The sequence below is a fragment of the Aeromonas sp. S8(2024) genome, assembly GCF_041403085.1.
GTDB lineage: Bacteria > Pseudomonadota > Gammaproteobacteria > Enterobacterales > Aeromonadaceae > Aeromonas > Aeromonas dhakensis.
The window spans coordinates 567,321-681,735 of the sequence record NZ_JBGLRF010000003.1 but is presented as its reverse complement, the minus strand read 5'-3'; the positions used below and the strand labels follow the sequence as shown (position 1 = coordinate 681,735).

The following is a 114,415-nucleotide window of genomic DNA, read 5'->3' as shown; positions in this document are numbered from 1 at the left end:
ATGATCCGCCGGTTTGTGTGACGGCGCTCGCCCGTAAATGGCCCCGGTTGCATAGGATTTTGCCGCCGCACGGCGTAGAATGAGGCCTCTGTTGCGATTTGGAGGCTCTGGATGCTGAAGCTGTCGGAGTTCTGGAGTGCCCGTGCCCACTCCGAAGATTTTACCCTGACCCGCATGGGCTTTATGACGGTGCGTCTTCGGCTGCTCACCTGTCTGTTGATGGTGGGCCTGCCCGCCTGGGCTGTGGTGGACTGGCTGACCTTGCCCGCCGCCCAGTTCGATGAACTGTTTCAGGCCCGGATCTTCTGCCTGCTCGCCCTCTCCCCGCTCATCCCCTTCTCCTACCTCATCCATTTCAAACGCGAACGCATGAAGCTGGCGCTCGGCTACCTGATGGCGGTGATGATGCTCTTCTCCCTCATCTGCCTGCACAGCTTCGGCGCGGATCAGGAGTTGCAGGCGGGCTACATGGCCTTCCCCTACCTGCTCATCAGCCTGTTCGCCATCTTCCCCATTCCGCTCTCCCTCGGCCTGCAACTGGCGGGGGGCATTCTGGTCACCATGCTGGCCGGCAACTGGCTGCTGGTGGGGCAGCCGCTCTGGAGCGTGCAGACCCTCAACCAGATCTGGCTGCTGGGACTGTTTGCCCTGGCCAGCAGCTGGGTGCAGTGCGGCCAGCTCAACATGCTGCTGCAGCTCTATCGGGAGTCCACCACCGACGAGCTGACCGGCATGATGAACCGCCGCCTGCTGATGAAGCAGCTGGAGAAGGCGAGGATGAACATGGTGCGCAAGCAGGTGCCATTCGCTGTGCTGTTGCTGGATTTGGATCGCTTCAAGCGCATCAACGACACCTTCGGCCATCTGGCGGGGGATGCGGTGCTCAAGGAGGTGGCGGCGACCCTGGCGGAGCAGCTGGAGCCCGGCATGGTGCTGGGCCGCTACGGCGGCGAGGAGTTTGCCATCCTGCTGCCCAACTGCGCCGGGCTGGCCCAGGCCAAACGGGTGGCCGAGCGGCTGCGGGTGGCGGTGGAGGCGCGGCTGGTGAAGAGCCCCACCTCCGACGAACTGCTGGAGGTGACGGTGAGCATAGGCCTGACCCTGGCCCTGCGTGGCGAAGGGGTGGAGGATCTGCTCAACCGGGCCGACGAGTGTCTCTACATGGCCAAGATGGCCGGGCGCAACTGCGTGGTGGGGGAGCTGGGCGGCAAGCCGGCACAGCCTGCCGCCATACAGACAGATGCCGCCTGAGGGCGGCATCTTGCTTGAGCGGGGTTGAGCGGGCTCAGCCCAGCTGGTACTTGCCGGAGAGCTGCTGGGCCAGCAGCTTGAACATGTTGAACACCGCCATGGTCTTGCCGGTCGGGGTACCATCTTCGGCCAGGAAGAACTCCCCCTTGAACACCAGGATCTCCCCCTTCTGCTCCACCGAATCGGCGCGCATGCCGTGGATGAAGTCTTCGTGTTCCTTGATGATCTTGTTGGCCATCTCCAGCAGGGCAGTCTCGGTGATCAGCTCTTTTTGTGGTTGCATGCTCGTCTCCTTAAACGACTACTGGGCAGGGGCATAAGGGGCGGCCCTGCCTCTGATTGAAGAGGGGGCCAGCATACTGCAAACGGGGATTTTCTGTCATTGATATGACCCCGCATTTTCCCGCTTTGCTCTCTTCCCTTATCCCAGTACCAGATTGCGCAGCCAGCGGCGCTGACGGATGCGGCGCTGCACCAGCAACACCTTGCTGAGCTCCTCCAGCAGGATCACCGCCACCACCCAGGAGAGGGGCCAGCCGAGCAGGTTGACCGCCCCCCACGCGAGCGGCAGGCCGATGCACCACATGCCGACGATGTCGATGAAGATGCTGTAGTTCACATCCCCGCCCGAGCGCAGCACCCCGACGATGCCCACCATGTTGAACACCTTGAGCAGCATGCCCAGACACAGGATGGCGAGCACCTGACCGGCCTCCGTCATCAGCTCGCCCGGCAGATTGCCGACCCACTGCAGCAGGTGGGTCTGCAGCAGCCAGACCGCGATCCCCACCAGCAGGGCACCGATGGGGGCGAGCAGCAGGAAGAGCTGGGAGTGCTGCCAGGCGGCCTCGTACTCCTCGGCCCCGAGCCGGTGGCCGAGCAGGGTGGAGCAGGCCACCGCCAACCCGAAGAAGAGGGAGATGAGGATGCTCTCCAGCGTCCCGAGGGTGGTCATGATGGCCAGCGAGTCGGTGCCAAGGTGGGCGTAAAGAAAGCCGTAGAGCAGCATGCCGAAGGCCCAGAGCCCGTCATGGAACAGGAGCGGCAGGGCGATCAGGGTGAAGCGCACCACCTCCTTGCGCTTGAAGGCGGCCAGCCAGTCTTGCTTACGCGGGATAAGACGGGATTCGATGCGCCACACATAGCACAGCAGCAGCGCAGTCTGCAGCAGCCGCGAAATCGTGGTGCCCCAGGCCGAGCCGGCCACCCCCATCGCCTCGAAACCGAAATGGCCGAAGATGAGGGCGTAGTTGAGGATGACGTTGGCAATGATGGCGATGATGCCGATGCGGGTGGGGGCGGCGGCATTGCCGACCGAGCGCAGCGCCGACTCCAGCGGCACCACCACGGCAGTGCAGAGGATGGTGGCGCCGGTGATCATCAAAAACTCGTCCGCCAGCTCGCGCAGCGCGGGCTCCTGGCTGGCAAAGCCGAGCACGCTGCCAGGTGAAAGCACATAGACGAGGGCAAATGGCAGGCTCACCGCCAGGGCGCCCACCAGCGCCAGCGCCAGCGAGCGGCGCACCCCGGCCATCTCGCCGCGACCGTAATATTGTGCCGCCAACACCGAGACCCCGCCCGAGAGCCCCGCTATCACCAGCAGATTGAAGAAGAAGACCCGGTTACCCAAGCCGACCGCCGCCACAGCCGTGGTGCCAAGCTGGCTCACCATCATGATGTCGATGAGACCGAGCAGGGAGAACATCATGGATTGCAGCGAGACCGGCAGGGCCAGCCGCCACAATCGGGTCATGAACTCGCGATCGGTGGTTTGTTTTAAAATCGCTTGCCAATAATTCATTTATGTTAACCGGGTAGATAAAAAGCAAGGTTTGTCATGGGTATGATAGGGGGAGTAGCGGGTGGCTTCACTGTGAGCCTCTCTCGGCTTTCTTGTGCAAAACTATCCTGTTGAGGTGCTATGCCGTTTGTCAGCGAGTGTCTGGAAATTGCCCCGGCCTGCGAGGAGCGAATGCTGGGGCGCGAAGGGCTGCCACTGCTCGGGGAGGCGGGCATCTTCCTGACCGGGCTCTCGCACATCCGCGATCACTACCTGATCCGCCGCAACCGGCCTGAGTTTCACATCCTGATGGTGAGCCACGACGAGGGGGGCGCCCTGCTCACCGATGACGGCGAGCAGCCCATCCCGGCCGGTTCGCTCATCTTCTTGCCGGCGGCAGTACCGGGCGGCCTCAAGCTGGTGGGGGCGCAGTGGCGCACCAGCTGGATCCTGCTTGACGACGTGCCGCGCTGGCAGCACCTGCACCGGCTCGGTCACCGCATCTGGCAGGGGGAGGAGGGGGAGCCGCTCTATCATCTGCTCAGCCTGATGCAGGGGGAGGGGGTGCGTTCACCGCTGCAGCCCCAGTTGCTGAGCCTGCTGCTGGCGCTCTTGGAGCGTACCCTGCAGGGGGAGGTGCGCGGCACCCCCGAGATCCGGTTGCAGGCGTTGTTTCGGCGGGTGGAGGCACGCCTCGACGAGCCCTGGAGTGTGGCCTTGCTGGCCGATCAGATGGCCTGCTCGGTGCCCCACCTGCACCGGCTCTGTCGGCAGGTGTTCGGCATGAGCTCCATGGCCTGGCTCACCGAGCTTCGTATGAACAAGGCGCGCCAGCTGCTGCTCTATACCAACTGGCCGCTGGGTGAGCTGGCCGGCCGGGTCGGTTACAGCGACGGCGCCAACTTTGCCAACCGCTTTCGCCGGCTCACTGGTCTGACCCCTGGCGCCTTTCGTCGCCTGGGTCGCAAACCTTTTGCAACGGATGTGCAAACTCTTTGAAATTAACGGCGCAAGCCCATAGGATCGGCGGACTCCTTCGTCCAGGTCATCGTTTAGGTACCCGATCCATGTTTGAAGATAATAACCAGAAACGTCCCCTCTACATTCCCTATGCCGGTCCGGCCCTGCTGGAGACCCCGTTGCTCAACAAGGGCAGCGCCTTCACCAGCGAAGAGCGCAGCAACTTCAACCTCGAAGGCCTGCTGCCCCAGAATATCGAGACCATCGAAGAGCAGGCCGAACGGGCCTACCGTCAGTTCATGGCGTTCGGCAACGACATGGACAAGCACATCTACCTGCGCAACATTCAGGACACCAACGAGACGCTGTTCTACCGGCTGCTGACCAACCACCTGACCGAGATGCTGCCGGTCATCTACACCCCGACCGTCGGCAAGGCGTGCGAGGAGTTCTCCAACATCTACCGCCGCGCCCGCGGCCTGTTCATCTCCTATCCGGACAAGGACAGGATCGATGACATGCTGCAAAACGCCACCAAGCAGAACGTCAAGGTGATCGTGGTCACCGACGGTGAGCGGATCCTGGGCCTCGGCGATCAGGGCATCGGCGGCATGGGCATTCCCATCGGCAAGCTGTCGCTCTACACCGCTTGCGGTGGCATCTCGCCGGCTTACTGCCTGCCGGTGGTGCTGGACGTGGGCACCAACAATCAACAGCTATTGAATGACCCCTTCTACATGGGCTGGCGCAATCCGCGCATCTCGGGCGAAGAGTATGCCGAGTTCGTCGACGCCTTCATTCAGGCGGTCAAGCGCCGCTGGCCCGACATCCTGCTGCAGTTCGAGGATTTCGCCCAGAACAACGCCATGCCGCTGCTCAATCGCTACAAGAACGAGCTCTGCTGCTTCAACGACGACATTCAAGGCACCGCCGCCGTGACCCTCGGCAGCCTCATCGCCGCCTGCAAGGCCTCCGGCGCCAAGCTCTCCGAGAAGCGGGTTGCCTTCCTCGGCGCGGGCAGCGCCGGTTGCGGCATCGCCGAACAGATAGTGGCGCAGATGAAGGCCGAGGGGCTGACCGATGCCCAGGCGCGCGGCCGGGTCTTCATGGTGGACCGCTTCGGTCTCATCACCGACAAGATCCCCAACCAGCTCGACTTCCAGCGTCGTCTCTCCCAGCCGGTAGAGCGCATCGCCGATTGGCCGGTGGGGGACAACATTTCCCTGCTGGAGGTGATGGAGCACGGTCGCCCGGACATCCTGATCGGGGTCTCCGGCCAGCCGGGGCTGTTCACCGAAGAGGTGGTCAAGACCATGCACAAGCACTGTGCCCGCCCCATCATCTTCCCGCTCTCCAACCCCACCTCCCGGGTGGAAGCCACCCCGGCCGACCTCATCCGTTGGACTGACGGTCAGGCGCTGGTGGCCACCGGCAGCCCGTTTGCACCGGTGGAGTACAAGGGCAAGCGCTACGCCATAGCCCAGTGCAACAACTCCTTCATCTTCCCGGGGATTGGCCTTGGCGTCATCGCCGCCGGTGCGACCCGGGTGACCGATGCCATGCTGATGTCGGCCAGTCGCGCGCTGGCGGAGTGCTCGCCGCTGGTGAAGGGGGAGGAGGGCTCCCTGCTGCCGGATCTGGCGGACATTCATGAGGTTTCCCGCTACATCGCCAAGATGGTGGCCAAGACCGCCATGCTGCAGGGCAAGGCGGTGCAGACCCCGGACGAGGTGATCGATCAGGCCATCGAGGCGAACTTCTGGCGCCCAGAGTACCGCCGTTATCGCCGCACCTCCTTCTGATCCTGCGCAAAGGCGCAAAGCAAAAGGGATGCCTCGGCATCCCTTTTTTGTGCATGGCGTGGCGGGCTCGCTGGCCGGCGCGCAGTCATCTGCACCTGGTCACACGTCCGGTCCTCTGCTCGGCCTGGTTCACTGCTCTGCTGGCATCTCAGGTGCAGCGGGCTCGGCGCTCCCCTGGGTACCGGTGACCCGCACTTCCACCCGGCGATCCGGGGCCAGGCAGTCGATGAGGGCGGCTTTGGCCTTGATGGCATCACACTGGCTGCCGGTGACCGGGTTGCTCTCGCCATTGCCCTGGATGCTCACCTTGTCGGCGGGCAGCCCCTTGCCGATCAGGAAGTTGGCGACCGTGCTGGCGCGGGCCTCCGACAGCCTCTGGTTGTTGGCATCCGTGCCTATGCGGTCGGTGTAGCCCATCACCACGGCGCTGCCATCCTTGGGCTGGACGTCGACGATCTGCTGGTAGAGCGAGTCGAGTGCCTGCATCCCCTCCGGCTTGAGATCCGCCTTGCCGAACGCAAACAGCACGTCCGAGCTCAGGTTGAAGGTCTGATCCACCGGCTCGGGGGCGGGCGGTGGCGGGGGAACGACCATGGGCGCTGGGGCCGGCTCTACCGGTTTGCTGCGGTTGGGGTGGATCACCAGCTCCAGGGTGGCGGTGCTGATGTCGCTGACCCAGCGCTGGGTACCGCTGCCCACCTTGTCGTTGTCAGGATCGTCGCCGACCCGGACCAGATAGCGGTAGCGGGCCTGGATGTCGACCCAGTCGTGCAGCTTGGCGGTGAGGCCGAGACCGGCCAGCGGAGCCAGGTTGTTGTCACCGCCGTTGACGGATTTGACGTGGTAGAGGTAACCGCCCCCCTCGGCGAACACCGAGAAGATATCCCCCAGCGGCAGCCGCCCAATCACCGACAGGGTGGCGCCCTGGCTGCTGAAGTCATTGCCCTGCACATCCCAGTTGCCGGTCGACAGGTAACCCAGTTCACCTCCCAGGTTCTCGGTGAAGTTGTAGCCGCCGAACAGGGAGAGCGCGGTGGCATCCTTGCTCGCATCCTTGCCAAAGTCACCCAGATCGTGAGCGATGGCCCAGCCGCCACCCACCCCGGCGTACCAGTCGTTGTCCGGCGCCGCCTGGGCACCCGTGGCCGCCAATGCCAATGCAATCCAAACCGGTTTTACTTTTATGTTCATCGCGTATCCTCGTCGATGCTGGTGTAGTAGGGCGCAAGCCCTGTTGAGTACAACCACCACTATTTATAGGTGATGCAGAGCGTTTAACCAGCTGACGGGGCAGGTTGGCAGGAAATGTGCACAGAAATGCGCACAAAAGCGGAGCAGGATGACGGGCCTGACGAGGGGAATAAAAAAGGAGGCCTGATGGCCTCCTTCATGGTCAGCGGGCTGACGACTTACTGTTGAACTTGCTGTACACCGGTGACGCGCACTTCAACGCGACGATCCGGCGCCAGGCAGGAGATCAGCTGAGCCTTGGCCTTGATGCCGTTGCACTGGGTACCGGTGACCGGGTTGGCCTTGCCTTGACCCTCGATGGAGACCTTGCCAGCCGGCAGACCCTTGCCGACCAGGAAGTCGGCCACGGTGCGGGCACGGGCTTCGGACAGCTTCAGGTTGTAGGCTTCGGAGCCGATGCGGTCGGTGTAACCGACGACCACGGCGCTGCCATCCTTGGGTTGAACGTCGACGATCTGCTGATACAGGGTGTTCAGGGCGGCCACTCCTTCCGGCTTCAGAGTGGATTTGCCGAAGGCAAACAGCACGTCCGAGCTCAGGGAGAAGTTCTTGTCGACCATCACCGGCTCAGGAACGGGTTCGGGTGCCGGGGCGGGCACGGGGGCCACATAGGTGGTGCGGTTCGGGTGCATCACCAGCTCCAGGGTCGCCACGCTCATGTCGGTTTCCCAGGTCTTCTGCTCGTCACCCAGGTTCCACATGTAGCGGTAGCGGGCTTGCAGATCGAGCAGGTCGGAGAGCTTGGCGGTCACGCCCAGACCGGCCAGCGGGGCAGTGCCGTTGTCGCTGCTGCCGTTGCCGTTGACGTGGTTGAAGTAGGCACCGCCTTCTGCAAACACGGAGAAGATGTCGCCGAGCGGCAGACGGGCCAGACCGGACAGGGTCGCGCCCTGGGTCTTGAAGTCAACGCCGTCTACGCCGCCTTTGCCGGCATAGAGGTAACCCAGCTCGGCGCCGAAGTTCTCGTTGAAGTTGTAACCGCCGAACAGGGAGAGCGCGGTGGCGTCCTTGTCTGCGTCTTTGCCGAAGTCGTCCAGGTCGTGACCATAAGCCCAACCTGCACCCATACCTGTGTACCAGTCGTTGGCGGCTTGAGCTGTGGTGGTGCCCATGGCTGCGATGGCCAGAGCAATCAGGGTGGGTGCCATTTTCATTTTCATCGTTTTATCCTCGTTGAGTTTGCCGTGCTAGGGCGTACTGCGCACTCTTTCAGTTATACCGGCCGCAGATGACAGTCTCACTGCGACCTCCATGGTGAACCACGGTTGGTCTGAATGAAAAAAGAGATGGTTCCTGGATACTCACGAAGCCTTGGCTTCATGGACAACTAACCGGGCCGAATGCACTTTTAATAGTTCATCCAATACCTTACAAGCGGGTTTACTGTATTCTTTTGACTCGCACGGATCAAGTTTCTGTACAGATATCCAGCACTGGCGCGGCGCCGCGGTGATTATGGAGAAGGGCGCTGAGGGAAATGATTTGACAGGAAGTGACGCTGGTTGCCGTGTTTTTGCTCAAAAACAGACGGTGGGCAAACAAAAGGGGATGCCGTGGCATCCCCTTTTCGCATTATCTGAACTAAGTCAGATTACTTCTGAACTTCTTGTACGCCAGATACGCGAACTTCTACGCGACGGTCCGGAGCCAGGCAGGAGATCAGCTGAGCTTTGGCTTTCACGCCGTTGCACTTGGTGCCGGTAACCGGGTTGGCTTCGCCACGACCTTCGATGGCAACCTTGCTGGCAGCCATACCCTTGCTGACCAGGAAGTTGGCAACGGTGCGGGCACGGGCTTCAGACAGCTTCTGGTTGTAGGCGTCGGAACCGATACGGTCGGTGTAACCAACGACAACAGCGTTGCCATCTTTCGGCTGGAACTCAACGATCTGCTGGTACAGAGCGTTCAGGGCAGCAACGCCTTCCGGCTTCAGGCTGTCTTTGCCGAAGGCGAACAGCACGTCGGAGTTCAGGGCGAAGTTCTTCTCAACTACCTGCGGAGCCGGGGCCGGGGCTTCTTCAACAACCGGAGCCGGAGCCGGAGCTACGTAGGAAGTACGGAACGGGTGGTATACGGCTTCCAGGGTCGCAACGCTCTGGTTGGACTTGTAGCGTACGTCGTCCGGGGCGTCGCCTGCGTGCAGGTCAGCCACGTCCCACATATAGCGGTAACGAGCTTGCAGATCCAGCGCGTCGTTGACCTTGTAGGTCACGCCCAGGCCAGCCAGCGGGGATACTTTGGTGTCGCTGGTGCCCAGACCGTCGGTGTGAGCCCAGTAGGCGCCGCCTTCAGCGAAAGCGGAGAAGTCGCCGCCCAGCGGCAGACGAGCGATACCGGACAGGGTGGCACCCTGGTTCTCGTAACGCAGACCGTCGGTGTTGCCGCGGCCAGCGTACTGGTAACCGAATTCGGTACCGAAGTTTTCGGTGAAGTTGTAACCGACGAAGGCGTTGGCAGCAGCAGCGTCTTCAGTACCAGCGTAACCGCCGCCACCGATCTTGTTCAGACCGTTGAAGTGGGCAGCACCGGCACCGGCACCGAAGTAGATGTCGTCAGCGGCGTGAGCGGCAGTTGCACCCATGGCAGCCATGGCGATGGCGATCAGGGAAGGAGCCATTTTCATCATAAAAAAATCCTCGTTGAGATGGCACGTTGTTCACGTGCTTCGCACTTTTTAATTTATGTAAGCTGCAGGCTCTGCCGAACAACAGCGTTGAGTCTGGCAGGGATCCCGGTTCCTTCCGGGAGGCACGCATTCCTGGTGCACTAGCGAGCGGGGGACATTGCAAAAACAATGGTTCACCCCTTCACGAACAGCCGGTGTCATTCCGATGACGTGGCGCACTCTATGCCGAATTCAAAACATGATCAAGCTCACACATAATCCATATGGCAGATTGTGTCGTGTGGGTAACTGGCTGTTTATCCAGATTAATTAGTGATCCAAATAGGATCTGTGCAGTCTCTTTTCGAGTTTCATATAGGCCTGAACCCAGTCAGATTGCGCCATGGCGGGAGATTCCCTCGCCTGGAACACCGCCAGATAATCGGCCTCGGTTGCTTCGCACAGTAAGGGTGTAAAACTGACCAAAAAATGCCGGGCCAGGTAGGGATCGAGGGGCCAGATATTGAGGATGGCCCGGGCCACAGGCTGTACTGCAGCTGAACAGCAAAAGTGGCGGTGGCCCGCCTCGAGCCAGTCGGCCATCTCGGCAAGCGCGCGGGTGGGGACCAGACCGCCATCCCCTTTTGTGCTGGCCAGTGTCAGCTGCTGGCCATTGCCAAGCAGCAGGGTTCCCGCTTCCTGCATGACGCCGTCGTGGCTGCGCAGGGAAAGTCCGGCAACGGGCTGGTCGAGAAACAGGCTGCTCTTGTCATCCAGCGCAGCCAAAACTGCTGCCGCCTGATCGTGCAGGGCGGCGGGCAACCAGAAGGCTTCGGCGCGAGTCTGCTGGCCTTGCTGCAATTGGCGACTGAGTTCTGCGGGGGAGGATACCGGGTGTAAACAGGAGATTATGCCGGGAAGTGCCATGGGTTCTTACTCTTAAGGGATAGCCCGCGGATTATACGAGTAATTCCTGTGGCAACAATAAAGGTTTCTTTTCGAGACTGTTTACCTGAGGCGGTTGAGCGATTACCATCCCCGATGTTTGCAAGGGTTGTCGTCGAAAGACGCTGATTAAAGATAGAGACTCGACCATAACGAGTCCGTTCAAAACTGATACACTTGACTACGAGTCGTCGCGAAAAATAAAGGTGGAGTCAATCCGCCGTACGGAGTATGGAACAATATGAATTCAAATATCGTAACTGTTGGTAAGAAGATCCGTCAGATCCGTGAAGCAGTCGGCCTGAGCCGTCCCAAGTTTGCTGATCTGCTGGGCGTTCCCCCGACCACCCTGAAGAACTATGAGCTGGGTTATCGTGAAGTTGGTGGCGCCTTCCTGGTGGCCCTGGCTCACCACCCGGAACTGCACAAGTTCACCCTCTGGCTGCTGGCTGACAAGAAAGTCGCCGAGATCGGCCAGATCGGTCCGGACGATATTGCCAAGGCTTGAGCTGATTGAGCCCTGACAAAAATGCCGCCCTCGAGGCGGCATTTTTTATTCATCACATTTATTATTGATTTAATTAAATTTGGCTATTTGTGCTCTCACCAATGCTTTTCACGAAAATACCTTGGCAAGCCGAATCAATCCTCAGAAAATTCCGACCGCTAAAATTAGCAGTACCCCTCGCATGATGCGCACAGTGAGACAAGCATGAGTCAAATCACTCCCAAGGCCAGAGATGGCTTTACCAGCAAATTCGGCGTCCTTGCCGCCACCCTGGGCTCAGCCGTCGGGCTGGGAAATATCTGGAAGTTTCCCTACCTGACGGGCGAAAACGGCGGCGCCGGTTTCCTGCTGGTCTATGTCATCGCCACCCTGCTGGTCGGCCTGCCGGTGATGATCTCGGAGATTATGCTGGGCCGCAAAGGCAAGTCCGACGCCGTCACCACCCTCAGCAAGCTGGCCCCCAAGGGGCAACCCTGGTGGTTGATCGCCCTGATGGGGGTGCTGGCCGCCTTCCTTATCATGTCCTTCTACTCCGAAGTGGCGGCCTGGGTCTTTGCCTACATCTTCAAGGCCGTTGACGGCTCCATCCTGTCGACCGATCCCAAGGTGACCGGGGCGGCCTTCGGGGCGCTGATAAGCGACCCCTTGCAGAGCCTGCTCTGGCAGTGGCTGGTGCTGATCCTGATGGGGGGCATCCTGCTGATGGGGGTCTCCAAGGGGATCGAGGCGGTCACCAAGAGGCTGATGCCGGTGCTCTTCATCCTGCTGCTGGTCATCGGCATCCGCAGCCTGACCCTGCCCGGTGCCAGCCAGGGGCTGCACTTTCTGTTCTCGCCGGATCTCTCCAAGATCACCGCCGGGGTGGTGCTGACCGCCATGGGGCTCGCCTTCTTCAAACTCTCCATCGGCATGGGCTGCATGATGACCTATGGCAGCTACTTTCGGGATGATCAGAATATCCCGCTGACCACCTTCCGGGTGATGTGCGCCGACCTGTTCGTCTCCATGCTGGCCGGCATCGCCATCTTCCCGGCGGTATTCGCCTTCGGCTTTGAGCCCACCGCCGGCCCCTCCCTGCTCTTCATCACCATTCCGGCGGTGTTTGCCAGCATTCCGTTTGGTCATCTGTTCATGGTGCTGTTCTTCGTGCTATCCGCCATCGCCGCCACCGGCGCCATGCTCTCCATCCTGGAAGTGCCGGTCTCGGTGGTCTCCGAGAGGTTCCACATGAGCCGCCCCAAGGCGACCCTGCTCAATTTGCTGGTGCTGGGGGCGGTGGGGTCGACCTGCGCGCTCTCCAACAGCTCGCTGGCGGAGGTACAGATCGCCGGCAAGACCTTCTTCGACCTGTTCGATTTCGTCTCCTCCAACGTATTGATGCCCCTTGGCGGCATCTTCCTCTGCCTGTTCGTGGGCTGGGTGTGGGGCTTCGAGCGGATGAAGGAGGCGCTGACCAACGGTGGCGAGCTGGAGCTGGCCATCCTCAAGCCGCTCTTCTTCATCATCCGTTACGTGTCGCCGCTGTTGATCCTGATCGTGATGCTCAAGGGGTTGGGGCTGTTCTAGCCAGCTGTGTTTGGCCCACCGTTCCCATAGCAAAAGAGCGCCGCAAGGAGCTCTTTTTGTTGGTGATGCGGATCCGGTGAACCGTGCTAGATGAGGCCTAAGCGGGATAACTCTTCCTTGAGCTGATCGGCGTTGCGCTCGACGCAGGCTTCGCCTTCGTTGATGGCATCGTTGGCGCGGTGGAAATCCATGATGGAGAAGCTGCCAAGGCGCGGGCAGAGCTGGATCTCGGGCGGGTCGCCAGCCATCCGTGCGCGGGTGATACGCTCCTGCATGATGTTGATGGAGCCGGTCATCACGCTCCACATGCCCGGTGTGTTGGGGCTGTCGCCCCGGTTGAACCACTGGCTGAAGCGGTTGCCGCCACTGGGTTCGTCCGGTTCATCGGTCCAGGGCTGGTGCATGTCGGCGTTGAGGTTGACCGCGATCACCACCTCGGCCCCCATGGCGCGAGCCAGCGAGATGGGCACCGGGTTGACCACGGCGCCGTCCACCAGCCAGCGATCGTCGACCCGGGTCGGGGTCAGGATGCCGGGCATGCCGCAGGAGGCGCGCACGCACTGGCGCAGCGGCCCCTGCTGCAACCAGATCTCGCGACCGGTGTCGAGCTCGGTGGCGACGCAGGCGAAGGGGAGCGGCAGGCTCTCGATGGCGGGATCCCCTAAATGGTTGGCGGCGATGCCGAATACCTTCTCGCCGCGAAACAGGCCGCCGGAGAGGGCCGGATCGAGCAGGCTGACCACCTGCAAGCGGCTGAAGCCGCGCACCCAGCTCTCCAGCTTGTCCAGTTCACCGGCGGCATAGGCGGCGCCGACAAAGCTGCCGATGGAGCATCCCGCCACCAGATCCGGTTTGACACCGAGCCGCTCCAGCGCCCGTATGATGCCGATATGTGCCCATCCACGGGCCGCGCCGCTGCCAAGAGCCAGTCCCACACGGGGTTTTCGTGCCACTTTGTCTCTCCGAACATGAGTGAGGGGATCAGCTTACCCGCAGTTGCCGGCGCCGTCATCCTGCCAGGGTTCACTGCGATTGCGCCCGTTGGCCTTGGCCTGGTAGAGCGCCATGTCGGCTCGCCTGATGGCCTCCTGCAGTGGCGTCTCGGCGCTGCCGTGGTGATAGCCGAGGCTGATGGTGACAGCCAGCGCTGGCGCCAGCGCCTGCCAGGGGTGGCTGGCGATGTGCTGGCGCAACCGCTCGGCCAGCTGGTCGAGTGGTTCGCCCCCTTTGGCCGCCAGCAGCAGAAACTCCTCGCCGCCCCAGCGGATCAGGGCATCTTCCCGCCGCAGGAGCTGCTGGCACAGGTGCACCAGCTGGATCAGTACCTGGTCGCCCACCTCGTGACCAAAGCGGTCGTTGACCTGCTTGAAGTGATCGCAGTCGAACATGATCACCCCGACGTTGCCCCCGCGCTGTTGATGGCGGCGCTCGAACTCGTCGAAGTAGTGGCGGTTGAAGGCGCCGGTCAGGGCATCGTGGTTGGAGAGGTAATCCAGCTGCCGGTTCAGACGGCGAGACTTGAGGTTGGCGAGCACGGCCCAGGCCATGAAGAAGAGGGCGATCAGGGTTGGCGCGGACTGGCTGAGCAGGGCCCACAACAGGGAGGACAGGGGAACGCGGTGAAGCAGGATGAGCTCGGTGTCAGGAATGGCGTACTGGAACTGAAACGCCCCCTGATGCCAGCGATAGCCAGCCTGCGTCGCCATCGGCTTTGGGCGCAGGTCTGCCTCCTTCACGCTGCTGGCCAGGATCTGTTGATGCTGGTTGACCAGAAACAGGGTGCCCATCTCGGGGGTGGACTCTCGCAGCAGCTGTTCCAGCCGGGAGAGCAGCACGTCGATGCTGATGACTCCCACCAGCACCTGATCCTTCACGATGGGTTGTGACAGGGTGATCATCTGCCCCGCCCCGGCAAAGTCCTCGTAGGGGCGCGAGACGGTGGCGCGCAGGCTCTTCTCTTTCTGCTTCAGGGCATCCTGCCAGTAGGACTTGAGATAGATGCTGCGCTGAAAATGGAACTGGCTGGAGGGGACCCAGGGGTAGAGGTAGAGGAAGTCATCGACCCCGGTGAAGTAGACCCAGCCAACCTTGTCCCCCAGCAGCTTGCTGGCGGTGGAGAGCAGGGGGGAGAGGCTCAGCGCCAGGTGCAGCCTAGCGGCGCGTGGGCTGCCGGGGGCTGGCAGCGGTCCCAGCCCGGTCAGGTTGCCGCTCAGCCCCTTGGGCAGGTTGGCGGGCACCCGATCCAGCGCAAAGCCATGGTCGCCATTCTCCCGCAGGGCGCCATAGAGCTGGAGAGTGAGGGCGGATTGCGGGTTGCTGCGCAGCCGCTCTTCTGCCTGACCGCGCATGGCCTCGAGAAAGGTTTCCATCTGTTGAAACTGGGATTTCAGGCGGGAGGCGGTGCTGAGGGTGTCGCTCTGATAATGGTCGGTGACCTGGGTCAGGGTCAGCTTGAGAGTGATGGCAAGCAGCAGGGCGACGAAGGCGCAGAGCAGCCATTGCAGGCGATAGGTAACAAAATGGGGTCTGGGTTCTGGCATAGGCGTTAGGCGGGATCCGGACAGGTTCGGAGCATCAGTTTAGGGCACAATCGTGAAGCCCGTCTTCTGCTACTGCTATTTCAATCAAATATCGCCGTTTCTGTTACGTTTTGTCACATTTATACATAGTCACGGCATAGTCAGGGGGTAACATGGTGACCATCATTGATGAAGTGCCCTCTTTTCTCTTAATTTCATGGATTGCTTGATGAAAATGCGTACTTGGCTGGTGCTTGCCTGCCTCTCTCTGCTGATTTCCGCCGGCTGGTATTACCGCCACTCTGCCCCTGCCGGCAAACCCCAGCCACGTCAGGTCAACATCCGGGCGCAGACGGTCAGCCAGAGCCTGGCCGAGCCCTCCATCAAGCTGGTGAGCAAGCTGGCCGCCAATCGCTCCGTGGTGATAAGCCCCGAAGTGACCGGCCGCATCGTTAAAATTGCGGTGCGCTCCGGCCAGCAGGTCAAGCAGGGGGACGTGCTGATCGCCCTCGACGCCGGCAAGCAGCAGGCGGAGCTGGCCGAGCAGAGCGCCAGCGTGCGCGACGAGACCCGCAAGCTGCGGGACATGCGCCGGCTGGTGGCGCGCGGTGCCATCACCACCTCCGAGCTGGAAGGGCAGGAGGCCACGGTTGCCCAGGCTCAGGCCCGCGCCGATGCCGCCAGGTACGAGCTCTCCCTGCGCACCCTACTGGCGCCGTTCGACGGTTCGGTCAGCCTCATCGATCTGAGCGAAGGGGCCCTGGTCAACAGCGGCGATACCCTGCTCCACCTGGACGAGCTGGCCAAGCTGCGGCTCGATCTGGCGGTGCCCGAGCGCTACCTCTCCCTGCTGCGCCCCGGCATGGCGGTGACGGCGACCAGTTCGGCCTGGCCTGACCAATCTTTTCGCGGCGTGCTGGAGACCCTGGACAGCCGCGTCTCCAACGATACCCAGAACATCAAGGCGCGGGTGATCATCCCCAATCCTGACGGTCAGCTGCGCCCCGGCATGCTGCTCAACGTCGAGCTCTCCCTGCCGCCGCAGAAGATGACCCTGATCCCGGCCCAGTCGGTGGAGTATGCCGGCGAGCAGCGCTTCGTCTATCGTCTCGAACCCAATGGCAAGGTCAAACGGGTACCGGTGGTGCTGGGGGATACCCATGGCGAAGAGGTGTGGGTGACCGAAGGGCTCAAGGTGGGCGATCGCATCGTGGTCGAGGGGCTGGTCAACCTGCGTGACGGCGTCAGCGTGCACGATCTGGCGGAGGTCAAAGGCTGATGTGGCTCTCCGATATTTCCGTGCGCCGCCCGCTGGTGGCGGTGGTGCTGAGCGCGCTGCTCACCGTGTTCGGTCTGGTGGCGTTTTCCAAGCTGACGGTGCGGGAGATGCCGGACGTGCAGACGCCGTCCGTCTCCATCACCACCATGTACGAGGGGGCCGCCCCCGCCGTCATGGAGAGCCAGGTCACCAAGCCCATCGAGGATCAGCTCTCCGGCATCAGCGGCATCAAGAACATCAACTCGGTGACCCGCAAGGGGCGCTCTGTCATCACGGTGGAGTTCAAGCTCGGCTGGAACATGGTGGAGGGGATCTCGGATGTGCGCGACGCCATCTCCCGCGCCCGCCCCAAGCTGCCGGACGAGGTGGATGAACCTCTGGTCACCAAGGACAACGGCAACGGCGACGTGGCGGTCTGGCTCAACTTCAGCAGTACCCAGATGGACCGCACCGCCATGACCGACTACGCCAACCGGGTATTGGTGGATCCCTTGAGCCTGGTGGACGGGGTGAGCGAGGTGTCCCTCTCCGGCGATCTGACCCAGGTGATGTACGTGCGACTGCGCCCGGCCGACATGGCGGCGCGCGGCGTCACGGTGGCGGACGTGCAGGACGCCCTCAAGCGCGAGAACATCGAGCTGCCGGGGGGCGAGATCCGCAACAACAGCATGACCATGGCGGTGCAGATCGCCCGGCTCTATCACACCGCCGCCGATTTCCAGGCGCTGCAGGTGCGCACCGCCGCCAACGGCCAGAGCATCTATCTGGCCGACATCGCCGATGTGGAGGTGGGGGCCAAGAACGAAGACAGCGCCTACCAGCGCAACGGCCGCGAGAGCCTGGGGATCGGCATAGTCGCCCAGTCCACCGCCAACCCGCTGGCGGTGGCGCAGGGGGTCGAGAAGAAGATGGCCGAGATGCAGCGCTTCCTGCCGGAGGGGGCGACCCTGGAGGTCGACTACGACTCCACCATCTTCATCAAGCAGGCCATCGACGAGGTGTACGAAACGCTGGCCATCTGTGCCGTGCTGGTGGTGGCCGTGCTCTACCTGTTCCTGGGGCAGGGGCGTACCACCCTCATTCCGGCCATCACGGTGCCGGTCTCCCTCATCTCTGCCTTTATCGGCGCCTGGTATCTGGGCTTTTCCATCAACCTCATCACCCTGCTTGCCCTTATTCTTGCCATCGGTCTGGTGGTGGATGATGCCATCGTGGTGGTGGAGAACATTCACCACCATCTGCAGCGCGGCGAACCGCCCCTGCTGGCGGCCTGGCACGGTACCCGCGAGGTGGGCTTTGCGGTGATCGCCACCACCGCCGTACTGGTGATGGTGTTCGTGCCCATCGCCTTCATGGATGGCATGGTGGGCCGGCTCTTTACCGAGTTCGCCATCCTGCTGTCGCTGGCGGTGCTCTTCTCGTCGCTGATTGCGCTCACCCTGACCCCGGCCATGGGTTCCTGGCTGATGCGCTCGGTGGATAGACCCAACCGGCTGACGGCGGCGCTCGATCGCGGCCTCGGCTGGGTGGAGACCCACTACCGCCGGCTGCTCGGCTGGGTGCTGCACCACTCGCGCTGGACCCCGCTGGTGCTGGTGCTCTGCCTGGGCGGTATTGGCGCCCTGTTTGCCCAGCTGCCCACCAGCCTGACCCCGACCGAGGACCGGGGCGTGCTCTACGTGTTCGTCAAGGGGGCCGAGGGCACCAGCATCGAGCGGATGAAGCGCAACATGCAGCAGGTGGAGGCGGCCATCATGCCGCTGCTCGGCAAGGGGGTGGTGCAGGCCATGAGCTTCAGCACCCCGGCCTTCGGCCGCGGCGGCGATCAGACCGGCATGGCCATCATCCAGCTCACCGACTGGGCCGAGCGGGATGAAACCGCCACCGAGTTTGCCAAGTCCCTGAGCGGGCGGCTGGCCGGCATTCCGGACGTGATGATCCGCACCTTCCAGCCGGGTTTTCGCGGTGGCTCCACTGCGGCGGTGCAGTTCGTGCTGCAGGGCTCCGACTATGCTGAGCTCTATCAGCAGGGGCTAGCCCTGAAAGAGGCGGCGGCCCAGAGCGGTCTGATGGAGACGCCGGATCTCGACTATGCCGAGAAGACCCCGGAGCTGCAGGTGACCATAGAGCGGGATCGGGCCAACCAGCTCGGCATCCCGGTCTCCACCGTCGCGAGTTCCCTGCAGGCCCTGCTCGGCGGCATCAGCCAGACAACCTATGTAGACAGAGGGGAGGAGTACGACGTCTATCTGCGCGCCAACCAGCGCGACTTCAACGGCGTCTCCGACTTGAGCCGCATCTACCTCAAGGCGGCCAACGGCGAGATGGTGACCCTCTCGACCCTGGCCACCGTCAAGCAGGTGGCGAGCCCGCAGCGCCTCAATCACTACCAGCGCCAGAAGGCGGTGACCCTGACCGCGGATCTGGCGCCGGGCCATACCCTGGGCGAGGCGCTGGATTACCTGGACGGCTGGGCCAATGCCAACCTGCCAAACGGCATGACGGTGGATTATGCCGGCGAGTCCAAGGACTATCGCGACAACCAGGGTGAGATGGTGATGGTGTTCGCTCTGGCCCTGCTGGTGGTCTATCTGGTGCTGGTGGCCCAGTTCGAGAGCATGCTGACCCCGGCGGTGGTGATGGTGACGGTGCCGCTCGGCATCTTCGGCGGCTTGCTCGGCCTCTGGCTGACGGGGCAGGAGATGAGCATCTACAGCCAGATCGGCATGATCATGCTGATCGGCATGGTGACCAAGAACGGCATCCTGATCGTCGAGTTCATCAACCAGCTGCGCCAGCGTGGCGAAGGGTTTGACGAGGCGATCGTCGCAGGCTCGGTGCGCCGCTTGCGCCCCATTCTGATGACCTCGCTCACCGCCATCATAGGGGCCGTGCCGCTGATGCTCTCCATGGGGGCAGGGTATGAAAGCCGGATGTCGGTGGGCACAGTGGTCTTCTTCGGTCTCTCTCTGGCGACCCTGGTGACCCTGCTGCTGGTGCCCGCCATCTACCATCTGCTGGCCAGACGGGCCGGCATGACCGGCGCGCGGGATCAACAGGTGGACGCGGCGCTGGCCGCCAGCGAGGCCACCTCGCAGCAGGACAAACCGGCCGCCTGATGCGGCCCCCCATATAGGGGCAGAGGCTGGCAAGCAAATGGCTGCGGGTTAATATGTAGCCAGTTTGATACTCGAGGTGAGTCATGTTGCCATCAGCCATTTATGAGCCGCTGCCCTTTGCCTACATGGGCAGCGGTTTGCTTTTGTTGGGGATTGCCGATCAGCCGGGGCTGTTGCTGGCCGGGTTGGCACTCTATCTGGCCGGTTCGCTGGCCTGGTTTCGGCGCGGCGCCTATCGCCGCCCAGACAAGCACCGGCTGATGCGAAAGCAGGGCTGGCCGCTGTGGCTCTACGAGAGCCGACCGTTTGCGCTGATCCTGCTGGGTTTGCTGATGCTGCGTCTGGCCACCCACCCGGTGTTCCTGGCGCCCGCCCTGGTCTGGTGCCTGCTGGGGGGTTATCAGCTGCTGCAGCGTCACTACAACCGTATCGTGCTGGCCCGCGCCCTGGCCTGAGCCGACCATTGACCCGCACTTTTGAGGCGAGCCCCGCTGGCTCGCCTTTTCCGCATCTATCGTAGGGGCAAAAAGCCGTCGCCCCCGCCTTGCTCTGCCGGTATAATGCGCGACCCGAATTGTTCCAGGTGGTCAAAATGCAGCCGGTTACCAACCTCTTCTCCTATCCCCGTTACTGGGCCGAGTGCTACGGCACGGCGCCTTTCCTGCCCATGTCCCGTGCGGAGATGGACAAGCTCGGCTGGGACAGCTGCGACATCGTGCTGGTGACAGGCGACGCCTATGTGGATCACCCGAGCTTCGGCATGGCGGTGATCGGCCGCATGCTCGAATCCCAGGGTTTTCGGGTCGGCATCATCGCCCAGCCGGACTGGTCATCGAAGGATGACTTTATGCGCTTGGGCAAGCCGAACCTCTTCTACGGGGTGACCGCGGGCAACATGGACTCCATGATCAACCGCTACACCGCCGACAAGAAACTGCGCCACGACGATGCCTATACCCCGGGGGATGTGGGCGGCAAGCGGCCGGACCGCGCCACCTTGGTCTACACCCAGCGCTGCAAAGAGGCCTATAAAGAGGTCCCCGTGGTCATCGGCGGCATCGAGGCATCCTTGCGCCGCATCGCTCACTACGACTACTGGTCCGAGACCATCCGTCGCTCCATTCTGATCGACGCCAAGGCCGACATCCTCATCTACGGCAACGCAGAGCGGCCGTTGATCGAGGTGGCTCACCGCATCGCAGGCGGCGAGACCATCGACACCATGCAGGACATTCGCGGCACCGCTGTGATCCGCAAGGAGCCGCTGCCGGGCTGGCGCGGGGTTGATTCGAGCAAGCTCGACCAGATTGGCCGCATCGACCCCATCCCCAACCCCTATATGGAAGGGGCCCCCTGCGCGGACGACGAAGGTACCGCGCCGGTGGAGCAGGAGGCCAAGCCCATCCTGGTGCAGCCGCCCAAGCAAAAACCCTGGGAGCAGACCTACGTCAAGCTGCCGGCGTTCGAGCGGGTGAAGGAAGACAAGGTGCTCTACGCCCATGCGTCGCGCATCCTGCACCACGAGACCAACCCGGGCTGCGCCCGCGCCCTGTCGCAGGCCCACGGCGATCGCATCATCTGGGTCAACCCGCCCGCCTTCCCGCTCGAAACCGACGAGATGGACGGGGTGTTCGGCCTGCCGTACCAGCGGGTGCCGCACCCGGCCTATGGCAACGAGAAGATCCCGGCCTACGACATGATCAAGACCTCGGTCAACATCATGCGCGGCTGCTTCGGCGGCTGCTCCTTCTGCTCCATCACCGAGCACGAGGGGCGCATCATCCAGAGCCGCTCGGAAGAGTCGATCTTGAAAGAAATCGAAGAGATCCGCGACAAGGTGCTGGGCTTTACCGGCGTCATCTCGGATCTGGGCGGCCCCACCGCCAACATGTACAAGCTCCGCTGCAAGAGCCCCAAGGCAGAGCAGACCTGTCGGCGCGCCTCCTGCGTCTGGCCGACCATCTGCCCGCACATGGACACGGACCACAGCCCGACCATCAACCTCTATCGCAAGGCGCGCGACCTCAAGGGCATCAAGAAGATCCTGATCGCCTCCGGGGTGCGTTACGACATCGCGGTGGAAGATCCGCGCTACATCAAGGAGCTGGCCAAGTACCACGTGGGCGGCTACCTCAAGATCGCGCCGGAACACACCGAGGAGGGCCCGCTCTCCAAGATGATGAAGCCGGGCATGGGCAGCTACTACAGCTTCAAGGAGCTGTTCGACAAGTATTCCAAAGAGGCGGGCAAGCAGCAGTACCTGATCCCCTATTTCATCTCCGCCCACCCGGGCACCACGGATGAAGACATGGTGAACATGGCGCTCTGGATCAAGTCCAACCGCTTCAAGCTCGATCAGGTGCAGAACTTCTACCCATCGCCGCTCGCCAACGCCACCACCATGTATTACACCGAGAAAAACCCGCTCAACAAGGTGAGTCGCCAGGGCGGGGACGTGTTCGTGGTGAAAGGGGAGCGTCGCCGTCGTCTGCACAAGGCGCTGCTGCGCTATCACGATCCGGCCGGCTGGCCGATGATCCGCGAAGCCCTGCTGGAGATGGGCAAGGGCCACCTCATCGGCAACGGCCCCGACTGCCTGGTGCCGCCGGAAGGCCGTGGCGAAGCCAAGGCCGAGCGCAGCCGCAGCAAGGGCCTCAAGCCCGCGTTGACCCGCCACAGTGCCATCACCCATCAGCGCAGCAACGGGTCGGGCAACAAGGCCGCCCGCAGCGAGGCCGGTGCAGGCAATGCCCCGGCAGCCAGCAGAAACGGCGGTAAGGCAGGCAATGGAAAACCGGTCGGCTCTCAGCTCCAGAAAGGCTCGGGCAACGGCAAGCCCAGTTCGCAAGGTACAGGTCAGGGCGCAGGTCAGAGTGCTGGTAAGAGCAAACCGGCTGGCAAACCCGCCCACAAGGGCAAGGCTCCGACCCGCGCCGGCTCTGCCAAGCCGGGCGCCAAACCCGCTACTCAGGGCGGCAAGTCCGTGGCTAAAGGCAATGGTGCCAAGCGACCGGCTCGGTGATATACCTGATTGGAAAGTGATAGAAATAAAAAGGCGACCGAATGGTCGCCTTTTTATGTTCGCTTCTCAGTGCTTTAACAGTCATTAGATGATCGTTTTCGTGAAAAATTTTTGGTATTTATTATTAGAAAATGCCACTTGCGATCCCATTGAGTCTGGAATATCATCATATACCTCTATCGGGATATAAAGATGGTGATTTAATTGATAAATGACCAGCTTTGACATCGTAGAGAATATATATTTATTTATAAGGAGTATGTGAATGTCTTGTACGTGTTGTAAAGGTGCTTTGAATGATGGAATGCTGCATAAACATGATGAACAAGGTCAAGAGTACAAATCTTGTCCTCGTTGTTCAGATACTAATGGTGTAGAACATGTCTATCATAAATATCCTGATTCGTTTGGTCAAACAGATGCGCGTGTAACAGGTAGAAATCCTCATGGTGACCAGAGTTACTGTGTTGATTGTCGAACTTTGGACAAAGGCCTACCGTCGACTGTACACTTGAACGGTCGTGTTTGTAGCAGTCTTAAGTAGGTTAAATGTTTTTATCATGTGAAGATGCTGTAAGTTGGCTTTCAACGCTCGCTCCTGCGAGCGTTGATCTTATTATTACCGATCCTCCGTATGAGTCTCTTGAAAAACATCGGAAAATTGGTACTACAACCAGACTCAAAGTGAGTGAAGGTTCTAGCAATCAATGGTTTGATATATTTCCGAATGAGCGATTCGAAACTTTATTAATTGAAATTTATCGAGTTTTAAAGAAAAATTCACACTTTTACTTGTTTTGCGACCAAGAAACAATGTTTTATGTGAAGCCAATAGCTGAAAAAGTAGGGTTCAAGTTTTGGAAGCCTATTGTTTGGAACAAAATGGCAATTGGTATGGGGTATCATTATCGTGCTAAATATGAATTTGTTCTTTTTTTTGAAAAGGGGAAGAGAAAATTAAATAATCTTGGTATTGCAGATATTTTGGAATGCAAGCGGGTTCATCGTGGGTATCCGACAGAGAAACCAGTACCACTATTAGAGACATTGATAGGTCAGAGCTCAAATGAGGGGGATTTAGTCGTCGATCCATTTTTTGGTTCTGGTTCTACGTTAGTCGCAGCAATAAATATGAATCGGCAGGCTATGGGATGCGATATATCTAGCTCTGCTCACAAGTATTTAATTCAAAGACTTGAAAACCAAGATAAACCTAGTGTGATAATTTAGTTATCTTTGGACACCGGTCGTAAACCGGTGTTCATTTTAAACCAGACAATATTCAAGATCTTTGTGACACCCACCTGTCTTTATGAGGCGTATCACCGACCAATCCCAAGCTACTGCCCATGGATTACTTGCTCCCTTGACCCGCGATGACAGCAACCCATCGCAGCTCAACAGGCTCTGGATGGCTATGGTAAGCCAAACGAAACTGCTGATGTGAGCATCAAGTTGACTTAACAATCAGAAAAGTTTTGTTTTTTGACCGGCATCAAACTCTGTTGTTCTGCATCCTTCACATCTTTCCAAACAGTGTCAGGAACTGGCTGTTGGCCATCAGTCTGGGCAGATAAGGATTGGATGCCCGAGCCCCAAAAGATGGCTGTCCCCATCGGGGGTGGCTTTGTTATCTTGCCGGGTAGATCGGCAGGGGCGATAGGTACCCCTTATCTCATCTCAACAGGAGCAATCAGATGGCGTTAAAGGTGCGATCCCGCAGGGAGAAGGTGGGCAGCGGCCTTGGGCTGCTGCTCGGGATCATCGGTTTCAATCTGCTGGTGCTTTTTTTCTTTGAAAAGCAGGCGGGCTTTGATGGCAACCAGCTGCTCTGGGCCGCCGTGACGGCGCTGGTCTGCTCCGAGCTGGGGGCTAGGATGGGCAAGTGGCTGGATCGCCGGGAGCAAACGAGAGCTGGCGACTGATTCAGGAGGCGGCCGACAGGTCGCGCGTTGCTCTGAACTGGCTGGGAGTCAGGCCGGTGATGCGCTGAAATTCACGATTGAAGTTGGATTTGGTCTGAAAACCGGCGTTCATCAAGATCTGGGTGATGCTCTCATCTGTGTTAAGCAGAGCCTGCCTGGCATGGGCAATCCGATACTCGTTGATGACCCTGGGGATGCTCTGCTGGCGCACCAGATTGACGGCACTGGAGATCTGCTTGGCGGGAATACCCAGTTTGCGTGAGAGACGGGCCAGGGTCAGCTCAGGATCCAGATAGCAGGCTTTCTCTTTCATCAGGTTATCCAGCAGGGCCACGATTTCCCGGGCGCGATCGTCGCTCAGCAGCGGCGCTTTCCCCGCAGGCTCGGGTTCGGAGGCTGGCATCTCCTCCTCTTCTGCGTCAGCGGTATTGACTCCCACCATCACCACGGCCGCCGCCAGCATGGGCACCAGCATCAGGTGACCCAGCGACAGGATGTAGGGCGCCAGCTGGCCTTGATTGAAGGCGAAGTCGAGGGAGACGGCGGCGTCGATGGCCGCCGAAAACAACAGCATCCAGCCCGCGATATGTTCCGCCCGTCTGATCCCCTCCCACTCATTGAACGAGACATACAGCAGCAGTTGCGTCTTATCGGAAAAACGCACCAGCGCGATGCCGTAGCAGAGATAGATGGCGGTCAGCAGGCCATCCAGTGGCAGTGGCAGTGGCAACCAGTTGTGGGTCAGCATGCCGAAGGCAACCAGCGCGGGGCCGATGCCGTGCAGCCAGGAGAAGCGGGCCGCTGGCGCCTTGGCCCGGCTGAAGATATGCCAGGCGGCCACCGGAATAAGTGAGGCGAGGATCGGCTGCGCGAGAGTGAGCAGCGCCAGATCGAAGGTCCAGCGCAGCCCTACCGCACCGGTGGTGATGGCGCACAGCAGCAAAAAGAGGGCGGTCGTTCTGGCCACTCGGCCAAGGCGCGCCAGCAGCACAGCGGCCAGCAGTGCCAGCAGCAAGGAGACGATAAAGGGTATGGGTATGGCCAGCATCATGTATCCCGTGTGCAAAGAGTGGCCGTTGACCGGCGGCGGCATGCCAGCATAACGGCTTGGGTCAGGCGAATGAAGCCCATGATGGCGCAGGCGCGGTTCGAGGACGACCTGAAACCGGTTTGAGGACGCCCGGGGGCGCTTTGCTCCCCATGATAAGGGCTCTCAATCACCATAAAAGGCAGGTATCCATGTTCTCTTTCTACTGGCTGGGGTGGCAACGCGCCCTGGATTTTTCGGGTCGCACCACCCGGGCTGAATGTGGGTGGTTCATGTTGGGCCATCTGCTGGTCACCCTGATCTGCATCTGGCTGGACGTGCTGCTTGCCAACCTGGGTTGGCTGGATCTGAGCTACGGCCTGGTGAGCAGCGTGCCCCTGATTGCGCTTATCGTGCGTCGCTTGCACGACACCGGCCGCTCCGGTTGGTGGGGCTGGGTCTTTCTGGTGCCGGCCGTGGGGCCCTTGCTGCTTATCTATTTGCTGGCGCAGCAAAGCGGGGCAACCCATGTTGGCAAGGAGGCATCGGCATGAGACACGCACTCTGGCTGTTTATGTTGTGCTGCTCGCTGGCGGTGGCCGCCCTCGACAATCCCCACGATTTTCCCAAGGGGGCGCTGGGCCTGCTGCAGGTCGACAGCCTGACCCGTGGCGAGCTGCTGTGGCTGCAGGGGCGGGTGGGGGAGGGAACCTATACCACCACTGATGCCGAGGGGCGCCACTGCGCCATCCGGGTGCCGGTGGCGGTCGGCAAGGTGGCGAGCAGCGGCCTTGGCATCGACTCTGCCGCGGGGCTGGCCATCGTCGTCATGACGCCGCGGCTCGATGCGGCGCTCAGCAAGGGGGAGCGGGTGAACAGCAGCGACTTCACCTTCTCCCGCGAGGCCGCTGACCCGGCGGCCGACGGTTATATCGTCAGCGGGATCGCGGCCGACGAAGGGTTTGTGCTGAACTCGCGGCGGCGCTGGATAGCCTGGCTGCTGGAAGACAAACCGGCGCTGCGCTGTCAATAAGGCCTCCCTCGTCGGGAAAAGGCGCTGGCCAGAGATCAAAGAAGACCGCTTGACCGGCGCTGATTGGTTTACTGGCTGCGCCTACTGCCACACTTCCTGCCCCTTGGCATTGAGCAGGGTGTGAAACAGATAGTGATCGTCCCGATCGTAATAGACGGTAATGGTGTGACGCTCGGTGTAGTCCGCCGCCACGCTGGCCACCGTCATCGGCACCAGGATCAGCTCCCCCAGCCCCATTGTCACGGCGCTTGCCGTGGCCTGGCCATTGCCGTCACCGCGCTTGTGGATCTTGCCGAGCACGGTAAAGCGATCGCAGCCCTGCACCTTGTCCTCGGTCAGAAAGGTGGCCTGCTGGCAGAGCTGGGGATCGCCCAGCTCGGCGCGAATGGCCGCGCGGGTCTCCCCCGCGGCCAGGGTGTTGCGAAAGCGCCCCGAGTAGTGATCAATGGCGGCGGCGCAGCCGCTTAGCAGCTCGATCAGCAGCAGCGGTGCGAGCCGCAGACAGGCGGGTTTCATGGACGAGCCTCGTTATCCGCCAGGGCTGCATCACCCCGCCGTTCAGGTTCGCTGCGATGCAAGAAGGTGGTCAGGGTATCGCGCGGCGGCGTGATGCCGCACTGCACCAGGATCCGCCCGATCGCCCCCCTGTGATAGCCGCCGTGGGTTACCAGGTGCAGCAGCATCTCGGCGCGGCTCATCTGCCCCTGGTCGCCATCCGTGAACTGAAACCGGACCTGGGTATTGCACGCCTGCGGGCTTAGGGTCGCCACATACTCCACCAGCCAGTTATCCAGTGCCGTGACCGCGCCGTGCAGCGCCGCCAGGGTTGGCGTCTCTGTCGTATTGGTGGCGGTAAAACCGTGCCGTTCCCCCAGCAGGTTGGCCTTGAAGATGGTATCGACCACATGGATATGGTTGAAGATGCGCAGGGCTGTGTGGTGAGCCTCGCCATATTGCGCGGCATCCAGGGTGGCGAGGGCCGCCAGCAGTTCGTCATCGGCCCAGCGCTTGTAATGAAAAAGGGATTGCAGCGTCTCGTTGTTCATCGGTTCCTTGCCCTCATCTGCTCCTTGAAAGGTGGGCATGGTAGCCAAGAAGAGACCGATATGAAACCTGTTTTGCGGCGGTATCGACAGCAGGCCGGTTGCTGCCAGTACGCGGTCAGCCGGGCCCCATGGGCTTGCCAACTTATGATCCGCTCTCGCTCTGGCAGGTGAAACATAAGGTGATCAATCAGTTACATAGGGCTGGCCATAAGGCCGTCATCCCGGGCGTCGCTGAAGGCTGGGGGAGCCAGAGACACTCGTCCGAAGCCTGCACCGCCGCCAGGTTTGCGGGGCAGGAGAGGTGGCAAAAGGGCGCCAGATGCCCTGAAATATCTGGTTACACTCTTCCCGTCCTGTTGATTGAATAGTGATTGAATAACGAGGTGCCGGGTGTGAAGATGCGCGCCACTCGCGACACGAGCCTGCTCGGCGAGAGATATCAAAAAAGCGACAGCGGTGATGGCGGCGGCGAGCGTCGCGGTCAACACTGCGGCAAAACCGGGCCGGGATGGCCCGCCATCTGTGAGTTCAGACCCCATGAAAAAACTGTTTCTGTTGTTGCCCGCGCTGGCGCTGACGGCCTGTGCCGGCAGCATGACCTCTGTTGACAAGACCAGCCCGCAAGGGCGCAAAGTGGTGGTGGGCCAATTCCCGCCCAAGCCGGAGAACTTGTGCACCCTCAAGCACAACGAAGAGCTCCCGATGAACCTGCTGGAGCGCTATAGCAGCGCAGGACTGCTCAACTCCTATCTGAACAACAACCAGGAGAGCGTCAAGGTGGCCGACGAGAAACAGGCCAACTATGTCCACGTCTATATTCCCGCCCGTAAAATGCTGTTCGGGGTGATCGACCTTAACTACAACGACAAGCCGCGGGTCACCTACTACGACTGCCAGTCCCTCAAAGGGCTGTCACGGGGCTGATCCTCGCAGGCCGATCCGGCGTGTAATGCAAGCAACAGATGCAGAAACAGGGGCGACCGGCGGGTCGCCCCTGTTGCTTTTGGCGCCGCCGATGGAGGGGAGAGGAGGGGAGTGCTACTCTGTCCGCCAGTTTGCATTGACCGGTTGGCGCAGGCGTTCGCCAGCGCTGACCCTGCCCACGCGTGCCTGATAAAACAAGGAGTTGTCATGCGCATTGCCCTCGTAGGTCTTGGTGATATTGCCCAGAAAGCCTATCTGCCGCTGCTGGCCAGTGACGAGCGAGTCACCCCGCTGCTCTGTACCCGCAATTCGGCGGTATTGGAGAAGCTGGCCCGCCAGTACCGGATCGCCGAGCACTTCACCGAGCTGGGTGACCTGTTGGCAAGCCGCCCGGATGCGGTGATGATCCACGCTGCCACCGCGGTGCACCTGGAACTGGCCGCCCAATGCCTGCGCGCCGGCATCCCCACCTTTGTCGACAAGCCGCTATGCGACACGTTTGCTGGGGTAGAGAGCCTCGCCAATCTTGCCTTGGCGCAGAACTGCCCGCTGTTTGTGGGCTTCAACCGCCGCTATCTGCCCGCCATGAGTGAAGCCCGCGGCCAGCCACTCACCGAGCTCAACTGGCAAAAGCACCGCCATGCCCTGGCGGGGACGCCGCGCTCGTTTCTGTTCGACGACTTTATCCATGTGCTAGACAGCCTCTGTTACTACGGCGGCACACCTGATGGGGATCTGCATGCGGTGCTGCGACGCTGTACCCGCCAGCCGGCGCTGCTGGCCGGGGTGAGCGTGGCCTGGCAGAGCGGGCAGGTGGCGGTGAGCGGCAGCATGAATCGCAGCGCTGGCATTACCGAGGAGCGTATCGACGCCTATGGCGACAACCTCTCCCTGCATATCGAGAACTGCACCCGGGGCACGATGGCCCGCGATAAAACCGTGCAGAGCCTGGCCCCCGACGACTGGCAGCCGGTGCTGGCGAGCCGGGGCTTTGTCGCCATGCTGGCCCACTGGTATCAGCAGATTGAGGCGGGCCGCGCCGACGTAGCGCTGATAGAGAGCTACCTGCACAGCCACCGGCTGGCGGAGCAACTGGTGGCCCTGGCGGGGGAGTGAGGGTGAGCGCCGCGCCGGTTTGCTCGGACCATGGACAGGGGGCGGGCGAAAAAATCGCCGGACCACTGTATGAGATGGCGCATCCCTGCGCAGTCGGCAGGGGAGGGCACCCGCCGGGCGAGCCAAGCGCTGGCTTGTTTGCTATCTTGGCGAGCAGAAACGGCCTTCAGAGCAGCAGCGAGTCTATGAGCATTATTTTGGGGATAGATCCGGGTTCACGCATCACCGGTTACGGGGTCATTCGCATCGTGGCGGGCAAGGCGGAGTACCTGGGCTCGGGCTGCATCCGCACCGACCTGGGGGAGCTGCCGTCGCGCCTCAAGCAGGTCTATGACGGAGTGAGCGAGATCATCACCCAGTTCAAGCCGGACGAGTTCGCCATCGAGCGGGTCTTTATGGCCCGTAATGCCGATTCGGCTTTGAAGCTGGGTCAGGCTCGCGGCAGCGCCATCGTGGCGGCGGTCAATGCCCTGCTGCCGGTGAGCGAATACTCGGCGACCCAGATCAAGCAGGCGGTGGTGGGCACCGGCGGCGCCGCCAAGGAGCAGGTGCAGCACATGGTGACCCACCTGCTCAAGCTCTCGGCCACCCCGCAGGCGGATGCGGCGGATGCCCTCGGGGTGGCGCTCTGCCACTTCCATACCCGCCAGATCCTGATCAAGATGGCCGGACGCAGCACGGGATCGGTGCGCGGTCGCTACCGCTGAACCGCGCATGCCGCTGTGATAGCGGCGCTATCGGGCAACCGGGCATGCACCGGTTGCCACCTCTGGCAGCGGCGACTGTCGGCAGAAGCCTCAAAAGGGTCACTTTCTGTCGCACCTCCTCTCCACCGAGAAGGGCTGCCTGATCGGTCGCTAACGACAATCCTCTCAGTTAATCAACGGCTTGTGATGCATGTCACGTTTTATGGCCATTCCCCCCTCCCTTCGCATGCCCGATCCTGACTCCCATAATATGCGCCGGCCGCGTGGTGCGGCCCGGTGAGCCTTGGGCTCCCGCTTCATCCATCATTGGGAGAGTCGAGAAGTGAAACCTTTTGCAGCTGAATTCATGGGCACCTTCTGGCTGGTGCTGGGGGGCTGCGGCAGCGCCGTGCTGGCTGCCGCCTTTCCAAACGTCGGCATCGGCCTGCTCGGCGTGGCGCTGGCCTTCGGCCTGACCGTGCTGACCATGGCTTACGCCATCGGCCATATCTCGGGCTGTCACCTGAACCCGGCCGTGACCATCGGGCTCTGGGCCGGCGGTCGTTTTCCGGCCTCCGGCGTGCTGCCCTACATGGTCGCTCAGGTGCTGGGCGGGATTGCCGCTGCGGCTGTGCTCTATCTGATTGCCAGCGGTCAGGCCGGTTTTGACCTGGCGGCGGGCTTTGCCTCCAACGGCTATGGCGAGCACTCCCCGGGCGGCTACAGCATGCTGGCGGCGCTGGTGTGCGAAGTGGTGATGACAGCTTTCTTCCTGTTCGTCATCATGGGCGCCACCGACAGCCGGGCCCCGGCCGGGTTTGCCCCCATCGCCATTGGCCTGTGCCTGACCCTCATTCACCTCATCAGCATTCCGGTAACCAATACCTCGGTCAACCCGGCGCGCAGCACGGGTGTGGCCTTCTTCGTGGGGGACTGGGCACTGAGCCAGCTGTGGCTGTTTTGGGTTGCGCCCATCGTCGGTGCCATTCTGGGTGCATTGGCCTATCGCGCGATCGCGACCAAAGCCTGATCCGTCAGGGCAACAAAGTGTGGTATCGACACGCCCCCGGGCGTGTTTTTTCGTTTCTGGCGGGTACAAAAACGGGCCGCAAGGGCCCGCAGGGTTGCTTGGTCATCGGCAAGAGGAGAGGGGCTACAACCCCTTGGCGCTCAGCATGTCCTTGTAGCGCTGGCGCAGCAGTTGTACCCGCTCCACATAGGCGCGGGTTTCTGCGTAAGGGGGTATGCCCCCATGCTTTTGCACCGCGCCGGCACCGGCGTTGTAGGCCGCGGTGGCCAGTGCCACGTTGCCACCATACTGCTTGAGCAGCCCCGCCAGGTATTTCACCCCGCCGAAGATGTTCTGCTCCGCCAGCATGGCATTGCCCACCCCCAGCTCCCGCGCCGTGGCGGGCATCAGCTGGGTCAGTCCCATGGCTCCCTTGCGGGATACGGCGAGGGGGTTGAAGGCGGACTCGGCGTGGATCAGTGCCCGGATGAGGGCCGGCTCCACCTGATAGGCCTTGGCCGCCGCCTGGATGGTGCTGGCGTAGTCATAGAGAAACAGGCCGGTGGTATGCCAGTTGACCTTGGAGTCGGGGTCGCAGGCGTAGCAGTCGTTGAACAACAGCAGCTCGTAGCGGCCCTGATCCGGCATCACGTCCGAGTAGCGCACCACGCCGTTTTTCTGCACCGACTTGTAGACCTGGATCTGGCGGGTACCGGGCGGCAGCGGGGGGCTGGCCGGCTCGGGCGGTGGCAGCACCCCCGGAGTGCGCATGGTGACGGGGGGCGCCGCGGGGGGCGGGGCCGGCGGCTCGGCGGTGAGGATCACCACCTCGGCCGGGGCGGGTGTCTGGCTCCAGCCGGGCGGGGAGAACAGCGGGATCAATCCCATCAACATCCATGCTTTCAACGGCTTGCTCCTTCAGCCTCGTTAGCCTTGTTGAGTAAAGCATCACGGCGCGGGCAGAACAAGCCCACGCAGGCCGAGGTGTGGCCGCGGCTCACCATTTTGTGTGCGGCAAAAAAAAAAGCGAGGCCGCCCAGTGGCGGCCTCGCACGGCAGTTGCCAGTTTACTCCTGCAGCCAGAGGCGGGCGCTGCGGGCGGGAATGGCGACCCGGACCCATTGGCTCTGCACGTTGACCACGGCGCTCTGGTCGAGCACGTCCCGGTAGTTGCGATACCAGTTCATTTCGAACTTGGCGGTATCGAGCCAGTACTCCTGCTCGTAGTCGCACTTGTTGATACCGACCAGCCCCTGCTTGCCGCGCTTGAACAGCACGAAGCAGTCGCCGCTGCCGACCAGCTGCATGGGTTGGCCCTGCACCGCGTTGTGGAAGCGGATCATCCCCTTGATGTCACTGCGCAGGTAGTAGTCCTGCCAGCGCAGCCCGTCCTTGGCCTGGGTCTCGCCGTGATCCGAATAGACCAGCGGCGAGCCGCCGTCGCGACCAAGCAGGTAGGCGTAGGCCAGCTTCTCGTCGGTCGGGTTCAGGATCTGGTAGCGAAAGCCGTCGTTGGTGGGAATGTCGTGGGTGATGGCGAAGGTGACCGCCCGGCTGCCCGGCAGGGCCTGGCCGTAGGCACCGGGATCCGCCAGCAGGTTCATGCTGCCACCATAGCCGAGCGCCCCGCGCAGGGAGGCGAACAGCGGGAAGTCATAGGCACCCTGGCCGCTGCTGTCGAGGTAGGGCTTGAGGAAGCGCTCGTAGTCGTTGCTGCCGGCGCCGCCGGTGGTGATCACCTCGCCGAACACGTGCATCCCCTGCTTTATCTCCGGGGTGAACACGGCATTGATCTGGTAATCGCTCATGTGCTTGACCGCATCGACCCGAAAGCCCTTGATGCCCATCCCCTTGAGCGCCTTGAGGTAGGCCTGCTGCTGGCTTACCACCCAGTTGTTGGGGTCGAGATCCGGCAGCCCCTTGTCGCCGGCGCCGCCGCACAGCCGCCAGAACTGCACGTTACCCGGATCGTTCCAGTCGCTGATGCACCCTTCCGGATGGAAGTCCTGGCCGGCCAGGAAGTTCTGGCCCAGATCGCCAAACAGCTTCTGCCGCTCGAAGTAGCCTGGGTTGGCGGCATAGCTTTGCAGCAGCTCGCTGCCGGGGTAGTTGAGATCGCTGCGCTTCCAGCTCTCGTTGGCCATGTGGTTGAGCACCACGTCCGCGTAGACAGCGATGCCCCGCGCCTGCATGGCGGCGATCAGCTGCTCGAGATCCTGCTTGTTGCCAAGGGGTGTATCGATGAGGCGCAGATCCTGGGGTTGGTAGCGGGCCCACCACTCGTTGCCCGATGACTTGAGGGGCGGCGAGATGAGCACCTGTTTGTAGCCGGCAGCCTTGATGAGATCGGCCTTGGCGGTGACTTCACTGTATTTCCAGTTGAAGGCGTGCAGTATGACGTCGGCGTGTGCCAAAGGAGCGATCAGCATGCCTGCTATCGCCCAGATTCCCGCTGTGTGTTTCATTATTGTCAGTCCTTTTATTGGGTGCCCTGATGGGCACCCAGAGCCTCACACCAGCCTGGCTGGCCGGCAATCGCCTGACGGTGATTTTGTGAGCACTTTCAAAGCGGACTGTGCGGATCTGTGACGGCTTGCAAAAAACCGCACAGATCTCATCATTACTGATTTTTCAATCACTTATCGGGCTGTATTGCAACTCAGTCGACCCCGTTGTTGTAGAGCGGCTGCCAGGCACAGTAGCGCTGGCCATTGCGCTGGTTGTAGAGCCAGAAGCGGTTGCAGTTGTCGTCGTAGTTGCTGGCGCCGACGTTGATGGCATAGCTGCTCAGCTTCTGTCCCTGCAGGGACTGGAACACCCCGTTGTAGAGCAAGGAGAAGTGCAGGTGCGGGCCGGTGGAGGAGCCGCCCTCGCACAGCGCCTCGTTGCGGTTGCTGGCATAGGTGCCGATGGGGGTGTCGGCGGCCACGTAGTCGCCGCTGCGCACCGAGATCCCGCTCATGTGGTAGTAGTTGGTGGCCCAGCCATTGGGGGCGGTGACTCGCACCTGGCAGCGGGAGAAGACGGTGACGGTGCCGCTGTTGGCGGCGGTGACCGTGTAGGTGGCACCGCCCCAGCCTGGCCAGTCGTAGGAGACGTCGATGGAGGAGTAGGGGTAGCCGGAGCCGGTATGGGAGTGGGCGCCGTTGGCCTTCCAGCTGTAGCCCTGGCGCCAGGGCAGCTGGAACTGACCGCCGGCCAGCGGTGCCGCGGGCGCGGCCGCGCCGCCCCCGGGGGAGGTCATGGCATCCTGGCCGAACAGGGTTCGCCACTGCTCACCAAGCTGCTGCTGCACTGGCGTGCTCAGCAGGCTGGCGAGGGCGGCCTGGTGCGCGGCTTGCGGCGCCAGGGCGGGGGCGCGGCGCGGGGTGAGCTGCAGCTGGGCGCGGGCTTGGTAGAAGCGCTCGGAGAGCTGGCGCGCCATCAGCTCCAGCTGATTGTCAAAGCCCCTGGCTTTCACCAGCTTGGCGAATGGCGCCGTCATGGCTTGATCGGAGGGGGCCGAGATGAGCTGGCTGCTCGTCTCCATCAGGGCCAGCAGCAGCTGGGGGTTGAGGCTGGTGATGCCGCTCCAGTGCAGGATCACCTCCTCCTTGGGTAGCAGGTGAGGCGCCTGTTGCAGCAGGAAATCGTGCAGATCGAACGCCATGGCAGCCTCGCCGAACACGAAGTGGGCCTCATCCAGGGGGAGTGCCGGGGCTTGGCCGGCGGCAAGCTGCTGCGCCGTGAAGTGATAGGGGGCAAGCGGGACATGGATGTCGCCGGCCCAGCCGGCGGCGGGCAGCAGGGCCAGCAGCAACAGGGAGGGGATCGGTCTGGACATGATAGCTCCTTGGCAAAGTGGTGAGGTGTCGGTGTGGGGATGACCCCACGCAGGCAACAACAGCGCGATGCTATGCCAAGGCTTCACCATAGGGCGAAACGGTGAAGTTGCTATTCGAATGGGGCTTTTTGTGTAGGGCGATGACGAGAATGACTTGTTAATAAATGTTTACATGATCTGTTTGTAGAGCTAAATCAGTGAGTTGCGGGTCATCAAATGGCGAGCTGCCGTAAAGGGTCAGGAGAAGGGACAAACAGTGTCTGCCTCTGGTTTGCCGTGCTAGGATTGCGGTTTGCCGCCGCGCCGGCAGCATGTTAAAAAGTATGCAACTTGGTGTGGTTATTGGCTTTTTTGTTACTAAAAGCCGTGATATCTTCATGCTGGTCGGATCTCTTCGACCAACAACTTTTGTGCGAGGATCTGGCCGGATGGCCAGGGATGAAACGAGTGTGATAGGCAAACGGGCGATGGAACTCACGTTCGAAGAGTACTGCGATGCGGATCTCTCCCTGATCAGGGACTACTACGAAACCACTTTCTCCCACTACGTGCCGGATCTGGCCGAGCGGATCTTCGTGGTACGCGACGCCCACTGGCTGGTGGGGGCCGTGCGCCTGCGCGACGAACAGGATTACTACCACCTCTGCGGCTTTCGCCTGCTGCCCCACTACCAGTCGCTGGGGCTGGGTTCTCGTCTGTTGCAACACGCCTGCAGCGATCTGCTGGACAAGCCGGTGATCTGCCAGGCCTTGCCGTTCGAAAAACCCTTCTACCTCAAGGCCGGCTTTGCCGACCTGCCCCTGCACGAGCTGGAGGGGCCGCTCTTCTCCCTTTATGACCAGCAGCGTGAACAGGGATATCAGATCGAGCTGCTGGTGCGCCAGGCCAAGGCCCCGGTCTACAACTGATCCCTTACTGGGGCTTGGTCAGCAGGTGGATCTTGCCCGGTGACAGCTCCAGCCCCAGCAGATTCTCCTTCAGCCAGGCCTGATTCGGATCCTTGGCATCGAGCCGGTAGACCGGTTGGGTCTCCAGCCGCTTCTCCATGCTCTGCAGCAGCATGCCGAGCATGAAGCCGAACTTCTGTTGCGCCGCCTCAGGCTCCAGCTTGTATTCAATCAACTTCATGTTGTCGAGGAACAGGGCGCTCTGTGCCTTGTCGTAGCGTGGCCTCGCCTCGTAGGCCATGTTCAGCCGGGCGTCGTATTCGGTGTTGTCCGGCAGGGCGATCTTGAGCTTGCCCTTGCCGTAGACCCGGGCGGTGTCCGGGCTCTGACGCCCGATCTGCACGTCGCTCTGCTCGAGCTGCACATGGGCCTTGATGATGCCGGGCAGCTCCAGCTGTTTGTTCACTTGCACCTGGGATTGCAGGTACTGGTTTATCTGTTGCTCATTGATGTCATATGAGCCTTGACCTAGCATGGCCAGACTGAGCAGCATAGATGACAGGATCATGCTAACGACCTGATTGAATGGGTGTGTCTTACAGCATACCATCCTGCTTTCGTGGGATCTGCCCACCGCTTTCACCCCTGTGTAAAAGGAGTTCTCGTGATCAACGGTCTGGAGCACGACATCCAACTGCTGTTTTCCCAGTTCCTGGGCTGGTTGCTGCTGCTGTTTCACACCGTGATCGTGGCGGGGGTCTCATTGCGGGTGGTGATGAAGCGACGCCCCATCGGGGTCTCGCTCGCCTGGCTCGCCCTCATCTATGCCATCCCCTTTGCCGGGGTCGGCTTCTACGTGCTGTTTGGCGAAATTCGCCTCGGCCGGCGGCGCGCCGAGCGGGCCCAGGCCATGTACCGCCCTTACGCCATCTGGATCCGCCAGCTGGCCCGGCTCTTCCCCCAGCACTGCTGCGAGGTGGGGGAGAAGGCCCAGCCGTTGCATGATCTGATCCAGGGTCGGCTGGCCATGCCCATGCTCTCCGGCAACCGGATGACGCTGCTCAGCAAGCCGGAAGCCATCCTGCGCGAGATAGTGCGCGACATCCGCCAATCCTCCCAGTCCTGCTACCTGGAGTTCTATATCTGGCACCCGGGCGGCGACACCGACGAGGTGTGTGAAGCCTTGATGGAAGTGGCGGCGCGCGGCGTGGATTGTCGCTTGCTGCTCGATTCCATGGGCAGCAAGACTTTCTTCCGCTCGCCCTGGCCGAAGAAGCTGCGCAAGGCGGGGGTCAAGCTGGTGGAGGTGCTGCCGGTCGGTGCCTGGCGCATCCCGTTCCAGCGTCAGGATTTGCGGATGCACCGCAAGCTGGTGGTGATCGACGACCGGGTCGGTTACACCGGCTCCATGAACATGGTGGATCCCCGCTTCTTCAAGCAGAACGCCGGGGTCGGCCAGTGGGTCGACATCATGATCCGGGTGCAGGGCCCCATGGTGCCGCTGATGTGGTCCATCTTCGTCTGGGACTGGGAGATGGAGACCGGCGAGCGGCTGCTCGACAGCCTGCAGCACGAGCCGGAGGCCTGGCCCCAGAGCAACTACCGGGCCCAGCTCATCCCGTCCGGCCCCTTCGTCGGCGGCGACTGCATCCAGCAGAGCCTGCTGCTGGCCATCTACCAGGCCCGCCACCATCTGGTGCTGACTACGCCCTACTTCGTGCCGGACGATCCGCTGGCGGCAGCGCTCTCCTCGGCGGCGGCCCGCGGCGTGCAGGTGCAGCTGGTGCTGCCGGCGCGCAACGACTCCATCATGGCCAATTACGCCTGCAATGCCTTCATGGAGGAGTTGCTGGAGGCGGGGGTGGAGATCTACCGCTACGACGCCGGCCTGCTGCACACCAAGAGCGTGCTGGTGGATGACGACTTCGCCCTGGTGGGGACGGTCAACCTGGATCGGCGCAGCCTCTGGCTCAACTTCGAGGTGACCCTGCTCATCGACAATCCGGTGTTCGTCGCCGAGATGACCCAGCTGGTGCAGGGCTACATGGTGGAGGCGACGCCCATGTCGCTGGCCAAGTGGCGGGCACGCCCCTGGTACAAGAAGGCCATGGAGAACATGTTCTATCTGTTCAGCCCCTTGTTGTGACATCACTTAATTGTGGTCGGCGCCGAATTGCGCTTGCCTCCCCCCGAACTTGCCCCGTAGAGTGCGGCAATCACTCCCTGGAGAACGGAATAAAGATGAAGAAGCGAGTAGCGCTGGCCGTCACGGCGGCCTTGGTGGTGGGTGGGCTGGGTGCCTGCTGGTACACGGGCAATGCGTTCGACCGCATCATGGCCGAGCAGATCGCCAAGGTGAAGCAGGAGAGCGGCATCGAGTTGAGCTGGCAGCCGGGTTCGAGCAACCTGTTCACCCGCGACGGCGTACTGAAGATGGTGATCACCCCGCAGACCCTGGCCAGCCTGGATGGTCAGCTGGAGGGGAGCGAGCCGGTCGAGGTGCAGTTCATCGTCGACAGCCGCATCCTGCCGCTCTACATCAAGAGCAACATGCTGCTCGACACCAGGCAAGGTTCGCTGGCGCCCGTGTTCGGCGCCTTCAAGATGGAGCAGTGGCAGTTTGGTATCGAGTCGGTCAGCAGCCTGTGGACCTCCAGCAACAGCAGCCGCTTCTGGGCCAACGAGTTCAAGGTCAAGCAGGGGCTCGACGAGTTCAGCTTCCTGCCGATGAAGGGTGACTATCACGGTGATCTGGAAGGCAATGGCCACCTTACCTTCCACTGGCAGGGGATGACCCTGCACGAAGAGCAGAACAAGATGGACATGGTGCTGGCCGAGCTCAAGGGCAGCGCCGACATGGCCGAGATCCGCGGGATCTGGCTCTCTCCCCGCAGCGACATGACCCTCTCCGCGCTGTCGGTACAGCTGCCGGACAACGTCAAGTTCTCCCTGCAGGGGCTGACCTCCGAGACCCAGCTGGCTGGGGATGATGCCCAGACCCTCTCTAGCAGCTACCAGATGAAGGTGGATACCCTCAATCTGGAGAACGAGGCCGACAACCTGGCGCTGACCCAGAGCAAGCTGGCCCTCAATCTGAAGGGGCTGGATCTGGAAGGCTATCAGGCGCTGCAGGCCTCCAGCGGCCAGGGCGTGGAAGAGGAGGCTATTCAGCAGGCGCTGGACAAGATGCTCAAGCGTGGTGCCACGCTGGAGCTGGTGGACTTGAGCTCCCATCTCAACGGCGAGCCGGTGGCCATGAAGGGAGATATCAAGCTGGCAAGCACCTCGCTCGAGCAGCTGTTCAACAGCGAAGAGGGGATGCACGCCCTCTCCGGCCTGCTGCACGCCAACCTGAGCGGCAAGCTGGGCAAGGCGGTGCCGCAACTGGCACCCATGCTGGACCAGTTCGCGGCCATGGGGTATCTCAAGGCGGACAAGGAGCAGCTGACGGCCGAGATCAAGCTCGACAAGGGCGCCACGACCATCAACGATCTGTCGCTCTGATTGACGTCGCGTCAGTGCACATGGAACAAAGGCTCCCGCGGGAGCCTTTGTCGTTTTCGGTGGCTGGAGTTACTTGAACACCACCGTCTTGTTGCCGTAGACGAACACCCGCTCGTTCAGCACCAGCTCCAGCGCCCGGCTCAGCACGGACTTCTCCACGTCGCGGCCGGCCTTGGCCATGTCGTCGGCACTGAAGGTGTGATCGACGTGGATCACGTCCTGCTCGACGATGGGGCCCTCATCCAGATCGTCGGTGACGAAGTGGGCGGTGGCGCCGATCAGCTTGACCCCGCGATCGAAGGCCTGTCGATAGGGGCGGGCACCGATGAAGGCGGGCAGGAAGGAGTGGTGGATGTTGATGATCTTGCGCGGATAGGCCTCGACGAAACTCGGGGTCAGCACCCGCATGTACTTGGCCAGCACCACGTAGTCGGGCTGGTAGCCGTCGATGATGGCGCGCACCTGCTCTTCATGCTCGGTGCGGCTCAGATCCTCGTGGCTGACGGTGTGGAACGGAATGTCGAACTTGCCGGTCAACTCGGCGAGGGTGTCGTAGTTGCCGATCACCGCGACGATGTCCATGTCCAGCGCACCGGCGTAGTTTTTCATCAGGATGTCGCCGAGGCAGTGGGTCTCTTTGGTCACCAGGATGACGATGCGCTTCTTGCCGGCCTTGACCAGCCGGCGCTGGGCACCGGCGGGCAGGGCATCATCGAGGTCGGCCAGCAGGGTCTCGTCGTTGAAGCGCCCCTCCAGCTCGGTGCGCATGAAGAAGCGGCCGTTTTCGTGATCCACGAACTCGTCGTTCTTGTTGATGTTGAGCTGGTGCTTATAGCAGATGTTGGTGATCTTGGCGATGAGGCCCTTGGCGTCCGGGCAGTCCGTCAGCAGTATTTTCTTTTCCATCTCTGTCATGATTCCGTTGGTGTTGTTGGCGCCTGAGTCTGCGCAGGCCGCGCGTTTTTTCTGGCACTATGCCACAAACAAAATCAGAAAGGACAGCGCGCCGTGCATCCGGGCGATCCGTGCCCCGGAGCAGGCATGCTATTCATCCTTGATGGGTTTTGTGCTGGTATCCGGCGCCGTTTTTCTTTAGGCTGTCTGCGCTTATTCTCAGGGCGGGGTGAAATTCCCCACCGGCGGTATCCCGATCTGACTCGGGGAGCCCGCGAGCGCCCGACCCGGTATTGCACCGGGACGGGGTCAGCAGATCCGGTGAGATGCCGGAGCCGACGGTCACAGTCCGGATGAAAGAGGATAAGACAGACTATTGCAGGCAAGCCCCCCGCGGGCCGGCCGCCGCATGCCTATCTCTGTCTGCCTTTCCATGCCCTGATTCTGGTCCTTGTCTTGTTTAGGAGTCTTACCATGAATCAGTCTCTTCTCAGTGAATTTGGTGATCCCATTGCCCGTGTCGAAGCGGCGCTGGCAGCTCTGCGTGCCGGCCGCGGCGTGCTGGTGGCCGACGATGAAGATCGGGAGAACGAAGGGGATCTCATCTTCGCCGCCGAATCCATGACCAATGAACAGATGGCCATGATGATCCGCGAGTGCTCCGGCATCGTCTGCCTCTGCCTGACCGATGAGCGGGTACGCCAGCTCGAACTGCCGATGATGGTGGAGGCCAACTCCAGCCACTATCAGACCGCCTTCACCGTGACCATCGAGGCGGCGCAGGGGGTGACCACCGGCGTCTCGGCGGCCGATCGTATCACCACCATCCGGGCCGCCATCGCCGACGGTGCCAGACCCTCCGACCTGCACCGCCCGGGCCACGTCTTCCCGCTGCGGGCCCGCACTGGCGGGGTGTTGACCCGCCGCGGCCACACCGAAGCCACGGTCGATCTGATGCAGCTCGCCGGGCTCAAACCCTTCGGTGTGTTGTGCGAATTGACCAAGGAAGATGGCTCCATGGCCCGCTTGCCGGATCTGGTGGCATTTGGCCGCCGCCATGACATGCCGGTGCTGACCATCGAGGATCTGGTGCAGTATCGTCAGTTGCTGTCAGAACGTTCAGCCTGAGCCTCATACGAAATTGTAATAAGTACAAAATTTGGTTACGCTTTGTGCGAACCTCATCCAGTGACCCTTATTTTTGACTGAACTTTGCACAAAAAGTGTACGTTTAAAAAAAAATGAGGGTTTTAATGCATTTATCTGTGATGGGGCCTATCCAAACTATGATTTTTTTGTGCCATAATCACGCCGCTTGCTAAACGTCTGGCGAGTTAAAGGGAGCTTTTAAAATGAAAAAAATGTTGTTGGTAGGTGTTGTTGGTCTGTCCGCTCTGCTGGGCGGTTGTGCAAACACCAGCGAACTGGAAACTTCCGTTCAGAATCTGTCTAACAAAGTTGACCAACTGGCTCAAGATGTTAGCGCTGTTCGTGCTGATCAGTCCAAGATCGCTGCTGATGTTGCAGAAGCCAAGCAAGAAGCTATGCGTGCTAACCAGCGCATCGACAACATGGCTACTTCCTACAAGAAGTAATCCATGCGAAAAAAATGGCGCAGTTATGCGCCATTTTTTTTTGCCTGAAATTCATCAAATTCCCGCATTTTCCTCGCTGATCCCCGCCTGACAAGGCAATGCCGATCGCTCGGCATCACCCCGTTGTTCATCTTCGTTTCAAGTCAGTAGAGCAGGCTGTAGAGCTTGCGACGGTAACCCTGTGCCGCCGGGTTGGATCCCATGGTGGTCAGGATGTCGAGATAGGTCTTCTTGGCATCGCCGAAGGCGAGATCCCGCTTGAGGATGGTGAACAGCAGCGCCAGCGCCTCTTCCTGGCGGCCGGCCTGACTGTATTGTACCGCCAGCTCCTGGGCCAGGGCAAAGTTGTCAGGCTCCTGCTGGTGACGGGCTTCCAGCGCCCGCAGCTCCGGACTGTCCGCGGCCTGTTGGGCCAGCGCCAGACGGGAGACAAGCGTCTGATAGTGGTCATCCTGGGCGATCATCGGGATCTTGCCGAGCAGCTCCTGTGCCTCATCCAGCAGATTGAGATCGAGTGCCGCCTGGGTCAACCACAGACTGATGTCGTGGCGATCCGGTGCCAGCTGATGGGCCTTGCCGAAGTGGCCATAGGCCACGCTCGTCTGGCCGTCCGCCAGTGCCTGTTGCCCCTGTTCGAGCAGCAGCTCCTCCTCCTTGGGGGCGAAGGCGGCGAAATAGCCGCGCAGGGTGGCCTCGTCCTGCGGGCCTTCCAGAATGGCCTGCTCGTCAGGGCGGCCCTGATGGAACAGCACCAGCGCCGGCAGGGCGCGCAGACCGAGCTGACCGGCCAGCGGTTGCAGCTGCGGATCGTTCATGTCGACCTTGGCCAGGGTCACCTGGGGATTGGCCGGGCCGACCAGCGCCTCCACCTGCGGGGTCATGGCCTGACACTCCGGCATCTGGGGGGCGTGGAAATAGATGACGATCGGCTTTTTCATGGAAGCATCGATCAGGGCGGCTTGGAAATTCTGGGGATTGATGTCGACGATCATGAGGCTGACTCTTGGAAAATGGTGTGAGTTAACATGGGGTTGATGGGCACAGAATTCAAGCTGCCATCGAGCAGCCAGCCATTGACGGCCAGGGTTGGTGCGGCCAGGCTGAGCCAGCCCTGGCCGATGGCCCAATCCTGCACCCGGTAATCCTGTTCATCGAGCTGGTTGTCGAGCCGCCACTCTTCCTCAGGCACGAAACGCACCTTGTCGAGGCCGGCGGCGATGCCGGTGCCGTGGGCTTTCAGCACCGCCTCCTTGCGCGACCAGAGCCGATAGAAGGCCGACTCTTGCTCCGCCTCGGGCAGGGCGAGCAACCACTCATATTCACTGCGTGCATAAAAGCGGCGTGCCAGCGGCAGAGTCTGGCGGCGGCGCTGACCCATCTCGATATCGACCCCGAGCGGGCCGGCGGCGCAGAGGGCGATCACCAGCCAATCCCCGCTGTGACTGAGGTTGAACTGCCAGCGCCCGTCGCCCAGCACAGGTTTGCCGTGCGGGGTGCTGGCAAATTGCAGTGCATCGGGGTTGCACTGCAGCCGCTCGGCCAGCAGCCGTCGCAGCAGCCCGCGGCTGAGCAGGTACTCCTGGCGGCGCAACGGCTGGCTTATGGCCTGCCATGCCTGCCGTTCGGCGGGGGAGAGCAGGGTTTGCAGCAGAGTCAGCTGCTCGGCGTCGACCTTTGCCGGTTTTAACAAATAGAGATCCACAGAAATCATAATTTTTCACTTTAAAAGAGCGGCGAAACAGCGATAAAAGTCAGTTTAATCCGGTGGACGGCCTCTTTCGAGATTGTATATTGTTTGGCCACGATCACATTAATCAGGAAAAATAATGCATTTCCTTGCAGAAATGTGAGGTCGATAGGGATTTTCGCTTGCCTCGATAGAATTCTTGGATATAGTCGGGTGCTGTTGCCTTATAAATTGCCCGTTCGGGCCGTATTTTAACAAGTTTTACTATTTTGCGGGGATAAAGGATTGCGCTACCTGATGCTACTGCTGGTCGCGCTCGGAATGGTGGGTTGTGCCTCGGCACCCCAGCCCGAGGTCGCGAGCAAGATCGAAGTTTCCATGATGGAACCCGTAATTGAACCGGAAGCTTCACAAACCCCAGATGTAAACGAAATCCTGACTGTATACAAAGAGTGGCGCGGCGTTCCTTACCGCATGGGAGGCAGCAGCCAGCGCGGCATTGATTGTTCCGCCTTTGCCCGTGAAGTGTTCCGCAACGCCGTCGGCATCGAACTTCCCCGTGATACCCGCTCCCAGGTCCATGAAGGCACCCGAGTCTCCAAGCAGGATCTGGTCGAAGGTGACCTGGTCTTCTTCAAAATCAATCGCCGCCTCAATCACGTCGGCATCTATGTGGGCAATGGCGAGTTCATCCACGCCTCCACCCGGGCCGGGGTAACCCGCTCCAAGCTCGACAGCTCTTACTGGCGCAGCAAGTTCTGGCAGGCACGCCGGATCGACATCTGAGTCAGGCTGGACAAACGGCTCGCAGTACGGACTGTTTTTCCAACCTCACTTGAACCGGGCTCCCGTAGCCCGGTTTTTTATGGCCGCGATTTAGACTTTCGGGTGCCGAATCACTATAGTGTGGGCCCGTTTTTTCCCCGGCAGACCCAGCATGAAGACCCGTTCAGACCATAAATCCGGATTGCACCCGCGCAATCGCCACCAGGCTCCCTACGACTTTGCCGCGCTCTGCCTGCGTACTCCCGAGCTGCAGCCCTTCGTCTTCGTCAATCCCTACGGCGCCAGCACCATCGACTTTGCCGACCCCGCCGCCGTCAAGGCGCTGAACAAGGCCCTGCTGGCGCTGCATTACGGTATCCAGCACTGGGATCTGCCGGCCGGCTATCTCTGTCCGCCCATTCCCGGGCGGGTGGACTATCTGCACAGAGTGGCCGACCTGCTGGCCGAGAGCGCGGGCAAGGTGCCGACCGGCAAGGGCGTGCGGGTGCTGGATGTCGGGGTGGGGGCGAACTGTATCTACCCCCTGCTGGGCGCCCGCGAATATGGCTGGCGCTTCGTCGGCTCCGACATCGATCCGGTGTCGGTCAAGGCTGCCTCTCTGCTGGCCAACAGCAACGGGCTGGGCTGCCAGATCGAGTGCCGCCTGCAGGGCAGGGCCGGTGACATCTTTCAGGGCATAGTGGCGCCGCGCGAGCGTTTCGCGCTGACCCTCTGCAACCCTCCCTTTCACGCGTCGCTGGCGGAGGCGAGCAAGGGGACGGAGCGCAAGCTGCGCAATCTGGGCAAGGAGGTCAAGGACAAGCCGGTGCTCAACTTCGGCGGCCAGAAGGCCGAGCTCTGGTGCGAAGGGGGAGAGGCCGCCTTTCTGGCCACGATGATCAACCAGAGCCGGGCCTTTGCCGAACAGAGCCTCTGGTTCAGCTCATTGGTATCGAAAAAGGAGAATCTACCGGCGGCGAAGAAGGCGCTGACTCGTATCGGGGCTCGTCAGGTGCGGGTGCTCGAGATGGCGCAGGGCAACAAGGTGAGCCGGGTGCTGGCCTGGACCTTCTTCGATGAGGCAGGGTGCCGCGAGTGGTGGTCAGCAGAGCGCTGATCTCCACACAGCCCCGTGACCGGGCCTTTTTCATCTCAATGCCAACATGAACGGACAAAAAACAGGCAATCGTTTTCTTCGTTGGTTCATCATGCTGTTATGTAGCTATCCTGTAGTGATTTTTGCCTTGGTACAGCTGTACGCCGAGATTTTTTTGCACTTTCAGCTGTAACTTTAATAAAATAGGACTGGTTAGACCTCTTTACAGGCTTTGAATCGAATAGGGATCGGTACATGAAAGTTGTCGATTTTCTGAAGCGCAAGCGCGAAATTCTGGCGCAGCACCCCTTTGAGCTCAAGGATTGGCTCTCTCCGGCTATCCGCGACTACTGGCGTGAGTTTCAGCAAAAGGCACACCTCCACCCTCTGCTGGGGCGAGTGCTGGATTTGCAGGGCGACAGCCAGTCCATGCAGCAGCAGCAGGGCGCGGCCCAGGCCGTCAACGGCCAGCCCGTGCCACCGCAAGAGTCGATCATCGAACTCGACGGTGAGGCGGCGACCCTGTTTGCCACCTTGCAGGCGAGCATCGGTGAAGAGACCCACGTGGGCGAATGGTTGCATGTCAGCCAGCAGATGATCGATCTGTTTGCCGCCGTGACCGGGGATCATCAGTGGATCCACACCAACCCCGAGCGTGCCGCCGCCGAGTCTCCATTCAAGACCACCATTGCTCACGGCTTCCTGACCCTGGCCCTGCTGCCGCAGCTGACCGGCTCGGTGGACGAGGCCAATCCGGAGTTTCCGACCGCCCGCATGGTGGTGAACTTCGGTCTGGATCAGGTCCGTTTCCCGTACCCCATCAAGGTGGACAGCAACATCCGCGCGCGCACCAAGCTGGCTCGGGTCACCCCGATCAAGGGCGGGTTGGAGCTGCTCAAGGAGATCAAGGTGGAGATCGAGGGTGTGCGTCGCCCCGGCTGCGTCATCGAGTCTGTCACCCGACTCTACTTCTAGGCCGCGGCTCACCCCCAGCCTTGCCAAAAATCAGGCCCACCTAGGTGGGCCTGATTTTTTTGTGGCTGCTGGGTCATCGGTGATCGGCCTGGCTCAGAAACTGGCTCCCAGAGTGAGCAGATGGCGCCACTCTCTGCCGTTATTCAGCTCTAAGCCCGGGATATTGATACGATTATCTTCCCAGTCGAGCTCGCTTGACCAGGAGAGGCGCAGGTGATCGTTGAAGTAGTAGCGCATCCCCAGGCTGCCCTGCACCGCCTGCTCCCGGGTGAAATAGGGTGAGGGTTGGTCCAGATAGCGCTTGTAGCCGCCCTTGCTGAACAGCTCCAGTTGCTCCGACCAGAGCGCAACGGGTTGACGATAATCCCAGCCAAGGCCCAGCAGGGGATAGTTGATGATCCTGTCGTTGAACAGGCCGATGATAAAGAGGGTGTTGATGTCATCCGGTCTGAAGTAGGAGCGCTCCAGCCCGGCTTGGCCGATCAGCTCCAGCCGCCGCCGCTTGTCGTTCCAGAACCGGTAACCAGGGCCGGTCACATAACCCACATCCATGTATTCGGGGTTCAGCATCTGGTATTGAAAGTCGATGGCTGATCGTAAAAACCAGCGCTGGTCGAAGAAGAAGTCCAGCATGGGTTTGAGTCGATACTCGTGGCTGTTGGTGACGTTGTTGGCGGTCTCGTAGATGTACTCCCCGTCCAGCGTATAACGCCAGTCGAGGTTGGCCACCTCGGTGGATGCCTTCAGGTTGACGTTGTTGGTCTTCTTGTCGCTGTGCTTGAGCTTGACGTTCAGATCGCCGCTGCCGCTCCACAGCCAGGCTTTCGGGTCATCCGGCGTCAGGGCGAGCAGGGTAATGCCGCTCTTGACGGTTGGTTTCGGCTTGTCCTGCTTCTCGATGCGCCAGCGCTTGACCGCCTCGCGCTTGACGGTGACGGGCTCACTGTAAGGGAGCGCGATGCGCACCTCCTCGTCACCTATCTCCTCTATGGTGCCGGTCAGCCGGTCACCGTTGTCCATCCAGAGGATGTCGGCCAGAGCCGCCGGGCTCAGCAGCAGGGCAAGCAGGCAAAAAACGCGGTAGCTCATGAAGATCCTCGTGAACATGGTTGGCTATCAGCCGCTGACGGGACGGGGAATGCCGTTCTTGCTGTTGAGCACACTGGCGGCCTTGTCCCCGTCGACTTCCGGCCTGGCGATGAAGGCCTGTGCCTCGGCGGAGAGGATCAGCGGGGCGCCCTGCTCCAGCTCCAGTTCGGTGCGAGAGAGGGGAGAGTGAACCTCCAGCCAGTGGCGGCCATCCGGCTCGATGGCGGTCTTGACCGGCTGGTTGATCACCCGCACCTGAGTGCCGACGGGGACAATCTTGAACAGGGCCTCGATGTCGTCAGGGCGCAGTCGAATGCAGCCGGCACTGACCCGCAGGCCGACGCCGAAATCCTTGTTGGTGCCGTGGATGAGATAGTCCCGCTTGCCATAGCCAAGGCGCATGGCGAACTTGCCGAGGGGGTTGTCGGGGCCGGGCGGCACGACCGCCGGCAGGGTGATCCCTTTTTGTTCCAGCCAGGATTTGCGCACCATGGGGCCGGGCACCCAGGTCGGATTGGGGTTCTTGGCAATGATGGTGGTGGTCATTTCGGGGGTCTCCCGCCCTATGTCACCGATGCCGATGGGCAGCACCATCACCTCGTTCTTGCCCTTGGGGAAATAGTAGAGGCGCAGCTCCGGCAGATTGATCACTATGCCTTCGCGGGGCACGTCCGGCAGCAGCATTTGGGTCGGCAGAGTCAGCCGGGTGCCCGGTTTGGGCAAATAGGGGTCGACCCCCGGATTGGCTTCCAGCAGCGCCAAAAAACCAATCTGGGTGTGCTTGCCGATGAGCTCGAGATGTTCATCTGGCTGGACTATGTAGTCCTCCAGCTCGCCGATCAGGCGGCTGCCTGCCGGGGGCAGTGGATAGGTGGTAGCCAGGGCCGGAGCCGTCAGCAGGCTGGCGGTCAGCGCCAGCAATGAGAGGGTTCGTGCGATGAACATGTACTTCCTGTCTGATTGGATGAGGGGCCGCACCGCGACCTCCTAGGAAAAAGGGGGAAATTGTCAGTCAAATGCGCGTCGATTGCCAGCCTGGCCGACTAGGGTTGCAGCCGGGTCCCTGCACGGCAATCCGTCATGTTGACCCTGTCTTGCCTGTTTTTAATGCAAAGCCAAGCCATCTGCAATGAGCAGAGGAACGCTGACGGGAGAGGGGGTGGCGGTTCAGCGCCATCGAATGCACGAGATGCAATGCAGGGGGCTGATCGCCCTGGCTTGGGCACCAATGCCGGGAGCGACAGGCTCGGACGCCTGCTTGCCAGACATGCACTCACTTGCTGGTTTTGTGTGCAGTCGTTTGATCTTTAAAGAGATTCAAGTTGATTTCCAGAGGCTGCTCCGGTAACAATGAAGCCCCGTGGAGAGATGCCGGAGTGGCCGAACGGGATTGACTCGAAATCAATTGTGGCAGCAATGCCACCCAGGGTTCGAATCCCTGTCTCTCCGCCATTTTCAAGGCCCAACCTGTCTGACAGGTTGGGCTTTTTCATTTTGTGATTTTTATAGTACGCCATTAGAAGGTGCTCCCGAACCCCGCCCCTGGTTCATAGACTGTTGCCTCCCTGCACCTCTGTCCGCCTCCACTGCGTCCATGTTGGCAATGGAGGAAGCCGTCAGACCGATGCTGAGACAGAGTCCCAGCAGGGCCAGCGTTGCTGGCATCCTGACATTGGGATGGTGAAAGTCCACCTGGGTCAGATAGCAGAGTGCGGCCGCAGAGATTGCCAGCGATGAGCTGGCGACGGTGCGCAGGCTACAGAGGTTGAAGAGGTAACCGCGTTCGGGCCGCCCACGGCGGCTGCGGCCATGATGGGGATGATGAACATGCCGGCTTGTAGTGGCGTGTTGCCCAGCACGTATTGCAGCTCCTGCGCCAGGGTCAGCTCGACCCCCGCCAGGGCGCCGAGGATAAGCAGCAGCGCCTGGCCCAATCCCCAGCTACCCGACGTCGTCCGTTCGATTGGCGGCAATAGGATGAATACCAGCGGCGCAACCAACAGCATGACCGGGACATAGATCAAAAAGGTCGATCCCCGTCAGTAGTGGGCCAGCCGCACTCCAGCGATCAACGGTCCGAGAACCGCCCCGCAGCCCTAACCATTGCCCACTGGCCCAGCGCAATGGCACGCTCATTTTCCTCTTGGAAGGTGCGACGTATGGTGCCCAGCACGCAGGGCATGATCATCGCGCCCACCAGGGCCAGCAGCCCCTGTGCATTGGTGAGCATGGCTGGCGTCGGCGCAAAGGTGGCCAGCAGGGAAGCCATCCCGAAGATGGCAAGCCCGGTCGGTGAGCAGCACACGCCGGTTGCCGATACGATCCGCCAGAGTGCCCATGGCCACCAGCAGTCCCGGCATCAGCAGCGGATAGATGTCGATGATCCACAGTACCTCGGTAGCGGATGCACCGAGGGCCTGGGTCAGCGAAGGTACGGCAATGTGCAATATGGTCATGTCGATGACTACCGGCAAGAAGGCCAGGAGGACCAGCCAGCGGCGTTGAGTGTCAGAAAACATGGCGTGGCTCCTCCGTAATGGTGGGTGAATGAGGGCTGGCAACGCAGACCTCAACCAGAGCTGTCTGGCGGCCCTCGTTCAGGCCGCACAACAGGCTCAGGGGGCAAAGCCTGGCCATTATTGCTCTCCCCATTGCTGAGCACGCCGGGCCAGCCAGACCTGCAGGCGCTCCTGCGCCCCGATGATGAAGACAAAGAAGACCGGCACGAAGAAGATGGCCAGCAGGGTGCCGCTGATCATGCCGCCGAACACGCCGGTGCCGATGGCATGCTGGGTCTCCGCGCTGGCGCCGCTGGCGAGCATCAGCGGCACCACGCCGAGGGTGAAGGCGAGCGACGTCATCAGGATGGGGCGCAGACGCAGGCGTGCGGCGGTCACCGCGGCATCAAGCAGCGTGCGACCCTCGTTGTGCAACTGGCGCGCAAACTCCACGATGAGGATGGCGTTCTTGGCCGACAGCCCGATGATGGTGATCATGCCCACCTTGAAGAAGACGTCGTTGGGCATGCCGCGCAGCATCACTGCCGCCACGGCACCGAGCAGGCCCAGGGGGATCACCAGCATCACGGAGAGCGGGATGGACCAGCTCTCGTAGAGCGCGGCCAGTACCAGGAACACCACCAGCGCCGACAGCAGCATCAGCAGGGGGGCCTGGGCCGCCGACTGGCGCTCCTGCAGCGACTGCCCCGTCCAGGCCAGGGCGAAGCCTGGCGGCAATTGTGCCACCAGGCGCTCCATTTCCGCCATCGCGGCGCCGCTGGAAACCCCGGGGGCGGCACTCCCGGAGAGGCGCACGGCGGGGAAGCCCTCGAAGCGCATCATCTGCTGCGGCGACTGGCGCCAGGTTGGCGTCACCACCTCCCGCAGGGGCACCATGCCGCCGCTGGCATTGCGCACCCGCAGGCCGAGCACGTCATCGAGCTGCATGCGTGCCTTGGCATCGGCCTGCAGAATGACCTGCTGCATGTGCCCGCCGTTGGGGAAGTCGTTGATGTAGAGCGACCCCATCGCCGCCGACAGGGTGCTGCTCACGCTGGTGAACGAGAGTCCCATGGCCTCGGCCTTCTGCCGGTTGATCTCGAGGTGAACGCTCTCGCCGGGGGGCAGGCTGTCCGGATAGACATCGCTCACCACCTCGCTTTGTGCGGCCAGTGCCAGCAGTTGCGCTTGGGCGGCCAGCAGCGCGGCTTCCCCCTGGTTGGCCCTGTCCTGCAGGAAGAGCGTGAAACCCGAAGAGGTGCCCAGTTCGTCGATGGCGGGCGGCAGCAGGCTCATTACCGTGCCTTCCTTGCTGTTGGCCATGGCGGCCTGTGCCAGTTCTGCCTCTTCGGCTGCCGTGGCACCATGACGCTGGTCCCAGTCTTTGAGCATGGTGAAGGCCATGGCCGCATTGGGGCCGGCGCCGGAGAAGCTGAAGCCCTGCACCACCAGGTTGGTGTCCAGCGCCTTGCGAGAGGCCACATGGGCCTCGAACTCCTTGATGACCGCCAGGGTGCGCTCGCTGGTGGCACCGGTCGGCAACTGGATGGAGGTCATGAAGTAGCCCTGATCCTCGTCCGGCAGGAAAGAGGAGGGCAGCTGGGCGGCGGCGATGGCCAGCACGGCGCAGAGGGCAAGGAAGGCCGCCATCATGCGTCCGCTGCGCCCGACTAGGCGGGTCACCTGCGTGCCGTAGCCTGCGGTGAGGCGCTCGACGCCCCGGTTGAAGGCACCGAAAAAGCCGCGCTTCTCATGATGACTCGGGCTGACCGGGCGCAGCAAGGTGGCGCAGAGTGCGGGCGTCAGGGTCAGGGCGAGGAAGGCCGAAATCAGGATCGAGACCGCCATTGACAGGGTGAACTGCTGGTAGATGACCCCCACGGAGCCGCTGCCGAATGCCATGGGAATGAACACCGCCGTGAGCACCAGGGTGATGCCGATCACCGCCCCGGTGATCTCCTTCATGGCTCGCGATGTCGCCTCCCTGGGCGAGAGCCCCCGGGTGGCCATCAGGCGCTCGACGTTCTCCACCACCACGATGGCGTCGTCGACTATGATGCCGATGGCCAACACCATGCCGAACATGGTCAGGGAGTTGATGGAAAAGCCGGCGAGCAGCATCACAGCGAAGGTGCCGAGCAGGGCTATGGGGGCGACGATGGCCGGGATCAGGGTGTAGCGCAGATTCTGCAGGAAGAGGAACATCACCAGGAACACCAGCACCATGGCTTCCAGCAGGGTGTGGATCACCTTGTCGATGGAGACCTTGACGAAGGGGGCCGAGTCGAACGGGATGGAGTAAGCCATGCCCGCCGGCAGTGTGGGGGCGAGCTGGGCGAGACGGGTGCGCACCGCATCGGCGGTGCGCACGGCGTTGGCACCCGGGGAGAGCTGGATGGCAGCGCTGGTGGCGGCCACCCCGTTCTCGCGGTTGGCAAAAGCGTAGGATTGCGCCCCCAGCTCGACCCGGGCGACATCACCCAGCACCAGCTTGGCGCCATCGGCACCTGCCCGCAGTACGATGGCGGCGAACGCCTCTGGGGTCGTCAGCTGCCCTTGAACCGTAAGGGGCACCGTCACACGCTGCCCCGGCAGGGCGGGTTCATCGCCGAGGCGTCCCGGTGCAATCTGCACGTTTTGCTGCTCGATGGCCTGCGCCACCTCGCTGATGGTCAGCCCGTAGGCGGCGAGCTTGCCCGGATCCACCCAGATTCGCATGGCCTGTTCGGCGCCGAACAACTGCACCCGTCCCACGCCCTCGATGCGGCGCAGCTCCTGGACGATATTGCGCGCCATGTAGTCGTTCAGCGCAATTTCGTCGAAGCGGCCATCCGGCGAGGTCATGCCGACCATCATCAGAAAACCCGAAGAGGCGGACTCCACCTGCAGGCCGTTTTGCCGCACCGCCTGTGGCAGGCGAGGCTCGACCCCCTTGATGCGGTTTTGCACGTCCATCTGGGCCAGCTCGGGGTCGGTGCCCGGCTTGAAGGTGGCGGTGATCTGCGCGCTGCCCGAGGCGTCCACCGACGACTCGAAGTAGAGCAGGTTCTTGACCCCCGACAGCTCGCGCTCGATAAGGCTCACCACCGCATCGTTCAGGGTCTGTGGCGTGGCGCCCGGATAGGTGGCATAGAGGGTCACCGACACCGGCGCCACCGAGGGATAGCGGGAGATGGGCAACTTGGGAATGGCGATGACCCCCGCCAGCACGATGAAGAGGGCGATCACCCAGGCAAACACCGGGCGATGAATGAAAAACTGCGGCATGAAAACGTCTCCGATTCAGCGGGTGTGGGTGCCGGCTTACTGGCCGGCAACAAGGGGCTGCCAGGGATGGGCAATGACTTGCGCCCCCGGGGTCAGGCGGTCTATCCCCTCGATCACCACCCGTTGTCCGGCGCTGAGCCCGGATACGATGCGGTACTGGCGCGCCACCAGCTCACCGGTTGTGACAGCTATTTGCTGTGCCTGCCCCTGGTCATCCACCACCCACACGCTGGTCTGGCCCGATGTACGCACCACCGCCTGCTGAGGCACGCTCAGGGCGTTGGCATAGTGAGCCCGGGGAATGCGCGCCTGCACGTAGAGGCCGGGCAACAGGCGCCGCTCCGGGTTGTCCACCAGCACCCGCAGCAGTACGTCACCGGTACCGGCATCCACCTCGATGCCGGAGAAGAGGATGTGCCCCTGCATGCCGAGCGGCTTGCCATCGCTGCCGAGGATCTCCACCGTCAGTTCAGGCGCCGTCGACCCTGTCTGCTGGCGCAGGGCTTCCAGTACCGAGGCCGGTTGACGCACATCGACGTAGACCTGATCGATCTGCTGGATCCTGGCCATGGGGGTGGCATCGGTGGGCGACACCAGGGCCCCTTCGCTCACCAGGGCCTGATCGATGCGCCCGGCGATGGGGGCCTCCACGCTGGCAAATTGCAGGTTCAGCTGGTGCCGGGCCAGGGTCGCCCTGGCCTGAGCCACGTCGGCGGCCGCCTGATCCCGCTGGGAGACGGCGTCATCATAGGTCTGGCGGCTGATGGCCTCGGTGCGCAGCAGCGGCACCAGGCGGTCAATCTGGATGCGCGCGCGGGCCAGCACGGCCTCGGCTCGCTGCAATGCGGCGGCGGCGCTGTCGACATCCGCCTTGAAGGGGGCCGGGTTTATCTGGAACAACACTGTGCCTGCGCCGATTTCGGCGCCCTGCTCGAACAGGCGGCGCTGCACAATGCCGCTTATCTGGGCGCGAATTTCGGCGCTGCGCACCGCGGCCACCCGGGCGGGCAGATCCTCGCTGATGACCAGGTCCTGCCCTGCCAGCGTCATCACCGACACCTGAGGAAGGGCTGGCGCGTCTTGCGCTTGCGGCGCCGCCCCATCGCAACCTGCCAACCCGAATACGGCAATGACGGCAAGCAGAGCGCCCGCATACCGCTGTCTGACAAACATCATACTCACCTCGTTAAACCGTCTCCCCGGCATGGTGTTGCCGCGAGAGCACATCGAGCGGGCATTATGGAGAGGGGCTATTGCGAATGATTCGAGGCTTTGTGGAGAATCCATGGAGGCGGTGATAAAGTTCAAATCCACCATTTTCGAGGCCGACCATGTCGTATCTTCCAGCCTCCGCCAGCCCGGCGGCCCAGTCACTGGTACTGATTGCAGAGGATGAAGCCGAGATCGCCGAGATCCTCGCCGCTTACCTGCAACGCCACGGCTTGCGTACCCTGCATGCCGCCGATGGCCGCGTAGCCCTGGCCATGCACCAGACATGCAAACCCGATCTCCTGCTGCTGGATGTGCAGATGCCGCAGCTCGACGGCTGGCAGGTGCTCAGCGAGATCCGGGCCCGTGGCGACACGCCGGTGATCATGCTGACCGCCCTGGATCAGGACCTCGACAAGCTGATGGGGCTGCGCATGGGGGCGGATGACTATGTGGTCAAACCCTTCAACCCGGCCGAAGTGGTGGCCCGGGTACAGGCGGTGCTCAGACGCAGCCAGGCGGCAAAGCAGGCCACGGCCCGGGTGTTGCGGGTCGGCCCCTTCCAGATCGATCTGGAGAGCCACGAGGCCAGCCTTTGCCGCGATGAGGGGCAACTGGTGCTGGATCTGACCCTGACCGAGTTCAAGTTGCTCGCCTCCCTGATGCGGGCGCCGAAACGGGTGTTCAGCCGCGCCGAACTGCTGACCCACTGCTTGCCCGAGGGGGATACCCAGGAGCGCACGGTGGACAGCCACATCAGCAAGCTGCGCAAGAAGCTGGAGGCGCACGGCATCCAAGGGGTGCCCGCCAGTGTCTGGGGCGTAGGCTATCGCTTCGGGGGCGATGCATGACATCGGCCCCCGGCCTGCGCAGGCAGATCATCCGCTCCCTGGGGCTGATGGCGCTTGGCATCATCTCCCTCGCGGTGATCGGCACCTATGTGTTCTACGCCATTGCCGTGACCTATGTGCCTGGCAGCATCTCCGAGAGCTGGATACCCTCCAGGGTCGAGATGCTCTGGATAGGCTCGACCATTCTGATTGCATTGGGGATGGCGCTGTACGTGTCGGTTCGCCTCTCTCGGCGCATCCTGACCCCGCTCAATTCGGTGGCGAACAGCCTGCGCGAGGTGGCAGAGGGCAAACTCGATGCGCGCGTGCCGCTGGATGAACAGGCAATTGGGGAGACGGCGCAACTGGTGCGGGACTTCAACACCATGGCCGAACGGCTGCAGAGCATGACCCGCGAGCGGGAGTTCTGGAATGCCGCCATCGCCCACGAATTGCGCACCCCGGTGACCATCTTGCGCGGCCGCTTGCAGGGGCTGGCCGAAGGGGTATTTCCGCCAGAGCGTGAACTCTTCGAAGGCTTGCTGCGTCAAGTGGAGGGGTTGACCCACCTGATCGAAGACTTGCGGGTACTGAGCCTCAACGACAGCGGCCATCTGGAGTTGCAACGAGAGGAGAGCAGGTTGGCAGACGAGCTTGCCGTGGTGCTCGAGGCGTTTGCCGCCTCTCTGGCCGCGAGCGGTTTCACCCTTAAGCGGGAGCTCGATGCCGAACTCCTTGTTTGTTGCGATGCACTTCGCATCCGTCAGGCTCTGATGGCGCTGCTGGAGAATGCCCAGAAGCATGGGGTGCCGGGCCTGCTGACCGTGCGTCTGTATCGCTCGGACGCCCAGTGCATTCTGAGTGTGGAAGACGAGGGGCCCGGCATCAGCGAGGAGGTTGCAGCCCATATCTTCGATGCGTTTCGCAGGGGGGATCCATCACGCTCGCGCAAGAGCGGCGGCAGCGGGCTCGGACTCGCCGTGGTCAAGGCCATTGTCGAGGCTCACTGCGGCAGTGCGGTTTGCCAACCAACCGAACGTGGCGGAACGACATTCACGCTCTCCTGGCCAATCTAGGTCAACAGCCTGCCAGCAAGAGAGGCTATTTTCCCTTCTCATGGTGATGGGGTTGAGGTATGCGATGGGGGGCGTGTAGTCACGGGAACGCCAACGGGATCAAATATGAGGCCCAAGCTGCCAGCCAGCTTGGGCCTTTCTCTTTTGCAACGCTTGCCGGCTTGTTACCAGGCAGGGCGTGTCAGGGCCAGCATGCCGGCGCGCCGGTGGCAGGTGCAGAGCGCAACTGCCAGGGTCTTGTCACGGCGTTACATGCTGGAGAAGACATTCATGATCACCCCGCCCGAGATGATCAGCGCCATCGCCAGGATGGCGGGCAGATCCGGCTTTTGCTTGTAGAGCAGCATCGAACAGATGGTGACCCCGACGATGCCGAAGCCGCACCAGAGCGAATAGGCCACCCCGACCGGAATGGTGCTCATGGCGCGGGTGAGGGCGAAGTAGCACAGGCTGTAGGCGCAGACGACCAGGATGGATGGCCCCAGTCTGCTGAAACCGTTGGTCTTCTTGATCATCGAGGTGCCGGTGATCTCAGAGCCGATAGAGAGCGCCAGCCATAAAAATCCGAAATTAAACATGGGTCATTCCTTTTGCGTCAGTTGGCGATGTTGTTGTTCATGGGGGGAGTGAGCGGCTCGGCGGAGGCATCGCTGCCCTCTTCGCTGCCCATCTTGGAGAACAGGTTCATGATGACGATGCCGCTGGCGATGACGGCCATGCCGATCATGGCGGCGGTGTCCGGGTGCTGGCCGTAAAACGCCATTCCCAGGGTGGAGACCACCAGAATGCCGGTTCCGGACCAGGTGGCGTAGGCAAGCCCAACGGGAATGTCTTTTACCGCGCGGGAGAGAGAGTAGTAGCAGGTGCAATAGAGCAGCACGAGCAGACCGAGCAGCAGCATCTTGGTGGTTCCTTCACTGCTGCCAAACATCTTGAGGGTGGAGGTGGCCGAGGTTTCGGACACAATCACCAGCAGCATCCATAGCCAACATTTTGTTTTTGAAGACATAAGTTAAACTCCGGGTTTGTTATTTAAGGTAAGGTTGTTTTTCTTTTCTTCTGCTTTTCAAAAAATCGATGGCGGCATCGGTCAGCTGGGCCTCGGCCGTCTGTGCCAGTGCCGGATCCTTCTCTACATCGCTGACCGTGAGATAACGGCGCGCCGTGCACGCTGGCGTAGGAGCCGCGTCGTTCGCCGGTGCCAGCTTCTCCAGCAGCTCGTTCATGGTGCACAGCACCACACCGAGCTCGTCCAGACGGCTGAGCGCCGCCTGCATGTGCCCGGCGTATGGCGCGCCCGGTTGCGACCCCAACAGCTGGTTCAGCTCGCTCTCGGGATCGCAGTGATAGCGCAGCGCCAGCACCGGCAAGCCGCTCAGCAGGGCATCGTGCAGCCGCCGGGCGACGGGGCTTTGCAGCGAGCCGCTCAGCAGATCCATCGCCAGCGGGTAGTCGAGAAAGGGCAGCACCAGCGCGCGATAGGGGGCGGGCGGCAGGGCCTGTTGCCAGATGCTGACCGGCACTGTCTCCCCCAGCGGTTGCCACAGCGCGTCATCCTCAATGTCTGCTGCCAGCGCAAGCTGCAGGGGCTGCCCACAGCTGGCCAGACGGTTTCGAATGGCCTGCCGATAGCCCTGGGCCGCGGTCACCATCACCAGCAACGGTGGCTGCAGGCGCCTGAGCATCTGTTCGACCAGGCGTTCAATCTGTTCGTCGGTCATGGGGATCTCCGTTAGCCGAGCAGCCTGACCTGCGCGCCGTTTTTCAAGCCGGCGGCGTTGGCCTCTTCGGTATCGATGTGAAATTCCAGGGCGAAATCGTCGCGCACCCGCACCACCACCTCATCGAAGGTCAACTGGCGCTCGCCGTCGCTGCGCACCCTCACCTTCTGACCGTGGGTCACGTTGAGCTGGCTGGCGTCTTGTGGCGAGAGGTGAATATGTCGCCAGGCGCAGATCACCTGAGAGCGCAGCTCCACGTGGCCGGCGGGGCCGATGAGCAGGGCGCTACCGGTATTTTCCAGTTGGCCTGATTCGCGGACCGGCGCCTTGATGCCGAGGGCGAAGCAGTCGGCGCGGGAGATCTCCAGCTGTGAAACCGGCCGGGTCGGGCCGAGTACCCGTACTCGGGTCAGCGAGCCCTTGGGGCCAACCACGGTGACGCACTCTTCGGCGGCAAACTGGCCCGGCTGGCGCAGCGGTTTGAGCGGCGTCAGGGTGTAACCCTTGCCGAACAGGGCCTCCACATCCTGTTGTGCCAGGTGAACGTGGCGATTCGAGATGCCGACCGGGATCGCCGGGCTGACCAGACTCAGACGGGCGGCGATCTTTTGATGCAGCTGGGGATCGATCATGCTTTCTTCCCTTTTCTTGCCGCGCCCTGTCGGTCTTCCGCCTGATCCGCGGCAGGCTGGCTGGCCGATGGAGTGGCCGGTTCGGTATCGGCACTGCTTTCCGGTGACAGGGCCGGTACAGCGCTTGTTGCGGTAGTAATCTCCTTCTTGGTGCTGGCCGGCACGCGCGGCGGGTAGCCCTTGAGGTTGCTGAGCGCCGCTACCGCGCTTGGCTCCGGACGGGCAATCACCAGGGAATGGACCTGCTGGTCGATGGTGGCGGCCACCGCGACGCCACGCTCGATGGCGGTGTGGATGGCGCTGATCTCCCCTTCGAAGCAGACGCTCACCAGCCCGGAACCCACCTTGCGATAGCCGATGCAGCTGACGCCTGCCGCTTTGCAGGCGGCGTCCACCGCCTGAATGGCGGCGACCCATCCTCGCGTTTCAATTACGCCCAAACTTTTCATCGTCGACTCCTGTTAATGGCGGACCAAGCGAATATCGAAATCAAATTGTGCAAAGAAGGCCTCCAGCCGATCCAATTCGTCCGGCGTGTAAGAGGGGTCTTGCGCAATCGGGTAGGGCATATCCAGCCGCTCATACTTCTTGCGGCCCAGCTGGTGGTACGGCAGCATGTCGATCCGCAGGATATTTCCCCGCTTCGCCAAGTTCTGTACATATTCGATGGCGCCGGTAATGGCATCCCATGAGTCGTTATATCCACGGATGAGCGGCATGCGCACAATCACCTTGGCGCCGTAATCAACCAGCCATTCCAGATTGCGGCGAATCCCTTCATTGCCGATACCCAGCATCGCCTTATGCTGTTCGCTGTTGATTTGCTTTATATCGAACAAAAAGGTGTCGGTGACGGGAGCCAGCTGCTGGTAATTGGCCAGCGAGGTGGTGCCCTGGGTCTCGATGGCGGTATTGATCATCATCTTCTTGCATTCGCTAAACAGCGCGACGGCAAAGTCGGTCTGCAGGCTCATCTCGCCGCCGCCGATGGTGACGCCACCGCCGGAGGAGATGTAAAAGTCATAGTCCTGCATGATGATCTCCATCAGCTCGCTGACGGTGACATCCTTGCCCATGATGTCCAGCGCATGCTGGGTGCAGACCTCTTCGCATTTGCGGCAGCCGATGCAATCCTTATTGCGATCGACGAAGTGTTTCATGCTGCCGTTCTCTTCGGCCCGGTAATGGACTCCGGCCGGACAGACATTCACGCAGTCACCGCAGTTGATGCATTTGTCGTGGGAAAACATCACCTGAAATTGGCTGCTGAGCCCTTCAGGGTTGGCGCACCAGGGACAGCGAAGGTTGCAGCCCTTGAAAAAAACCAGCGTGCGAATGCCATCGCCGTCATATATCGAATATTTCTGGATATTGAATATGCGGCCGGTTAATTCATTATTTGCGATCACGCTTGCCTCCTCTCCGGATGTGGCAGGCCGCAGTCGCATTATTTGCGACCTGCCATTGCGGAGTACTTCCGGTTATTTTGGCGATTAAGAAAGACGGGTTATCAACGTATCGATCAGAACTTCTCAATCACGGTGCGGCTGATGATCTCGTCCTGCACCTCTTTGCACAGCTCGACGAAATAGGCGCTGTAGCCGGCGACGCGCACGATGAGGTCGCGGTACTTCTCCGGCTCCTGCTGCGCCTTTTTCAGCACTTCGTTGTCGACATAGCTGAACTGCATCTGGCCATTGCCGAGGATGGAGGCGGTGCGCAGCAGGGTGATGAGGCCATGGCGTCCCTCCTGGGTATCCAGCAGCCCCTTGAGGAACTTGAAGTTATGCACCATGCCGATGTTCATGGTCTCCACGTTCATCTTGCTGACGGACTTGATGATGGCCGTCGGCCCCTGCTTGTCTGCCCCCTGGGTCGGGCTGATGCCGTCGGAGAGCGGCATCCAGGCCAGGCGCCCGTTCGGCGTGGCGTTGGTCAGCTCGCCGATGGGGGTGTTGTTGGAGATGGAGAGGGTGCCGTGACTCATTCTGGAGTAGAGCATCTTGTACTTGCGACACTCCTTCTCCGTCCACTCGGTGATATCCAGCGCGTACTGGTCGACGTAGTTGTCGTCGTTGCCGTACTTGGGCGCATTGAGGCAGTCGCGGCGCAGCGCTTCAAACCCTTCGAAGTTGGCCAGCAGGGCATCGCGAATTTGTTCGAGTGTGTATCTCTGCTCCTCGAACACCAGCTTGCGGATTGCCGCCATGGAGTCGACATAAGTTGCAAGGCCAGAAAAGATGAGTCCGGGCCCATAGTTGATCATTGCACCGCCAGCAGAGACATCTTTTCCGCTCTCCATGCACCCTTCCACCATGAGTGACATCAGTGGTTTCGGCGCCACGTCGCGGTGCACGCGTTGACTGATCACAGTGCCGACTGCTGACATGCGAACTATGTGGGCAATCTGCTGTTTCACCGCCGCATCGAACTGCTCGAAGGTGCACAGCTCGCGCAGGTCGCCGGTATCGAGCCCCTGATGGCTGTCGAACAGCACCATGCGTCCCCGGTTGAGCACGAACTCGATGGCGATGGGCCACTGGGTGTAACCGGTGGAGGTCCACTGATAGATGCGTCCCGATTTTTGCGGCTCGACACAGCCCATCAGGCAGTAGTCGCGGGCGTCTTCAAAGTCGAAGCCCTTGCGCAGCATCATCTTGATGTGGGAGTCATCGAAGTGGCAGGCCGGGAAACCCATCCCCGCCTTCACGACGTCGACGATCTTCTCCATGTATTTCTGCGGTGACTGGTTGTGAATGCGGCAGGCCAACGACGGCTGGTAGACCTTCACGAACCGCACGGCATCCATGATGAGGTAGGTCAGATCGTTGCAGGCATCGCCGCCGCTGCGCTTCTGGCCACCCACGGTCAGGTTGATGAAGGGCTGATAGCCGGCGAAGTATTTCGCCCCCAGCTCGCTCGACATCCACATCAGCTCGGCACACTTGATGATGAAGGCCTGCATCAGCTCGAGTGCGCTTTCGTGGGTCAGACGACCCTCGCGGATATCCGCTTCGAACATGGGGTAGCAGTACTGGTCGACCCGACCGAGTGACAGACCGGTCTGGTTCTCTTCGATCTCGAACAGCGACTCCACCGTCCAGATGCTCTGCAGCGCTTCTTGCAGGGTCTTGGGCGGGTTGGCCGGCACGTTCTCGTTCACCTCGGCGATGGTCAGCAGTTCGGCGCGGCGCTGGGCATCCTGCTCTTTCGCCGCCAGTTCGCGGGCATGGGCCGCGATGCGGCGGGCGTAGTTGACCACCCCTTCGCAGGTTTCGATCGCTGCCTTGTAGTAGTAGATGCGATCGATGTCGTCCGGGTTCTCCATGCTCAGCTGGTCGAGATGGGCCTGGGCGTCTGCCTTGATGCCGTTCATCCCCTTGGTGAACAGCAGCACGTCGTAGCCCGGGCAGGTGTCGCCACCCCCGTTGATCTGGTGGTAGGAGAGGTCGCTGACGAAGGTTTCGCCGCTGAAGGCCCAGACGCCGGCTTCCCGGTACTGCGCTTCGCAGATCTCGTCCAGCGAGCGGCCTTCCCAGAACGGCACTATCTCTTCGCGGATGGTTTTCTTGTCCGCTTCGCTGATTTCAAAGGGATCTTGCGGACGGGTGCTCATGGTATCGAGCTCGTCGCGAACCCAGCGCCAGGCAATGTCCGGCGAGAAGGCACCGGCGCGCGGCTTGCCGCACGGGTGGCCGACGATCAGCTCGTCATCCTGGATAAGGATGGGGGCGGTTTCACAGGCGTGACGGAACGCCTTGGCCCGCAGCAAGATGGTCGGCATGCCTGGGTTGGCCTTGACGACCTCGGTAAAGGCCTGTGCCCGGTAGATGGAGACGCTGGGGCGCACGGTCAGATAGTGGTTGCGCAGGCGCTGCAGGCGCGGCGTCAGCCCCTCCATCACCGGCGTATCGGCACAGGCGGCGAACGGGGCGGCGGAGACGTGCTGCACTCCGCGAAAGAGGCGAACCGGCAGCTCGAGGGCGCTCAGGTTTTGCTGGGCGCAGAGGAACATCTCGGAGAGCGGGTTGATGCTCGCCTGCTCCAGGCTGGCGCCGTGCAGCAGGGCATCAAACATGGGGTAGCCGTCGATGGCGCAGGTGGCGCGCACTTCGCTCAGCTCTGCCAGCTTGAACCACAGGCACTCGACGATCTCGTACGCCTGCTGCTCGGTCAGTGCGCCGTTGGCGATATCGCGCTGGAAGTAGGGCAGCAGCGCCTTGTCGGCCCCTTCCGGGTTGACTGCATAGCTGCCGTTGTCGAGTTGAAGCGCCAGCTGGAACAGGTAGAACGACTGGCAGGCCTCTTTGAAGTTGCGCGCCGGGTGGGCCGGTACATGGTGCAAAATGGCGGCGCTGTCGCGCAGCTCGGCCTGGCGGAACGGGTTGGTTTCGGCGGCGGCCAGGGTTTCGGCGCTGTTGGCCAGGTTCTGTGCCAGCGCCATCAGGGCATCGCAGGCGTGGATGGCGGCGCGGCAGCCGTTGACCTCGTCCATGCCGCTGCGGCTGACGGCGCTGCCCAGCGAGCGGGTTTTCTCTTCCAGCTGCTGCTTGATGGCCAGCACGCCCTTCTCCACCACCAGCTTGTAGTCGGGGGAGTCGATGGCGCTATTCAGATTCAGGAACTGGAAGGTGGACGGGCGCTGCCCGGCACTTTCGTCGTGGAAAATGGCGCCGTGCGGGGTGCGGGTCTGGTTGCCGACAATCAACTCGTCGGCACTGATGGTCAGCGGTAGCTGGCGCATCAGCTCGTAAAAGCGGCGTGCCGGTTTGACGGCGGCGGGAATGCCCGCGATGTCGTCATCCAGCCCGCTCAAAATCGTGGCGTGTTCGCTGCACAGGGTGCTGGCGTGCGCCAGTAAACGTTCAGCCAGCACGTTGACGCGCGGCGTTAAGCTGTAGTGTGCCATGAGGTAGGTTCTCCAGTTCTTGTTCTTAGTGGCCGGCGGCGAGAGTGCCGCACCATGCCTTGCGATAGAGTTCGGTCAATGCCCGGGCATCCGGTGCGCGCGGGTTGGTCGGGGTGCAGTTGTCGCGCAGCGCCTGGCTGACCATCTCCGCCAGCCGCTGGTCGAAATCGGCAGCGAGGAGGCTGGTATCGCCAATGCCGGTTGGCATCTTCATCTCGTCTTTGAGCGCCTGGATGGCCACCAGCAGGCTGTTGACCCCTTCGCGCGGCGTATTGGCGGGCAGGTCCAGCAGGTGGGCCAGGCGGGCATATTTGTGGGCGGCCTGGGTATCGCACTGCCCGTCGTGGTCGGCGTTCCATGCCACGACCTGCGCCATGAGGAGCGCGTTGGCACGCCCGTGCGGGACGCGGAATACGCCGCCGAGGGCATGGGCCAGGCTGTGGGTGATGCCGAGCGAGGCGTTGGTGAAGGCCATGCCCGCCATGCAGGAGGCGTTGTGCATCTTCTCCCGCGCCAGCAGATCGTGGCCGTCGCGCCAGCAGGCGGGCAGGTAGCGAAAGACCTGCTGCACCACCTTTTCCGCCAATGCGTCGGAAAAGTCGCTGGCCGCCCGGGAGACATAGGCCTCCAGCGCATGGCACAGCACGTCCATCCCGGTGTCGGCGGTGATGGCGGGCGGTACCGATGCCACCAGCGACGGATCGAGAATGGCGATATCCGGCAGCAATGACGGGTCGACCAGCACCAGCTTCTCGCTGCGGGCCTTGACCACCGAGAAGCTGGTCACTTCCGAGCCGGTGCCGCTGGTGGTCGGGATGGCCACGAAGCAGGGGCGCTCGCGCCCCAGATGCGGGCGGGTTTGCGCCAGGGCGAACATGACCGCTTTGGCTGCATCAATCACCGAACCGCCGCCCAGCGCGATCACCAGATCCGGATAGCAGCCGTCCATGAGCTTCATGCCGCGCACGACCGTGGTGATGTCCGGATCGGCCACTACATCGTCCCAGCACAGGAACGGGATGCCGCGCTGGCGCAGGATCTGCGTCACCCGGTCGGCCAGGCCAACTTTCACCATCATCTGATCGGTGACCAGCAGCGCCTGGCGGGCGGGCACTTCGGCCAGGGCGGACAGGGCGTCCTGACCGAAGCGGATCCGGGGTTTCAGCAAAAATTCACTCATTGGGTCATTCACTCCTCAAGCGTCCCGAAACACCTTCTCGACAATGGCGACCACCGACATGGCCTTGTAGCGGTCTCTGTTGAGCGCGAGGTACTCCTCGGCCAGTACGACGTCGTGCATGCCTGCGCCGACGCTGTCGACGGCGACCCAGGAGCGGTCCTTCATCGGTTGCTGCTGATCGTCCAGCTGGGTGATGAGCAGCAGGTTGCTGCCGCGCAGCTCATCGCACTTCTGCGTGGCGACGACATGTCCGGTTACCTTTGCGAGAATCATGGTTTTTATCGCCTTATCTAAATGGGTTACTTGCCAAGGCGCTCAAGCACCTGACGGATGACCCGCTCCACGTTCTGCTCGCTGATCTCGCCGCCAACCTCGGCGGTTGCGCCGGCAAAGCGGTCGTCGGCGCTGTGGCAGGCCGGCGCCGGGGCACTGAAGCGGGCATCGTCGAGGATGCTACAGGGCTGGGGCGCGGCCAGGGCGGCGCTGGCGGGCTGCACCGCAACCGGCTGGATGGGGGCGCGCAGCTCTTCGATGGTGCGCACGCCATAACCCACCTTGCGGATGTTGAGCAGGTTCATCGGGCCGACGTTGTCGGAGCTGGAGCCGCCGCCGACGGCGCCGCAGCCGAGGGTCAGGGCCGGTGTGAGGTTGGTGGTGGCACCGATGCCGCCGAGGGCGGCCGGGGTGTTGATCAGGATCCGGTTGACCGGTTTTTCCAGGCTGAACTGGCGGATCACGTCCTGATTGCGGGTATGGATCACCAGGGTGTGGCCCAGCCCTTCGTTGGTCAGCAGCTCGACCACCCGATGACAGGCGGCGCGCCACTCCTCTTCCACGTAGAGGCCGAGCACCGGGCAGAGCTTTTCACGGGAGTAGGGGTTGCTGTGGGAGACGGTGGTCTGCTCGGCCACCAGCACGCGGGTGCTGGGGGGGGCGCTGAAACCGGCCAGCTGGCTGAGATGGAGCGCCGTCTTGCCCACCACTTTCGGGTTGATGGTGCCGTTCGGGCGCAGCAGCAGGGCAGCCATCTTGGCGGCTTCGTCTTCGTTCATGAAGTAGGCGCCCTGGGCCGCCAGCTCGCGATGAACCTCGTCGTAGATGCAGCGTTCGACGATGATCGACTGTTCGGAGGCGCAGATCACGCCGTTGTCGAAGGTCTTGCTGGTGATGATGTCCTTCACCGCCTGGTGAATGTCGGCGCTGCGCTCGATAAAGGCCGGGCCGTTGCCCGGGCCGCCGCTGATGGTCGGGGTGCCGGAGGCATAGGCCGCGCGCACCATGCCTTCGCCACCGGTTGCTAGGATCAGCGACACGTCCTTGCTGTGCATCAGCTCGGAGGTCGCCTCCAGGGTCAGCTGGGTGACGCCGTCCACGATGCCCGCCGGGGCTCCGGCGGCTTCGGCGGCGCGCTTGACGATTTCAATGGCTTTCCAGCTGCACTGGCGTGCGCCCGGGTGCGGCGAGAAGATGATGGCATTGCCCGCCTTGAGGGCGATCAGGGTTTTGTAGAAGATGGTGGAGGTGGGGTTGGTGGAGGGCACCAGCGCGCAGATCACGCCCAGCGGCACGCCCACGTCCATCACTTTTTTCGCCTGATCGTCATGAATGATCCCGACGGTCTTCATCTCTTTGATGGCATCGTAAACGTGCAGCGAAGCGAACCGGTTTTTCAGCACCTTGTCTTGCCAGTTACCAAAACCGGTCTCTTCTGCGGCCATTTTCGCCAGCGTTTCGGCATGGCGCGCGGCTTCTTCGGCCACGTTCTTCACGATGGCGTCGATTTTCTGCTGCGAAAAGGTGGCCATAATCACCTGCGCCTGTTTGGCGTTGCGCACCAGTTCTCTCGCGTTCTGGCGGGAGAGCAAATCGGTATCGAGTTCAATCATGAATCTATCCTTCATCAGACTAAAAAAGTGCGGGCGGGGCGTGCCCTCTCAGGTCATGCCTTGTGCTGCGCCGCGATTTTTTCGATGTCGTTGTGCGGGCGTGCGATGACGCGAGAGGTGACCACTTCGCCAATGCGTTTCGCCGCTTCCACTCCGGAATCCACCGCTGCATTGACCGCGCCGACGTCGCCTTTCACCATGGCGGTGACCAGGCCAGAGCCGACGTTCTCATAGCCGATCAGCTCGACGTTGGCGGCCTTGCACATGGCATCTGCCGCTTCGATGCAGGCCACCAGGCCTTTGGTCTCAATCAGACCAAGCGCTTCTTTCATCATGTTCTCTCCCGTTATTCGGCAATTTTGTACTGGGCGACAATCTTGCTGATGTCGTTGTGCGGACGGGCGATGACCAGCGAGGTCACCACTTCACCGATGCGCTGTGCGGATTCCACGCCGGAGTCCACCGCGGCTTTCACGGCCCCTACGTCGCCTTTCACCATGGCGGTGACCAGGCCAGAGCCGACGTTCTCATAGCCGATCAGCTCGACGTTGGCGGCTTTGCACATGGCATCCGCCGCTTCAATGCAGGCCACCAGGCCTTTGGTTTCAATCAAACCCAATGCATCACCCATTTGCGATCTCCCGGCCTCAAGCCTTGTGTTTAATGACGATCTTGTTGATGTCGTTGTGCGGACGGGCGATGACCAGCGAGGTCACCACTTCACCGATGCGCTGTGCCGACTCCACGCCGGAATCCACCGCCGCTTTCACCGCGCCGACATCCCCCTTCACCATGACGGTGACCAGGCCGGAGCCGATGTTTTCATAGCTGATCAGCTCCACGTTGGCGGATTTGCACATGGCATCCGCGGCTTCAATGCAGGCCACCAGACCTTTGGTTTCGATAAGCCCCAATGCATCACCCATGGTGATCTCCTCAGAACAGATTGTGTGGTGTGGTTAAGGAACCCCGTCCGTGTCACGGCGATGAGCCACGGTTGCGGCGTTCAATCGCCACTATAGGTATTGGCGGTATTTGTGGAATTTGAATCTTTAAAATTGAGATATTTAGTTTGTTGTTCTGAATTTATGATTTTTATAAGCTGTATTTATCTATTTATGCTGCAACTACGAGGCTGTTTTCGCCTTGCATAAGGCCGAATTCAGGCCCGGGAAAAGATCGTCTGTCGATGTTAATGAGTTGTTGGGCAATGGGGGTGGAGAGGTAATTCGGCCGGCTGCTAACTGTGGCGGAGCTCATGTTTTGCTGGCGAGGCTAAATGTAAAAAGTGAGCCGGGTGTGACGGGAAGGAGAGATAAGGGCGGTGATGGCGGGTCAGACGGGGGAGGTTGCATTGAGAGCGGGGCGTGAGTCATGTGGATGCCGGCGCGAGAGTGGATAGGGCGGGCTGGAAAAGTAGCGGGAACCGGTCCTGCCTGGTGATGCGCAAGGGGCGTCTTGTCGGCACGGATATGCAGTCGGGAGAAGGGGTGGCAGGCAGTCACCACGGCATTGCCTTCAGGGCAAACAGGCGGACAAAGCCGCATGAGGGCCGAGTTATCAGGGGCTTGCGCGGGTCAGTTTGTCGGGGCATCTGCCGTATTGCCGGGACTAGTTCAGTTCGCTACCGGATTTGAGGGTGCAGATCCAGAGCGGCGAGTTGATGGAGCTCAGCAGTATGGCCTGCTGATTGAGCCGCTGGGCGCTCAGAAACAGCCCATCGTGACTGTCGGACATCTCGCGCATGAAGTAGTCGAAGATCACGTCCGGCGATTGATCGATGGAGGAGGCGCTCGCTTCCCATTTGTTGATGCGGTACTGACGCTCGGTGGCGGAGACCCGGTTGCTGCTGTAGGTAAACGTGACGTAGCGCTGGAGGTAGAGCCAGCCCGCGGCCGAATCGGTATAGCCTTCAACCACCATGGAGCCTTTCCCCTGGCGGCCGAAATTGAAGTGGATGTTGCCGTTGACGTTCTCTTTGTTCATGTCCTCAAAGCGCATGATGCCTTTGGTGGCGCAGCTCATGACGCCATCATTTTCGGTGGGCAGCTGGTAGCAGGCATAGAGTGCCGCGGCGAGGAACAGGGTGCAGGAGAAGAGAAAGAAGGGACGCGGCGCAAGTCTCATCACGGCTTCCAAGAGTAGTAGAAATAGTTGTCGCAATAGCTGAACGGGTTATCTTCATGCATGGCGCAGTGGGCCAGAAATACCCGGCCCAGGCCGTTGGTTTCCAGTCTGTCCCCGTAGAAAAACAGAAAACGCTCGCCGGGTTTGCAGCTGATGTTCAAACGCTGGCGCACCTGCTCGAAATGCTCACCGTAGGTCGTGGCGCTGACCGAGCGCAGCATCTCGTCGCTGGCCAGCAATTCGCACTGGCTGTTGGGGATCCTGGTCAGGGTGACGGGGCGCGGCTCACGGCCATTCAACAGACCGAATGCCAGCAGCATGAGGGCAAACGCGAGCATGCAGCCCCCCGCGATGTACCAGCAGATGCCGCGTGAACGGGGGGTGAGGGGAAGTGGCCATTCGGCAGGGTCGAATGCCGGCTCGGCGGCGGCCACCGTGGAGGGCGAAGGTACTATTTCAATGGACGGTGCAGGCGCATGCTCAATAGGCTCGATGATGACCTCGGGATTGAGCTGCAAATAACCGCGCGATACCGTGATGATGATATTGTCGATATCGTAGTGGCGAAAAGCCTTGCGCAATATGCTCAGGTATTGGTTGAGGTTGCTGTTCGATGAGGTTAATCCGTTATCGTCCCAGACTTTTTTAAGCACCTCTTCGCGGCTGACAATTCCGGTATTTCGCAAGAAAAAATAAAACAGCGCATTGGCAGTGATGGATAATTGGCTGTCCGGCTCAACACTTTCCCGCTGAGTCAGGGAACCATCGGTCGCGTCATAAATGAAGCGGGCATTGATGTGGTAGCGCATCTCGGCCTCAATCCATCAGCTTCACGTGGGGAGCGTCATATTATGCAGGGTCTTGACCAGCGCCTGACGGTGCTCGCTGCTCATGGTGCGCCCTTCGGTCAATTCCGATAGCCAGATGCCGTCTGCGGCATAACGTACCAGGGTGCCGGTATGGCCATTATCCAGCTCATCCCCTTGCGCCAGATGCGCCAGCATCCAGTCACGCCAGCATTGTCGCAGCACCGGCTCATCCGGCATGGCCAGCGAGAGTACCATCAGCTGGCGGCTCTCCTGGGTGTCCGTCAGTTCAGGAGCAGAAAGATAGTGCAGGTAAGCACGGGTAAAGCGGCCGTAGGCGGTCTTGTCTGCCGCCATCAGTGCTGAGATGGCCTCTTCCATGATGGCCAGCAGACGCGCAAACAGGGCAAAGATCAGCGCCTGCTTGTTGGGGAAGTGGTGCAGCAAGCCCCCCTTGCTCACCCCGGCCTCAAAGGCAACGGCGTTCAACGACAGGGCGGCGATACCATCCCGGCCGGCGATGGTGGCGGCCGACTCCAGCAGTTGTCGATAAAGACGTACAGGGTCTTTTTTTCTATGTTGGGTGTCGATGTTCATGGCCCAATCATACCGACCAGACGGTATGATCATTCTTGATCGCCATCAATATGAGGAAATGGGGAGCGGAAGGAAAAGTCGTTATTGTGTGGTGCTTCACAAACAACCTTTAAATAACGATGAGAGAATCGCTTTAAATATTTAAATTGGATTTATTTGAGAACTCAACTTGTCTGTTGATCACGGCGAGTTTATCTCCTGATTAAAGTGATTTTCAATGAGGAATAACTATTTAAAGGAGTCTGGATTGGGATTAAGTTGTCATTTATTTACCTCATTTCAGCAATCATTTTCCTGAGTGTTTATCTCTTCTTGTTAGCCAGTGAGCGGTTGTTTTTTAGCGGGAAGGTATATATTTCTGCCACCTTTGGTCATGGCAGAAATATAAAAAAGCAGTGTGTTTGTTGGCGTCACCCTATTTTTCCAGGGGGGCGTCCGCTTCTTGCACCAGCTCGAGGAAGGCGCGCATGGCGGGGGTGATGCTGTGCTGGCGGGTGATGAAGGCGGTGTGGCCGATGTCGCGTTGCGGCGCCAGCGGCAGGCAGACCAGATCCGAGAGCTTGCTGGCGGAGCGGGCGAGGCCGGCACTGACGATGGCCCAGCCCAGCCGGTGGCGCACGGCGCTCACCAGGTGAAACAGGGAGTCGGTTTCCAGTACCACGTCAAGCCGGATGCCGGCCCGCTCGGCGGCGCGGTCCAGGTACTTGCGAAACTGCATGGTGCGGCTGGGCAGTACCAGCGGCTGCTGCTGCAGTGCGGTCAGGGTCAGCTCGTCGCCGGGGAGGCGCTGATCCGCCTCGTCGCGGTTCATCAGCACCGCCATCTGGTTGTTGCCCTGGGGATAGAGGTGAAAAGTCTGTCTGGCGGCGCCGGTGAGCGGCTCGTCAAACCCCAGTCCGATGTCGCACTGGTGCAGCTCCAGCTGTGACAGCAGGGCTTCGTTGCTGAGTACCGAGAGACGAATGACGATGTCGGGGTAGCGCTGCTTGCAGCGGGCGATGAGCGGCATGATGTCGACATTGGACTGGGGCACGATGCCGATGCGCAGAGTGCCGGAGAGCTCGCCATGAAACAGCGCCAGCTCCTGCTTGAGCGCCTCCTGCTCCAGCAGCATCCGCTCGGCATACTGGCGCACCAGCTCGCCCGCTTCGGTGAGGGCGACGAACTGGCTGGTACGCACCACCAGATCGGTGCCGAGGTTCTTCTCCAGCGCCGTGATGCTGGCCGAGAGGGTCGGCTGGGTGATGTGGCAGGCCTTGGCCGCCTTGGCAAAATGCTGGTGTTTGGCCAGCTCGTGGAAATAGTGCAACTGCTTGATGTTCATGATCATGCGGGAGGTGAGGGGAGGATGGATTTAAAAATTAATCAATTGAAAAATCGTCGTCAATAGAACAACTCTATTGCCATATAGATTTATTTCATTGGTTTTGCGTCTGCCGCCTCTCTAAACTTGAATGCAGTTTGCATTTTTAGGCCAACCTGCATGCCTGCCTACACGCCCGTCGAGATACCCGTCAATTTGCCTGCCTCGCCCGCACTGGATCATCTGGTGGAAGAGGTGGCCGTCGCCATCAACATCAATGGCATCAACCATGCGGTGATGATGGCGACCCCGGACGATCTCGACGACTTTGCCGTCGGCTTTCTGTTTGGCGAGGGGATCATCCGGCACAACCACGAGGTCCATGACATCCAGAGCGCGCCAGCCGAGCAGGGGATGGTGCTGGACATCACCATCGCCAACCGCTCCCTGGCCGCCCTGGCCCGGCACAAGCGCCGGCTGACCGGGGCGACCGGTTGCGGCATCTGCGGCGTGACGGCGGTAGAGCAGGCGCTGCCCGCACTGTCGGTGCTGCCGCTGACGCCGCCGCTGGATGGGGCCTTGCTGGCGGGGCTGCGTGCGCAGATCGCCCAGTGGCAGCTCAAGGGGCAGCAACACGGCGCCCTGCATGCGGCGCTGGCGCTGGATGCCGAGGGCCGGATCCTGCATTGCCGGGAAGATATCGGGCGCCACAATGCCCTCGACAAGCTGATCGGCCTGCTGTTGCGCCGGCACAGTGCGTGCGACACCCTAGTGGTGACCAGCCGCTGCGGCAGCGAGCTGGTGCAAAAAGCCGCCCGCTTCGGTGCCCGTCACCTCATCTGTCTGGCATCGCCCAGCCAGCTGGCGGTCAGGCTGGCCCTCAAATACAACCTCAACGTCGTTCATATTCCCAAGTTTGATGCCCCGGTCAGCTATTCGAGCTATCGCCCGGCGGATCCCATCGGAGAGTGCCATGAGTCATATTGAAAAGCCCGCCAAAGCAGGCGGTTTTTCGTCCCTGCAATCCACCATGAAACAGGTGCTGCGCAGCCAGAAGACCCGTCAGAACATCAAGAACCTGTTGCGGGTCAACCAGACCGACGGCTTCGACTGCCCGGGCTGTGCCTGGGGTGACAACGATCACGGTACCTTCCAGTTCTGTGAGAACGGCGCCAAGGCGGTGGCCTGGGAATCCACCGGCAAGACGGTGGGGGCCGAGTTTTTCGCAGCCCATTCGGTGCGCCAGCTGGCGACCCAGAGCGACTACTGGCTCGAGTATCAGGGGCGGCTGACCGAGCCGATGCGCTACAACCCGGCGACCGATCACTACGAGCCGATAAGCTGGGATGATGCCTTTGCCCTGATTGCCGACACCCTCAAGGGGCTGAATAGCCCGGACGAGGTAGAGTTTTACACCTCGGGTCGAGCCAGCAACGAGGCCTCCTATCTTTATCAGCTGTTTGGCCGCCTGTTTGGCACCAACAACTTCCCCGACTGCTCCAACATGTGCCACGAGGCGAGCGGGGTGGCGCTGATCCAGTCGGTCGGCATCGGCAAAGGCACTGTTGTGCTGGATGACTTTGACCTGGCCGATGCGGTGTTCGTCTATGGCCAGAATCCGGGTACCAACCATCCTCGCATGATGAATGCCCTGCGCCAGGCGGCGCGTGGCGGCTGCAAGATCGTCAGCTTCAACAACTTGAAAGAGGTGGCGCTGGAGCGCTTCGCCAGCCCGCAGAGCCCGCTCGAACTGCTGACCCCGGCGGCCACCACCATCAGCCACCAGTACCTGACGCCGAAACTGGGGGGCGACATGGCCGCCATGCGTGGCATGGCCAAGTACATCCTGGAAGAGGCGCCAGAGGCGGTGGATCGCGACTTCATCGCCCGCCACACCCGCCACTTTGCCGAGTACGAGGCACAGGTACGGGCCACCGACTGGGCGGCGATCGAGCAGCAATCCGGCCTGACCCGCGCCGAGATCGTGCAGGCCGCCCGGGTCTTTGCCGCCAGCCAGCGCATCATCAGTTGCTGGGCCATGGGGGTGACCCAGCACCTGCACTCGGTCGATACCATCCGCGAAATCGTCAACCTGCACTTGATGCGCGGCCAGATTGGCAAGCCGGGAGCGGGGCTCTGTCCGGTAAGGGGCCACAGCAACGTGCAGGGCAATCGCACCATGGGGATCAACGAAAAGCCCACCGCTGCCTTCATCGACCGGCTCGAGCGTCACCTGCAGGTGAGTCTGCCGCGGGCCGCAGGTCACAACGTGTACGAGGCGCTCAAGGCGCTGCATGAGGGCAAGAGCAAGGTGCTCATCTGCCTGGGTGGCAACCTGGCGGCAGCGGCGCCCGACACCGACTTCACCTACGGGGCGATGAAAAAGGCCGAGCTCAACGTGCAGATCAGCACCAAGCTCAACCGCAGCCATCTGCAGGTGGGTAAGGCGGCGCTGATCCTGCCCTGCCTCGGTCGCACCGAGCTCGATATCCAGCACAGCGGCAACCAGAAGATCACGGTGGAGGACACCTTCAGCATGGTGCACGCCTCGACCGGCGCAGCCGAGCCGGTGTCGCCCCTCTGCCTCTCCGAAACCGACATAGTGGCGCGGATGGCTCATGCCACCGTGGGCAGCGAGCGGGTCGACTGGCTGGCCCTGCGCGATGACTATGCGCGTATTCGCGATCTCATCGAGCAGACCATCGCCGGTTTTGCCGATTTCAATGCCCGCATCCAGCAGCCGTGCGGTTTTCATCTCGATAACTCCGCCGCCAAGCTGGTGTGGAACACCGCCAGCGGCCAGGCAGAGTTTCGTGCCAGCACCCTGCCGCACTCTGTGTTGCCGGAGTGTACCCGCCATGCCGAGCAGATGTCGGATCAGCCGATGTTGCTGCTGCAGAGCCTGCGCTCCCACGATCAGTACAACACCACCATCTATGGCATGGATGATCGCTATCGTGGCATCAAGGGCCAGCGCAACGTGGTGTTCATGAACGAGGCGGATGCTCGCCAGCTTGGCTTTGCCGAAGGGGACAGGGTCGATATGGCGGCCATCTGCAACGACGGGCGCGAGCGCAGCGTGACCGGTTTTGTGGTGGTGATCTACGAGATCCCGCGCGGCAACATCGCGGCCTACTATCCGGAGACCAACCCGCTGGTGCCCATTGACAGCATAGGGGCGGGCTCGTTTACCCCGACCTCCAAGTCCATCCCGGTGCTGGTGACCGCCTCCAATCGGCAGGACAATCTGTTGCTGCTATGAGCTGAGAGGTTTGCAGGCTAGCCGGTTCAAGCCGGCCTGCCCCAGGCAGCAGAACCCGGACATCCTATAAACAACAACGCCGCATAAGCTATGCGGCGTTGTTGTTTTTCAGCTCTGGTGCCGGTAACAGGAGTCGAACCCGCGACCTTCGCATTACGAAGCCCATAAGTTGGCGTCCAATACTGTCGAATAAAGTCCAGGGTTGTTTATTAAGTATTTGATACTGTGTGTTTTTATTGGTTTGCTGTATCCAGCGTTGTCCAATGGTGTCTACCTCTATACAATGCTTTTTAAGTACGCGAGAAAGTACGCGAGAATGGCATGATCAAGACTGATAGAGAGTGTAGTGCCCTGACCCCTTCCGAAGGAAAGCAAAGGGTGGTGATGACGGTCTCCAGTGGTGGCAATAAGGGGCTCAGTTTGGAGGCGAGAGCCGGAGCTGCGTCAAAAAGCTGGTTGTATCGCTTCTACATTGCACAGAAGCAGCACAAGATGACGCTCGGCAGTTACCCGTCAATGGGATTAGCGCAAGCCAGAGAGGCACACGCTCAAGCTTCGCTTCTGGTCAAACAGGGTATCGACCCGCGCCAAGTAGTGGCAGATGCCAAAAAGAAAAACGAGCAAATGCTCACGTTGGATGAGTTGTTCAAACAATGGCTAACCCACAAATCCACGGTCAAACGTCGCAATGGCGTCCAGACCGAGATCAGTCCGAGAACGGCATCCGATTATCGTCGTATCTACCAAGCTCATTTGGAAAAAGACCTTGGTAAACAGCGTGTCTGCGATATCTCCATGGCTGTCTTACATCGTCATTACCAGAAACTCCAGAGAGTGAGTCTCGAAGGTTTGCGTAAAGCGATGGGGATCATGAACCAGGTGATGGAGGAAGCCATGCGGCGGCAGTTGGTGGAGATAAGCCCAACGCTGGCGCTTAAGCCCAAAATTTATAATGCAACCCCTAATCCGCCGAGAGAGCGCTGGCTGCCAGTTGGAGAGTTACGAGCCTTGTGGTTGGCCCTGGAGGAGGGCGTGACAGGCGGTGGTGCTCTGGCGAGCGGAGGGCGCGGTATTGCCGCCAGTACGGTGCTTTCTGGTAGTGTTGCCAATGCTATCAAGATGATTATCCTGACTGCCGTTAGGCGCGGTGAAGTGATATCGATGCAATGGGCGCATCTGGATGGCGATCGCTGGACGATCCCCGAAACCAAGAGCGGGCGTCCCCATGTTGTCACGTTGTCACCATTGGCTCAGACCATCATTGAAGAGCAAAGAATGGTTTGTTCGCTAGTCAGCCACTACGTCTTCGAATCGAACACAAAGCTCGGTCACTCCATCACTGGCGATGCGTTGATGCGTGCGCTTGATCGGTTACAAAAGCGCAAGATGGGTGAATTTGAATCCTTCAGCGTGCATGACCTTCGCCGCAGCGTTGCTAACTGCTGTGGTATCGAGCTGGGCGCTGGGCCGCTGGAGATCGAGCACATGCTCAACCATCAAATCAGCGACAAGCTGTTACGTACCTATCAGGCTGGGGCACTACGTAATCCAGAGAAGTTACGAGCACTATTTTTGCGCTGGGGAGAGTATGTTCGCCAACATATCGCACGGCCAGAGTCGGTCGTTCAAACCGAAGTCGTGGGTAACGTGATTCAAGGTCGATTTGGCAAGCGGTAAAGGCCTCGATTTATCTATCGTTTGGGCAAATCTGCACTCCTGAGCTTGAAGATGCAGCCCTTGGTCACCAGCTCGTCACGGTTGGCTAGCACCAGCGGGTAGAGCAGGGGATGTTGTTGGTGTTCGCCGTTATAGCTCACCTGCATCCGTTCCAAAGCGTAATGCACCAAGGGGATCCGTTGGCTGATCAATAGCTGGTTCCCGGTCATGGCATAGTCTCTGGCAATGATGGCCTGCTGTCCCTCGCTGAGGCCTGGATTGGGAACGACTACAGCGGTCACCTGGGTGTTCCACTCCAGATCTTGATCCCGGCCGTGAGGGGAGGCATCCAGCAGATCCGGTTCGCCCCGAAAACGACTCATCACAAAGTCCAGATATTCCCCCTTCTTCTCGCAGTAGGCGCGTACATGCCAGCGGATCCCGTCATAGACCAGAGTGTGGGGCACGATATTGCGGCCACTCTGCTCCTCTGAACTGAGGGATACGTACTCGACATCGACCCGCAGCTGGCCACGGGCCGCCTGCACCAAACCGCGCACAATCCTGGGGTCGATATGGCGGTTTGGCACATCCAGTATTTCGATATGGCCGTAGCGCAGATCCATCAGCGGCAGTGTCAACAGGCCCGCTTCATGTTGTCGCTGGTGCTGCTTTTCACGGTGTAGCAGCATCAGGTACTCATCTACCTTGCCCTCACTAAAGCGCGGCACAAAGTGCTCTGTGGGTTTGTATCCCTTCAGGCTTCTGTCATAAACCAGCCCCTCCGGTGAGTAGTGTGTCAGGTAGTGGTTGATATCCCGTGATGCCTGTTGGCGACCGATATTGAAGGCGGTCATCAAATGATTGGTGGTCAGCCGTCCTTCCCACTGCAACACGATTTCTAGCAGACGAAAACGCAGGGTTTGATCCCAGGTGAGCTCTTTGGGTGCCATACGTGCTCCAAAATGCGACATGTTTATGTAACCAGTATCGGCATGAGTATACAGACGACATATACTGAGCCAGCTTGAAAATCCGCCCCAAGGACATGAAATGTCACTCTTATCTAGCACTGTGTTGAGTGCGGCCCTATTGTTGCTAGCGGTCCAGAATGTCTGGTCTACCGACTGTACTTATCGCAAAGACAGTCTCGGCAACACCCGTTATCAGTGTGATGATGGCAAGAGCGGCACCCTGCGCAAAGACGGCCTCTGCAACGTCAGAGATTCGCAAAGCGGTACCACCTGGCGGAAAGACTCCCTCGGCAATGTCCGCAGCAGCGAAGGCACCACCTACCGCAAAGACAGTCTGGGCAATGTGCGCGTCAGCAGACCCGGCACCGGCGATACGGTCACCTGGCGCAAGGATAGCCTCGGCAACCTGCGTGCCTCCGATGGCACCACCTGCCGCACTAACTCCTTGGGGCAGGTCAGATGCGATGGCTCGAGTACGCCACCGGCATTATTGGGCCAATAGCCAAAAAAGGTGGAATTGTCGCCGGGTGGGTTACTTAAGGGCGCTAACTGTGCGCCGGGTTAAAGGCATTGTGGCCAGATTCGCGTATCATAACGCCGTTTGAAGACCCCTGTTGTGGAGTAGTTATGACGGCCAAAGCGTATCTGGGTGACATCATCGGCGGCAGCATCATGCTGCGCGAAAGCAGAGTGATTGCCGCACTGCTGTTGAGGCAACCTGATGAGGCGCAATGGATAGATGCCATTGTGAATGAAAATGCCCTGCAAAAGCCCTCGTTGCACAGTGCCAAACGCATGGCATCGACCCTGCGCAAGCGGCTAGCACCAATGGGACCTGCATTCTGGGAACAACTGCTCATCATATCGGATGATTTGGCCAAACAGATGCTGCTATTGGCGACCATGTGTCACTCGCCGGTACTGACCGATTTTATGGCCACCGCCTTTGCTGATGCCCGCCGCATGTATCGTGAATCGCTACGCAATGACGATTGGCACGAGTTTATCGTCTCACGTCAGCGGGTGATTGAGGGCCTTGATAGCTATTCAGAGAGTTCAATCCAGAAGATGGGGAACAATGTCTTCAAGATCCTGGCGGATGTGGGTTATATCGAGTCAGGCCGTTCCCGAAAGCTACAGAATATTTATCTGATGCCAGAGCTGCGGGAGTGGGCGAGTCGGCTTGATTGCAAAAAAGCCTATGAAGCCATGGAGTCTGCACGATGAAGGTTCAATTGGACTGCAAGCCACAGCTGATTGCCCGCCTCGAACAGATAGAGACGCGACTGAAAAGCGAGAGCTTTCTGCACAATCGGGAGCTCGGGGGAGAGATAGGTTTTTACATCTTTGACTATCCGCCACAGTTCGAATTGGATGTGCGGGAATATCTGGATTTGAGTCTGCAACGCCTTGCTAAGCAGGGGTTGAGCTTTGTGTACATCAACCTGTTCGAAGCATTGCTGACTATCTTGCAGGAGCGAAAGCTACTGGATAAAGCCTTCGAACTTGAGCTGAAAAAAGGAACTGACGAACTTGCCAAGGCCCTTAAAGGGCCGCTTGAGCAAGGCCGCGTCGCTAAACACCTGATGGAGAAAATTCACTCGGCATCTCCGCAATTTGTGGTGTTAAGCGGTTTAGGCCAATGCTGGCCCTTGCTGCGTGGTCACAGCCTGCTCAACGCGCTTCATGCCCACATGGGCGCAATACCCTTGGTGCTGTTTTATCCTGGCCGTTACAACGGTCTTGAGCTTTACCCGTTTGACCTGGATCGTGCTGAAGTGGCGACAGCCAACTACTACCGCGCTTTCCAACTGGTACCGCATTCGTTCAAGTATTGATATTGAGCGGTTGAAGGTGTTACTAACCGACGAAAAACAAAAGCAGAAATTGGAATATCTAGTGGCAACAAACACGGGATCATCAATGCAAATTAAAGAGCTGTTTACCAAACAACTGGACAGGCCGATCAATGGCGTGGTGAAAGCAGAGCAGTTGGATGAGCAAATCATCTGGACTGAGCTTGATGAGTATGTGGTGACCCGCGAGCTTGATCGCCACCTGCGCCACTTCTTCGAGACCTATTTGCCGGGGGTCACTCACCCGGATGATTCCAGCGTGGCTGGCAAGATAGGCATCTGGGTATCCGGTTATTTTGGCTCGGGTAAGTCGCACTTCATCAAGATCCTCTCCTATTTGCTGGGCAATCAGCAAGCGATTCACGGCAGCCAGACCAAGACGGCGATTGAGTTTTTCAAAGAGAAGATCAACGACAACCTGCTTTATAGCGATATTCATGCGGCTGTGAATCGCCAGACTGAAGTGATCCTGTTCAATATCGACAGCCGTGCCGATACCGAAGACAAGGAAGACGCGATCCTCAAAGTGTTCTTGCGAGTCTTCAACGAGCGGCTGGGGTATTGCGCGGATCATCCTCATATTGCCCACCTAGAGCGTGAACTGGATGCGCGTAACCAATATCAGGCATTCAAAGCCAAATTTGCCGAACTGACCGACTCGACGTGGGAAGAAGAGCGAGATGCTTATGGTTTCCGTCGTGATGAAATGGCGGAGGCTTGGGCTCATGCAACCGGCCAGTCGGAAGCCTCCTCGGTGCAGAGCATGGAAAACCTCGAATCCATGTTTACCCTCGACATCAGCAATTTCTGTAAATGGGTAAGGGAGTATCTGGATCGTAGCGCCCAAGAGAGTGGCGGGGATGGTAAACGAATCGTCTTCTTAGTCGATGAAGTGGGCCAGTTCATCGGCAACAACACCCAGATGATGCTCAAATTGCAAACCATCACCGAGAATCTTGGTACTGCTTGTGGTGGCCGCGCTTGGGTGATTGTGACGTCTCAAGAGGATATCGATGCCGTACTTGGGGATCTCAGCGCCAAAAAAGGTCAGGACTTCTCCAAGATCCAGGGGCGTTTCCATACCCGGATCTCCCTCTCATCGTCCAACACCAACGAAGTGATCCAGAAGCGTCTGCTGGAAAAAACCGCAGCGGCCAAAGATGAGTTGGCCGATCTGTTTATCCAAAAAGGCGATATTCTGCGCAACCAGCTGGCCTTTGACGCGACCACCACCGCAGAGTTGGCCAACTATCGCGACAATGTCGAATTTGTCGATCACTATCCGTTCATCCCTTACCAGTATCTGCTGGTGCAGAAGGTGTTTGAAGCGATCCGCAAAGTGGGGGCAACAGGTAAACACCTTTCTCGTGGTGAACGTTCTTTGCTGGACGCGTTCCAAAATGCGGCACGTCAGCAGATGAATCAAGGTGTTGGGGTTTTGGTGCCGTTCCATGCCTTCTATCCTGCTATCGAATCGTTTCTGGATACCAACGTCAAACGCATTTTCGAACAGGCGGCTGAGAAACAGAGCCTCGATCCTTATGATGTCAGCATCCTCAAGTCACTGTTTTTGATCCGTTATGTCGATCTGGTTAAGTCCACGCTCGATAACCTGGTGACCCTCTCAATCGAAGAGATTGATACCGATAAAGTCGCACTCAGAAAACGGATCGAGGCCAGCTTGCAGCGTCTGGAGAATCAACTGCTGATCGCCCGCAACGGTGATGAATATGTGTTCCTCACCAACGAAGAGAAAGAGGTCGAGCAGGAGATCAAACACACTCTGGTTGAGAGCACTGAAATCACACGTCTACTGTCGAAGGTCATTTTTGATGAGGTAATGGGAGGGCGCCGCCAGTATCGTTATCCTGTCAATAAACAAGACTATCCAGTGAGTCGTTTCTGTAACGGTCATCCTTTCGATGGCAGCTTGCAGACTGATCTGGTGCTCAAAGTCATCTCTCCGCTTGATGCCAACTTCGATGGTTACAATGATCAGGGCTGCAAGGCGCTCAGTCTGGAAGGTCAAGGTAGCATCGTGATCCGCTTGCCTGATGAAAAGCGGCTATGGGACGAATTTGATACCTGGCTGAAAACTGAAAAGTTCCTGGCAAGCAACCGTAGCCAGCGGCCGGAACAAGAGAAGCTGTTGGCTGAAAAGGCGTTGGAGAATTCTCAGCGTCGCAATCGTCTCAAGTCGCTGTTTGAGGAGCTGGTGAAGCAGGCTCAGTTCTTTGCTATTGGCAACGAGCTACAGACCAAGTCAGGCAGTGTCGTGAACATGCTCGATGAAGCCTATCGCTACGTGATCGAGAATTCGTTCCAAAAGCTCAGCTTGCTCAAGAGCTGCGGTGCCAGCCCGATGCAAGAGCTTAAAGCGGTGATCGTTGCTGATGATACGGCGCAGCTCAACATGCATCTGGGTGACCAGGATCCGAACAGCAGTGCCAAGCAAGAAATTGAGTTTTACCTGAATGTGTCGGAAGAGGCGAACAAGCCGGTCTACCTCAAAGAGTTGCTCGAGCGTTTCAGTGCTCGCCCTTATGGCTGGAACCGCGATGAAGTGATGCTGCAAGTCGCTCATCTTGTATTGCTGGGTAAGGCTGCCTTATCGACCCCTAACGGCGATCTGCCACTTAATCGCAGCTATGACCAGTTCACCTCGGTGCGCAGCCATACCAGTCTGCGTATTCGTCGGGTACGCCAGCATAGCGAGCAGCAGATTGTGAAGGCTGCACGTATTGCCAAAGAGATCTTCCAAAAACCTTTCGATAGCAGTGAAAAAGAGCTGGCGAGCAAGCTGCAAGGGGAGCTAAGCCAGTGGCAGAAACTGCTTCAAGAGTTCGAGTTCAAGGCAAAGCAAGGCCATTGCCCTGGACAAGATGTGCTGGAGAGTGGCAAACGACTGGTGGCAGGCCTGTTGGAGCTGGGCAATAACAGCTATGCCCTGATCGAAGTGCTATGTGCCCAGGCCAATGATTTGCAGGATTTTGCTGAAGATTTTGAAGAGGTTGAAGAGTTCTATACCCGACAGTTTGACACCTGGCTGCAACTGCACCGCGCCTTGGGGGAGCAGTTCCGCGCTAACCGTCATGCGCTTGAGCAAGACCCGGATGCCGCAGCGCTATTGGCACAGCTGCAAGCCATTCACGATGACAAGCAGCCATATGCCAAGTTGCGTAACGTCGGCACCTTGGTTGAGCAGATTAGCGCGATTAACCTGCGCTTGGTGGAGCAGCAGCGCATCATGAGCCTCAAGGCTATCGAGCAAATTCAACATGGCATCCACTCCTCGGTCAGTGAATTGCCAGGCGATCTGCAAAATCAGGCCATGCGCCCCTTTGTATTGCTCAAAGAACGGGTGAGCAAGAGCGTCTCACTCCATGAGCTGGTCAGTCTGGTCAAAGAGGCGGATGACGAAGAAGACAAGGTGATCGAGCTCATCAACTGCTTTAGTGAACAGCAGATGCGCGCACAGCAGCAGGCAGAAAAAGACCGTGCTGAAGCAGCCAGAAATGTTGGGGTATCAGCGCCGTCACAGGTCCAGGAGCCAGCCGCAGGGGCGAGTAGCGGTAGCGCCCAGGCGACCGTTGAAAAGCCGGTTGTCAAACCTAAGCCCGCCCCTAAGCCGATCGAACTAGTCTCCCCCACCGAGCTGCTGGGCGATAACCACCTCTTTCTTGAGACTGAGCAGGATATCGAAGCCTATCTGGGCAAGCTGCGTAGTCGCTTGCAGCAGGCCATTGATGGTGGCAAACGGGTGCGGATCAAATAATGAGCAAATAGATACTCCTCTTGCCCTTGCCTATGTTGGCAATAAGAGGCAAGCGGAGTATCTGCGGAACAATCAAAAAAGGAGCAGCACATGCTGACCCATTTTGAAATAGACAACTTTAAATCGTTGGTTGGTTTTAGCCTGCCGCTTTCTCGCTTTAACTGTTTGATTGGGCTTAATGGTGCGGGAAAAACCACTGTGCTGCAGGCGCTCGATTTCGCCTCTCATGTCATGAGTGGCGAGGTAAGGGAGTGGCTGGATGCCCGTGGCTGGTCGGCTGCCGATCTCACGAGTCGCCTCGGTAATAAATCCAATATTGAACTGGCGTTAGAGTTAGATATCGATGGGTTGTTACTGCGATGGGAGGCAACGTTTAATCGCGTTCGACTAGCATGCACACGGGAGGAGGTGAAAGTAAGAAGCTCAGTACTGGAGGGTGCCAGGCAATACGAAATCATTGTTCGTGTAGATGGTGCAATCTACGAGCTTAAATCGGGTAAATATTGGCACCGCTCGGAAAGTGCAGACCCATCACAATGGAACGAAATTCCTTTTATTTACGAAGGCTCACTGCTTTCTCAGCTCAAAGACAATCAGCTCTCACCATTGCTACGTGAACTGCGCGAACGTATCAAAGCGATTCGTTCTCTCGATCTACTCTCACCAGAACAGCTGCGGCGTAAAACCCGTCTGTCGGATTTGACGGATGACATAGGCAGTGGTGGTCAGCAACTGGGCGCTTTTATTCACCAGCTTAAAGCTGTGCAGCGCGATCAACTGCTGCAAAGATTGCAGCGTTACTATCCTCAGGTCACCAAGATCCACACCAGCGTATTGCGCGGTGGCGCGATCAAATTGGAATTACATGAGAGCTATCAAGCGACTGCCCAAGATGGGCAGGAAAGCTTGCTGGCACAAGACATGGTCACCGAGGCCCGCCATATCAACGACGGTATGTTGCGTCTGCTGGCTATTTTGGCTCAGCAATTCAGCCCGTATCAGTTCGTTCTGTTCGACGAAGTTGAGAATGGGGTCAATCCGGAAATCACTGAAGCGCTGGTAGATGCGTTGGTTAACTCATCCAAGCAACTGCTGGTGACCACTCACAGTCCCCTGGTGCTCAACTACTTAGAAGATAACATTGCCCGCCAGAGTGTGCTGTTGATCTACAAGCGGCCAGATGGCATCAGTCGGGCGATACGCCTGTTTGATGTGCCCATGGCCGCCGAGCGGCTGGAATGTCTCTCGCCGGGAGAGTCGATGCTGGATCTGTCGCTGACTCGAGTCGCAGAGGCTGCTGAGCAGATGGTCGATCCCTCCCGTGGGGAGGGTTAACCATGCTGCATACCCTGCTAGCCTTCGGTGAAGGCCCGACCGATATGGGCCGTAGCCGTAATGCCCAAGCCTATGCCCATGGCGACGATCTGGAGGTCGGTCCCATGCTGCGGCTGGCGCATCGGTTATTGGCTCGTCATTTACCAGACTGGAATGCTGACCTGTTCGACTTGCAGCAGGAGCACGCTGTTCCCTCGGTATTGGTGGCCCCGGCAGAGATGAAGTCCTTGGTAAAAAGCGCCGCCATCAAATTGCCCAGCAAAAAGACTAAACAAGGCTACCTTATCCATAGCAAACGAGCTGCGGTGCTGGGTGAGTTGGCGCAGCAGAGCGGTTCACTCACCGAGGCCCAGCTGGCGATCTACTTTCACGATACCGACGGCACCAATCGCGAGCCTCATGACCCGAACGATCTTGTGCAGGCCGTGAATGAAGGGTTTCGCGCAGCAGGCTTTGCGGGTCAAGGCGTTGCCATGGTGCCGCAACCGACTTCAGAAGCCTGGCTTATTTGCTCGTGTAAGCCTGATGCCTATCAACATTGTGCCCAGCTTGAAACCCAGCTATCCGGCAATGATCGCTCACCTGCTCGCGCCCCCAAGCTGGTGCTGGGGCACCATTTGGGAAACCCCGATTATCACCGCGGTGATCTCGTACCAGTGGTGAATGCTATTGAACTCGACCGGTTGGATATGCCGACCTTTAACCAGTTTCGAGATGATTTAAAGCAAGGGATCCTCAATCTGTGCAGGGCGATAGATGACTAAGCCCGTCATCAGCTAGCACAGATTGCTCGAATAAAATAATGAGAAAAACATGAACACCAACAACCTGAAAAAAGTCGCCCCTCGGGCGCGTACCGCCTTTATTAAAGCCATTACCGCTCGAGCCGGTGAGTTTGGTATCACCGCCAAGGGCGTGAGTACCCCAACAATCAGTGGCGATGTACTGCAAGTGGCGGGTTTTACCCATCCTGCGCGCTTTGTCCCGGCCATTACCCGTCTGCAAGAGCGAGTGGCAAACGAGGGGTTTACTCAACTGATCGAGCAGATGGCCTACACCTGGTTTAACCGTTTTTGTGCCATCCGCTTTATGGAACTCAAAAGCGAAGAAGGGTATCTCGAGCACGGGGTACGCCTGCTTTCTCACCCTACCCAGCCCCAGGGTTTTGAGGTGCTCGACCGTGCCCCCGAAGTGATCGAATCCTTAATGGGCGAAGGTGTTTCCCTTGATAAGTCAGCATTGCTCGAGTTGATGCTGGCTGGTAACGAGCAAGAGGCGTTATTCCGTGAGCTGCTGCTCGGACAGTGCCATCGCCTGCATCAGGCGATGCCATTTCTGTTTGAAGCCATCGACGACGAGACCGAGTTGCTGCTGCCTACCGGCCTGACCCGTACCGATGCCTTTTGGCGTGAACTGGTGGATGGAATACCGGAAGAGGACTGGACTCAGGTCGAGGTGATTGGCTGGCTCTATCAGTTCTATATCAGCGAGAAGAAGGATGAGGTAATCGGCAAAGTAGTGAAATCGGAAGACATTCCCGCCGCCACCCAGCTCTTTACTCCTAACTGGATCGTCCAATATCTGGTGCAGAACTCGGTTGGGCGCTATTGGCTGCAGACCTATCCTGATTCTCCATTACAGAAAGCCATGCCCTACTATGTCGCCCCTGGTGAGCAGCCAGATGAAGTGATAGCTGAACTCGCTCAGATGACTCCGGCGAGTATCGAGCCTGAGTCCATCAAGGTGCTCGATCCTGCTTGTGGCTCTGGCCATATTCTGGTGGAAGCCTATAACCTGCTTTATCGCATCTACGAAGAGCGCGGTTACCGCAGCCGCGATATCCCCACGCTTATCCTGAGCCACAACCTCTATGGCCTCGATATTGACGACCGCGCCGCACAACTGGCCGGTTTCGCCCTGCTGATGCGTGCCCGTCAGGATGATCGCCGTCTCTTCTCACGGGAGATCCAGCTTAACGTCCACGCTTTGCAGGAGAGCCGACATCTCAATATCCCCAAACTGTGGCAAGCCCTTAACCTCAATGCCGAGTGGGATCGTGGTCAAAGCCAGGATCTGTTTGCTGTTGCTCCGGCCAGTTTGGCGAGTAATGACCCGCGCTTGGGTCTGCTGAACAATTTGCACCTGCGTTTCCTGTCTGCCAAGACGCTGGGCTCCTTGATCGAAGTGCCTGCCGAGCAGGCGCCAGCCATCGCCGAGCTGGCTGCCACTCTGCAAACCTTAAGCATCAGTGGTGATGCGATGCAAAAACCGGCCGCTCAGGCATTGTTACCTATGCTCAAGCAAGCCAGTGTATTGGCCAAACGTTATGACGCCGTGATTGCCAACCCGCCTTATATGGGCAGCAAGTTCCATATACCGGTGGTGAAAGATTATTTGAAAGCTAACTTCAAGGGCTATGACAAAGATCTGTTCTCCGCCTTTATCGTGCGCAATCTGGACCTGGCAAAACCGCGTGGTCAGCTTGGTTTTATGACGCCGTTTGTGTGGATGTTTATCTCCAGTTATGAAGAGCTTCGAAATTACATCATCAACAAGAAAACCATCACCTCGCTGATACAATTGGAATACTCAGGCTTTGATGGTGCTACCGTGCCCATCTGTACCTTTACCCTGGAAAATGCCCACAATCCGAACTTCAAAGGCGGTTATGTGCGGTTGTCTGATTTCCGTGGGGCGGATCAACAGGGCCCACGTGCGTTGGAAATTATTCAAGCCGCCAATGCGGTAGGGAAGTAACCATGGCCAACCCTCAAACCCAACTCGGCGGCGAAGTGGTTTCCACTACCGCCTTTGTGCGGGCCCAGCCCCATCAGCCTACCTATCCGGGTGCTTATTTCCGGCTGGTGGATGGCAACTCGGAAGCGGAAAAAGCGGCAATGTTCAAGTAGGCCAATGCCACTGAACAACCAAAATGACTTGCCATCAGCTCAGGGCTGTATTGGCTATGAGCATGAGATTTACTGCGTTTAGCTGTGTGGCCAAAATAAGCCACATAGCTCCTGATTTAAGAGAAGAGGTGGCCCAATGAGCCAGCAACAGAATAACGACATGCAAAAACACTTTTACCGCGCCTCAGCAGCGGGTTTTGGTAAGATCCCGGGGAGCCCGGTGGCATATTGGGCATCTGAAAATGTAATAAATAATTTTAAGAAAAATAAGCTAATGGCAGATGAGGTAGAGACGAGAGAGGGTTTAACAACAGGTTGCAATGATCTTTTTCTACGTCAATGGTTTGAAGTTAGTATATCTACTATTGGTTTTTATATAAAGGACGAGGATGAAGCTAAAACCAGCAGGAAACGATATTTCCCATGTGTAAAAGGAGGGGATTTTAGAAGGTGGTACGGCAATTTTGATTACATAGTTAACTGGTTTGATGATGGAGTTGAGTTAAAGGCTTTCAAAGATCCTAATACAGGTCGAGTACGATCTCATAACTATAATGGCGAATTCTCATTTAGATCAGGTTTCAGTTGGTCAGCAATATCTAGTGGTAGTTTCGCGGTTAGAAATGTGCCAACTGGTTTTATGTTTGACACAAAAGGACCTATGGGATTTTCTTTAACAGAGTCGAATCAGTCTTACCACGAGGCTCTTTTAAATAGCAAAATAACAGGGCATTTACTAAAAATGCTTGCCCCTACTTTGGACTTTAAACTAGGTCATATTCTAAACATACCTGTGATTCAATGTGAAAAAACTTCTATCGGCAACATCCGTAATAATGTTGTAGCTATATCAAAATCCGACTGGAACTACTATGAAACCTCTTGGGATTTTACTCAGTTCCCGCTATTGGATGCCAGTTTCCATCAAGGTCTGTTGGCGACGAACTATCATACGCTTCGTGCCCATTGGCAGGTGATGACCACGGAAATGCAGCGCCTGGAAGAGGAAATCAACCGCCTGTTTATCGAGGCCTATGGCCTGCAGGATGAGCTGACGCCCGAGGTGCCGTTAAGTGAAATCACACTCACCTGTAACCCGCACTACCGCTATGGCGGCAACTTCAGTGACGAGGAACGCGAGGCGCGCTTGCAGTCCGATACTATCGCAGAGCTTATCTCTTACGCTATTGGCTGCATGATGGGTCGTTATTCGCTGGATCGCGAAGGACTGGTCTATGCCCATGCTAGTAATGAGGGCTTTAAGGCGCTGGTGGAAGAGGGCGCCTATTCGACTTTCGCTGCCGATGACGATGGCATCTTGCCCTTAACCTCTGAGAACTGGTTTGAAGATGATGTGGCGGCGCGCATCGAAGAGTTGATCGCCACTGTATGGGGCAAGGAGCTGCTGGAGGAGAACCTCAAGTTTATTGCCGACAGCCTCTGCCTGTACGCGGTGAAACCTTTGAAAAAAGGCGGTGAGACTGCCCGTGAGACCATTCGCCGTTACCTCTCGAGCCAGTTCTATAAAGACCATCTCAAAACCTACAAGAAGCGCCCCATCTACTGGCTGTTTAGTTCAGGCAAAGAGAAGGCCTTTGAGTGTCTGGTTTACCTACACCGCTATAACGAAGCGACTCTGCCACGGATGCGCACCGAATACGTGACACCACTGCTTGGTCAGATGGCCGGGCGTATCGAACGCTTGCGCTTGCAGCAAACCGAGGCCAGTACCAGCGATGCCAAACGCATTGGCAAAGAGATCGACAGTCTTACCAAGCAGCTTAGTGAACTGCGCGCCTTTGATGACCAGCTTAAACACCATGCAGATATGCGCATCACCTTGGATCTCGATGACGGGGTCAAGGTCAACTACGGCAAATTCGGCACTCTGCTTAGTGACGTCAAAGCCATCACCGGTGATAAGGGCGAGTGACCGAGCAATCGCCCATCAAATCAAGGCGAGAGCTGCCGCTTGTGCGGCAGCTCTCATTTTGCTTATTGCCGTTCAAGGTGGAGGGTTATCCCTTGGACTTGGCTGGTGAGAGCGTAGTATTTTATTGATATTTATCATTAATCGGTGGCGTGAATATGGACATTAATATTGCAAGCAGATATTACAAGTACAGAGAAGATGAAGATATGGCATTTATTGCTCATTGCACCCATGAGCAACTTGCACCACTGGTCAGTTATTTGACCATTGATCGTGATGGCAAGCCGAGATTGGCTGAAACCTTGACCAATAACCCTGAGTTTAAAGCAAACAAGCATGATTTTTCTCGGGCATGGCAGGCCATCTGCACTGAGTTGCAAACATATGGCAACTCGACAGCATTAAATATCGTGACCAGAAAGGGGGCAGCGTATAAGGATATTGTGCAGTTCACTGCAAAATCCGTTGGCTGCGTGATAGACAAGCAAAGTGATGTGCAGACCCTCGAGCAGGCGATAGTAGCCAAAGTGCTGGAGTTGCAGATGGATAAGATGACGCAGGCTGAACGGGAAGCGTTTATTAAAACCATGAAAAATGACTATCAAGTGAATAATATCGATCCTTTAAAGTGGACGGTCAGGGATTTTAGTGTGATATCGGGCGTCCTAGCGGGGGCATTCGGTGGGGCTGCTGCGGCTGGAGCTATGCTGCTGCCAAGAGCATTATTATTTTCTAGTCCACTTGGGCTCGTTGGCGGATTATTCAGTGCTGTGGTAGAGGGGCCTGCACTACGAGTCACCTTGCCGTGCGTTATCCATATCACAATGTTGCGTGAGTTCCATCGCCACGGTAACCCGTTCAACTAATTCTGACAACACAAGGAGCTTGTCATGCTTGAAGAAGCGATCAAAGTGATTATGGTGCCAGATTGGGATAAGGTTGACCCTGAAATTATTGAATTGCTCAAAACTGGCCATATGCATCTTCGTGAAGGCGTCATTTATTGGGCTAAGGGTAAAAAACTATCAGAGGGGGCGGGGAGTATTGTCAAGCACCTTCCCTTTAAAGAGATGACTGTAGATGTCAGCCAGGGCGTTAATGTCGAGCAGTTGATGAAAGCCACCGCCGCCATGCAGAAAAGCATCGGCCTGGCGGTCGGATTATCAACCGGGATTATTCTCGCTGCGATAGTGATTCAAACTGCCTATCTCTCTCAAAAGCTCAATAAAATCCAGGCGTCGATAGACAAAATTGCTGTTGAAATTCAAACTCAAAATCAGCTCTTTTATCTTGAAAAACTTTCATCGTATATGGGAAGCATTATGGCTGCCCACGAGATGTTGGCTGTTTCTAAAGAGATCGAGGCATACCCTGAGGTGATTGCACCATTATTGGCAACACTTGCTCAGCAAAGAAACGAATTGTGTACATTCTTGATGAATCTGATTGGCTGGATCGACCACAGTAAAGCAATCGAGAATAAAATTACCGATGAACATGCTGCATTGATTGTTGATTTTGTGACAAGTGTATTGGATGTCATGCCAAAATCGATTTATGTGGAGTCTGCACTTTATACCACTCTTGGTAAATATCATCATGCAGATGCACTGGTTGAGTCGGCAGCAATAAAATACAAGTCTGTTTTGAACTCTTATCGGTTATGGGCAAAAGTTGGTTATGATCAGTGGTTAACCGGCAAGGCCAGTCGCAGTAGCCATCTTTTGGTTAATAAATTTGATGACATTAACAATTTGTTACGCTCTATCGAAAATCAGCTGCTGCTGGGCAACAGTCAGCAATTATGCAAACAGCAACTTGAGTGTGTTGTGACAGCTTAACATAATGCTGGGTTGTCAGAGGCTATCAAGAGGACAGGTAGGTGGCAGGCCTGTCTTCTCTACCGCTTGGCTGAGTCTGCAAGTTGCGCTTGCCAAAGCAACCTTCGATGACCCCAGGCCCTACGCTATACGGATTGCTCCATGAACTCTAAGAGCATTTCGATTACCATATGGTTTTGTTGTAAATCGGAGCCTAATGGCTTGTCGTGACGGATTTTTATGGATATCACCCAGCTCCAAACCGGGCTAAATAAGAAATTCGAGCAGAGCCGGATCGTCTTTTGGCATGATCCCGAGCAGAGCTTTACAGCACAGCTGGCAGAGCTTGCCGATCCCCAGGCCGGTTTGACCCGCGAAGGCCAGCCTGTGGTGGTGCTCAACATGTCACAGCACTCCCAGTTACAGGTGAGAAGGCGCATAGAACTCGATGAGCAGACCACGCCATTTCTGCTCTACTGGCCAAGCCCTGAACCTTCAGCAGCCAAAGATTGGCTGCTCGATATGCGTCGCTACAGCGTTACTTTTTATGCCGATGCGGCATCGATCCTGCTCAACGAGCTGGGTCTTGCCAATATGGCGTTGCGTGATTATATCGCGTCACGTAGCAGCTTTTTTGCCAGCAAAGATCGTACCGCAGCCCTCAAGCGTCGGTTGGATGGTCGCAGTGGGGTGGAAGACTCGCTGTCGCTCGATCTAAAGATGATCAGCGTGTTGTTGGGCTGTCTTGCTCAACCTGCTGATGTAGTCAGGGAACTAGGCGCTCGCCTGTTGGATACTCACCTTGAGCCCGCAGATGCTCTGGCACCACTTGACCAACATGGGTTGCTGCCGAGCCTTTGGCAGTTGTTAGAACGGGATTATGGTTATCAGGTCGCCGAAGAAAATAAGGCGTCTTTGCGGGAGTTTATCCGCAAGCTTTTTGCCAGTGAGAGTTATGAGTTGCTGGAGGTGACCAAGCAGGAGCAGCGCCCGGCTTGGTTGCAATCGCAGTTGCTGGTGACGCCGACCGGCCGAGCCAATGCCATGGCATTGCTGGCGGGTTGGCGCGATTCATTACAACACAGGGGAGCGTTTGCCCAGCTTTCACAAGAGGTGGCGACGCAGCTTGAGCTGTCAAACAGGTTGAATAGCCTGACGACTCAAGAGCTCTGGTGTTGGGCAGAGGTGACCAGTTTTGAGGCGGTTGAGCAGGCCTTGATCCGAGAGTTGGTTGCTGGATTGATGGGGGGCGATCTCGGTTTGAGTCGCAGCGACTTTAGCCAGCTCATCTCGCGCCGTCGTCAGGGTTTTTGGCCCGGGTTCGAGCCCAAGTATGCCCATCTCTATCAGGCGCTGCTGCATGCTGAAAATCTGTTGGAGCTGCGCAGAAACTACCCGGATGGTTTTCATTTTTCATCGGCTCAGGCCATGTATCAGGCTTATGAAACCGGGTTGTTTCAGTTTGATGCTGCATATCGTCTCTTTAACGAGGCATTACTCCATTTGCAGGGGCAGGCAGTTGAGGTATTGGCCGCTTTAGCCGACAAGATCGAAGGTCTCTATGTTAACTGGTACCTCTACCAGCTTGGCTTGGCATGGGATGGATTGCTGGCCAAGCAGCAACTGCTGGCACGCTGGGAGTTGGGCGTACCAACACAAGCACGATTCTACGATACCGTTGTTAAGCAGCGTTTTACCCAGGCAGGGGTAAAGCGGCAGTTTGTGATCATCAGTGATGCGCTGCGTTACGAGGTGGCTCATGAGTTGCAGGGGCAAATCAACGAGGCCAAGCGTTTTGCCGCCAAGATCACTAGTCAGCTGGGTGTGTTGCCCAGTTACACTCAGCTCGGGATGGCTGCCCTGTTACCCCACCAGCAGATTGATTATGCACAAGGGAGTGCGACCGTATTGGTGGATGGTCAAAGTAGTGCTGGATTAGATAATCGCAGCGCAATTTTGGCCAAAGTGGGGGGCATTGCGATATCAGCGAAGTCGCTGCAAGGTTGGACCCGCGCTCAGGCCAATGAAGCGATTGGCGATGCTCGGGTGATCTATGTCTATCACGATGTCATTGATGCCATCGGTGACAAGCAAGCGACCGAGCAGCAAACATTTTCGGCAGTGCGTCAGGCCATCGATGAGCTCAATAATCTGGTCAGCAAGATCATCAATGGTTTTGGTGTTACCCGGATCATCGTCACGGCAGATCATGGGTTCTTGTTCCAGCGTGAGGCGCCGGAATGTGGGGTTAAAGCCCAACTACAGGCTGAGCCTTCTGGCACGCTTGAGGCCAAAAAACGCTATCTGATCGGACGGCAGTTGCCTGTTAATGAAGATGTCTGGCAGGGCCAGATCAGCGACACGGTCGGCGGAGATTCCGATGTCGGATTCTGGCTGCCCAAGGGGGTAAGCCGTTTCCACTTTGTGGGCGGCGCGCGTTTTGTACATGGCGGTGCCATGCTGCAGGAGGTTTGTGTGCCGGTGCTTGAAGTGCAGGAGCTACGCGGCAAAAAGCAGGCGCAGCATGAGAAGAGCAAGGTGAATATCGTGCCTGCATATCAGCCCATCAAGCTGGTCAATGCCATCGACAAGATCCGATTCTTGCAGACCGATGCCGTCGATGAACGGCATAAACCGCGCACTGTTCGTTTTGTCGTGATTGACGTCAATGGACAGTCAGTATCCGCCATCGAGAAGCTCAGCTTTGACGCTACCTCCGGTATCCTCGAGCAGCGCCAGCAGGATGTTCGCTTGAAGCTTACCGGTACGGATTTTGACCGCAAGGCTCAATATCAACTGCTGCTGCAAGATGATGAGGATGGCATAGAACTAGCCCGATACCCGGTGACCATTGACCTGGCGATCCAGAACGACTTCGGTTTTTAATGTCGGAAGTTGTTGGGTTGATTTGTCAGTGACGATCCCGAACTTCTTGAACTTTGATTGATGAAATAAGGCATGGCTCAGGTTATGCCTTGGAGTGACCCGATGCCACACGATGAAATGAGTGCCACTGAAGGCGAGTATGTCGGTAAAGAGAAACCGGACGAGCAGGCCACATCTGTTACCCATATCACCAACAATGTGATTATCCAGCAGATGGATGTGTACCCAGGAAGTAAGCCAAGTGGTGATGAGAACATTCCTGAGCACGGTTTGATATCCGGTTATCCGTTCGCAGGGGCAGCAGATGAGTTGGCACAGCATGCCAGCATGGATCTCGATGCTCGCCTGAATCGTTATTTCAAAGGCAAAGTGGTGCGCAAGGATCTGACCAAACAGCTCAAGGAAGGGGCCAATGTCCCCGTCTATGTCCTGGAATATTTGCTCGGGATGTATTGCGCCTCTGATGATGATGAGGTGGTGCGCGAAGGGTTAGCAAACGTCAAGAAGATCCTGGCCGAGAACTATGTGCGTCCCGACGAGGCAGAGAAGGTCAAGTCACTGATCCGTGAGCGTGGCAGCTTCAAGGTGATTGACAAGGTGGGGGTCAAACTCAATCAGAAAAAGGATGTCTACGAGGCGCAGCTCTCCAATCTCGGCATCAAGGATGCGGTGATTCCGGCCAATATCGTCAAGCAAAACGAGAAACTGCTGACCGGCGGGATCTGGTGCATCATCACCCTCAATTACTTCTATGAGGAAGGGCAGAAGATCTCGCCCTTCTCAATTTTTACCCTGAAGCCGATCCAGATGCCCTCCATGGATATGGAGGAACTGTTCGCTGCGCGTGCTCATTTCAATACCGATCAGTGGCTGGATGTGCTAATCCGCTCCATCGGCATGGAGCCGACCAACTTGCAGCAACGGGTCAAGTGGCATCTACTGACCCGGATGATCCCCTTTGTTGAAAACAACTACAACGTCTGTGAGCTGGGGCCGAGGGGGACGGGTAAAAGCCATGTCTATAAGGAGTGTTCACCCAACTCCTTGTTGGTCTCAGGTGGGCAGACAACGGTAGCTAACCTGTTTTACAACATGAGTTCGCGCCAGGTTGGTCTGGTGGGCATGTGGGATGTGGTGGCTTTTGATGAGGTGGCGGGGATCACCTTCAAGGATAAAGACGGCGTACAGATCATGAAGGATTACATGGCCTCTGGGTCCTTCTCCCGTGGTCGTGATTCAATCGAGGCAAAAGCCTCCATGGTCTTTGTCGGCAACATCAACCAGAGTGTCGAGACCCTGGTCAAGACCAGCCATCTGCTTGCGCCGTTCCCGGAGGCGATGATCGATACGGCCTTCTTCGATCGTTTTCATGCCTATATCCCCGGTTGGGATATTCCCAAGATGCGGCCAGAATTTTTCACCAACAACTATGGCCTGATCACCGATTATCTCGCCGAGTATATGCGCGAGATGCGTAAGCGCAGTTTCTCCGACGCCATCGATCGTTACTTCAAGCTGGGCAACAACCTGAATCAGCGTGATGTGATCGCAGTTAGGCGTACTGTGTCTGGGCTGTTGAAGTTGCTCCATCCACATGGTGTGTTTGATAAAGAAGATGTGCGCCGCTGTTTGACTTATGCACTGGAACTGCGTCGGCGCATCAAGGAGCAGCTCAAGAAACTTGGTGGTATGGAGTTTTTTGATGTGCATTTCAGCTATCTCGATAATCAGACCTTGGAAGAGTTCTTTGTCAATGTGCCGGAACAAGGTGGCAGCCAGTTGATCCCGGAAGGATTGGGTAAGCCCGGGGTGGTGCATATGGTCACCAAGGGCGGGGCAGGGCAATTAGGCCTTTATCGTTTTGAAATCCAAATGACACCTGGCAATGGCAAGCATTCAACCTCAGGCCTGGGTTCCAATACGCCAGCGAAGGAGGCGATCCGGGTCGGTTTCGATTACTTCAAAGGCAACCTGAATCGGGTCAGCGCAACGGCCAAGTTCTCCGAGCATGAGTACCATTTGCATGTGGTCGAGCTACATAACTCCGGCCCCAGCACCAAAACCAGTCTGGCCGCGCTGGTGGCGTTTTGTTCCATTCTGATGGGTAAGCCGGTGCAGGAGCAGATGGTTGTGCTGGGTGACATGACGCTAGGCGGTGTGGTCAATCCGGTTGAGGATTTGGCTGGCAGTCTGCAACTGGCAATGGACAGTGGCGGAAAACGGGTATTGTTGCCGATGGCGTCAGCCTCGGATATTCCAACCGTACCGGCGGAGATCTTCTCCAAGTTTCAAATCAGCTTTTATGCGGATCCGGTGGATGCCGTCTACAAGGCATTAGGGGTTCAGTAGTCAGCCAAAAAAAGAAGTCTCAGGTAGGGTGAGCTACATGCTCACCCTCTGCCTCAGATTCATATTTTCGTGGCTTGAACACTACAGCATTCCTGCCGGTAGACATCCAGATAGAGATATCCGTAGCTGGCTTTGGGATTAGCCAGACATACCCATTCCCCTTGCTGCAACGTCACCAATTTATCTTGGTCACTCAGTAGTTCTCCTTGTTGAAAGAGCTTGCTAAGGCGCTCAATAAAACTCGGTATAACGGTATCAATGTCGGTGAGCCATTGCTCGTCAGCATCGCCATAGATGCCGCAGCGATCCCAAAGCAGGGAAACCCTGCTTCGTTCAACAATTGCACGTGCGCCAAAACGTGGTTGAACTTGGGTGTGTAATCCCCAACTCCCTATGGTTCCCATTTTCTGTGTTGTTGATCAGCGCGCAAAAATGACCTGGTTTCCGGGGTTTCCGGGGTTTCCGGTCACGTCCGTCAAGGTGGTGTAAATTCAGTTGCAGCTCTTCAGCTCGGCAATGCTCCTGTTATGCGCTCAGTGGCAGTGCTTCTGTCACATCTTCATCAGCTCGATTTATCTCGGCCATGCTCTGTTGGGGCAGATAACGGTTTTGCAGGAGCCATTCCTCATTCTGCTCGGTCAGTACTGCGCCCAGTAGCCGCATGATGCTATCTTCGTTGGGAAAGATACCCACCACATTCGAGCGATGTTTAACCTCCTTGTTCAGCCTTTGGGCGGCAGTGAGCAAGGATTGCAGTGCTGACGGGATGGCATCGAGACCCATGGCCAGTTTCAAGGTGTACTCGTAGGCGGAGTCATCCTTTACGTCGATATGTTCATGGGAGGCCACTTGCTTGAGCCATTGCCATTCTGGTACCAGGTCTGCGTCATCGTAATCGCCGATGATGGAACTCATGGCGACATCCAGCATCTGCATCACGGGATGGCCTGCCTGTGGGTCAGGTGTTGCAGGGAGGGGGTTGGTCATTGCATCGTTCCTAGTTGTCTGGGCTGTGTGTTACATCTGATTGATAACCGGTTTGCAATTGAGACGGTCCAGCAGATGCAGCGAACCGCACTGGGCTACCAATCGGTCTATGGCCATCTGGGTGCAGGCCAGCTCTGCTGGGCTTATTTTCGGGTATGGCGTAACGCGCGGTGAGCCAGCCACCGAGCTGTGCGATACGGTAACCACTCGGGATATGGGTGAGCGGCGTACCGACGCCCCTGCCGTGAATGAGGAAGGGCACTGCTTGGCCGCCGATGTTGATATCCATGCGTTGGCCCTTTAGCTCAAAGGTGGTGAACTCGCTGGTTTGCGGATGTTTACCGGGCACCTTGATGGTGATGTGTTTGGCCATGTCACACCTCCGGTTTGGCTTCAACTTCAAAATGGTGGGTCACAACGCCAGCCTCTGGGTCGATGCTGATAAACGCCGGGGCTTGCGGGTGGTACTGGTAGAGCCGCGCCAATTCAGCACGAAACGCCTCGACGTTCGGTGCAATTACATGACTGGTATCCCCTTCGGCATAGGTAAAGGTCTCGAGCTTCAGTGTGTGAATCCAGATGCCGAAGTACCAAGCGTCTTCCTCGGTATCGTATTGGTGCCAGCCTTGGGCTAGCAGTGTCCGATCGTAGTAGTAGCGGTCAGCCTGATGGCTCCCCCTGTCTATACGGCAGCCCGTCACAGTGAGCTCAAACGGGATACAGCCCGCCTTGTGGGCTTTCTTGACCCGGCGCAGCAGCTTGAGGGCCTTGGCTCTGCTACGGCCATTACCGAGCGGGTGCGGCTGTCTGGCCCGCAATGCGAGGTGGGTCATTATCTTCGGCGCGGTGTTGTGGTTGAGCTGACCAATAGCGGCGGTTATCTGCCGGGTGGATAGAGTTTTGTAATCACGTAAGTCATGCATGGTTGGGCTTCCTTCAAATGCAAACAGCCCCTCGGAGTGAGGGGCTGCTAGAGGTCTTATGTGTGCTGGTGGCCGTGGTTCAGGTGTGACTACTCCAATCCGGCTCGTCATTACTGCCGTGGTTGACGTAGGCCCCGACAATTACCCGTTGCCACTCACCGACCGGCTGGCCCGCTGCATTACAGGCACAGCGAAAGCGGGCGAAGTTAATCTCACGTGGCAGATGCTCACTCATATCCCGTGGACTGACAAAGAGCGTGGTCTTGTGCAACACCGGGTTGGGGGCCACCAGCGGGCCACCAATACGCCGCCCCTCTACATCGTGGGCATAGGCAAAGCCCGGCAGCATCAACTGCTGACTGATGAGCTTGGCGAGTGCAGGATGGGCACACATGGCCTCTGCCACGGCGGCCTGGCTAAAGCTGTCGGTGAACTCAATCATGGCGAGCTCCTTTGAGGTGGGACGGAAGTACGAAGGGGATGACTGCGAGCGCGCTACAACAAGCCTCGCTCAGCGAAAGAAACGACGCCTTCGGCACCTATAACCAGATGGTCGAGCAGACGGACCTCCACCAGCGCCAGGGCATCGCGTAACACCTGGGTGATCTGCTTGTCGGCATAGCTGGGCTCCGGCATGCCCGAAGGATGATTGTGGGCACACAGAAGGGCTGCACTGTTCAGAGCAAGGGCCCGTTTGATCACCTCCCTAGGATGGATGCTGGCCGACCCCAGCGTGCCGTGAAAGAGCTCCTCAAAGGCGATCACCCTGTGTTGATTGTCTAGAAACAGGGCGGCAAACACCTCGCGCTCTTTCGATTGCAGCAAGGCCTGCAGCCGTTCTGCAGCGGCCTGATGCGAGGTAATGGCTGCCCCTTTGCCGAGGCGTTGCCGGGCGATTTGGTTGGCGATACGCAGCAAGTCTTGCTCGGTCACCGGCTCGGTGACCACATAGGTACCGGGGCATTCCCCGGCTTTGAGTTTGTGGTAACGCATGTGGGGTTCTCCAAATAAACAAAACCCCGGCATGCAGGAAGCATGTCGGGGTCAAAGGTCGAGAGGTTGTTGGTTCACTTTGAGGGGGGGGCAGCTGGTCGTGGCTGCGGAACCACTCTATACCGGTATCAGCGGTTCGGGCACCAACACGTCTAGCGGGATGGCCAGTGCCAGACTTAATCGCTCTGCCAGCTCATAGGCGGGACCGAGGGTGTCGTAGTCCGCTACCCAGGTAGCCAGGGCCAGACCGCTGGCCTCCACCGCCCGCAGGTAGACGCTGTAGCCCTGTACGGTCAGGCTGCTGTCGCGCACCACCTGCGTCTCGCCATCCCGATTAATCGCTTCCAGCTCAACGGCTATCGGTGGTTTGGGCATCGTGAGCCTCCTCTTGGGGTAAGGGGTCACTCTCCACACAATAGCCATGATGGATACAGGTATGCTGCAGGTCGGCCAGAAAGCTGCCCAGTACACGAGGCTGTTCAGAGAGCGGGATGGGGCCTGCTTGGCAGCGCCAGAAACATTGGCGCTTGGGGTCCACGCAGATTTCATCCACGGGCTGACTCATGGTGCGCCAGTCCTCGGCATTGGTGAGGGAGAGCAGTTGCCACTGCACGCCAGACCAACGCAAATGCAGCGTAACGGTGCGGGTATGTGGGCTATTAGTGGTCAGGTGCAGCAACCAGCGCTCACCCTGGCCGATTGGCTGCAGCTTGGCCTTGGCGGCAATCAGCTCTAGCCACTGGCGTGAGGTGAGGGAGAGCGGCAGTTCGTTAGTCATCACACACTTCCTAATCCCCACTGACCGTGACGGTGAAATAGCCCAACTGGGTGTAGCTAATGAAGTTGCTCTGCCACATCGCGAACAGTTCGCGAGCTTCCACGCTGGGCAGTGGTCCCCACCCTTGCAGATAGTGTTCGTCATCCAGGAAGTTGAAATCGAGCTCCTTACAGAGCTCGGCATCCTGGCCCAGTCCCTGGTAGCTGAAGTCGGTGACGTAATCGAACAGCCAGCCATCAAGGCCGCGTATCAAGCGGATCTCGACGGGGTGAGCCCCTCCCTGCTCGGGGCTATAGGTGGGACAGCGAAAGTTGAAGGTGAGTTGAGTCAGGCGCTCGAAGTTGAGGCCGACAGTGGCGGCTTCCTGACTGAGTAATGCGAGCAGCGCTTGGGCCACGGGCAGGGCAAAGCCGTCCCGGTGAAAAGGAATTGTCATGATGTGTCCTCGGTGGGTGGAGAAGAGGGGCCTTCATGTGGGGTCAGTCTTTGAGCCAATCCCACAGTTTGCTGACGCCATAGGCCGCGACGGCGCCTACAGCAAGGGGAGCTAACAGTGGGGCTGAAACGATGCCTGTCACCGACACCACCGTCGCAGCGGCACCACTACCGCCAGCAGTAGTGGCCAGTGTGGTGGCTGCAAGCCCAGCCGTTGCACTGGTGGCTGCTTTACCCAGCGTATGGCGAGCCACTTCGGCTGCCACTACCGTTGCTACAGCGGTTTGCAGCAGCTTTGGGGGATGCTGAAGCCCCTCTATGCACCAAGTGACAAATCGCTCGCCACTGGCGAACTGTTGACCTTGCTCACCTTCATTGAGCCGGGCGTAAGCCCGTATCAGGCTCTCCTCTTGACTGAACAGGCGTTGAGCATGAGGCTGGACCTCAATGGTGCAGTGCTGACTGAATTCAGCCAGCGAGGTCAACGCCAGTTGGCCTGAGAGCTCTCCGGAAGGGGATGGTCGACAGTGAATGACCAGGTCATGGCCAACAAAGATGCCATGATGCTGGCCTTCAAACTGCTGTGCTACCAAGTGATCGCCAATAATGAAATGTCGTGTCATGGGGTGATGATCCTCATCAAGGGTTGGAAATGAAAAAGGGCGTCACCGTGATGGTGACGCCCTTTGACATTATTTTTTCCTGAGTTGGCTACTTGCCGCCTACGGTGATCTTCAGTGGTTGATGAAACTCAGGAGTGAAGGTGGAGATGGGGAGCCGGGTAACCTGGTTATGAGCAAAGACTTCGGTTGCCTGAATAATGGCGACGGACTTGGCCTGCTCTACCTGGGCGCAATCCACTTCTGTAAAGCCACCACCATAGCGGGTAGCGTCGCTCCCGCCGAAGGGTTCAACTTCCAGCGTTGATTCGGCCAGTGCTTTGCCTTTCTTGTCATTAAATTGCAGCGTGATATACAAATGACCAAACTCGTCTGCCCCACCACTATCTAAAGAAAAGTGATACGCACAGACGCCTTGGTTTGCGTAAACCGTGTCGGTATGCTGGATAGTAAGATAACGTTGTTCTTGGGCACTGCAGGCGAGGGCAGAAAACATCAGAGTTGAAGCCAATAAATACCTATTTATGTCTTTCATAGAAATCCTCGTAACAATTGCTTTTCTCTTAAACCACTTGGCTACTTACGCCCTAGGTATCTAAATATTTCTTTGCCATTGTGAAAACCAACCAAATTTTCCTCGTTTTTATATTTTTTGTTTGGTTGAAGTTTGACAATGGTTCCTGGTCGACACATATCCTTCATTGAAATATTGAATTTTTCATCAGGTGTAATGGTTTGGCCAATGGCTATTTTCTGTGGGGAGCCCGCAGTGGCGATCCAGCCCCAGATGCCCGCTTCACAGCCATCGAATGGCTGACTGCGCACAATCACCATTGAAAGATTGCTGATTTCAGTTGCGACGCATTTTCTGTTTAACTGCAAATGAGCATTACACCAGAATGGTTTCCCTATTTTGTCCTGTACTAGTGCAGGCAGAAAACCTGTGAACGGCTCCGCCGCCTGTATTGATTGACTTCCAGACATAAGAGTTAGTAGTAAGCAGAATGTCAGCTTTTTCATTTTTATCTCACCGAATAACTATGATCAAATAGATGTGTATGGCTATTGTCAGAAACGGTAAACCACACTATTTTTCAGTTGCTCTGAGATCTGAGGATGCGTTGCACACTGGAGATACTGATCCCCGTGCGTTTGGCAATTTCAGATCTGGGTAACCCTTTGGCAACCAATGCCAGAACTTCATTACCTTTTGCCATTGCGGTAGGCTTACGGCCTTTATAAACACCTCGTCGCTTGGCTAACTCAATTCCTTCAGCTTGCCGCTCCAACATCAACTCTCGTTCGAATGTTGCGATAGCACCGATCATGGTGAGCATTAACTTGCCAGTAGGCGTTGAGGTATCTATCCCCAGATTCAATATCCGTAATGCAACTTGCTTATGTTGTAGAAATTCTGATATCTCCAATAGGTGACGAGTATTACGAGCCAAACGATCCAGCTTGGTAACCATCACCACGTCTCCTTCCTTCACATAATCCAAGAGGAGAGTAAGTTGTGCCCTATCATCACTGGCACCGCTAACCTTCTCTTGGAAAACTTTATTGCATTCAGCCAGCGCTCGAAGCTGGACTTCCAGGCTCTGACCTCCCGTACTAACACGTGCGTAACCTACCAGTGCCATGGTCTCCTCCCGGTCAATAGGGCAAGGTACACTGACCCCCATGGTCAAAAGTCTCTTAGAGACCTTAATGACCAGAAAATGGAGGGAAATAGATGAAATGAGTGCCGATTTCGTGAGTGTCACTAGGGCTTGATCTATTGAATCAAACCAGTGGTTTAAAGACGTAATGTGTCTTCTTGTGTCAGTGGTAGCGATGGATTATGACAATCATGAACACCTGACGTAGTGAGAACGATAAGCTATATGGATTCGTATTATTTAACAGAAGGGTCCTTATTTTGTATAGGTTTGGCTCCGATAAGATATCTAGCTGGTCTTTGCAATATATACATCGTATCGCTCATTATATTTAACATGATGATATCTCCATGAAATATTTTTGGGAGGTTCATGGAGATGATATATACCAGTATTTTTTTTCAATGTGTTTGATAAGAATTGGTGCTGATCTTAGATCAAGAAAGAACCACTTAGGGTGTTAAATAACTGCAAGTTCAATAGAAGCATGTTGTTGTCAATGGGTAATTATGATTTTTACAAAAAAACAATCTGCTACTCTTGCTACTAATAGCAAGAGTAGCAGGAAAAGCATCACCATGTGATTACATAACTTCCATTCTTCAAGGGTTTTACAGAGGCCTGGCGACCATTCTTTAAATGAGTTTCAAGCTCATCCTTCGCTTTCACCTTATCGTCAGGGTGTAATTTATCAAAGCTAATTTCCAACTCAGCACGCAGTTTATCTCTTTGTGAGCTGTTAAGTTTTTTCCCAAATTGAACTCTTCCTTGTTGAAAAAAATCTAAATGTTTTTTTATTAGTTTATTCAGTTCTTTATAACCTCTTTCAATCATCCCTGCACTGAAGCCTGCATAATCAGATATATAATTGCTATCAGTTTTGTTGCTGTTAAATGTTTTATCTCCATACTTATCTCGTAAGGCAGTAGCCAATAAATCCATACTGTTTTTTAAATTGGAGTTTTTTTCATCTTTCTTCCAAAGTATTTTTACTTTATCATTCTTGTTTGTATATTTTACAAAGTGCTCAGCTATTAAAATTAGGGCGCATAGATAGTTCTTTGCATGACTTTCATTTATACTTTTTAGTGTATCTGCCCTGTGTAGATAATTCACTGTTGGATAATCATCCGTATGCAATCTTGGGATATTGTATTTCTCAACAAGTTCATCTTCAGTTTTAGCTAAACACATGTGAGAAATTTTATTCTTTGTCTGTATCACGCTAATATCAGAACGTAAATAGGACATGATTCTATCAAGTTCATTATTTGATAGCATGTTTGAGATATCAATCTGCACAGTCAGTTTAGTTGCTATATCAACATATTCTTGGTTGCGATACTTATGCAGCATCATATAGCTGTCAAATAAATTTTCGATGTAACCATTAATTATTGTATCTCCATCCATTCTTGATAGTGCGCTTGTCGGTACTTCCACTTGTTGATATGCACATTCAATGCTGTACAAAGGTCGTTCTCCAATGGGGTTAAATAGTTTATAACGACGAACAGATAAAGTGGGCACGCAATTTTTTCTAATAGGGAGGTATTCTTTTTTATAAATGTATCGCAACGTGTCGTGATAATAATTTAGTAAGTATGTGCTATCAAACTCAGTTGCAAACATTGCAACTGAGTATCTGTGAGCAATATTGCATTTGAAATTTTGGTTACTCTTACATAACTCTATAACAGTTTTCTTTAAATTGTCCAGTAACTCGTTTTTGTCGTTATTTATGATGTCATCATTGTCGTCCTCCGATTCAATCCCCCACCACCTATTAATGAGGTATCTAATTTCATTTTTAAACTCATCAAAGGGTGGTTTTGTTACAATGTAACATACAACACATAAAATAATGCTCTCAATAGCATAGTCTATGTTTGTGTTCTTTTTTAATAGCTTTAGGATTTCATATCTGACAGATTTACTTAAATTATAAATGCGAGAAACATCTTCGGGATACTGTTTTATAACAGCTAGCCTATAGGCTTCTTGCGCAATAAAGCTTGCGATATCGTTCATTTCATTTTGTTGTAATTTATTAATTAGGGACATAAAACCCTCGAGCTCCTATAAATTAAAAATCGCTTAGTTTATATCATGCTCAACTCAAATAACAGGTCATTCAAGAGGTGGCATAGGTGACCCATTATTGGCAAAAAACTAGGGTAATCTCAATCTCGCTCTCTAGTGAAGTCAGAAGATGCATCACGATTTTGCAACATCGACGGTACCTAGATTAGTGCAATCCATGCTCAGACATTTTGTAACCTCGATACATGAGGAGTGCTTATGACTACATCAGTGATAAAACCGGACCGCATACTGCGCATGCCTGAAATGAAGCTACGGGTGGGGATGAGTCGGTCTTGGATCTACGAGCGCATAAACCCAAAAAGTCCTAGGTTTGACCCTAGTTTCCCGAGGCCAGTCAGGGTGGGAACTTCGGCGATTGGATGGCGTGAGTCATCGGTAGATATCTGGATCCAGTCCCTGAACAACTAAAGTGAGAGCCGTCATGATGAACAATCAAAATCAAGTGGGTGAGTTTCCACTACAAGTGTTGCCTGAACCATTGCCAAGGCTAATCCAGGACATTTATGAGGATACACAGGCGCCTATTGGGGTTATTGTCTCAGCTGTTCTAGCTGCCATGTCATTAGCATGTCAAGACTCGTTTGATATACAACCCAAGGAGAACCTGAGATTTGCTGCATCGTTGTATTTAATCGTGTTGGCTGAATCAGGTGAGCGCAAGTCAGCCGTGGTTCAATTGGTAATGAAAGCTATCTATAAACTTCAGAATGAACTGGATCTGGAATTTATCAAGTCACAAGAGGTCTATCTCAGAGAGTTGGCTTTGTGGCAGATCAAGGAGAAGGCGTTAGGAAAGGCAATTTCTAAAGACGCGGAGAAAGGGCTAGGAACTAAAGAGTTGGAGGAGGCATGGTATCAATGCCAAGAACAAAAACCGATTGCCCCAACTCAAAAGAGGTTAGTGTTATCTGATGTAACCAGTGCCGCCATCAAGCAAGTTCTAGGCAAGGATAGCCCATCGTTAATGCTAGCCTCCGATGAGGCAGGAAGCTTGTTGTCGGGGGAGCTGTTTAGAGACACCGCTATTAACTCAATGTGGAGTGGACATTCTATCTCAATCGAGCGGGTGGCCAGTACCAGACCTAAATTAGTTGATTACCGTTTGGGTTTGATGCTTATGGTTCAGCCTGGGTTATTTAACAGCAGTCTGGAACGCCAAGGGGAGCGTGCTCGTGCTTCCGGTTTTTTGGCTCGGTGTTTGATCTGTGAGCCTCAGTCTACTCAAGGTCAACGATTCCACCTCGACGAATTGCGGTTTCGAGCCCCGGATGCAGTAGATCATTTTCATCAACGTGTTGAGGGTCTTCTGAAGGGAGGATTTAGACGTAGGGAGCGTGGGATCGAGCGTAAATGCTTAAAGCTGACGCCAGAAGCCGCTAGCAGGTGGAATCAACAATATGTGGCTATTGAGCTCAGTATTGGTCCTTTAGGGAAATTGAATCAGTACCGCGACTATGCTTCAAAATTTATGGAGCATGTATCCAGGATTGCTGCGGTTCTGGAGGGGTTTTGCACACCTAACGCCGAGTTTATCTCAGATCAGACAATGTATGCTGCGATTACTATTGCACATTGGTTTTTTGAGCATTTTATTCAACAAATGAAGAAGCTCGATAAAAGTGATGAACCATCTAATGCAGATATTCTGCGTTCTTGGTTAGCTAGAAATGTGGGGGCAAATGGAGGAGCCATTTTCAAAAAGAATGATATTCGTAAGTTTTGTCCGAATAAATTAAGAAGTAAGCAGGCTCTTGATGCTGCATTGAGTGATTTAATCCTGAGAGGATGTGTCAGCATTTATAAACAGAATAGAACGACGCTGGTGCGTTACCATATGGTAATATTAACTTCACCGATAAACACTACATTAGATGATTTTACTTTTTAATAACTTAAGAGTGATTTTTAAAGGTAATTTGATCATTTTTTTAATATATGCCGTGGCCTGTAAGGCCTTAGCGAATTTGTTGTACAACAAAGCAGTCCGGTATATGTAATATAGCATGCAAAGGATATCTAATATGGCCGCAGTGTATTGCTCGTGATACTAAATATAACAGAGTTTTTATCATCGTCTATATCCCCTCTCTTTTGAGAGGGGAGGATTGAATTTTATTTAAAACACTGACGCACGTTATTGTGTTAGGCACAACATTTTATCAAACACTTAGCATTTGGGAGTGAACATTATGTATAGCATAATATTATTAACCAAGATGGAGTTTGAAGCACTGTTGCAGGAATGCACATCTGTATATGGGCCAATGAACCTGGATTATCTGGTGCGCAGTGTAGAGTTTACAGCTCAAGTATTAGCAGAGACTCCTCGAGTCTTTGCTATTCGATGCGATTTAAGGTTCGCAGTGGATACCACTGCATACGACCTGGATCAACTTATCTTCATGCAGCGCACTGACCCAGCGGTGATCACACGCTTCATGGAATCCCTTAAAAGTCAGATCAAAGCAAACCATAAACGTAACAACCGACGAGGGGAGCCTCGTCTACCTGCTTACATCTGGTGCAGGGAAAAGGACTCATCAGCACACCACCATTACCACGTCATGCTATTCTTCCGCAGAGACGATTACACCTATCTGGGTAACTATTTAGAAGTTGATGGTGATAACATGGGGGTGAGGATACAGAAAGCGTGGTGTAGTGCACTAAGCTTACCGTATCCAGAGCATGCTCACTTGGTTCATTTCCCTCCCAAAGGGACTTATTGGCTATTTCGTAATGCGGCAATTAATCGAGATAAAATCTATCACGACTTTCTGTTTCGTCTGGCTTACCTAAGTAAACAGAGTACGAAGGTTATGGATGGGCAACGCAACTTCGGTTGCAGTCAAATACGATAAGACTCTTGAGCACGTCAGTGCTCATTAGTATGCTATAGAACAATCCTGCGTATTTAATTAAAGGATATCTATGAGTGAAATTCTGAAAGTGCTGTTGAACATCCGTAGTCTGCGAGCAGCGCTGCGCGAGTTGTCTCTGGATCAGCTCAAAGAAGCCCACGATAAAATCGAGCTGATTTATCTGGAACGGTTAGAGGTCGCTGAGAAAGAACAAGCCGCCCAAGCTGAGCACCAACAAAAGCTGGCTGAGTTCCAAGCGATGTTGGCACAAGCTGGTATCGACCCCACTGAGTTGGTTGGCAGTACTCCAGCAGCTGCAACTGCGACTAAAGCTAAACGGGCACCTCGTCCTCCGAAATACCGTTATGTTGAGAATGGCGTAGAGAAAACCTGGACCGGTCAGGGCCGTACCCCTAAGCTCCTGGCTGAGCAACTCAAGCAAGGTCGTCAGCTGGATGACTTCCTCATCTAAATAGACAAGGCCATGCCGATAGAGCGTGGCCTTTTTGTTTCCAGCAAAAGCTGAAGATGGCCTAACTACGTATCAGGAGCTAGCAGTCAACTCAATATTCACGTGGCCTTTGCCAAGGCTCGCTCTACATAGAGATAGCCAATCCCCATTACCTGCTGGGTGCGGCTGAGCTGGCCGAAACGGATATGGGTGGCGTTGACTGCATCGCTGAAGTCGAACGGGTTGGCGCCGGTCTGACTGACGATCGTTTGCAGCCAGGTTTCACCAAAGTGGCAGCTGCGGCCATAGAGCCAGATGCGGTTGATGTTGAGGATATTGAGGAAGTTGTAGAGGCTCAGGCCAATGGCGCGGGCCCCTTCGTCCACCAGCGCGCGGATCATGACATCCCCCTGATGGTAGAGCGTGAGCAGTTGGGCGGTATCCAGCTCTACCCCCGTCTGCGCCGGGTTGTCGGCACTGGCTTGTTGCTTGAGAAAGACCCGAGCCCGTTTCTTGATGGCAAACAGCGAGGCGACTGTCTCCAGGCAGCCATAGCGGCCGCATGCACAGGCGCTGCCGTCCGGATTGATGATGGTGTGGCCTATCTGGCCGCTGCCAAACAGGGCGCCCCGGTAGAGCTGATCGTTGATGATAAAGGCCGAGCCAATACCGTAATCGACGTTGATGACGCAAAAATCCCCGTTCCCTTCCCGGCCCTGCCACTTCTGGGCCAGCGCCAGCATGATGCAGTCGTTATCCACCATCACCTCGCAACCCAGCCGCTCCTCCAGCAGGTACTTGAGCTCAACTGGCGCGTGCCAGGGGGCTTGCGGCATGGTTTGCGACACCCCGGTCGCCGGGTTTACCTGACCGTGTACCGCCAAGGCCAGCCGGATCGCCAGTCCCCTGTGGCGGCGCTTGTGCTGGTAGTAGTGCGCTTCAATCAGATGCAGCAGCTCGTCGGGGGTTTGCGGGGCAATCTTCTGGTCGTTGAACTCATCCAGCGGGGTGATCAGGTTATCCACCAGGATGCTCTCCAGATGGGTGGGACTGATATTGAGGCAAAGAATGGCCCCCTGGCCGCTGGCAATGCGGTAGCTGCCGCCATTGATGCCGCGCTGGGAGAGGTTCTGATCGCTGTGGCTGATGGCGCCATCGGCCACCAACTCGTCAAGGATCTTGCTGACCGCCGGAATGGAGAGCTCGCAGTGGCGCGCCAGGGTGGACTTGCTCGCTTCTTTTAGCTGATAGAGCAGGGCCAGCAGCACCTGCTTGTTGTGGTGGCGGACCTTCTGGTTGTTCAACCCTATGCGCATCGCTTCACTAAACTCCGCTTACTGTATTGCGTGATCTTTCAGCAATTAATGCAGTTTTAACCATTCTAATCTGGTCTCACTGAAAACTTTACTAACAAATGTTGAGTGAGGCGAAATTAATGAGAGCGGATGTCAAGGTCTGGGTAGAGACCATCTCACTGCCTACCTACGAGGTAGGTGCCGAAGATCCCAACCCCATGTTTCTCGAGAAGCGGGTCTATCAGGGCTCCTCGGGGGCCGTCTATCCCTATGGGGTGATCGATACCCTCACCGGCCAGAAGCAGATGAAGTCCTATCAGGCGGTCTGGCTGGAGAACGACTTTATCAAGGTGATGCTGTTGCCGGAGTTGGGGGGACGTATCCACCGTGCCTACGACAAGGTGATGAATCGCGACTTCGTCTATTACAACGAGGTGATCAAACCGGCGCTGGTGGGGCTGGTGGGGCCCTGGATCTCCGGCGGCATCGAGTTCAACTGGCCGCAGCACCACAGACCCACCACTTTCATGCCGGTGGACTTCACCATTGCGGAGCGCCAGGGCGGCGCCAAGACCGTCTGGCTCGGCGAGGTGGAACCGATGCGCGGTCTGCAGGTGATGGCGGGCTTTACCCTCTATCCCGATAAGGCGCTCATCGAGATCACTGGCAAGGTGTTCAACGGCAACGACACGCCGCGCCACTTCCTCTGGTGGTCTAACCCGGCGGTGAAAGGGGGCGATGCCCACCAGAGCGTTTTCCCGCCCGATGTGACCGCCGTCTACGACCACGGCAAGCGCGACGTAAGTGCCTTCCCCATCGCCCGCGGCACCTACTACAAGGTGGACTACTCCGCCGGGGTCGATATCTCCCGTTACCGCAATATTCCGGTGCCCACCTCCTATATGGCGGACAAGTCTGACTACGACTTTGTCGGTGCTTACTGCCATGACGAGCAGGGCGGCCTGTTGCACGTGGCGGATCACCACGTTTCGCCGGGCAAGAAGCAGTGGAGCTGGGGTAACTGCGATTTTGGTCTGGCTTGGGATCGCAACCTGACCGATGACAACGGCCCCTACATCGAGCTGATGACCGGGGTCTATACCGACAACCAGCCTGACTTTACCTGGCTGGATGCGGGGGAGGAGAAGGTGTTTGTGCAGAACTTCCTGCCCTACAACACCCTAGGCACCCTGCAAAACGCCAACACCCGCGCCGCTATCAAGCTAGAGCGCAGCTATGACGGCCTCGTCTGCGGGGTCTATGCGGTGGCGCCGCTTTGCGGGGCCCGGTTCGAGGTAAGTGACGAGGGGGGGGGGTTGTTTACGCAACCTCTGGATCTGCAGCCGGGTCAGGCCTGGCTTGAGCCGCAGGCCATCACCAGCGAGGGATGCTTGCAGGTTCGCCTGCTGGATGAGCAGGGCCAGACGATCCTGAGCTATCTCGAACACCAGCCCGCAGGCGAAGCCCTGCCGGATCCGGCCACGGCGCCGGAGCCCGCCGTCAATCTCGACTCGGTCGACGAGCTCTACTTCATCGGCCAGCATCTTGAGCAGTATTTGCATGCCAGCCGTTCGCCCTTTGATTACTACCAGCGGGCACTGGAGCTGGATGGCGGCGACTATCGCTGCAACCTGGCGCTGGCAACGCTGGAGTACAACCGCGCCAACTATGAGCAGGCGCTGGCCTACGCCAATCAGGCGCTGGCCCGTGCCCATCGGCTCAACAAGAACCCCCAGTGTGGCAAGGCGAGCTTGCTGCGTGGCCACATCGAAGAACGTTTGGGGCAGTTCGATGCCGCCTTCGATGACTTCTACAAGGCTACCTGGAGCGGTAACTGCCGCGACAGCGGCTTCTTCGGGCTGGCCCGCATCGCCATGGTGCGCCGGGATCCCGCGCAGGCGCTGCAATTTGTCGAGAAGAGTCTTGCGGTCAACGGCACCCACTACGACGCTATCGCCCTCAAAGGGTTGGCGCTGCTGGAGTCTGGCCAGCGGGAGGCGGCCATCGCCTATATCGACGAGCAGCGCGTTCATTATCCACTTCACTATCAACTGGCGTTCTTGCGCTGGTTGGCAAGCGAGCAGCCAAGCGATCTCGAGGTGTTGCGAACCCTGTGCAACGGGCGCGGGGTGAACCTCTGCTTCTTAGCGAGCAATCTGCTGGCATTGGGACGTCCCGAGCTGGCGCAGCAACTGCTCTCAACACTGCAGGTGGAGGAGACCCTGCCGCTGTTGTTCCAGGCTGCATTGCTGCCGGAAGGTGAGGCGCAGGATGCCCTGCTGGCGCAAGCCGAGCAGGCCTTTAGCCGCAAGGTGCGCTTCCCCAATACCCTTGGCGAGGTGGCCATACTGGCGCAACTGCCCCACAGCTGGTTTGCCAGCTACCTGCTGGGCTGTTTCCACTACAGCAAGCGCAGCTACCCGCAAGCTATCGCACTGTGGCAGCAGGTGTGCGAGCTGGCGTCCGGGTTTGCCCCAGCCTGGCGCAACCTTGGCATCTATCACTTCAACAAGAGCGGCGATCCGGTGGCGGCCGAGCAGTGTCTGAGCCGGGCCTTTGCCCTCAAGTCGGATGATGCACGTCTGCTGTTCGAGCTGGATCAACTGCACAAGCGCTGCGCCATGGCACCCGCCGAGCGGTTGGCGCTGCTGGAGGCGCATCGTGAGGTGGCCCTCAAGCGCGACGACCTGACCGCCGAACTGCTCAGCCTCTATCACATCACCGGCCAGCTGGATGCGGCGGCGGAGATCTTGCGGCTGCGCGAATTTCACCCCTGGGAGGGGGGCGAGGGCAAGGTGACCGGCCAGTACCTCATCAATCAGCAGCGCCGGGCGCTGGCGTTGATGATTCAGGGACGTCACGAGCAGGCTGTTCCGTTGCTGCAACAGGCGCTGCACTACCCCCTCAATCTGGGGGAGGGGCGTCTGGTAGGGCAGACCGACAACGATATCCACTACCTGTTGGCGCTCTGCCATCTGGCCTGTGACAACCAGAGTCTGGCGGCCCAGTGCTTGCAACAGGCTTGTCTGGGTCAGGGGTCGCTGGGGGTCAGCCGCTACTACAACGATCAGCCGGTGGATTATCTCTTCTATCAGGGGATGGCGCTGGCACGTCTTGGTCGGGTTGCTGAGGCGCAGCGTCTCTTTGAAGGGATGGTCGGCTGGGCCGAGCAGGCGATGGGCGAGTCGGACGAGGCGGACTTCTTTGCCGTCTCACTGCCGGATCTCATCGTGCTGGATGACGACCCGCAGCACAAACATCGCCAGCACTGTCTGCTGGTCAGGGCGCTCGGTCTGTTGGGGCTGGGTCAGCAGGAAGGTTGTGAACAGACCTTGCGAGAGCTGCTCACCCTTAATCCGGCTCACGACAAGGGGCACCTCTTTGCCCGGATCTGTCGCGAGCTGTCACTCCACTCATAACTCTCATAACAAAAACCGGCGCCCCGCCACGGTGAGGGGCGCCACTGCACCCTACAATCGACAAGATAGAAAGGATGAGTCATGGAACGCACGAAAAATCAATTGGATACGAATGGGCTCAATATGAGCTACATCTGGATGATCTGTTTGGTGGCCGCCTGCGGTGGCCTGCTGTTTGGTTATGACTGGGTCGTGATTGGCGGGGCCAAGCCCTTCTATGAGGCCTATTTCGCCATCACGGATCCGGCCCAGTCCGGCTGGGCCATGAGCTCGGCGCTGGTGGGCTGTGTGCTGGGGGCCGCAATCTCCGGCTGGTCAGCCGATCGCTTCGGTCGCAAGAAGCCGCTGATCTTGGCCGCCATTCTCTTCACCATCTCGGCGTGGGGCACGGCTGCGGCCAGCAACTTCGATCTGTTTGTGGTTTATCGCATCATCGGCGGGATCGGCATCGGTCTGGCCTCTGCGCTCTCGCCCATGTACATAGCCGAGATCAGCCCGGCCAACAAGCGCGGCAAGTTCGTGGCCATCAACCAGCTCACCATAGTCATCGGTGTGCTGGCGGCTCAGCTGGTGAATCTGATGATCGCCGATCCGGTGGCAAGCAATGCGACTCAGACCGATATTCTGGCGACCTGGAATGGACAGTCCGGCTGGCGCTGGATGTTCGGTGCCGAGCTGGTACCTGCGCTGGCGTTTCTGGTGTTGATGTTCTTCGTGCCGGAGTCGCCGCGCTGGTTGGCCAAAGATGGTCAGTATGAGAAAGCCTCCCGCATGCTCGGCAAGATTGGCGGGGATGCCTATGCCAAGCAGACCCTGGCCGATATCCGCCAGACTCTGGTGGGCGAGACCCACAAGGTCTCGCTGGCGGAGCTGGGCAAACCCTCGGTGCGGCCGATCCTCATCATCGGGATTGTACTGGCAGTGTTCCAGCAGTGGTGCGGCATCAACGTGATCTTCAACTATGCGCAGGAGATCTTTGCCTCCGCCGGGTTTGACATCAACAGCACCCTCAAATCCATCGTCGCCACCGGTCTGATCAACCTGCTGTTTACCCTGATTGCGCTGCCCATGGTGGACAAGATTGGCCGCCGGAAGCTGATGCTGATTGGCTCGGCGGGACTGACCATTATCTACGGCATGATGGCGGCGGCCTACGCCACAGGCGTACTGGGGCTGCCGGTTTTGCTGCTGGTATTGGCGGCCATCGCCATCTATGCCTTGACGCTGGCGCCGGTCACCTGGGTGCTGCTCTCGGAAATTTTCCCGAACCGGGTACGGGGGCTGGCGATGTCGGCTGGTACGCTGGCGCTCTGGATCGCTTGCTTCGTGCTGACCTACACCTTCCCGCTGCTTAACGCCGGGCTGGGGGCCGCTGGCAGCTTCCTGCTCTACGGCATCATCT

General features: G+C 58.2%; 105 protein-coding genes, 1 tRNA gene, 1 pseudogene and 1 riboswitch (1 of these 108 running past the window's edge). Of the genes and pseudogenes, 50 read left to right on the top strand and 57 right to left on the bottom strand.

What is annotated here, in order from left to right; all coding sequences use genetic code 11:
• Nucleotides 1–111: 111 nt before the first annotated feature.
• Nucleotides 112–1,251: a GGDEF domain-containing protein gene (locus tag ACB031_RS11950; protein ID WP_319906635.1), complete on the top strand. Its 1,140-nt coding sequence runs from the start codon at nt 112–114 to the stop codon at nt 1,249–1,251.
• A gap of 34 nt (nt 1,252–1,285) precedes the next feature.
• Here the strand turns inward: ACB031_RS11950 and ACB031_RS11945 are convergent, their stop codons facing one another.
• Nucleotides 1,286–1,534 carry a YciN family protein gene (locus tag ACB031_RS11945; protein ID WP_005298586.1) on the bottom strand — a complete coding sequence of 83 codons (249 nt, stop codon included), beginning with the start codon at nt 1,532–1,534 and terminating at the stop codon, nt 1,286–1,288.
• Nucleotides 1,535–1,672: 138 nt separating this feature from the next.
• Nucleotides 1,673–3,052: an MATE family efflux transporter gene (locus ACB031_RS11940; RefSeq protein ID WP_371139628.1), complete on the bottom strand. Its 1,380-nt coding sequence runs from the start codon at nt 3,050–3,052 to the stop codon at nt 1,673–1,675.
• Nucleotides 3,053–3,172: 120 nt separating this feature from the next.
• Here ACB031_RS11940 and ACB031_RS11935 point away from each other — a divergent pair, with 120 nt between their 5' ends.
• On the top strand, nt 3,173–4,030 hold the full coding sequence (locus tag ACB031_RS11935) for a helix-turn-helix transcriptional regulator (RefSeq protein WP_371139627.1): 858 nt from the start codon (nt 3,173–3,175) through the stop codon (nt 4,028–4,030).
• Between the two features lie 68 nt (nt 4,031–4,098).
• Nucleotides 4,099–5,793 carry an NAD-dependent malic enzyme gene (locus ACB031_RS11930; protein ID WP_017785971.1) on the top strand — a complete coding sequence of 565 codons (1,695 nt, stop codon included), beginning with the start codon at nt 4,099–4,101 and terminating at the stop codon, nt 5,791–5,793.
• Nucleotides 5,794–5,922: 129 nt separating this feature from the next.
• On the opposite strand, the gene ACB031_RS11925 is transcribed toward ACB031_RS11930, so the two are convergent.
• The 4 genes from ACB031_RS11925 to ACB031_RS11910 form a co-directional block, all read right to left on the bottom strand.
• Complete coding sequence (locus ACB031_RS11925) at nt 5,923–6,984, bottom strand: OmpA family protein (RefSeq protein ID WP_095593178.1); 1,062 nt, start codon at nt 6,982–6,984, stop codon at nt 5,923–5,925.
• Nucleotides 6,985–7,202: 218 nt separating this feature from the next.
• Nucleotides 7,203–8,204, bottom strand: a complete 1,002-nt coding sequence (gene ompA, locus ACB031_RS11920) for a porin OmpA (protein ID WP_017783398.1) — start codon at nt 8,202–8,204, stop codon at nt 7,203–7,205.
• A 431-nt stretch (nt 8,205–8,635) separates the two neighbouring features.
• Entirely contained in the window at nt 8,636–9,670 is a 1,035-nt protein-coding gene (locus ACB031_RS11915; protein ID WP_017766527.1) for an OmpA family protein, read from the bottom strand.
• Between the two features lie 309 nt (nt 9,671–9,979).
• The gene (locus ACB031_RS11910; RefSeq protein WP_211051549.1) at nt 9,980–10,576 is read right to left on the bottom strand and encodes a hypothetical protein; all 597 of its coding nucleotides are present in this window, start codon (nt 10,574–10,576) and stop codon (nt 9,980–9,982) included.
• Between the two features lie 259 nt (nt 10,577–10,835).
• Here ACB031_RS11910 and ACB031_RS11905 point away from each other — a divergent pair, with 259 nt between their 5' ends.
• A complete protein-coding gene (locus ACB031_RS11905) occupies nt 10,836–11,102 on the top strand; it encodes a DNA-binding transcriptional regulator (RefSeq protein WP_005298604.1) in 267 nt (88 codons plus the stop codon).
• 204 nt (nt 11,103–11,306) lie between these two features.
• Nucleotides 11,307–12,668 carry a sodium-dependent transporter gene (locus ACB031_RS11900; protein WP_371139626.1) on the top strand — a complete coding sequence of 454 codons (1,362 nt, stop codon included), beginning with the start codon at nt 11,307–11,309 and terminating at the stop codon, nt 12,666–12,668.
• A gap of 86 nt (nt 12,669–12,754) precedes the next feature.
• Here the strand turns inward: ACB031_RS11900 and ACB031_RS11895 are convergent, their stop codons facing one another.
• Both ACB031_RS11895 and ACB031_RS11890 read right to left on the bottom strand, forming a co-directional pair.
• Nucleotides 12,755–13,621 carry a patatin-like phospholipase family protein gene (locus ACB031_RS11895; RefSeq protein ID WP_371139625.1) on the bottom strand — a complete coding sequence of 289 codons (867 nt, stop codon included), beginning with the start codon at nt 13,619–13,621 and terminating at the stop codon, nt 12,755–12,757.
• 33 nt (nt 13,622–13,654) lie between these two features.
• Nucleotides 13,655–15,208 carry a diguanylate cyclase domain-containing protein gene (locus ACB031_RS11890; RefSeq protein WP_371139624.1) on the bottom strand — a complete coding sequence of 518 codons (1,554 nt, stop codon included), beginning with the start codon at nt 15,206–15,208 and terminating at the stop codon, nt 13,655–13,657.
• Between the two features lie 208 nt (nt 15,209–15,416).
• Between ACB031_RS11890 and ACB031_RS11885 the strand changes: the two genes are divergently transcribed.
• The 6 genes from ACB031_RS11885 (at nt 15,417) to ACB031_RS11860 (ending at nt 24,532) form a co-directional block, all read left to right on the top strand.
• Nucleotides 15,417–16,466 carry an efflux RND transporter periplasmic adaptor subunit gene (locus ACB031_RS11885; RefSeq protein WP_042049317.1) on the top strand — a complete coding sequence of 350 codons (1,050 nt, stop codon included), beginning with the start codon at nt 15,417–15,419 and terminating at the stop codon, nt 16,464–16,466.
• Entirely contained in the window at nt 16,466–19,585 is a 3,120-nt protein-coding gene (locus tag ACB031_RS11880; protein ID WP_371139623.1) for an efflux RND transporter permease subunit, read from the top strand. The genes ACB031_RS11885 and ACB031_RS11880 overlap by 1 nt, the downstream gene beginning before the upstream one ends.
• Before the next feature lie 83 nt (nt 19,586–19,668).
• Entirely contained in the window at nt 19,669–20,040 is a 372-nt protein-coding gene (locus tag ACB031_RS11875; RefSeq protein ID WP_010634698.1) for a hypothetical protein, read from the top strand.
• Nucleotides 20,041–20,177: 137 nt separating this feature from the next.
• Nucleotides 20,178–22,607, top strand: coding sequence for a YgiQ family radical SAM protein (locus tag ACB031_RS11870; protein ID WP_371139622.1), 2,430 nt, complete (start codon nt 20,178–20,180; stop codon nt 22,605–22,607).
• Between the two features lie 549 nt (nt 22,608–23,156).
• Nucleotides 23,157–23,837 (top strand): site-specific DNA-methyltransferase, encoded by a 681-nt coding sequence (locus ACB031_RS11865; RefSeq protein WP_371139621.1) that lies wholly within the window; start codon nt 23,157–23,159, stop codon nt 23,835–23,837.
• 467 nt (nt 23,838–24,304) lie between these two features.
• Nucleotides 24,305–24,532, top strand: a complete 228-nt coding sequence (locus tag ACB031_RS11860) for a hypothetical protein (protein WP_371139620.1) — start codon at nt 24,305–24,307, stop codon at nt 24,530–24,532.
• Nucleotide 24,533: 1 nt separating this feature from the next.
• On the opposite strand, the gene ACB031_RS11855 is transcribed toward ACB031_RS11860, so the two are convergent.
• Nucleotides 24,534–25,580 carry a helix-turn-helix transcriptional regulator gene (locus ACB031_RS11855; RefSeq protein ID WP_371139619.1) on the bottom strand — a complete coding sequence of 349 codons (1,047 nt, stop codon included), beginning with the start codon at nt 25,578–25,580 and terminating at the stop codon, nt 24,534–24,536.
• A 191-nt stretch (nt 25,581–25,771) separates the two neighbouring features.
• On the opposite strand from ACB031_RS11855, the gene ACB031_RS11850 reads away from it, so the two are divergent.
• Entirely contained in the window at nt 25,772–26,113 is a 342-nt protein-coding gene (locus tag ACB031_RS11850) for a DUF805 domain-containing protein (RefSeq protein ID WP_329274542.1), read from the top strand.
• A complete protein-coding gene (locus tag ACB031_RS11845; protein ID WP_371139618.1) occupies nt 26,110–26,592 on the top strand; it encodes a hypothetical protein in 483 nt (160 codons plus the stop codon). The genes ACB031_RS11850 and ACB031_RS11845 overlap by 4 nt, the downstream gene beginning before the upstream one ends.
• An 81-nt stretch (nt 26,593–26,673) precedes the next feature.
• Here ACB031_RS11845 and ACB031_RS11840 read toward each other — a convergent pair whose 3' ends face one another.
• A complete protein-coding gene (locus tag ACB031_RS11840; RefSeq protein ID WP_371139617.1) occupies nt 26,674–27,108 on the bottom strand; it encodes a hypothetical protein in 435 nt (144 codons plus the stop codon).
• Nucleotides 27,105–27,638, bottom strand: a complete 534-nt coding sequence (locus ACB031_RS11835; RefSeq protein ID WP_371139616.1) for a DinB family protein — start codon at nt 27,636–27,638, stop codon at nt 27,105–27,107. The genes ACB031_RS11840 and ACB031_RS11835 overlap by 4 nt, the downstream gene beginning before the upstream one ends.
• 537 nt (nt 27,639–28,175) lie before the next feature.
• Between ACB031_RS11835 and ACB031_RS11830 the strand changes: the two genes are divergently transcribed.
• The 4 genes from ACB031_RS11830 to aqpZ all read left to right on the top strand — a co-directional run bounded on the left by ACB031_RS11830 (nt 28,176) and on the right by aqpZ (nt 31,394).
• On the top strand, nt 28,176–28,562 hold the full coding sequence (locus ACB031_RS11830) for a hypothetical protein (RefSeq protein WP_005298645.1): 387 nt from the start codon (nt 28,176–28,178) through the stop codon (nt 28,560–28,562).
• A 207-nt stretch (nt 28,563–28,769) separates the two neighbouring features.
• The gene (locus ACB031_RS11825; protein WP_371139615.1) at nt 28,770–29,678 is read left to right on the top strand and encodes a Gfo/Idh/MocA family protein; all 909 of its coding nucleotides are present in this window, start codon (nt 28,770–28,772) and stop codon (nt 29,676–29,678) included.
• Nucleotides 29,679–29,863: 185 nt separating this feature from the next.
• On the top strand, nt 29,864–30,385 hold the full coding sequence (gene ruvC, locus ACB031_RS11820) for a crossover junction endodeoxyribonuclease RuvC (protein WP_005298649.1): 522 nt from the start codon (nt 29,864–29,866) through the stop codon (nt 30,383–30,385).
• Nucleotides 30,386–30,707: 322 nt separating this feature from the next.
• Nucleotides 30,708–31,394, top strand: coding sequence for an aquaporin Z (gene aqpZ / locus ACB031_RS11815; protein WP_371139614.1), 687 nt, complete (start codon nt 30,708–30,710; stop codon nt 31,392–31,394).
• A 123-nt stretch (nt 31,395–31,517) separates the two neighbouring features.
• Here the strand turns inward: aqpZ and ACB031_RS11810 are convergent, their stop codons facing one another.
• From ACB031_RS11810 to ACB031_RS11800, 3 genes are all read right to left on the bottom strand, one after another.
• Nucleotides 31,518–32,267, bottom strand: a complete 750-nt coding sequence (locus tag ACB031_RS11810; RefSeq protein WP_065018216.1) for a lytic transglycosylase domain-containing protein — start codon at nt 32,265–32,267, stop codon at nt 31,518–31,520.
• A gap of 173 nt (nt 32,268–32,440) precedes the next feature.
• On the bottom strand, nt 32,441–33,802 hold the full coding sequence (locus tag ACB031_RS11805) for an alpha-amylase family protein (RefSeq protein ID WP_017785849.1): 1,362 nt from the start codon (nt 33,800–33,802) through the stop codon (nt 32,441–32,443).
• A 230-nt stretch (nt 33,803–34,032) separates the two neighbouring features.
• The gene (locus tag ACB031_RS11800) at nt 34,033–35,196 is read right to left on the bottom strand and encodes a M23 family metallopeptidase (protein WP_371139613.1); all 1,164 of its coding nucleotides are present in this window, start codon (nt 35,194–35,196) and stop codon (nt 34,033–34,035) included.
• A 428-nt stretch (nt 35,197–35,624) separates the two neighbouring features.
• Between ACB031_RS11800 and ACB031_RS11795 the strand changes: the two genes are divergently transcribed.
• Nucleotides 35,625–36,104, top strand: a complete 480-nt coding sequence (locus ACB031_RS11795) for a GNAT family N-acetyltransferase (RefSeq protein WP_005298657.1) — start codon at nt 35,625–35,627, stop codon at nt 36,102–36,104.
• A 4-nt stretch (nt 36,105–36,108) separates the two neighbouring features.
• Here the strand turns inward: ACB031_RS11795 and ACB031_RS11790 are convergent, their stop codons facing one another.
• Nucleotides 36,109–36,651: a DUF1439 domain-containing protein gene (locus ACB031_RS11790; protein WP_005298658.1), complete on the bottom strand. Its 543-nt coding sequence runs from the start codon at nt 36,649–36,651 to the stop codon at nt 36,109–36,111.
• Between the two features lie 96 nt (nt 36,652–36,747).
• Between ACB031_RS11790 and cls the strand changes: the two genes are divergently transcribed.
• The gene (gene cls, locus ACB031_RS11785) at nt 36,748–38,229 is read left to right on the top strand and encodes a cardiolipin synthase (protein WP_005298659.1); all 1,482 of its coding nucleotides are present in this window, start codon (nt 36,748–36,750) and stop codon (nt 38,227–38,229) included.
• A 95-nt stretch (nt 38,230–38,324) separates the two neighbouring features.
• Nucleotides 38,325–39,587 (top strand): DUF945 family protein, encoded by a 1,263-nt coding sequence (locus ACB031_RS11780; protein ID WP_371139612.1) that lies wholly within the window; start codon nt 38,325–38,327, stop codon nt 39,585–39,587.
• Nucleotides 39,588–39,656: 69 nt separating this feature from the next.
• Here the strand turns inward: ACB031_RS11780 and purU are convergent, their stop codons facing one another.
• Entirely contained in the window at nt 39,657–40,493 is an 837-nt protein-coding gene (gene purU / locus ACB031_RS11775; RefSeq protein ID WP_011705222.1) for a formyltetrahydrofolate deformylase, read from the bottom strand.
• Between the two features lie 199 nt (nt 40,494–40,692).
• Nucleotides 40,693–40,850, top strand: a riboswitch (FMN riboswitch).
• A 105-nt stretch (nt 40,851–40,955) separates the two neighbouring features.
• On the opposite strand from purU, the gene ribB reads away from it, so the two are divergent.
• Both ribB and ACB031_RS11765 read left to right on the top strand, forming a co-directional pair.
• Entirely contained in the window at nt 40,956–41,609 is a 654-nt protein-coding gene (gene ribB, locus ACB031_RS11770; RefSeq protein ID WP_005298666.1) for a 3,4-dihydroxy-2-butanone-4-phosphate synthase, read from the top strand.
• A gap of 224 nt (nt 41,610–41,833) precedes the next feature.
• Entirely contained in the window at nt 41,834–42,076 is a 243-nt protein-coding gene (locus tag ACB031_RS11765) for an Lpp/OprI family alanine-zipper lipoprotein (protein ID WP_010634682.1), read from the top strand.
• Between the two features lie 143 nt (nt 42,077–42,219).
• On the opposite strand, the gene ACB031_RS11760 is transcribed toward ACB031_RS11765, so the two are convergent.
• Entirely contained in the window at nt 42,220–43,068 is an 849-nt protein-coding gene (locus ACB031_RS11760; protein WP_019839645.1) for a tetratricopeptide repeat protein, read from the bottom strand.
• Entirely contained in the window at nt 43,065–43,787 is a 723-nt protein-coding gene (locus ACB031_RS11755) for a 4'-phosphopantetheinyl transferase superfamily protein (protein WP_371139611.1), read from the bottom strand. The genes ACB031_RS11760 and ACB031_RS11755 overlap by 4 nt, the downstream gene beginning before the upstream one ends.
• Nucleotides 43,788–44,060: 273 nt before the next feature.
• Between ACB031_RS11755 and ACB031_RS11750 the strand changes: the two genes are divergently transcribed.
• The 3 genes from ACB031_RS11750 (at nt 44,061) to ACB031_RS11740 (ending at nt 46,599) form a co-directional block, all read left to right on the top strand.
• Nucleotides 44,061–44,549 (top strand): C40 family peptidase, encoded by a 489-nt coding sequence (locus ACB031_RS11750; RefSeq protein WP_005298673.1) that lies wholly within the window; start codon nt 44,061–44,063, stop codon nt 44,547–44,549.
• A 151-nt stretch (nt 44,550–44,700) separates the two neighbouring features.
• Nucleotides 44,701–45,645: a 23S rRNA (adenine(1618)-N(6))-methyltransferase RlmF gene (gene rlmF / locus ACB031_RS11745; RefSeq protein ID WP_371139610.1), complete on the top strand. Its 945-nt coding sequence runs from the start codon at nt 44,701–44,703 to the stop codon at nt 45,643–45,645.
• Between the two features lie 234 nt (nt 45,646–45,879).
• A complete protein-coding gene (locus tag ACB031_RS11740; protein WP_371139609.1) occupies nt 45,880–46,599 on the top strand; it encodes a MaoC family dehydratase in 720 nt (239 codons plus the stop codon).
• A gap of 93 nt (nt 46,600–46,692) precedes the next feature.
• On the opposite strand, the gene ACB031_RS11735 is transcribed toward ACB031_RS11740, so the two are convergent.
• Both ACB031_RS11735 and ACB031_RS11730 read right to left on the bottom strand, forming a co-directional pair.
• Nucleotides 46,693–47,688 (bottom strand): DUF481 domain-containing protein, encoded by a 996-nt coding sequence (locus ACB031_RS11735; RefSeq protein WP_017788508.1) that lies wholly within the window; start codon nt 47,686–47,688, stop codon nt 46,693–46,695.
• A 27-nt stretch (nt 47,689–47,715) separates the two neighbouring features.
• A complete protein-coding gene (locus ACB031_RS11730; protein WP_017766557.1) occupies nt 47,716–48,633 on the bottom strand; it encodes a L,D-transpeptidase family protein in 918 nt (305 codons plus the stop codon).
• Between the two features lie 417 nt (nt 48,634–49,050).
• Between ACB031_RS11730 and ACB031_RS11725 the strand changes: the two genes are divergently transcribed.
• A tRNA-Ser gene (locus tag ACB031_RS11725) sits at nt 49,051–49,140 on the top strand.
• 245 nt (nt 49,141–49,385) lie between these two features.
• Here the strand turns inward: ACB031_RS11725 and ACB031_RS11720 are convergent.
• The 4 genes from ACB031_RS11720 to ACB031_RS11705 all read right to left on the bottom strand — a co-directional run bounded on the left by ACB031_RS11720 (nt 49,386) and on the right by ACB031_RS11705 (nt 54,629).
• Nucleotides 49,386–49,712: a hypothetical protein gene (locus ACB031_RS11720; protein ID WP_258120137.1), complete on the bottom strand. Its 327-nt coding sequence runs from the start codon at nt 49,710–49,712 to the stop codon at nt 49,386–49,388.
• A gap of 108 nt (nt 49,713–49,820) precedes the next feature.
• A complete protein-coding gene (locus ACB031_RS11715) occupies nt 49,821–50,207 on the bottom strand; it encodes a hypothetical protein (RefSeq protein ID WP_371139608.1) in 387 nt (128 codons plus the stop codon).
• A 117-nt stretch (nt 50,208–50,324) separates the two neighbouring features.
• Entirely contained in the window at nt 50,325–53,453 is a 3,129-nt protein-coding gene (locus ACB031_RS11710) for a multidrug efflux RND transporter permease subunit (protein WP_371139607.1), read from the bottom strand.
• 36 nt (nt 53,454–53,489) lie between these two features.
• On the bottom strand, nt 53,490–54,629 hold the full coding sequence (locus tag ACB031_RS11705) for an efflux RND transporter periplasmic adaptor subunit (protein WP_371139606.1): 1,140 nt from the start codon (nt 54,627–54,629) through the stop codon (nt 53,490–53,492).
• A 155-nt stretch (nt 54,630–54,784) separates the two neighbouring features.
• Between ACB031_RS11705 and ACB031_RS11700 the strand changes: the two genes are divergently transcribed.
• Nucleotides 54,785–55,513: a response regulator gene (locus tag ACB031_RS11700; RefSeq protein WP_010634673.1), complete on the top strand. Its 729-nt coding sequence runs from the start codon at nt 54,785–54,787 to the stop codon at nt 55,511–55,513.
• On the top strand, nt 55,510–56,568 hold the full coding sequence (locus ACB031_RS11695; protein ID WP_371139605.1) for an ATP-binding protein: 1,059 nt from the start codon (nt 55,510–55,512) through the stop codon (nt 56,566–56,568). Before ACB031_RS11700 ends, ACB031_RS11695 begins: the two co-directional genes overlap by 4 nt.
• A 248-nt stretch (nt 56,569–56,816) precedes the next feature.
• Here the strand turns inward: ACB031_RS11695 and ACB031_RS11690 are convergent, their stop codons facing one another.
• The 17 genes from ACB031_RS11690 to ACB031_RS11610 form a co-directional block, all read right to left on the bottom strand.
• Nucleotides 56,817–57,146: a multidrug efflux SMR transporter gene (locus ACB031_RS11690; RefSeq protein WP_010634671.1), complete on the bottom strand. Its 330-nt coding sequence runs from the start codon at nt 57,144–57,146 to the stop codon at nt 56,817–56,819.
• A gap of 17 nt (nt 57,147–57,163) precedes the next feature.
• Nucleotides 57,164–57,577 carry a multidrug efflux SMR transporter gene (locus tag ACB031_RS11685; protein WP_016350021.1) on the bottom strand — a complete coding sequence of 138 codons (414 nt, stop codon included), beginning with the start codon at nt 57,575–57,577 and terminating at the stop codon, nt 57,164–57,166.
• Nucleotides 57,578–57,596: 19 nt separating this feature from the next.
• Entirely contained in the window at nt 57,597–58,289 is a 693-nt protein-coding gene (locus ACB031_RS11680; RefSeq protein WP_371139604.1) for a hypothetical protein, read from the bottom strand.
• Nucleotides 58,290–58,300: 11 nt separating this feature from the next.
• Nucleotides 58,301–58,921 (bottom strand): phosphate propanoyltransferase, encoded by a 621-nt coding sequence (locus ACB031_RS11675; protein ID WP_371139603.1) that lies wholly within the window; start codon nt 58,919–58,921, stop codon nt 58,301–58,303.
• Entirely contained in the window at nt 58,918–59,370 is a 453-nt protein-coding gene (locus tag ACB031_RS11670; RefSeq protein ID WP_042006030.1) for a BMC domain-containing protein, read from the bottom strand. The genes ACB031_RS11675 and ACB031_RS11670 overlap by 4 nt, the downstream gene beginning before the upstream one ends.
• A 12-nt stretch (nt 59,371–59,382) precedes the next feature.
• On the bottom strand, nt 59,383–60,330 hold the full coding sequence (cutD, locus tag ACB031_RS11665) for a choline TMA-lyase-activating enzyme (RefSeq protein ID WP_017766562.1): 948 nt from the start codon (nt 60,328–60,330) through the stop codon (nt 59,383–59,385).
• 113 nt (nt 60,331–60,443) lie between these two features.
• Nucleotides 60,444–63,830, bottom strand: coding sequence for a choline trimethylamine-lyase (gene cutC / locus ACB031_RS11660; RefSeq protein WP_371139602.1), 3,387 nt, complete (start codon nt 63,828–63,830; stop codon nt 60,444–60,446).
• 25 nt (nt 63,831–63,855) lie between these two features.
• A complete protein-coding gene (locus tag ACB031_RS11655) occupies nt 63,856–65,010 on the bottom strand; it encodes a 1-propanol dehydrogenase PduQ (protein ID WP_258120116.1) in 1,155 nt (384 codons plus the stop codon).
• Between the two features lie 15 nt (nt 65,011–65,025).
• Nucleotides 65,026–65,283, bottom strand: a complete 258-nt coding sequence (locus ACB031_RS11650) for a EutN/CcmL family microcompartment protein (RefSeq protein WP_010634663.1) — start codon at nt 65,281–65,283, stop codon at nt 65,026–65,028.
• A 26-nt stretch (nt 65,284–65,309) separates the two neighbouring features.
• Nucleotides 65,310–66,896, bottom strand: a complete 1,587-nt coding sequence (locus ACB031_RS11645) for an acetaldehyde dehydrogenase (acetylating) (RefSeq protein WP_201892289.1) — start codon at nt 66,894–66,896, stop codon at nt 65,310–65,312.
• A gap of 53 nt (nt 66,897–66,949) precedes the next feature.
• Nucleotides 66,950–67,228 (bottom strand): BMC domain-containing protein, encoded by a 279-nt coding sequence (locus ACB031_RS11640; protein WP_002442217.1) that lies wholly within the window; start codon nt 67,226–67,228, stop codon nt 66,950–66,952.
• A 14-nt stretch (nt 67,229–67,242) separates the two neighbouring features.
• Nucleotides 67,243–67,527, bottom strand: a complete 285-nt coding sequence (locus tag ACB031_RS11635) for a BMC domain-containing protein (protein WP_017766566.1) — start codon at nt 67,525–67,527, stop codon at nt 67,243–67,245.
• A 16-nt stretch (nt 67,528–67,543) separates the two neighbouring features.
• The gene (locus ACB031_RS11630) at nt 67,544–67,822 is read right to left on the bottom strand and encodes a BMC domain-containing protein (protein ID WP_010634659.1); all 279 of its coding nucleotides are present in this window, start codon (nt 67,820–67,822) and stop codon (nt 67,544–67,546) included.
• Between the two features lie 685 nt (nt 67,823–68,507).
• Nucleotides 68,508–69,023: a FidL-like protein gene (locus tag ACB031_RS11625; protein WP_010634658.1), complete on the bottom strand. Its 516-nt coding sequence runs from the start codon at nt 69,021–69,023 to the stop codon at nt 68,508–68,510.
• On the bottom strand, nt 69,023–69,832 hold the full coding sequence (locus tag ACB031_RS11620; protein ID WP_211051480.1) for a winged helix-turn-helix domain-containing protein: 810 nt from the start codon (nt 69,830–69,832) through the stop codon (nt 69,023–69,025). The genes ACB031_RS11625 and ACB031_RS11620 overlap by 1 nt, the downstream gene beginning before the upstream one ends.
• Nucleotides 69,833–69,853: 21 nt before the next feature.
• Nucleotides 69,854–70,426 (bottom strand): TetR/AcrR family transcriptional regulator, encoded by a 573-nt coding sequence (locus ACB031_RS11615; RefSeq protein ID WP_211051477.1) that lies wholly within the window; start codon nt 70,424–70,426, stop codon nt 69,854–69,856.
• 415 nt (nt 70,427–70,841) lie between these two features.
• Nucleotides 70,842–71,756 (bottom strand): LysR family transcriptional regulator, encoded by a 915-nt coding sequence (locus tag ACB031_RS11610; RefSeq protein WP_371139601.1) that lies wholly within the window; start codon nt 71,754–71,756, stop codon nt 70,842–70,844.
• A 153-nt stretch (nt 71,757–71,909) separates the two neighbouring features.
• Here ACB031_RS11610 and fdhD point away from each other — a divergent pair, with 153 nt between their 5' ends.
• The 3 genes from fdhD to ACB031_RS11595 all read left to right on the top strand — a co-directional run bounded on the left by fdhD (nt 71,910) and on the right by ACB031_RS11595 (nt 76,668).
• Nucleotides 71,910–72,716 (top strand): formate dehydrogenase accessory sulfurtransferase FdhD, encoded by an 807-nt coding sequence (fdhD, locus tag ACB031_RS11605; protein ID WP_349933957.1) that lies wholly within the window; start codon nt 71,910–71,912, stop codon nt 72,714–72,716.
• Nucleotides 72,703–74,991, top strand: a complete 2,289-nt coding sequence (locus ACB031_RS11600) for an FdhF/YdeP family oxidoreductase (protein WP_371139600.1) — start codon at nt 72,703–72,705, stop codon at nt 74,989–74,991. The genes fdhD and ACB031_RS11600 overlap by 14 nt, the downstream gene beginning before the upstream one ends.
• 321 nt (nt 74,992–75,312) lie before the next feature.
• Nucleotides 75,313–76,668, top strand: coding sequence for a tyrosine-type recombinase/integrase (locus ACB031_RS11595; protein WP_371139599.1), 1,356 nt, complete (start codon nt 75,313–75,315; stop codon nt 76,666–76,668).
• Between the two features lie 14 nt (nt 76,669–76,682).
• On the opposite strand, the gene ACB031_RS11590 is transcribed toward ACB031_RS11595, so the two are convergent.
• Nucleotides 76,683–77,600, bottom strand: a complete 918-nt coding sequence (locus ACB031_RS11590) for a WYL domain-containing protein (protein ID WP_371139598.1) — start codon at nt 77,598–77,600, stop codon at nt 76,683–76,685.
• Nucleotides 77,601–77,700: 100 nt separating this feature from the next.
• Here ACB031_RS11590 and ACB031_RS11585 point away from each other — a divergent pair, with 100 nt between their 5' ends.
• The 13 genes from ACB031_RS11585 (at nt 77,701) to brxL (ending at nt 96,484) form a co-directional block, all read left to right on the top strand.
• A complete protein-coding gene (locus tag ACB031_RS11585; RefSeq protein WP_371139597.1) occupies nt 77,701–78,123 on the top strand; it encodes a hypothetical protein in 423 nt (140 codons plus the stop codon).
• Nucleotides 78,124–78,248: 125 nt separating this feature from the next.
• Complete coding sequence (locus ACB031_RS11580) at nt 78,249–78,848, top strand: DUF1819 family protein (protein WP_371139596.1); 600 nt, start codon at nt 78,249–78,251, stop codon at nt 78,846–78,848.
• Nucleotides 78,845–79,459: a DUF1788 domain-containing protein gene (locus tag ACB031_RS11575; RefSeq protein ID WP_371139595.1), complete on the top strand. Its 615-nt coding sequence runs from the start codon at nt 78,845–78,847 to the stop codon at nt 79,457–79,459. The genes ACB031_RS11580 and ACB031_RS11575 overlap by 4 nt, the downstream gene beginning before the upstream one ends.
• The gene (brxC, locus tag ACB031_RS11570; protein ID WP_371139594.1) at nt 79,380–83,252 is read left to right on the top strand and encodes a BREX system P-loop protein BrxC; all 3,873 of its coding nucleotides are present in this window, start codon (nt 79,380–79,382) and stop codon (nt 83,250–83,252) included. Before ACB031_RS11575 ends, brxC begins: the two co-directional genes overlap by 80 nt.
• A 90-nt stretch (nt 83,253–83,342) precedes the next feature.
• Nucleotides 83,343–84,587, top strand: coding sequence for an AAA family ATPase (locus ACB031_RS11565; protein WP_371139593.1), 1,245 nt, complete (start codon nt 83,343–83,345; stop codon nt 84,585–84,587).
• A 2-nt stretch (nt 84,588–84,589) separates the two neighbouring features.
• Nucleotides 84,590–85,351: a hypothetical protein gene (locus tag ACB031_RS11560; RefSeq protein ID WP_371139592.1), complete on the top strand. Its 762-nt coding sequence runs from the start codon at nt 84,590–84,592 to the stop codon at nt 85,349–85,351.
• Nucleotides 85,352–85,400: 49 nt separating this feature from the next.
• Nucleotides 85,401–87,344, top strand: coding sequence for a BREX-1 system adenine-specific DNA-methyltransferase PglX (pglX, locus tag ACB031_RS11555; protein WP_371139591.1), 1,944 nt, complete (start codon nt 85,401–85,403; stop codon nt 87,342–87,344).
• Nucleotides 87,345–87,346: 2 nt separating this feature from the next.
• Nucleotides 87,347–87,496: a hypothetical protein gene (locus tag ACB031_RS11550; protein WP_371139590.1), complete on the top strand. Its 150-nt coding sequence runs from the start codon at nt 87,347–87,349 to the stop codon at nt 87,494–87,496.
• Nucleotides 87,497–87,632: 136 nt separating this feature from the next.
• Entirely contained in the window at nt 87,633–89,429 is a 1,797-nt protein-coding gene (gene pglX / locus ACB031_RS11545; protein ID WP_371139589.1) for a BREX-1 system adenine-specific DNA-methyltransferase PglX, read from the top strand.
• A gap of 155 nt (nt 89,430–89,584) precedes the next feature.
• Complete coding sequence (locus tag ACB031_RS11540; protein ID WP_371139588.1) at nt 89,585–90,295, top strand: DUF3944 domain-containing protein; 711 nt, start codon at nt 89,585–89,587, stop codon at nt 90,293–90,295.
• 24 nt (nt 90,296–90,319) lie between these two features.
• Nucleotides 90,320–91,270 (top strand): hypothetical protein, encoded by a 951-nt coding sequence (locus ACB031_RS11535; RefSeq protein ID WP_371139587.1) that lies wholly within the window; start codon nt 90,320–90,322, stop codon nt 91,268–91,270.
• A 219-nt stretch (nt 91,271–91,489) separates the two neighbouring features.
• The gene (gene pglZ, locus ACB031_RS11530) at nt 91,490–94,135 is read left to right on the top strand and encodes a BREX-1 system phosphatase PglZ type A (protein WP_371139586.1); all 2,646 of its coding nucleotides are present in this window, start codon (nt 91,490–91,492) and stop codon (nt 94,133–94,135) included.
• A gap of 102 nt (nt 94,136–94,237) precedes the next feature.
• Nucleotides 94,238–96,484 carry a protease Lon-related BREX system protein BrxL gene (brxL, locus tag ACB031_RS11525; RefSeq protein WP_371139585.1) on the top strand — a complete coding sequence of 749 codons (2,247 nt, stop codon included), beginning with the start codon at nt 94,238–94,240 and terminating at the stop codon, nt 96,482–96,484.
• Between the two features lie 59 nt (nt 96,485–96,543).
• Here the strand turns inward: brxL and ACB031_RS11520 are convergent, their stop codons facing one another.
• From ACB031_RS11520 to ACB031_RS11455, 14 genes and pseudogenes are all read right to left on the bottom strand, one after another.
• A complete protein-coding gene (locus tag ACB031_RS11520; RefSeq protein ID WP_371139584.1) occupies nt 96,544–96,888 on the bottom strand; it encodes a type IV toxin-antitoxin system YeeU family antitoxin in 345 nt (114 codons plus the stop codon).
• A 121-nt stretch (nt 96,889–97,009) separates the two neighbouring features.
• A pseudogene (locus ACB031_RS11515) lies at nt 97,010–97,216 on the bottom strand (transposase); the annotation flags it as partial.
• Nucleotides 97,217–97,481: 265 nt separating this feature from the next.
• Nucleotides 97,482–97,844: a hypothetical protein gene (locus ACB031_RS11510; protein WP_371139583.1), complete on the bottom strand. Its 363-nt coding sequence runs from the start codon at nt 97,842–97,844 to the stop codon at nt 97,482–97,484.
• A 1-nt stretch (nt 97,845) separates the two neighbouring features.
• Nucleotides 97,846–98,394, bottom strand: a complete 549-nt coding sequence (locus tag ACB031_RS11505; RefSeq protein WP_371139582.1) for a hypothetical protein — start codon at nt 98,392–98,394, stop codon at nt 97,846–97,848.
• Nucleotides 98,395–98,473: 79 nt separating this feature from the next.
• Nucleotides 98,474–98,836: a hypothetical protein gene (locus ACB031_RS11500; protein ID WP_371139581.1), complete on the bottom strand. Its 363-nt coding sequence runs from the start codon at nt 98,834–98,836 to the stop codon at nt 98,474–98,476.
• Nucleotides 98,837–98,889: 53 nt separating this feature from the next.
• Nucleotides 98,890–99,387, bottom strand: a complete 498-nt coding sequence (gene radC / locus ACB031_RS11495; RefSeq protein ID WP_224163798.1) for a DNA repair protein RadC — start codon at nt 99,385–99,387, stop codon at nt 98,890–98,892.
• Between the two features lie 117 nt (nt 99,388–99,504).
• A complete protein-coding gene (locus tag ACB031_RS11490) occupies nt 99,505–99,762 on the bottom strand; it encodes a hypothetical protein (RefSeq protein ID WP_371139580.1) in 258 nt (85 codons plus the stop codon).
• Nucleotides 99,737–100,165, bottom strand: a complete 429-nt coding sequence (locus ACB031_RS11485; protein WP_371139579.1) for a hypothetical protein — start codon at nt 100,163–100,165, stop codon at nt 99,737–99,739. Before ACB031_RS11485 ends, ACB031_RS11490 begins: the two co-directional genes overlap by 26 nt.
• A gap of 10 nt (nt 100,166–100,175) precedes the next feature.
• The gene (locus tag ACB031_RS11480; RefSeq protein ID WP_371139578.1) at nt 100,176–100,601 is read right to left on the bottom strand and encodes a DUF2787 family protein; all 426 of its coding nucleotides are present in this window, start codon (nt 100,599–100,601) and stop codon (nt 100,176–100,178) included.
• Between the two features lie 43 nt (nt 100,602–100,644).
• Entirely contained in the window at nt 100,645–101,223 is a 579-nt protein-coding gene (locus ACB031_RS11475) for a lecithin retinol acyltransferase family protein (RefSeq protein ID WP_371139577.1), read from the bottom strand.
• Nucleotides 101,224–101,311: 88 nt separating this feature from the next.
• A complete protein-coding gene (locus ACB031_RS11470; protein ID WP_371139576.1) occupies nt 101,312–101,755 on the bottom strand; it encodes an IrmA family protein in 444 nt (147 codons plus the stop codon).
• A gap of 41 nt (nt 101,756–101,796) precedes the next feature.
• Nucleotides 101,797–102,240, bottom strand: a complete 444-nt coding sequence (locus tag ACB031_RS11465) for a hypothetical protein (protein ID WP_371139575.1) — start codon at nt 102,238–102,240, stop codon at nt 101,797–101,799.
• A 74-nt stretch (nt 102,241–102,314) separates the two neighbouring features.
• Entirely contained in the window at nt 102,315–102,863 is a 549-nt protein-coding gene (locus ACB031_RS11460; protein ID WP_371139574.1) for a recombinase family protein, read from the bottom strand.
• Between the two features lie 591 nt (nt 102,864–103,454).
• Nucleotides 103,455–104,945, bottom strand: coding sequence for a hypothetical protein (locus ACB031_RS11455; RefSeq protein ID WP_371139573.1), 1,491 nt, complete (start codon nt 104,943–104,945; stop codon nt 103,455–103,457).
• A gap of 237 nt (nt 104,946–105,182) precedes the next feature.
• Between ACB031_RS11455 and ACB031_RS11450 the strand changes: the two genes are divergently transcribed.
• From ACB031_RS11450 to ACB031_RS11435, 4 genes are all read left to right on the top strand, one after another.
• Complete coding sequence (locus ACB031_RS11450) at nt 105,183–105,395, top strand: AlpA family transcriptional regulator (protein WP_100645671.1); 213 nt, start codon at nt 105,183–105,185, stop codon at nt 105,393–105,395.
• A 13-nt stretch (nt 105,396–105,408) separates the two neighbouring features.
• Nucleotides 105,409–106,875, top strand: a complete 1,467-nt coding sequence (locus ACB031_RS11445; protein ID WP_371139572.1) for a YfjI family protein — start codon at nt 105,409–105,411, stop codon at nt 106,873–106,875.
• 301 nt (nt 106,876–107,176) lie between these two features.
• Nucleotides 107,177–107,848: an inovirus Gp2 family protein gene (locus ACB031_RS11440; protein ID WP_371139571.1), complete on the top strand. Its 672-nt coding sequence runs from the start codon at nt 107,177–107,179 to the stop codon at nt 107,846–107,848.
• A 70-nt stretch (nt 107,849–107,918) separates the two neighbouring features.
• Entirely contained in the window at nt 107,919–108,320 is a 402-nt protein-coding gene (locus ACB031_RS11435) for an H-NS family nucleoid-associated regulatory protein (protein WP_371139570.1), read from the top strand.
• 98 nt (nt 108,321–108,418) lie between these two features.
• On the opposite strand, the gene ACB031_RS11430 is transcribed toward ACB031_RS11435, so the two are convergent.
• Nucleotides 108,419–109,615 (bottom strand): ROK family protein, encoded by a 1,197-nt coding sequence (locus ACB031_RS11430; protein ID WP_371139569.1) that lies wholly within the window; start codon nt 109,613–109,615, stop codon nt 108,419–108,421.
• A gap of 119 nt (nt 109,616–109,734) precedes the next feature.
• On the opposite strand from ACB031_RS11430, the gene ACB031_RS11425 reads away from it, so the two are divergent.
• Both ACB031_RS11425 and ACB031_RS11420 read left to right on the top strand, forming a co-directional pair.
• On the top strand, nt 109,735–113,013 hold the full coding sequence (locus ACB031_RS11425) for a DUF5107 domain-containing protein (protein WP_371139568.1): 3,279 nt from the start codon (nt 109,735–109,737) through the stop codon (nt 113,011–113,013).
• Between the two features lie 81 nt (nt 113,014–113,094).
• Nucleotides 113,095–114,415: the 5' portion of a sugar porter family MFS transporter gene (locus ACB031_RS11420; protein ID WP_371139567.1), read on the top strand. 131 nt of this gene lie beyond the right edge of the window; the window shows 1,321 of its 1,452 coding nt (coding positions 1–1,321); its start codon is at nt 113,095–113,097; the stop codon falls past the right edge of the window.

Coding starts and splice junctions, on each gene's coding strand:
- ACB031_RS11620 (WP_211051480.1), bottom strand. CDS start 69,832: ATGCGCTACCACATCAATGCCCGCTTCATTTATGACGCGACCGATGGT.
- ACB031_RS11810 (WP_065018216.1), bottom strand. CDS start 32,267: ATGTTGATGGGATTGATCCCGCTGTTCTCCCCGCCCGGCTGGAGCCAG.
- ACB031_RS11905 (WP_005298604.1), top strand. CDS start 10,836: ATGAATTCAAATATCGTAACTGTTGGTAAGAAGATCCGTCAGATCCGT.
- ACB031_RS11710 (WP_371139607.1), bottom strand. CDS start 53,453: ATGCCGCAGTTTTTCATTCATCGCCCGGTGTTTGCCTGGGTGATCGCC.
- ACB031_RS11645 (WP_201892289.1), bottom strand. CDS start 66,896: ATGATTGAACTCGATACCGATTTGCTCTCCCGCCAGAACGCGAGAGAA.
- ACB031_RS11425 (WP_371139568.1), top strand. CDS start 109,735: ATGAGAGCGGATGTCAAGGTCTGGGTAGAGACCATCTCACTGCCTACC.
- pglX (WP_371139589.1), top strand. CDS start 87,633: ATGAGCCAGCAACAGAATAACGACATGCAAAAACACTTTTACCGCGCC.
- ACB031_RS11690 (WP_010634671.1), bottom strand. CDS start 57,146: ATGTTTAATTTCGGATTTTTATGGCTGGCGCTCTCTATCGGCTCTGAG.
- ACB031_RS11715 (WP_371139608.1), bottom strand. CDS start 50,207: ATGTTTTCTGACACTCAACGCCGCTGGCTGGTCCTCCTGGCCTTCTTG.
- ACB031_RS11590 (WP_371139598.1), bottom strand. CDS start 77,600: ATGGCACCCAAAGAGCTCACCTGGGATCAAACCCTGCGTTTTCGTCTG.
- ACB031_RS11595 (WP_371139599.1), top strand. CDS start 75,313: ATGATCAAGACTGATAGAGAGTGTAGTGCCCTGACCCCTTCCGAAGGA.
- ompA (WP_017783398.1), bottom strand. CDS start 8,204: ATGAAAATGAAAATGGCACCCACCCTGATTGCTCTGGCCATCGCAGCC.
- ACB031_RS11575 (WP_371139595.1), top strand. CDS start 78,845: ATGAAGGTTCAATTGGACTGCAAGCCACAGCTGATTGCCCGCCTCGAA.
- ACB031_RS11675 (WP_371139603.1), bottom strand. CDS start 58,921: ATGATCGATCCCCAGCTGCATCAAAAGATCGCCGCCCGTCTGAGTCTG.
- ruvC (WP_005298649.1), top strand. CDS start 29,864: ATGAGCATTATTTTGGGGATAGATCCGGGTTCACGCATCACCGGTTAC.
- pglZ (WP_371139586.1), top strand. CDS start 91,490: ATGGATATCACCCAGCTCCAAACCGGGCTAAATAAGAAATTCGAGCAG.
- ACB031_RS11450 (WP_100645671.1), top strand. CDS start 105,183: ATGACTACATCAGTGATAAAACCGGACCGCATACTGCGCATGCCTGAA.
- ACB031_RS11565 (WP_371139593.1), top strand. CDS start 83,343: ATGCTGACCCATTTTGAAATAGACAACTTTAAATCGTTGGTTGGTTTT.
- ACB031_RS11730 (WP_017766557.1), bottom strand. CDS start 48,633: ATGTTCATCGCACGAACCCTCTCATTGCTGGCGCTGACCGCCAGCCTG.
- ribB (WP_005298666.1), top strand. CDS start 40,956: ATGAATCAGTCTCTTCTCAGTGAATTTGGTGATCCCATTGCCCGTGTC.
- ACB031_RS11765 (WP_010634682.1), top strand. CDS start 41,834: ATGAAAAAAATGTTGTTGGTAGGTGTTGTTGGTCTGTCCGCTCTGCTG.
- ACB031_RS11580 (WP_371139596.1), top strand. CDS start 78,249: ATGACGGCCAAAGCGTATCTGGGTGACATCATCGGCGGCAGCATCATG.
- ACB031_RS11650 (WP_010634663.1), bottom strand. CDS start 65,283: ATGATTCTCGCAAAGGTAACCGGACATGTCGTCGCCACGCAGAAGTGC.
- ACB031_RS11760 (WP_019839645.1), bottom strand. CDS start 43,068: ATGATCGTCGACATCAATCCCCAGAATTTCCAAGCCGCCCTGATCGAT.
- ACB031_RS11940 (WP_371139628.1), bottom strand. CDS start 3,052: ATGAATTATTGGCAAGCGATTTTAAAACAAACCACCGATCGCGAGTTC.
- ACB031_RS11585 (WP_371139597.1), top strand. CDS start 77,701: ATGTCACTCTTATCTAGCACTGTGTTGAGTGCGGCCCTATTGTTGCTA.
- ACB031_RS11705 (WP_371139606.1), bottom strand. CDS start 54,629: ATGATGTTTGTCAGACAGCGGTATGCGGGCGCTCTGCTTGCCGTCATT.
- ACB031_RS11695 (WP_371139605.1), top strand. CDS start 55,510: ATGACATCGGCCCCCGGCCTGCGCAGGCAGATCATCCGCTCCCTGGGG.
- ACB031_RS11845 (WP_371139618.1), top strand. CDS start 26,110: ATGAGACACGCACTCTGGCTGTTTATGTTGTGCTGCTCGCTGGCGGTG.
- ACB031_RS11925 (WP_095593178.1), bottom strand. CDS start 6,984: ATGAACATAAAAGTAAAACCGGTTTGGATTGCATTGGCATTGGCGGCC.
- ACB031_RS11800 (WP_371139613.1), bottom strand. CDS start 35,196: ATGTCCAGACCGATCCCCTCCCTGTTGCTGCTGGCCCTGCTGCCCGCC.
- ACB031_RS11835 (WP_371139616.1), bottom strand. CDS start 27,638: ATGAACAACGAGACGCTGCAATCCCTTTTTCATTACAAGCGCTGGGCC.
- ACB031_RS11780 (WP_371139612.1), top strand. CDS start 38,325: ATGAAGAAGCGAGTAGCGCTGGCCGTCACGGCGGCCTTGGTGGTGGGT.
- ACB031_RS11510 (WP_371139583.1), bottom strand. CDS start 97,844: ATGGCCAAACACATCACCATCAAGGTGCCCGGTAAACATCCGCAAACC.
- ACB031_RS11870 (WP_371139622.1), top strand. CDS start 20,178: ATGCAGCCGGTTACCAACCTCTTCTCCTATCCCCGTTACTGGGCCGAG.
- ACB031_RS11535 (WP_371139587.1), top strand. CDS start 90,320: ATGCTTGAAGAAGCGATCAAAGTGATTATGGTGCCAGATTGGGATAAG.
- ACB031_RS11840 (WP_371139617.1), bottom strand. CDS start 27,108: ATGAAACCCGCCTGTCTGCGGCTCGCACCGCTGCTGCTGATCGAGCTG.
- ACB031_RS11470 (WP_371139576.1), bottom strand. CDS start 101,755: ATGAAAGACATAAATAGGTATTTATTGGCTTCAACTCTGATGTTTTCT.
- ACB031_RS11685 (WP_016350021.1), bottom strand. CDS start 57,577: ATGTCTTCAAAAACAAAATGTTGGCTATGGATGCTGCTGGTGATTGTG.
- ACB031_RS11880 (WP_371139623.1), top strand. CDS start 16,466: ATGTGGCTCTCCGATATTTCCGTGCGCCGCCCGCTGGTGGCGGTGGTG.
- ACB031_RS11480 (WP_371139578.1), bottom strand. CDS start 100,601: ATGACAATTCCTTTTCACCGGGACGGCTTTGCCCTGCCCGTGGCCCAA.
- ACB031_RS11935 (WP_371139627.1), top strand. CDS start 3,173: ATGCCGTTTGTCAGCGAGTGTCTGGAAATTGCCCCGGCCTGCGAGGAG.
- ACB031_RS11850 (WP_329274542.1), top strand. CDS start 25,772: ATGTTCTCTTTCTACTGGCTGGGGTGGCAACGCGCCCTGGATTTTTCG.
- ACB031_RS11475 (WP_371139577.1), bottom strand. CDS start 101,223: ATGACACGACATTTCATTATTGGCGATCACTTGGTAGCACAGCAGTTT.
- ACB031_RS11600 (WP_371139600.1), top strand. CDS start 72,703: ATGAGTCATATTGAAAAGCCCGCCAAAGCAGGCGGTTTTTCGTCCCTG.
- ACB031_RS11865 (WP_371139621.1), top strand. CDS start 23,157: ATGTTTTTATCATGTGAAGATGCTGTAAGTTGGCTTTCAACGCTCGCT.
- pglX (WP_371139591.1), top strand. CDS start 85,401: ATGAACACCAACAACCTGAAAAAAGTCGCCCCTCGGGCGCGTACCGCC.
- ACB031_RS11790 (WP_005298658.1), bottom strand. CDS start 36,651: ATGATCCTGTCATCTATGCTGCTCAGTCTGGCCATGCTAGGTCAAGGC.
- ACB031_RS11700 (WP_010634673.1), top strand. CDS start 54,785: ATGTCGTATCTTCCAGCCTCCGCCAGCCCGGCGGCCCAGTCACTGGTA.
- ACB031_RS11615 (WP_211051477.1), bottom strand. CDS start 70,426: ATGAACATCGACACCCAACATAGAAAAAAAGACCCTGTACGTCTTTAT.
- radC (WP_224163798.1), bottom strand. CDS start 99,387: ATGCGTTACCACAAACTCAAAGCCGGGGAATGCCCCGGTACCTATGTG.
- ACB031_RS11910 (WP_211051549.1), bottom strand. CDS start 10,576: ATGGCACTTCCCGGCATAATCTCCTGTTTACACCCGGTATCCTCCCCC.
- ACB031_RS11680 (WP_371139604.1), bottom strand. CDS start 58,289: ATGACCGACGAACAGATTGAACGCCTGGTCGAACAGATGCTCAGGCGC.
- ACB031_RS11485 (WP_371139579.1), bottom strand. CDS start 100,165: ATGACTAACGAACTGCCGCTCTCCCTCACCTCACGCCAGTGGCTAGAG.
- ACB031_RS11670 (WP_042006030.1), bottom strand. CDS start 59,370: ATGAAAAGTTTGGGCGTAATTGAAACGCGAGGATGGGTCGCCGCCATT.
- ACB031_RS11735 (WP_017788508.1), bottom strand. CDS start 47,688: ATGAGCTACCGCGTTTTTTGCCTGCTTGCCCTGCTGCTGAGCCCGGCG.
- ACB031_RS11640 (WP_002442217.1), bottom strand. CDS start 67,228: ATGAAAGAAGCGCTTGGTCTGATTGAGACCAAAGGCCTGGTGGCCTGC.
- ACB031_RS11490 (WP_371139580.1), bottom strand. CDS start 99,762: ATGCCCAAACCACCGATAGCCGTTGAGCTGGAAGCGATTAATCGGGAT.
- ACB031_RS11460 (WP_371139574.1), bottom strand. CDS start 102,863: ATGGCACTGGTAGGTTACGCACGTGTTAGTACGGGAGGTCAGAGCCTG.
- ACB031_RS11930 (WP_017785971.1), top strand. CDS start 4,099: ATGTTTGAAGATAATAACCAGAAACGTCCCCTCTACATTCCCTATGCC.
- ACB031_RS11540 (WP_371139588.1), top strand. CDS start 89,585: ATGGACATTAATATTGCAAGCAGATATTACAAGTACAGAGAAGATGAA.
- ACB031_RS11625 (WP_010634658.1), bottom strand. CDS start 69,023: ATGAGACTTGCGCCGCGTCCCTTCTTTCTCTTCTCCTGCACCCTGTTC.
- ACB031_RS11610 (WP_371139601.1), bottom strand. CDS start 71,756: ATGATCATGAACATCAAGCAGTTGCACTATTTCCACGAGCTGGCCAAA.
- ACB031_RS11795 (WP_005298657.1), top strand. CDS start 35,625: ATGGCCAGGGATGAAACGAGTGTGATAGGCAAACGGGCGATGGAACTC.
- fdhD (WP_349933957.1), top strand. CDS start 71,910: ATGCCTGCCTACACGCCCGTCGAGATACCCGTCAATTTGCCTGCCTCG.
- ACB031_RS11890 (WP_371139624.1), bottom strand. CDS start 15,208: ATGCCAGAACCCAGACCCCATTTTGTTACCTATCGCCTGCAATGGCTG.
- ACB031_RS11440 (WP_371139571.1), top strand. CDS start 107,177: ATGTATAGCATAATATTATTAACCAAGATGGAGTTTGAAGCACTGTTG.
- ACB031_RS11560 (WP_371139592.1), top strand. CDS start 84,590: ATGCTGCATACCCTGCTAGCCTTCGGTGAAGGCCCGACCGATATGGGC.
- ACB031_RS11805 (WP_017785849.1), bottom strand. CDS start 33,802: ATGCTGATCGCTCCTTTGGCACACGCCGACGTCATACTGCACGCCTTC.
- ACB031_RS11750 (WP_005298673.1), top strand. CDS start 44,061: ATGCTACTGCTGGTCGCGCTCGGAATGGTGGGTTGTGCCTCGGCACCC.
- ACB031_RS11520 (WP_371139584.1), bottom strand. CDS start 96,888: ATGGGAACCATAGGGAGTTGGGGATTACACACCCAAGTTCAACCACGT.
- ACB031_RS11430 (WP_371139569.1), bottom strand. CDS start 109,615: ATGCGCATAGGGTTGAACAACCAGAAGGTCCGCCACCACAACAAGCAG.
- ACB031_RS11915 (WP_017766527.1), bottom strand. CDS start 9,670: ATGATGAAAATGGCTCCTTCCCTGATCGCCATCGCCATGGCTGCCATG.
- ACB031_RS11550 (WP_371139590.1), top strand. CDS start 87,347: ATGGCCAACCCTCAAACCCAACTCGGCGGCGAAGTGGTTTCCACTACC.
- ACB031_RS11900 (WP_371139626.1), top strand. CDS start 11,307: ATGAGTCAAATCACTCCCAAGGCCAGAGATGGCTTTACCAGCAAATTC.
- ACB031_RS11655 (WP_258120116.1), bottom strand. CDS start 65,010: ATGAGTGAATTTTTGCTGAAACCCCGGATCCGCTTCGGTCAGGACGCC.
- ACB031_RS11755 (WP_371139611.1), bottom strand. CDS start 43,787: ATGATTTCTGTGGATCTCTATTTGTTAAAACCGGCAAAGGTCGACGCC.
- ACB031_RS11950 (WP_319906635.1), top strand. CDS start 112: ATGCTGAAGCTGTCGGAGTTCTGGAGTGCCCGTGCCCACTCCGAAGAT.
- ACB031_RS11885 (WP_042049317.1), top strand. CDS start 15,417: ATGAAAATGCGTACTTGGCTGGTGCTTGCCTGCCTCTCTCTGCTGATT.
- ACB031_RS11740 (WP_371139609.1), top strand. CDS start 45,880: ATGAAAGTTGTCGATTTTCTGAAGCGCAAGCGCGAAATTCTGGCGCAG.
- ACB031_RS11945 (WP_005298586.1), bottom strand. CDS start 1,534: ATGCAACCACAAAAAGAGCTGATCACCGAGACTGCCCTGCTGGAGATG.
- ACB031_RS11455 (WP_371139573.1), bottom strand. CDS start 104,945: ATGTCCCTAATTAATAAATTACAACAAAATGAAATGAACGATATCGCA.
- rlmF (WP_371139610.1), top strand. CDS start 44,701: ATGAAGACCCGTTCAGACCATAAATCCGGATTGCACCCGCGCAATCGC.
- ACB031_RS11635 (WP_017766566.1), bottom strand. CDS start 67,527: ATGGGTGATGCATTGGGTTTGATTGAAACCAAAGGCCTGGTGGCCTGC.
- ACB031_RS11825 (WP_371139615.1), top strand. CDS start 28,770: ATGCGCATTGCCCTCGTAGGTCTTGGTGATATTGCCCAGAAAGCCTAT.
- ACB031_RS11465 (WP_371139575.1), bottom strand. CDS start 102,240: ATGAAAAAGCTGACATTCTGCTTACTACTAACTCTTATGTCTGGAAGT.
- ACB031_RS11435 (WP_371139570.1), top strand. CDS start 107,919: ATGAGTGAAATTCTGAAAGTGCTGTTGAACATCCGTAGTCTGCGAGCA.
- ACB031_RS11630 (WP_010634659.1), bottom strand. CDS start 67,822: ATGGGTGATGCATTGGGGCTTATCGAAACCAAAGGTCTGGTGGCCTGC.
- ACB031_RS11855 (WP_371139619.1), bottom strand. CDS start 25,580: ATGCTGGCCATACCCATACCCTTTATCGTCTCCTTGCTGCTGGCACTG.
- cutC (WP_371139602.1), bottom strand. CDS start 63,830: ATGGCACACTACAGCTTAACGCCGCGCGTCAACGTGCTGGCTGAACGT.
- ACB031_RS11505 (WP_371139582.1), bottom strand. CDS start 98,394: ATGCATGACTTACGTGATTACAAAACTCTATCCACCCGGCAGATAACC.
- purU (WP_011705222.1), bottom strand. CDS start 40,493: ATGGAAAAGAAAATACTGCTGACGGACTGCCCGGACGCCAAGGGCCTC.
- ACB031_RS11830 (WP_005298645.1), top strand. CDS start 28,176: ATGAAAAAACTGTTTCTGTTGTTGCCCGCGCTGGCGCTGACGGCCTGT.
- ACB031_RS11875 (WP_010634698.1), top strand. CDS start 19,669: ATGTTGCCATCAGCCATTTATGAGCCGCTGCCCTTTGCCTACATGGGC.
- brxL (WP_371139585.1), top strand. CDS start 94,238: ATGCCACACGATGAAATGAGTGCCACTGAAGGCGAGTATGTCGGTAAA.
- ACB031_RS11500 (WP_371139581.1), bottom strand. CDS start 98,836: ATGATTGAGTTCACCGACAGCTTTAGCCAGGCCGCCGTGGCAGAGGCC.
- ACB031_RS11860 (WP_371139620.1), top strand. CDS start 24,305: ATGGCGTTAAAGGTGCGATCCCGCAGGGAGAAGGTGGGCAGCGGCCTT.
- ACB031_RS11445 (WP_371139572.1), top strand. CDS start 105,409: ATGATGAACAATCAAAATCAAGTGGGTGAGTTTCCACTACAAGTGTTG.